This window comes from Clostridiales bacterium (assembly GCA_015243575.1).
GTDB lineage: Bacteria > Bacillota > Clostridia > Peptostreptococcales > Anaerovoracaceae > Anoxybacterium > Anoxybacterium hadale.
Window position 1 is genome coordinate 3,632,888 of the sequence record CP042469.1, and the last position, 115,343, is coordinate 3,748,230.

Genomic DNA, 115,343 nt, shown 5'->3' on the forward strand with positions numbered 1-115,343 from the left:
GTGGTTTCCGCCAGATCGATCCAGTGGGAACCAATATCCGCTACCGCCCTGGTGGTACCTGAGAACTTTGGATCAATTCTCCAGTTGTAGTCGGTGTCATGAAACAGCCAGTCCTGGAGATACTCCCCATGCACAGCCCAGACACTTCCTGCCTCTCCTCTTTTTATCTTCTGCTTCATTTCATAGGTGGCAGGATAAAAGCGGTTATGAAAATTCACTGCATTGACCAGTCCGGCTTCTTTGGCTGTCTTTACCATGTCACGACCCTCTTCAAGGGTTTTGCACATGGGTTTTTCGCAAATCACATTTACGCCCTTTTTCATTGCGTAAATGCTCATTTCATGGTGGGTGTGATTGGGCGTACAGATGTGGATCATATCCAAATCCGTAGTTTCAATCATCTCCCGATAGTCGTCGAAATAGTTCGGAATGCAAATTGCCTCAGCTTTTGCTTTGGGATCAGAAACTTCGGTTAATGCCACCACCTCGCAATTTCCAAGTCTTCTGACCGCTTCGGCATGGGCGCTTCCAATGAAGCCGCTTCCGATAACTCCGACTCGGTGTTTTCTCATTCATTCTCCTCCTTTATAATTCGCTGGATTCTCGAATAACTAATTTATGCATTAATTTAATCGAGTAACACTCTTTATTCTCGGAGCCCTTGTTGATTTGATCCATCAGCAAACGGAAGGATTTTTTGCCCAGCTCATACTTTGGCTGGTAGACCGTGGATAGCGTGGGGCTCAGCATGCCTGACAGCTGAATGTCATCAAATCCGATGACCGCAACATTCCTTACACCATCTGTTCGTCCGATTTTAATCTTTCCCATTTCACTAAGCGCTTTTATGACTCCGATGGAGATGGTATCTCCGTAACCAAAGATTGCTGTAGGGGGCTCTTCCAGTGCCATTAACGCCTTGGCACCGCGGTAGCCTCCTTCCGGTGAATAGTCAGCAATATGGCAATACTCTGGCCGGTATTTAATCCCCGCCTGCTCCAGTGCACGTTTGTATCCCGCTGTCCGGTCTGATTCAGAGGCAAAATAGAGCTGGCCCCGAATGGCTCCGATCCTCGTATGCCCCTTGCGGATCAGATAGGATACCGCATCATATGCACCTTGTTCATTGTCCACACTGATATTGGTAATTTTTGCGCCTTCTGTATACTCACAGCACTGAACCAGCGGATACTGGCTTGCCCACTGCGTCAGTGCGTATTTGTCATATTTGGATAAAAACGTGATGGCGCCGTCCACCTGCGTTGTGGTCAGCATCTCCATGTACTTGTTCTCCAGCGTCGGATCCTCATTGGTGACTCCGATGAGAATGGTGTACTCTGAATGGTTCGCCTGCTCCTGAATCGCTTCCAGGATTTCAGAATAAAACGGGTTTCCCGCCGTAGGCAGAATGATCAAGATCTTATGGGTTTTTGAGACTCTGAGATTTCTTCCGAGAAAATTGGGCACATAACCGGTTTCCGCAATGGCGTTTTCAACCTTTTCCCTTGTCTCAGGCGAAACGTTGGGATGATTGTTCATAACTCGGGATATGGTTGCTACCGATAAACCCGTCAGATTTGCAATATCCTTAATCTTCATAGTGATTTCTCCGATTCAAAAAAATAAATAATGAGATTGTAATCGTTTACAACCTCATTATATCAAATAACTTTTTTTTTGCAATGAGTAATTTTTAACGTGTTTAAATTTTAGCGCCCCTGCAATATCAAGGCTCCCGCTCCTAGAAGCGCAGCGTGATACCCCAGCTTTGTTTCCATAATTTCAACGTCTGCGGCTCCGAGAACTGCGTTTCTTCTAATTTCCTCACGAATTGCGGGAAGCAGCAAGGGCAATGATTTTGCAACACCGCCGCCGAGATAGACCCGCTGAGGATTGGTAAGATTTAACCCATAAGAAATCGCCCTGCCCAGATATCGTCCTGCCGTCCAAAAAATTTCCCGAGCCGTTTCGCTTCCTCTCTCGGCCAGAATACTCAAACCGCGGGCATCCCGCTGAAAATCCGGAAGTTCTGCCTCCGTTTCTTGTACCAGTGCAAGAAGGGCGCTGTCTCCCATCAGCCTCTCCCGAAACAGTTCACGGATGGCGGTGCCGGAACTTTGAGACTCCAGGCAGCCAAGCTGACCACAGGTGCATTTTCTGGGGTGTTCAAATTCCACCTTCAAATGACCGAATTCTCCTGCGCAGTGGTTCACTCCCCGAATCAACTTTCCGTTTGCAACAATGGCCCCGCCGTTTCCTGTACTTACGGTAATCCATAGAAAATCTGTACCGCCTCCACCAAAAACCATCTCGCCAATGGCGCAGGAATTCACATCATTTTCTACGATAACTTCCCCAATGCCAATCGCATTTCTGAAGTACTCTGCAACCGGTATATCTTTCCAGTTTTGGTGTGGTGCATAGATGAGGGTTCCCTTCTGGCTGTCTGCCATGCCGGGTACGTTGATTCCCACCCCGACAAGCTCCTGCAGGTACGGCTGCGCGCACCTTTGGAACGCATCAGCAGTTATTTTAAAATGCTCCCTCCAGTCTTTACTGACTGTCGGAAAATATCTGCTTTCTATGATGCTGCCGGCATCAGACAATACCGCGGTCATTGTTTTGGTACCGCCGATATCAATTGCTCCAATCATGTTGATCTCCTCCTGTATGTCTAGCATAATTTTCCTAGATTATATCCCAGCATATTTTAATCTGCAATTGAAAAATTGCTGTAATGCACAGCCAATCTAGGAATAGTGCTGCTGGCTGCGAGCGCATTGACTGTTGGAAGGTTTTTGCCGTACGCGCCGCTGAGGAACAAAAATATTGCATAGAAAGAGAAACTCTTATATAATCTCCTTTACATCGGAGGTATGATATGATTGCACTATTTGAAAAGCTGCTGCCTGTATTGATCATTGTTTTTATCGGCTTGGTAATGAGAAAGAAGAAGCTGGTCTCCGCTTCTGCCATCAATGAATTGAAACAGATTATTGTCAATGTGGCCCTTCCCTGCATCCTTTTTCTTTCTTTTGGAAGCACCACATTGGATGCAAAATATATTGTGGTTGTTGTAATGGTTTTTGCCATGTGCGGCGCTCTTTATATTATGGGGTTTGCCCTGAAAAACCGACTCCCGCAATTTTTTGGTTCCATCTTTACACCCTGGTTTATGGCAGGCTTTGAATTTGGAATGATCGGTATTGGACTGTTCGGCGCATTATGGGGGACTGAGGCACTTCCCATTTTTATGCTCATCGGACTTGGTCACGAATTTTTTGCTTGGTTTGTCTGCATCCCATATGTACAGTTCAAAAGCAGCGGAAGCTTCAGCCTGAAGGAAACGGTATTCCGATTCTTTAAAACGCCTGTTATCCTGGGGATTATGGGTGGACTTCTCGTAAATATAACAGGTCTTTATTCCGCTATGGAGGCTTATTTTTGGGGGAGAGCTGTATTCAGCACTATGTCCACACTGTCGAATATTACCGTACCCTTAATTCTGATTGTTGTGGGATATTCTCTGGCCTTTGAACGGTCAAACGCGCTGAAAGCAGTACTGCACATGGCAGCAAGATTGGCCGGAGTACTTGTTTTCGGCACCATCGCGCTATCTGTAATCCACCAATTTGTAGGTCAGATTGATCCGCTGTTTACAGCTGCATTTTACGCCTACCTGATTTTGCCCCCATCCTATCTGGTCCCAGTCATGGTAAAGGATAATGAGCAAGAACGGTACTTTTTTAGTCAGACCGTCATCTATTACACCGTGATTTCTTTTGCAGGCTATGTTCTGCTGATGCTAATCTGTTAGGTAATAACGCTTTTATTAGATTAAAAGGAGGAGCCTCCCTTGGAATCGTTCGATTCAGTAGAGAGACCCTCCTTATTTTAATTGTATTACTGTGTGTTATTCAGTTATTCACCACTGCAATATTCACAAGCGATGCGAAAATAGGTTGATATCGCGGGAACCAAAGCACTGATTTCAATATGCTCCTCGGCAGAATGAGCGCTGCCTAGCTCCCCTGGCCCCAGTATAATCGTCGGTACTTTTCCGTAGTAATTCAATAAGCCTCCGTCTGTCCATGCGGGAAAAGACGTCAATTCACCGGCCTTTCCCGCTGCCTGCCTTCCCGCCATCTCACCTACAGCTTTCACTGCAAGCTGAACGATGGGTTCCTCCGGAGAGGTATCTAGCGCCTCATGGATATAATCGTCCTCCATATAGCTTTCGTCCATGACTTTAAAGTCCGCTTTAAAATCGGGATCTGATGCTTTTAACCGATCCAGTACCGCCTGATATTCGCTTTTGATAGCGGCAAACGATTCTCCTGGAATCCAGCGTCTGTCAATCTGGAGAACACACAATCCAGCCACAGTACTTGGCTGTGTACCCCCTTTGATAACGCCGTAATTCATGGTTGAACTTCCTACGATAGGGTTCACCCTTTGTTCCAAGGACGGAATGAGATTTGCTTCCAGTTCACGCAAAAACAACATTGCCTTCTGTATGGCATTAATTCCTTCCTTCTGCCTGCCTCCGTGAACGGTCTTTCCATGGAAGGTAAACTCAAACCATTCCAACCCTCTATGCCCGATACAGATCTGCATATTGGTCGGTTCGCTGACAATAGCAGCATCGGGCAGGGCTCCGGTCCTCAGAAACGCTCTTGTCCCCTCGCTTTTCGCTTCTTCATCAATGACTCCAGCAAAAATCAAATCTCCTGAAAGAGAGATTCCCGCTCGTTTGATTGCAGCCATAGCAAGCATCATGCAAGCCAGACCAGCCTTCATGTCAACTACGCCACGACCAAACATTTTGCCCTGATCAATTCGTGCTGAATAAGGATCACCCTCCATATCGTATGGAGGTACCGTATCCGTATGCCCGGTAAACAGCAAGCTTCTGCCTCCTCCCGAGCCCATCATCGTGGCAATGACATTACATCTTCCGTCTGTCACTGGAACCAGCTCTGCATCAATGCCTTCCCCTAGAAAAAATTCATATATGCAGGAGGCAACTTCCGTTTCCTGATTTGGAATTCCTTCATGACTCGGAATGCTCACCAGCTTTGCAAGCAAAGCGATGGCTTCCTCTTGCGTAAAAAAATCGGAAAGACTTTTGTAATCAGCGTTCGTCATAACTGCCTCCACAATTTTCAGTATAGATAATGAGAAATCTGCTCCGCTCCCTGACGGAACAGCCGTAAAAAGGTTTCAACCTTTTCATCCTTATCCTGGCCTTTCAGAAAAGCGCAGGCCAGGCAGCCCTTTACCTCCCCTGTCTTGCTGAAAACCGGAACACCGATTCCCATAACAAGCGGTGCAACCTCCTCCTCGCTGAGAGCATAGCCCTGTGCTCTGATTTTTGCATATTCCTGCATAATCTCCTCCGGATCCGTCAGCGTATTGGGTGCTACCTTCTCAAAGGTTTGTTCGAGAAGCAGCTGTTTTACCCGATCCTGATCATAATAAGCCATGAGACACTTCGCATAAGCGCCTCGGTTGATGGGATAGAATTTTCCGGGATGATAATTCATCTTATAAGGCTGGTGAATTTCCGTTTCATATATTGAGATTACTTTATCCCCTTCCCGGATTGCATACCCCACGGATTCTTTTATCTGCTCACAGAGGGTATTAATTACCTCCAAAATTTTGGACTCCATGTTATTGTGATTCGTATATGCCATCCCAACATGGAACGCCATGGGCCCTATCATAAATTTACGAGTTTTATAATCCTGAATTACCCACTCCTTTGCAAGCAGTTCTCCGAGAATACGGTGTACCGTAGTCCTGTTCAGCCCGGTGAGTTCACTGAGTTCTGCCACCTTAAGTTCCTCCGGGTGGTTGCTCATGGTTTCCATTATCAGCAGCGCTTTCTCAATGGGGGTCGTTTTGTCCTTATTCACTTGTTTCACTCCTCATGAATTCCTCACGAATCCTTTTTTGTTCTTCCTCTGAGGTGATGACATCATATGCAGTCATCGCCAGTGCACAGGCACCCTTGAAAAGAGTCTCCCGTCCCTGTTCGGTAACGGTGCAATCAGCGAATTCCTTTGTGTGAATGACCAATTCCCCTTTACCCACACCAATCCAGGGGTGAATCACCGGCACCACATGGCTGACATTTCCAATGTCGATGGAGCCGATTCCTTCACTTGCTTTATGGATCTCTTTTTCGCCAAGTGCTTTCAGATTTGCGGTAAAAAGTCCGGAAAGGCTGCGGTTTGTTCTGAGATTATCGTAGGTGTTTTCAAATCTAGATATCCTGCAGGATGCCCCCGTCATTGCCTCAGCGCCTTCCGCACAGCGCTTTACTTTTTCGATTACTGATGCCAGCGTGTCCTTATCCTTTGATCGGAGGTAAAACCTCGCCGCACCATAGTCCGGCACAATATTCGGAGCAACTCCCCCATCAGTAATGATCCCGTGGATGCGGACATCGCTGGGGACATGCTGCCGAAGTGCATTGACTCCGTTAAACAGCAAAATTACCGCATCCAAGGCGTTGATCCCTTTCTCCGGCATAGCTGCCGCATGCGCAGCCTTCCCAAAAAACTCAAATTTGAGGGCAGTAAGAGCCAGAGATTCTCCGCTTTCCTCCGTAATAACGTTTGGATGGGCCATCATTGCCGCTGTCATTCCTTCAAAGGCACCTTTTTCTGCCAGGATACCCTTAATCCCGTTGGTTTCCTCTGCGGGAGTTCCAAAAACTGTGATGGTTCCGCCGATTTTCTCCAGAATCTTCTTGAGTCCCACTGCCGCACCCACTGACATGGCAGAAATTAAGTTATGGCCGCACCCATGACCGATCTGAGGCAGTGCATCATATTCGCAAAACAATGCGATATGGGGACCTTCCTTCTGGCCGCCGCAACTAGCCTGGAAGGCGGTTTCAAAGCCGTAAATTCCCCGGAGAACTTCAAAACCCTCTGCCTCGAAAAAACCAGAAAGCAAAGCCGCGGCTTCAAATTCCTTTTCCCCAAGCTCAGGATGCTCATACAGCCAGGAACTGAGCTTAAAAAACTCGTCCATTCTTTCGTTAATTGTGTTGATGATTAAATCTTTCATACTTTAGCCTCTTTTTATCAGCGGCGGAGGAAGCGGAATTCCCCGCCGCTGCTCTAATGCATTATCTTAGGGAAGCACTGATTTAATAAAGTGTGCGCCGGAATAAATCACTGTTTCCTTAGAATGGTCCGTAATGAATGGCATCGGCAATCACAACAAAGATACCGCCTGCTATCCACCAGATCATTGCCAGGGGAAGAATCCATTTGATCCATTTCTGGTAAGGAATACCCGCCAGCGCAAGACCGGCCATAAAATATCCTGACAATGGTGTCAGAACGTTTGTAAATCCATCTGCGAATTGGTACGCTAAAACCGTCGTCTGTCTCGTCACACCGACGATATCCGCCAGCGGTGTCAGAACTGGCATGGTCAAAGCTGCCATTCCGCTTCCGGAAGGAACGATGGCGCTGATGATAATCTGTGAAATGTAAATACCAAGAGAAGTGATCACGGTCGGGAGCCCCTGAATTGCAGTGGCCATTCCATAAATAATCGTATCGATGACGTTGGAGTCTGTGAAGATGACCAGAATCCCCCTGGCAAGACCGACGACCAAGGCACCATAAGCAAGCATTGCACAGCCCTCCAGAAAATCCTCTGCAAGCTGATTCAGTCCTCGTCTGCTGATGATACCAACAACAATTGCCATCCCGAAGAAAAGCCCTGAAATTTCCTGTATGTACCACCCATATTTTAATACACCGAAAACCAGTAGTCCAAAGGTGCAAAGTACAACAACCAGAATAAGCTTATGAGTGCCTGTAAATTCCGTATTACTCAGATCAACCTTAAGATCTCTTTTTCTGTCAATTTCGTACATCAGGCTTTTTTCCGGATTCTTTTTGATTCGAAGGCAATAGAGAATGATATAGGTAATCGTAATCAAAACCATCACCGCAAAAACGATAATTCGATAGGTGAGTCCTGAAAACAACGGCAGCTCTGCAATTCCCTGCGCCACACCTATGGTAAAGGGATTCAGGAAGGCTCCGGTAAAACCTGCACAGGTTGCAACCAAAGCAATTGCAGCACCTGTCATGGAGTCATATCCGAGAGAAATACAGAGAATAACCAGCGCTGGTATAAAGGGGAGACATTCCTCTGCCATGCCGTAGATGCCTCCCCCGAAGGCAAATACAATGGATAGCAGCGGAATGATTAAGATTCCTTTTCCTGATGTTTTTCGGACAGCAGCTGCAATTCCTGCATCAATGGCTCCGGACTTTTGGACGACAAAGAAGGCGCCACCTACGATAAAGATAAAAAATACAATTGCCGCGGCCTGTTCCAATCCTTTTGGAAAAGCCTTCAGTACCTGAAATAAAGTTGCCGGTGCAGGATCAACAGTATGGTAGGTCGCTGCATCAACCAGCATTCTATCGTTTACCTCGACCCTGTCGTAGGAACCGGCAGGAATGACGTAAGTCAGCAATCCTGCAATGATAGCCAATACGAAAAGTAAGACAAAAGTGTGGGGCATCTTTACCTTGAACTTGCTTTTCTTTTCAACGCTTAGAGTAGATTCTTCTTTCATTTTTTACCTCCTTGACAATGAATTTGGCGATAGTTACCTGGATCTTTAAAGCTTCACCTCCTTGACGTATCATTTTGTTCGTACTGTGAACACATAGATTGCCATATGAACTTAAGAATATTATAGGATAGTTCTGAATTGTTTTACAAGTATCTCTGTTCATTTTTTTACTTTTCAACATTATTATATGAAAGGGTACGGGGTCATAACAACCTTTCCCGTATTTCCGACAGAAAAAAACCGCTGAGCAATGCTCAACGGTTCAGCGGTTTCATCTTATCCTGAGTCGTTTTATTCTGATTTATCCGTTTCATTCACGTGATTTGGTGCTTCCTTTACGGTCATGCAAGCTTTCATAAGTGCGAAAGCAACATCAGTTTCCAGCTGTTTTTTGTATGCTTCCAACTGAATATACTGTTTTCCCGCGTGGGAAGTTACGTACTTTGGCGGAAGCATATTGAGGGCCAATGCCAATACATCACAGATACATTGTTCACAGGTACACAGCTCCATTCTCGACATAACGTCAAGTATTTTTTCATTTGCTATCGTCTCAACTACATTGAAAATCTCATGCTTTCTGCATACCAATGTGCTGTCAATTTTTTCGCGACGGGGTGATTCTTTGATCCGTTCCGCATCATCATGGTCTTGACTGTACTGCTCCATGTCAGCACCCTCCTTTTAATTTTGCTGTAACGATTACTACAACTGTAGAAATCCGGCCTGATTCTCTCAACTGATTATATTAAATAACACATCGGAATTCAAGTGCTTCATTTCGTGGCAGCGCTTCATTTCGTGGTGCTTCATTTCGTCGGCCAGTCGTCCTTTGGCACATTCATGTAAACATCCTCCATGCTGTGGAACTTATCCTTGATAATGGTTGACATCATATTATCCTTTGTAACCAAAAGAGGCTCTATTTTATAATAGGGTACATCGAATCGACCGTCATTGATGGTGTCATTCGCTTTAACCATACGGCCTCTGGCCATAGCAACTGCAAATTCCGCGCCTTTGGTGGCTTCAATATCAATGGGCTTGTAGACGGTAGCCGACTGGGTTCCTTCAACCACCCTCTGACAGCCGTCTAAATCTGCGTCATGTCCCACCACAATGACCTTGCCCGCAAGTCGCTTTTCCGTCAGAACGTGAACCGCAGCCCCTGCAAGGGTATCATTTCCTGCTATGATAGCATCAATCTGAGGATTTTGATCCATCACATCCTCCATGTAAGCCAGTGCATTCTCATAAAGCCAATCCTTGATCCAGGTTTCTCCCACTATTTTGATAGACCCCTCCTGAATCCCTTGATCCAGCAGGCTCATGTAGCCTTCCCGAAACATAGCTGAATTATTATCCGATTCCGAGCCGTTGAGCAGCAGATAGTTTCCCTGCGGCCGCTTTGCAATGGCGGCTTCTCCCATCAGTTCACCGACCTTAGTATTGTCAAAAGAAAGGTAAAGATCCACGTTGGCATTCTTCACAAGCCGGTCATAGGAAATTACTTTAACGCCTTTGTCCTTGGCCTTTTTCACCATTCCTGCAGCAGAAACCGCGTCATGCGGAACAAGAACCAGGACGTCAATCCCTTGATCCAGAAGATACTGCACTTGTTTCTCTTGTTCCTGACTGTCACTGTAGGCGATCTGAAGAATGACTTCTGCACCAAGTTCCTTAGCCTTAGCCACAAAGATATCTCTATCTCTGAGCCATCTTTCATGTACCAAGGTATCCATCGAAAATCCGATGACAATTTTGTCTTCATCAGAGGTCTTCGTGTCTGCCTCCTTTTCCGGTGACTTTCCGCAGCCCCATAGCATTGCAACGCTGAGAAGGACTGCTGCCAGCAGCATGAGTCTCCACAGAACGGCTTGCACTGCCTGCTGTGAGTTTCTCCCTTTACTCATTTGATCTCCTCCTTAGTTACCCATATGGCCCTCTTTGTATTCTGTCGGGGTAGCCCCGACAATCTTTTTGAAGATCCTGCTAAAATAGTTGGGGTCACTGTAGCCAATGCTATAGCAGATTTCCTTAATGCTAAGATCATCACCTTCAAGCAGACTTTTTGCAATTCTGATTCTGATGGAGGTGAGATAGTCGATAAAGTTCTCTCCGGTCTCCTCTTTAAACAGCTTGCTTAAATACTGAGGGCTAACATTGATTTCTCTTGCAACGTCTTCCAGCGTAATCGATTTGCTATAGTTTGATTTAATATATTCCTTCGCCCTCTTTGTAAGGCCTCCGGCTTTATAATCTCTGTAGGAATTAATCTGCGCAATGACGCTCTCCACCCGTTTTCTGCACCAGATCCGAAGTTCGCCTAAATCGCTGATGGAAAGCATATCCTCCAGCAGATCCACACCACCGCTCCCTCCTCCCGGCTCATATTCCCAGGACAAGTGGCTGACAAGAAATACGATTTCCAGAAGCTTGTTTTTAATCCGAAGCGGCTGATCACTGTACTCTCTCACAAGCCAATCAAAGATACAGAGAAACGCCTTGACGCTTTCTGCCTCATCGCCGACAGCAACCTTCTGCAGCAGCAATTTTTCCTTATATTCTGGATATTCGGTATCGACAGCCGCGGTGCGTGCGGTAATGTCCATATAGTGCATGACACCCGTACCTTGAAGATAGCGCAATGCTTTCAAGGATTCCTCATAGGATGCGGCCAACATATCAAACCGCCGATATCGTTTTCCGATGCCGATCTTTAATCCACAGTTCAGTCTTTCCAATAGTTTATGAATTACGTTTTCTGCCAAGGCGATGGCTTCTTGTCTTCCGCTATACTCGTCCTCTTCAGAGCCTGAGGGCACAATCACAGGAATTCTGTTTAAAATCGCAGGTCCGATGACACATCGGCATAGACCTTTCAGGGTTTCTGTAACGATCGGATAGAATTGTTGACTCTGCACATTGTATCCGATTTTATTGTCACCGTATCCGCCGGTCTCTTCATCTACAAATTCCACGGTAAGAAGATACCCGCCGTCCTCCTCTATCTCAAGGATTCGTTTATAGTTTGCAATTTCATTGGTATTGTCATCGTAGGAAAGGATCGAGTACACAAAACCGCTTTCCAGTATGGGCCCGATAAATTCCAATTTTTCCTTCATCTCAAGCTCAATTTGCCATTTTTCCTTATCCACTCTGATCTGGTCCATTGCCTTATTGATCACTTCGACGACCTTCACTCTGTTTACCGGTTTAAGGAGATATTCCATAACGCCTAGGTTTACCGCTTCCTTGGCAAATTCAAACTGATCAAATGCAGTAAGAACAATGATTGCGATCTGCTTATGCCGCTTCCTAATTTCCCGGATGGCTTCGATTCCGTTGATTCCCGGCATGCGAATATCCATAAACAGGATATCGGGCAAATGTGCTTCCACCAGTTCAATGGCTTCCCTTCCCGACCTTGCTGCGGTTAGCTCAACATCATCGAAGCTCTTCTCAATGATGAACTTCAGAGAATCGATGGCAACCTTTTCATCATCAGCAATCATTATTTTGAACATATATGCTCCTTTCCAGGTAAATGAACCATCAGCGGCTAAAACCACGCTGGTTCTTGGGGAATATGAAGGACTACCTCCGTACCCTGCCCCGGTTCGCTGTAGATATCCAGAACCGTTTCTAGGGAGTAAAAAATCTTAAGCCGGTTTATGATATTGTTCAGGCCGATTCCATTGGTATGCCCCTCATGACCGCCTCCCGCCTCATTTCGTTCGTTTGTATCACCGCCCAAGATCTGCGTGATCCGCTTGGCGCTCATGCCCTTGCCGTTGTCCCGGATGGAAATCACCGCATCACCCTCCTGCTCTCTTACAGACACTCCAATAACGCCCAGGTATTCCACATCACCGATTCCGTGGATAAAGGCATTTTCCACAATGGGCTGAAGAATCATGCAGGGAATTTTTCGCTCAAGTACACTGTCATCCTTCTCCAGTATAAATTCTATTTTGTCCGCAAACCGCTCATTTAAAAGGTGCATATAATTTTCGACGTTTCGGATTTCATCACCAATGGTAACAGGCTTATCCAGATTTCTCATATTATATCGAAACAGTTCCGCAGCATTTTCAATAAAAGAACAGGCTCTGTCAGCTCCCTCCATCATGGCAAGCTGGGCACCGGCGTTTAATGTGTTAAACAGAAAATGAGGATTGATCTGAGATTGAAGCGCATGAAGCTCTGCTTCCCGAAGGTTTGTTTTCATGATCAGATTTTCCATTTCCTTTTCCTGCAGCTTTCGTTCCAGCTCTACCTTTTCATTAATTTCATGGATATACTGACGGATGCTTGCAGTCATCCGGTTGAAGGCCTCCGCCATAATTCCGATCTCATCGTCAGTATCCACTTTCACACTGGGCACGTCGAAATTTCCGTGGGTAATTTCATCCGCTGCACGAGAGAGTTCAAAAATAGGCTTGGTAATCCGGTAGGTAAACCAAAGGATCAGTACGATGCTCAGGATAAAGATGGAAAACAACACGCCGATATTTAGAGTCTCTACAAGACGGATGCTCTTTCGGATGGAAGTATAGCGGTCTGTATTCTGAAAGAATAGCGTGTTATTCAGTTTTTGGATGTATTCTACTATATATTGATGGATTTTTGTGCTTTCGTTGTGATGATAAAGGTAATCATCTACCATCCTTGATCTTCTAGCCTTAACCGCCTCGTCCATTTCATCCAGATAGCTGGAGACCATATTGCGGATGTCCTTCATGACCAAAGCGTTATCAATGCCGCTATTGTCAATCTGGATGGCGTTTACCTCCTCCCACAGATCATAGGAATACCGGTAGTAATCATCCAGACTCTTTGAATGCTTTGTTTCCAGATAGTTTTCATATGCGTAGTTGAGCTGCTCCAGCGTATTGTTCAGATGATTGAGCTGCACGTTCAACTCGAAGGTGGAGCTCATTCTGCTCATGAGAACAGATATGGTGTAATAGGGAAAAATATTCAGAGCACTCATAATGATGATGATTGCCATGAAATAAAGAATCAGTCGTTTTTTCAGACTGTTCCGATGCCATAAATGCAGTCTATTCCGATCCTTTTTCATCGTCCTTCTCCAAAAACTTCGAAACATTGGATTTTGTAATTAAACGGGTATCCACGGTGAAATAAGCCGAAGTTCTTCCGCTTTTTTTTAAATCGACCAGCGCTTTTATCGCATCATAGCCCATCTGTTCATGGCTGGCAGAAACGGTGCCGAAGATGACGCCATTATCGATGTACCGCAGAATTTCCGGGGTATCACCGTAGCCGATGATGCTGTAGTTTATCTTATTCAGATCAATGAGCCGTTGAGCGACAAGGGTAGTATCTTTTGCATTGGTGCAGATGATGGCATCCAGATTAGGCTGGTTGATCAGAACGCTCTGTATGGTATCCTCAAGGCTAAGGAAGTTTGCGTAATTATATTGAATGGTCTCCACATCGACCAAGGGTGAAGATTTGACCGCATCCATGATTCCCGTAACCAGCAGATTTTGCACCACAGTGGCCCCGGAGCCGTTGTCGCTGACCAAAATGACAGCATTCCCATCATTGAAAAGTGCCGAGAGCAACATTCTGCCCATATCGATCCCTGCTGCGTACGTATTGACTCCTACAAAGGCAGATCGTTTACTGTCTTTGGAATCAGTACTGATGGTAACCACCGGAATCTCTCGTTCCACAGCTTTATCAATGAGCCTTCCCGTCTCAGTTTCATCCCAGGTATAGGTTACGATCCCGTCCACCTTTGAGACGATGGCCATGTCCAGACATTTTGCCTGCTCATCGGCATTCATCTCGCCTGGCCAGTTGAACTCTACAGCCACATTGAATTCCTGTGAAGCCCGTTCTACCCCTTTTTTCACAGAAAGCCAAAATGGATCATCCATATTTTCACAAACCATAGCGAAGTGGTATTCAGGATTGTTTTTGGGTACTACGATGCCGCCGCTGCTGTCAAGAGAATGCAGCGCACTGTTGATATTGAGATAGATGATCATCGTTATGGCTACGATAGGCAGCAATACGAGAAACATGAGAACCAGGTAGTTTTTCTTATTCACTGTCGCTCCACTCCATTTCCGGTAAGATATGTCTTATTATAACTCATCTTCAGAAAATTTTCGACTGGAGAAAAATTTCGCCTTCCCAATTTTAACTAGTCGGAAACAATGTATCCGATTAGTTAAAAAAATCCGGCAGGAGCACCCGCCGGATTTTGTATTGATTCATATTTTGTGAGATTCCATTCCTGGTTAACCCATTGTTTTCACTCAGAGTCCCATTTGGCATCGATTTCCCTTAGGGAACCATTGTTGGCGGAAACTCCACCACATCTGCGTTTTCAGGAAGCGCAATATTCGGCTTCTGAGCGGTTTCAGATACTTTGGTCTGATAGCTGATATCCATCTTCATCAGTTTTCCCATATCAAAGCTGAGTTTAGCTTTTGCTGTTTTCTGATTTCCTGCCATACTGAAGCTGCCCTTTAGTCCATCTGCGTTGACGGTGCCGCTGCACTCATAAGAACTGAGCTTACCTGCTGTATCCTTGATCACAATGTTTGCGGTAAAAGTTCCTCCAGAGAGTTCGTTTTCAATCAGCTCATTTACATACTCCTTTGTGATTCCCTCTGCAAGTGCCGTCTTTGCAGCCGCAGCGATGATAGCTGCTTTGTCAACCTTAACAGTGTATGTATTTGTACTTCCGGAAGTCTGCTTTTTGAATGCATCATCTCCCACCAAATTCTTTAGGAACGCATAGGACATTTTCATTTCTTGATAGGTATCTGTATCTGCACCAGGCAGAACCTTCAGATAAGAAGCCAATACTTTAGAAAGATCCATCTCGCCATATCCGAGCTCTGACATCGCCTTTAAATCAATTCCCATCTGGTCGTACGTATCATAAACATTCATCTTATACCAGGTGTTCTCTCCGGCAGCGGGATTCATAACCGAAAACAAGTTGGACTGCATGTAGGTCTCCCCTGTTTCGCCGTTAAGCTTGAGCTTCATCTCCGTGTTTTTGTAAGCTTTGAGTATTTCCTCAGTCATTGCCTTTTCTTCGGCAGAAAGATTGGAAAACATCTGATCAAAATTAAACGCATACTTTACGAGCATGTCAGCGTCCATCCTCTGCTGAACTCCGCTCATAGAGCCTTTTGCCGACACATTCATCGGAATCCCTGCTCCGCCATCAGCTACAGCGATGTTCATGTCAAAATCACCTGTCGTCTGGTATGCTTTTTCCATATCAAGATCAGAGGAAAGCAATTTCTTCAGCACGCTGAAATCCTCGTCAGCAGTTCCAAAGACCGTTTCCGGATCAATGATGATTACGGTCTTGCTCGCGGCATCCCAACTCACAGAATACCCCATGCTCTCCCCAATAAAGCGGACCGGAACATAAGTTGCGCTTTCTGCCTTATCGATAAAAGGAACCACATCCATGGTTTTGGTTACGGTGACTCCATTTTCCTTAATCGTGATATCTTTTTTACCAACTACAAATGAAAACTCATTGTGCGGTGTTATGGCAGAGACTGTTTTTGAAGCTGTATCGTAAGACACTTCTGCTCCCATCGCCTGAAGAATCAGACGAAATGGTACCACAATCCTCCCATCGACATTTTTGACAGCTCCTGAAAAATCCAGGCTTTTTCCATTGTACTGCACCTTAATAGCATTGTTATCTGCCGCAAATGCAGTTAATGACCCTGATAGTACCAATGTTAAAATCAGTACTGCGGTCAGCAGTGTTTTTAAAGTTCTTTTCATTAAATTCTTCCCTTTCTGTCCTATATTTCTCGCCTTCTATTGTTGACGATACCGGCTTTAAAATGAACCATATTTATCTAATTCTACAACATTCGACACAATCTGTACACGGATTATTTTGTTTTTGTCCTCTCCATCCATTACTTTGTCAACGGTCGATGCCTCTGAATAGTATGAATCAGATGGCCTCAGTTTACAGGAATGCATGGCTGGGGCTGTCGGGAGGTTTCTATTATGAGCAAACAAGAACAAGATTGGATTCATTCCAATAATCATAAATTAAGTCCTGATCTGACACAGCTTGCACTGGACTGGTATCGTCCGGTTCACTATGCCCCCGGCATTCTTCAAGCGTATGCAGTAAGCTCGCGAAAAGCGCTTCGCAAGGTGCCTGTCATCGTTCAGGTAGGCTCTCACGAAGACTATCTAACTAAAGTTGACAGTTTATCGAAGTATGGGGGCTGCAAAATCAAGGGAAAACTGCCGCTGATTAATTCCTTCACCGTAAAGGTCAATGCAAAAAACCTGGAAACGATTGTTAACAATTCAAAGACAAGCAAAGTTTGGTTTGACAGGCCTGTTCGATCGGTCCTTGATGTGGCTACACCTGTCACCAAAGCACCTGCTGTATGGAGCCTTGGCACTACGGGCAAGGGGATTGGCGTCGCAGTGCTGGATACAGGAATTTATCCGCATCCTGATCTTGCGGGAAGACTTACTGCGTTCCAAGATTTCATCGGAAATAAAACCACTCCCTATGATGATAATGGCCATGGAACCCATATCGCGGGTTGTATCGCATCAAGCGGCAGCCTGTCCCGTTTTCTATATAAGGGTACCGCTCCGGACGCGAACCTGATTGGAGTTAAAGTGCTTGACAAAAGCGGCGGAGGAAGTCTCTCAACTGTCATACAGGGGATCCAGTGGTGTATTAGTAATAAAAATAGGTATGGGATTCGTATCATCAATCTTTCTCTCGGCTCCGAAGCGGTTCAATCTTATCAGGAGGATGCGCTTTGTCAAGCGGTTGAAAATGCATGGCAGAAAGGAATCGTCGTTTGCGTCGCTGCAGGAAACGACGGGCCTGCACAAGGCACAATTGCATCTCCAGGGATTGATCCCATGGTCATCACCGTAGGGGCGATTAATGACGACAACACAATGAACCCAGGAGAATATACCGTAGCGGATTATTCGAGTAGGGGACCTACCGTTGACAACCTGGTCAAACCGGATGTAATGTGTCCCGGAACCAATATTATCTCTCTGCGTGCCCCAAACTCTACTCTGGATAAGAAGTATGGCAAAGCTCGTGTTCAAAAAGAGTATCTCTCTTTGTCTGGAACTTCTATGGCAACGCCACTCTGTGCCGGTATCATAGCGTTGATGCTCGAAGCTGATAAAACCCTCTCTCCTGATGAGGTGAAAACTCGGCTTATGAGAAAATCAAGACCTCTGCCAAATTTGGCCGAGACGGATCAGGGAAGAGGACTTGTGGATGCATTGCAGAGCATCAGAAATTGACGCACACAACTTAGAATAGCTCCTTATTTCGGGCGTGTGGTTCAACCAATTCCTGTAATATAAATCTTATCATTAGAATGCCGCAAAGGGATTATCAAGAATCCCTTTGCGGCATTCATTTCGTCTAAAGCACCCGGGCTTTCTTTGCAACCTTCACTCTGGTTATGTTACAATAACATAGGTTGACAAAGTAAGATATCACTTGATTTCATATCTACATTGAGGCGAAGCATGATAACAATATTAATTGCCGGAGATCATATCGCGGATAATGAACGGATTTCCGCCAGTATCATCGGCGGTACGGAATTAACGACCTGCGTCATCTGTGCCCGTTCCGGCATAGAGGCTCAGCGGGTCATCGAAAGCAGAATAGAACCCATCGATTTGTTTATCGTCAGCATCAAACTGCGGGATCAAAGCGGATACCGGCTTGCGGAGTTCATCAGAAAGGATCACCGCTATCGGGATACCCCCATTCTATTTGTTACGAATTCAAGTCCCAGTCTGGCTGGTTTTTCCGAAATGACCACCTATCAAAGCTATAAAAAACACCACTACATTTCCCTTCCCATTACCCGAATCGATGTCCAAAGCAAGCTTGGATTATATCTGGAACAGATCATCAGCAATCAAGGAAAGCGAAACAGTGCAGAGCGAGCGGTTCAAATCAAGCACAGCAAAGGAGAAACACTCCTTGTTGTTCAGGAAATTCTATTTGCAGAGGTGCAAAATAAAAACTGTAGAATTATCACGCTGTCGGGATGCTATGAGGTTCTGAACAAAGGGCTAAAGGATATCATTTTTATGATAAGTGACGATTATTTTCTTCGCTGTCATAAAAGCTTTGCTCTAAATATCCGTCAGCTGAAGGGAATCGAAAAAGCAGAGCGCAGAATCTGGAACGCGTCATTTCCATCTGCCCAGGAACCTTGCCTGATCAGCAGCACCTATCTGCCTAAAATCATGGAGGTTTATCGAGACTTCTCTCGCACCAGCATGACATTTCCCGCAGAATAATGCCATTTCACTCTGCTGCCCTTGCACCACCCTACTGTTAAATGCTATTTTAGGGATAATATTTATATGGAGGTTGGGCTAAAATGATCTGGATTCCTTTTTTATGTCTTACCATAGGGCTTTTTTTTGGTCTGCGGAATTTATCAGAGAGGATCATGAAACAAATCGACAGGTTGATCAATGCGGCGCTGGTGATTCTCATGGTGACCATAGGACTCAACATCGGAATCAATGATTCCGTCATGCTGAATTTGCCGCGAATTGGATTCAACTGCGTTATCATTTCATTGTCCGCGATTGGAATCAGTGTTTTGTTTACCCTTCTGACGGAAAAGACACTGCTTCCGCTGGATGCATTTATCCAGCGTCTTAACAGCGAAACTACTTCAGAAATAGGCCCTGCTCTTCACGAATCGGAACCTTCTGAAACTGGTTCTCCCCTCCTTTGGCTCATTCCCCTGAGCATCCTTACCGGAGTTGTCCTGGGGTACTATCTATTCCCTTCAAGCTTGGATTTTGTTCTGGGCTATCTTCTTACCGGTTCTCTTGTGGTGCTTTATACCAGTGTAGGAATCAGCCTTGGAGCCAATCGCAAGGTCTTCCGCTATATAAAACTGCTGGGTTTTCGTGTGATCTATCTTTCGGTAGCCATCTTTGCAGGAAGTGTATCTGCTGGTTTTCTTTCCGGTTTACTTCTTGGCCTCCCTCTTCAGATCACAGTGATGTCTGCCACCGGAATGAGCTATTACAGCATTACTGGCGCTTATATGACGCAGGTTTACGGAATCGAAGCTGGTACCTACGGTTTCGTCGTAAATGTTATGCGAGAGTTTTTTACTGTACTCCTGCTGCCGCTTCTCATCAAAATCAGCAAAGGAAGCTCGATTGCCGGAGGTGCTGCCGGAAACATGGATACCATGCTGGTTCCGGTCACAAAGCTAGTGGGAACAGAAGTCGGCCTCGTTGCTCTGATTACCGGCACGATTCTTACCTTTGCAGTTCCGTTTCTTCTGCCCCTGCTCTATCATATCATGTAAAAACTTGCAAATATTTGTCCACAATGCTGCTCAATCGTGATAAAATAGGAAAGCATCTCGTTTCCCTGAAAACTTGGACTATGATGGAGTCACTACATGGAATTGAATAATTTGCTTTCTGCACTGTCCCTTGTGGCTGTATATGCATATTTGCATATAGGTGTTTTTGCGTTGCTAAAAAACCGTAACTCAATTATTAATAAAGTGTTTTTCGCTCTTTGTATCGCCTATGCGATCTGGTCCTTCGCTTATTCCTTTGCTTATCTAGCAGATACTCCCCGAGATTTTTCTCTTTGGAATAAGGTCGCTGCATTTGGCTGGTGCAGCTTCAGCGCATTCACACTTTATTTGGTACTGCTTCTCACGGAAAATCGTTTTTCTAGTAGATATATCATTTTTTTTCTATTTCTTCCAAGCGCAATCTTTCTCCTTATGGCACTCTTTTTGTTCGGTCCCGAAATGGATACGCCGCCTCTGATTTCCGGAATTTTTTATATAGGAGATTTTATCTACAACTTTGTCTACACCGCACTCTGCATCTATCTTCTGGCACGCTGGGGCAATCGCTCTGATAGTTTAAGAGTAAAGAAACAGGCCCGGATTCTTGTTTTATCTGGCTTAATTCCTTTTTCTCTCAACCTGCTAACCCAAACAATCCTTCCCTTCTTTGGATTCAAAGGACTTCCGCTCATGGGACAGATTTATGCGGTTTTCATGGTCTTGGGCACTTACCTTGTAATTACGAAATATAAACTGATGCGTATCACAGGAAATATTATTTTAGATGAAGTCGAAAACAAAATTATAGAGCTTGTCATTCTTCTGAATGACAAAGGAGAATTCATACAGGTCTCAAAGCATGTTCTGAAGCTATTAGGCTTTGAGGAATCAGAACTTTTGGGGAAACAAATCTCCATCCTTTTTCGTGAGGAGGATCGGGATAGAGTTACACTGGAAACTCTGAGGCAGGAAAATGAGTATGAAGACGTTCAGATCTGCACCAGGAGCGGCGAGACCATACCGGTTCACATTATGAGTGTTCCTATCAACGATCAGGCTTTAAACGAGTTCCTGGGAGTCCTGCTTATCGTGCGGGATATCCGGAAGGAATATGAGCTTCGAGCAATCAATGCCGAGCTGCATGAAAGAACCATACGAGACAGTTTAACCAATCTTTACAACCATCAGCATTCTCTGGAGCTTCTTACCGCGGAGATCAATAAACATCGTCAGAATCCTGAAGCAGGCATGCTATCTATTATGATGCTGGATATTGATCACTTCAAAAAAATAAATGACACGCACGGTCATTTATATGGAGACTACATCATAAGAACAGTCTCCGATATCATGCGCAAAAATGTGGGCTGCCGGGGCTATGTAGGCAGATTCGGCGGAGAAGAGTTTATCATTATTCTACCGGACACAGAGCTCAGCGATGCATGTACTATTGGTGAAGAAATTCGAAGAGAGGTCTACCGATATTCCTATACCGAACAGATGCCGGTAACCGTCAGCATTGGCGTCTCCCAGCTGCAGGACGAAACTGCAATGCAGCTTCTTAAAAAAGCGGATGATCTGCTTTACATTGCAAAACAGGGCGGTAGAAATCGAGTTAAATGTGAATAGCTATGGATGGCAGCAGCGCTGTGATCAGCCGCTGTAATCAACACTTATTACATTTTACTTACTTTTTTTCTTAGTTACTGCGGTAATCTGTCTGTAAGCGCCGGCGATTCCTCCGACGATACCAAGGCAGACAAGGAGAATCAAAAAAACCACTTTTGTTCCGAATTTTTCATCCAGCCAGTGCCCTCCTATTGCTCCCAAAAGAATGGGAATTGCCATAGTAAGCCCCAGCTGAGAAAATAAGACCAAGGCTTCGAGTCCCGCCTGCGGGCTGGTCTTTTCTGGTCTCTCATCCGAATTTTCTTTCTTAGATTGTTCTTTACTTTTCAAAACAAATCCTCCCTGACCTTATTTTTTCCTTCGCGGTGTTTTCCTGTCCAAAATGTGGTATACTGTACAAAAGAAAAACAGGAGCACAAAATAGAAGGAGGTGTCTACATGAAAGGTATCGCAAAGGCAAGTTTCATTTTAAGCATCGTTACTGTTTGCGTTGGTGCGGCCGCCGTAGTTTTAAGCGCTATACAGCTGAATAATGAACGTTAGAAATACCCATCACACTACAGATATTTTTTGAGAACAATAGAGATACGATCTTTTCTGGTGACACCTCCTATTGCTTGGAGCAGGATTTTTCCTTTGCCCCGAAGCACGAGTCTGTCACCTTCTTTCATTTGACGATCTGCTTTTTCCGTCTGGAGGCCGTTCACATACACCAAACCTGCGGAAATTGCCTCCATGGCCCTGCCCCTTGAAAGCGAAAATCCCGATGAGATTAAGTTGTCAAGCCGCAGAGACGCCACGGTGTCCCTTTTTTCCTCAAAGCTTCCCTCTGGTACGATAATCTGCGACGTATCAATCACTTCTCCCCGGAGGGAAGTCCGTCCGGCCTTATCAAAATGATAAAGAAGAAATTCGGACATATCTTTTAGGATCACGATATCGGCACCGTCCTCCCGCACAAGAATATCGCCGATGATTTCCCGCTTAATACCCAATCCGGTCAATGCCCCAAGATAGTCTCTATGAGAAAGGGGTCTGCGGCCGTCCTGGTGAATCCGAAGCAGTGCGAGAGGGTTTGCATCCTCAAGGGTTGCATAATCCGGAAGGAAGACCGCTGCAGTGCGCTCGGCATCGACATAACCGCCGTAAAACGCATACTGAAGCCCTGGATATCTCCTGCAGATCCCTTCTGCCAGCGTTCGTTGCCTCATATCTAAAAATGTTGTGTGGGTTGTTATATAATACTCCTGGCATTGATTGATTTTGTCCTCAATGCCGGCAAGCAGAATTGCATCCTCTTTCATTTGCTCTTCGGTTCCTTTTCATTTCACAGTATTTATGTTATGATACCAGCATTGGCTGACAAAGTCCAATACTCCTGAAGCAGGGAAATTTGTCATCCGATCCTATTATACCAGTTTTATTGACAGATAAAAATAGCACCGACCGTTCAGTAATTAAATCGCTCTTTACTGAACCTACGATGCTGACAGAAAGGCAGAACCATATGACCTATACGTTTAAAACAAAGGGAACCTGCTCCTCCCATATCGAATTGGAGCTGGAAGGAAATATTGTTAAGGAAATCAAGTTCATCAGAGGCTGTAACGGAAATGCCCAGGGTATTGCCAAGCTGGCAGCGGGCATGACCGTCGAAGAAATCAAAGAAAAGCTTGGGGGCATTCGCTGTGATGGAAAATCAACATCATGTCCCGATCAGTTGGCAAAAGCCGTGGAAATGGCATACAACGAACGTTTAGGAGATGCTGACTAACATGCGATGATGACTAACAAAAGCAGACTATTTTTCACGTACATAAATTAATTTGTTGTTGGACCCATTGATCCGTTCCGATTTGATATCAAATAAATCCAAGGACTTTATAAAAGGCGTAAACTTATTAAAGCCAAAATTTCTCACATCAAAGTCAGGATATCTCTTCTGGAGCTTATTTCCGATATCGCCGATGAAAATCCATTCATCTTCATCAGAATTCTCCTGAGCAATGGTGATAATTGCTTTCTTGATGGTTTCAAAATTGGTCATCTTGTCTTCATCCGGCTCTTCCTTGCGGATCTGGGCCGGAGCCTCCGCAGGCTTGTCCGCCATAGCAAGCAGATCCAGATATTTAAATTTGTTGCAAGCGGAGATAAAAGCCTTTGGCGTCTTGCTTTCACCCATACCAACAACGTCCATTCCCGATTCCCGAAGTCTTGACGCAAGACGTGTAAAGTCGCTGTCGCTGGAGACAATACAGAACCCTTCCACATTTCCGGAGTATAGAATATCCATGGCATCAATGATCATCGCTGAGTCTGTTGCATTTTTCCCCGTAGTGTATCCATACTGCTGGATCGGGGTAATAGAATGCTCAAGGAGCACACTCTTCCATGATGCAAAAGTCGGCTTGGTCCAGTCCCCGTATATTCTCTTATATGTGGCAATTCCATCATTGGATATCTCGTCTAATATAAATTTAATGTATTTGTCAGATACATTATCCGCATCGATCAATACTGCATATCGCTTGTCCCGATCGTTCATTTTATCCGCCTCTCCTTCCGTTTTCTGTTCATATTCTTTAACATATAAAACCTTGATCTCTAAATAATGCTCTACGATTTTTAATCTGCATCCCTAAATTTTATTGCCCTCTTTTCAATTTTTTACACAGATTTCATCAGCAAGGCTAAAATCTGACCAGGCTGATCCACGATATAATCTGCCCCTTCTGCAATTAAAAGTTCTTTTGCACGAAAGCCCCAAGTTACGCCGACACTTTTTAATCCGGCATTTCGAGCTGTGATAATATCGGTATCGGAATCGCCCACATACAGGGTTTTTTCGGGCAGAGCACCAAGCTGTCTCATGACTTCAAAAACATTATCCGGTGCTGGCTTTTTCTTTCGCTCATGGTTGTCCCCTGTGGCCGCATCAACGATGCCATCAAAGAACATCCGGCACATTTCTCTTGTCGCTTCATCCGGCTTGTTGGAAACAACGCCTATTTTAAAGTCTTGCTTCTTCAGTTCTTTCAGTAACTCCATGATTCCTTCGTAAGGGCTGGTACTGTTGTTCATATTCGTAACGTAATGGCTGCGAAACAATTCAATACAGCGGGAGACCTCTTCCTCTGGAGAGGATTCTGGAAGGGATCTTGTGATCAGCATCTTTGCACCGTCACCGATAAATCCCCTGATTTCTTCCATCGTTCGAAGCGCATACCCCTCCTGCTTCATGATGGCGTTAACGCTTTCATACAGATCATCAAGGGTATTTAGTAGAGTGCCGTCCAGGTCAAAAAGTACTGTGTCATATTTCATCATCTATCTCCTATTCTTCCCAATATTCTACCATATTTGTACCCCGTTTTCTAATAGGTAATTTATTTTTTCAGTTAAGAACTCCCAGGGCGCTCTATCCATTCCAATTCAACCGTTCCATGTTTACAAACAGGTAAAATTGGCATATAATAGCAAGAACGCAATATCTGAAAAGAAACGGGAGCCGAGATGAGAAAAATATTAATCAGAACCTTTGTAAAAGATTATGAAAATAGTAAGGACCCAAAAGTACGGGAAAGCTATGGCCGCCTTGCAGGCCTTGTGGGCGTATTTACCAATCTGTTTCTTTGTGCATCAAAAATCGCTATTGGCAGCCTTGTCGGCAGCATCGCCATCATAGCCGATGGGGTAAACAATTTGGCGGATACTTCTTCCTCGATCATTACACTGGTGGGCTTTAAGCTCGCTTCCCTGCCAAGCGACAAGGAACACCCTTATGGACATGCCCGATTTGAATATCTCACCGGAATGGCAATCTCCCTTTTGATTATTCTGCTTGGAGGGAAACTCTTTACTACCTCCTTTGATAAAGTGCTGAACCCGGATACGCTTCAGTTCAGCCCCATCATAGTTCTGGTACTGGTTATGGCCATCGGTATCAAGATATGGCAAACTCGCTTTAACGCAGTAATCGGAGAAGAGATTCATTCAACCACCTTAAAAGCCACCGCCACTGACAGCAGAAATGATGTGATTGCCACCAGTGCCGTACTGCTTAGCATCCTAACCGGAAAAATCACAGGCCTTCAGCTGGACGGCTATATGGGTTGTATTGTGGCTCTTTTTATCATCTATTCCGGAATCCAGCTAATCAGAGAAACTTCCAGTCCATTGCTGGGAAAAGCGCCGGATCCCGAATTGGTTCATGAAATCGAGGAACGAATCTGTTCACACGAAGGGGTACTCGGAATCCACGATCTGGTCGTCCACGATTACGGCCCCGGGCGGATTTTTGCCTCTGTTCATGTGGAAGTAGATGCCTATGGCGATTTGATTCATAGCCACGATGTCATTGATAATATTGAGCGAACCATCAGCCACGATTTGAAACTTCATCTTGTAGTTCACATGGATCCATTGGAAACCCAAGACCCTCTAACGAAGGATCTCAATGCGAGAATTGGCGGCATCCTTGCCGATCTGGACGGTGTCATTGGCTATCATGACCTGAGAGTCGTGGCAGGATATACCCACAGCAACATCATATTTGATATCGTCATCTCTCCGGAATGTAAGCTGGCAGAGAATTATATCAAGGATTATGTTCAGGAACAGCTTCAGCTGCTGGATAAGACCTATTATGTTGTGATAACCTTCGACAAAAGTTATGTTCAGAATAATATTTAAAAAGGAGAATAAAGATGGATATCACCGAATCAAAGCTGGGCATCCGGCTCCTTGCAAACGAACAGTGCTGTGACACGAACTTTCCTGACTTTCTTTCGGAAGCGAACGTTTCCCATATCCGCCGGTTTCATGAGACGGTGCCCGATTATCGGTCTACGCCCCTCGTATGCCTTGACGCACTGGCCAGCCATCTGGGTGTAGGGAAAATTTACATAAAGGATGAATCCAAACGGTTCGGCCTGAATGCATTTAAAAGCCTGGGCGGCTTATATGCGGTAACCCGCGTAATCTGCAGAGAGCTGGATCTGGATATCAAGCAGGTTACCTTTCCGCAGCTTCAGACTCCTGATGTCAAGCAGAAAATCAGCAATATGGTTTTCATTACAGCTACCGACGGGAATCATGGAAGGGGCATTGCCTGGGCCGCTTCCCGATATGGCTGTAAATCCTATATCTACATGACGAAAGGAACGGCGCAAAGCCGTGTAGATGCGGTCTATGCAGCGGGGGCGGAAGAAGTCATCGTCACCGAAGTCAATTATGACGATACCGTAAAGCTGGCTGCAAAACGCGCTGAGGACTGCGGCTGGACGCTGGTACAGGATACTGCCTGGGAAGGATATGAGGAAATTCCCTCTTGGATTACCCAGGGCTATACCACAATGGGCGCAGAGATGCTGGAGCAGCTCGGGTTGGAAGGCATACAGAAACCAAGCCATCTGTTTCTTCAGTCCGGTGTGGGTTCCTTCGCTGGAGGAATATTGGGATATTACGCCTGCCGATTCGATGGCAAACCTCCCATAACCACCATTGTAGAACCGGTCAACGTGGCCTGTGTGATGGAATCTGCGCTGGCTGCCGATGGCAACCCTCATGCAGTTGCAGGAATCCAGGAGACCATTATGGCAGGCCTTAATTGCGGAGATCCCTGCCTCACAACCTGGCACATCCTGAGAGATTGGTCCTCTTTCTTTGCTGCCTGTCCTGATTTTGTAACGGCAAAAGGAATGCGTACACTGGCAAATCCGTTGGGGAAGGACCCAAAGATTATTTCCGGTGAATCGGGCGCGGTAGGATTGGGTTTATTGTCCCTCCTCATGGAGCGGAGTGAACTAGCGGGGATGCGAACCCAGATGGGCATTGATCAGCATTCGGTAATCCTGTTGGTCAGCACCGAAGGTGATACGGATCCGACTGGCTACCGTGAGGTAATTTATGATGGAAAATGCCCTGTCCCCCAATAGAACGTATAAATCCCAATCACGAATGATAAGCCAGTAAATCAGAGCTCTGACTTAATAGCCAAAGAACAGAATCATGAACTTCAAGAGAAAGGAAAGGAGATTTATATGGCAAATGTATTTTACTATGAATTAAAATTAGGCCCAATTGGAATTGCGGAATCTGATGACAAGATTACACATTTATTCTTTCAGAATGAGGCCTTTTCTCCTGAAGGATATACCCATGGGGAAACTGCCGTTCTTACCGAAGCGGCGAAGCAGCTAAAAGAGTATTTTGATGGTCAGCGTAAAGAATTTGAACTTCCCCTTGCTCCAGCGGGAACGGAATTTATGCAGCGTGTCTGGAACGCCCTTCTGCAAATCCCCTATGGAGAAACCCGCAGCTATAAGCAAATCGCTAAGATGGCAGGAAACGAAAAAGCATGCCGTGCGGTTGGTATGGCAAACAACAGAAATCCGATCTCCATCTTTATTCCCTGTCACCGGGTCATCGGTGCAAACGGTGCGTTGGTAGGATACGGAGGCGGGCTGGACAAAAAGATCTTTCTCCTCGAACTGGAACGTCGTTAAGACTTATTCCTCACTATCTCTTCCTATAATATACCCCACTGGACCATGTAGCGAAATCTCACGGATTAAGTCTCCCATCTCCTCAAGGGGGACTTCCATGTCTCTTTGAATCCATAAAGTAATCAGCCCGATCTGCGCCGATGCCATATACTCCATCACGTATTCGGTTCGAGGAACTACAGGCAGATTTTCTTGCAGCATGAGCATTCGAAGCGTTTGCTTTACGAAGTTTTTTATCTTATAAACAAAATTGGGATCACCGTTATTACCCAGCAATACCTTCAGATATCTGCCGTACTTTTCATAGAATGATAGCGGCGGCATGAAGGCATGGATATCCCCGCCCCTCAGGATCATTGTGGCAACGCCCTTTATTTTGTCTACCAATTCTTCCAGAAACTCATCCTCAGCTTTTTCAAGCAAATCATAGATATCCTTATAATAGATGTAGAAGGTTCCTCTGTTTAAATTCGCCCTGTCAGTAATTTCTTTGATACTGATCTTCTCTATTTTTTTTGTTTCATAGAGATCGAAGAAGGCCTCCTTGATGCGATCTTTCGTTTCCGCTACCCGTTGCGAATCATAATTCATCGTAATTTCCTCCGAATTCAGTGAAATACCTGCCGATTTATTTTTCAATATCCCGACATTTATCACAATATTGTTGATTTATTTTCTCGAAATGACTCATTATAATATGAGTATAAAACAACACGTTGTTGTGTACAAGAATATATTTTGTTCCTATCTATTTGCTCGTATTGAAAGGATTCAATAATGAAGGATGAAACCAACTGTATCGTTATGAATCAAGTAAATAAATTTTACGGGGAAAAACAGGTTTTGAAAAGCGTAGATCTTTCCGTACCGTATGGAGCCATTTATGGACTGCTTGGCCCCTCTGGCTGCGGAAAGACCACAACAGTCAAAATTATGGCTGGCATTTCCGAAGCAACCTCCGGTGAAACTTTTGTCCTTGGAAAACCGATGCCCCAGCTTTCACTGATGAATGAAATCGGCTATATGGCACAGTCCGATGCTTTATATATGATGCTGCCAGCTGCAGACAACCTGGAGTTTTTTGCTTCTATTTATGGTATGAAAAAAGAACAGTATCGGAAACGGATTCCCGAAGTCATGGAACTTGTGAATCTTTCCGATGATCTTTATAAGCCGGTTTCTGCATATTCGGGCGGTATGAAACGCAGACTTTCTCTGGCCATGTCCATCCTTCACCATCCCAAGGTTCTGATTTTGGATGAACCAACAGTAGGGATTGATCCGCTGCTCCGAAAGGAAATCTGGAATGAGCTTTACAAAATGTCTGATGCAGGCGTGACCATATTGGTAACGACCCATGTCATGGATGAGGCTGAAAAATGCCATCAGCTTGCAATGATGCGGCAGGGAATTCTGATCGCCCAGGGCACGCCTCAGGAGCTTCAGAGCAGAATTGGTGCGAAAAGCATAGAGGAAGCTTTTATCTACTATGGAGGTGATGGTCATGAGGATTAAGGCTATGGTTCTTCGTATCCTAAATCAGCTCCGCAACGACAAAAGAACCCTGGCGCTGATTCTCTGTGCGCCGCTTCTCCTTCTGACACTAATCTATTTCATCTTGGACTCATCAACCACAGACTTATCTGTAGGAGTAATTAATGCGCCGCAGCAGTATGTTGAACACCTTTATGAAAATAATATCGTCCCCATCCGCTGCAGTGATTCGGAAGCGGCACAGATGCTGAAGGATGAAAGAATCATCGCCTCTGTGAAAATGATCAGCGGTAAGATTTATATCGACATCGACGGCGGCAATTCGACGAAATCAAATGCAGTACTGGCAGCCATGGAAGCAGCGAAAAAAGGAATGGGCCCTGCCATAGAACGAAAGGATCTGAAGACAGAAATCAACTACGTGTATGGTTCGGATGATCTGGCCCTTTTTGACAATTTCGGCTCTCTGCTTATCGGGTTTCTCGTATTCTTCTTTACCTTCCTGATCTCTGGGATTTCCTTTTTGCAGGAGCGGACAACAGGTACTTTGGAGAAGCTCCTTTCTACGCCCATTAAACGCTGGGAAATCGTTACGGGATATGTCCTGGGGTTTGGCGCAGTCACAGTTATTCAATCCCTGATCATAACAATATTTGTCGTCTATGTTCTGGACATTATGATGATCGGATCCTTATGGCTGGTACTACTGGTTACCTTGCTTTCCGCGATGACAGCACTCACGCTGGGGATCCTTCTTTCAACACTGGCTTCCAGCGAGTTTCAGATGATTCAGTTCATCCCCATAGTAGTGGTCCCCCAGGTCTTTTTTACCGGCCTTTTCGACCTGTCCCCGGCCTGGAGCATTGTTGGAAAGTTTATGCCGCTCTATTATGTGGCAGATGCGCTGGAAAAGGTAATGATCCGCGGCGGAGGGTTTTATGATATTTGTCTTGATGTTTTGGTTCTTTTGGGCCTAACCACCCTTTTCATGGCAGCAAATACCAGACTGCTGAAGCGTTACCGAAGAATATAAAAGGAGGTTGGAATCATGAAACATATAAATCACAAACGAAAACTAATTCCTCTTGTCATTCTGGCGGCTGCCGCTCTAATTGCATCTATATCTCTGAGCGGCAGCAATCAGTTTACCGGCGTGGTCGAAGCAACGATTCTTCCCCACATCTCAGAAGTGCCCGGTAAAATAGTGAAACTGCCTGTTGATCTTGGTACCCATGTTGCAAAAGGAGATGTCATTGCAATCATTGATAAAACTGATCTGGAGTATAGCCTGAAGCAGCTGCAGCTCACCTTGGACCAGACACGAATCGCCCTGTCCGAGCAGGAATCTCAAAGCGGCTCAAAGGCTTCAAACAGTATAGCTATCGCGCGATCGAATTATAACAGTGCAGTATCGGCAAGCCAGAAGGCAACCCTAGACTATCAAAATGCTCAGGAGCTTTTTACGCAGGGCGCAATCACAAAAGATGTTTTGGAGAAGTCCAAAGTTGCGGCCGACACAGCTTCCAATGGTGTAGTGTCAGCAAAAGCTCAGCTCGATAATGCCGCCAGCGGAACTCCGGCAGAGTCTACCCGGCTGGAACTGGAGAAACTGGAAAGCCAGCAGGAAGAGATGCTTCAAAACTTAGATAAATATACAATAAAAGCAGCGTCGAACGGTGTGGTTATGAGCAAGAGTTATCTTCCCGGCGACATGATCTCCCCTGGATATAATCTTGTCGATCTTGCTGCTGACGGAGAAAACTATTTTGTATTCTATCTGCCTGTTGAGGATCTTTATTCCATGGAGTACGATCAGACTTATGATGTGGTAAGCAATGGTACTTCCTATAGGGCAACGGTGAAATATATCGATGTAAAAAGTAACTATACCCCAAAAGATATGCAGACCCCTGCAAATAAAAACCGTAAGAGTATCAAAGTCAAATTGCTCCTCCCCAAAGATTGCCCACTAAAACCCGGTCAGGAGGCAGAAGTCAAAATTTGATTTAGTAGCATTTTATAAAAGGAAACTAGTCAGCTTAAGAATAGATTATACACCCCCAATACAGCTCGTTTTATTTGCTTATATCGGGGGTTATATTATGTTGATTATTTGTCGAATAGATTCTAAATATTTCATAATATATCCAGAAAATTTTGATTATGCGTGTACATTTTCGCTTTTTCGTTTACAAATTATCCTTTTCTTGGTATATTTAAAAGGTTAATATTTTTATTGAATCGTGAAAAGGAGATTAATGAGAATGAAAGTAAACCGTAGACGATTATTTGTACTTACACTGGCAGCAGCGCTTCTGCTTACTCCTGTTTCTGCCTTCGCAGCAGGCAAAACCGTAAATGTAAACGGTCGGGAAGATACGGGTGTAACGCTCGATAACATCTCTGTAACAAACGTTACAAAAGAACTGGATGCAAAAGCTACAGAAGAATACCTTGATGCCTTTTTTGAAGTTGACGCACCATGCGTTATTACAACCCTTAGAGATTCCCACGGCTTCACTGCTGAAAAGATGAAAAAAGAAGGGGAAAGCTTCACTTCTGCCGGAAAAGTTACAACCTTGAAAGGCATCACTCAAATCCGTGTGCCAAATCCCGAAGATGCCATGAGAGATCTTATTAAAACCGTTGATTTATCAACTGTTGATCCTGATACGCAAGATGTGGAGCTTGTTTCAAAGGGCGCTACTGCTACGCTGACAGAGCCCGGATATTACTCAATCTCTACGTTCATTGCGGAAGAAGGCTCCACTGATATCATGATTCTTGTTAAAGGAACCGCATCAAATGAACAGACTCCAGCAGCTACCACAAAACCGGATGTTACCGCACCGGCAGAAACTCCTGCTGCTGTGACAAAAGCTGATGCAAAGGCTACCGCTTCAAAGGTGCTGGTAAACAGTGCAGCAACTTCCTTTGAAGCTTACAATATCGACGGAAATAACTATTTTAAGCTGAGAGATATTGCTAAAGTCGTAAGCGGCACAGCAAAACAATTTGATGTAGAATATAACGCAGATGTTAAGGCCATCAATCTCCTCTCCAGCAAGTCGTATACCGCAGTAGGCGGCGAAATGGCTGCAGGAGATGGAACCGCAAAGAGCGCTACGCTGAACACTTCCAAGATTTATAAAGATGGAACAGAGATCGCTTTAACCGCTTATAACATAGGCGGAAATAACTATTTCAAGCTGAGAGATCTGGCTGCTGCTTTCAACATTGGTGTTACATGGGACGGAACCACCAATACGGTTGGAATTGATACTTCTTTGGAGTATACTGAATAGTCGTTAAATGAAAGTACTCTTTAAAAAGCCCCCTGCATCTGCGGGGGGTTTTTTGCAGCCTTTACACAGTATAAAATTTCCAGTATAGTTATGTATAGGATTTTACCAATCGTTGAGAAAGGTTGCTGACCTTCAGCAGGTCTTTCCGATTCCGTATGTGCGTCATGGCTTGCACAATCCGATTGATAGCAAAAGAGGAAGTAATGATTTTTTTAATTTTTACCGACGCAAAAACTGAATCAAAATATTGCAGAATCTATTCGCTCCATGAACAGGTTATGATACGCGTTGCAATGAGTATTCTTCACGATCAAAAACATGCAGAGGACGTTGTTCAGGATTGCTTTCTTGAGATGCTTGAAAATGAAAGCCTTATGGAGAAACTTGCTGATCCCGATTCTCCTGCAACCAAGAGTTACCTTTTGATGATGGTTAAGAGCAGAGCAATTAATTTATACCACAAGCTAAAAAAACAGCAAAGTGCTGTAATAGATGATCCCGAAAATTTGTTATATCAAATAGAGGATAGGACCGCTGATGTGGATCATATCCTTGCCAATACCGAATTGCTTTCCGATGCAAAGCAATATCTAAGTATTCTGGACCCCCTGGAAGTGAACATTATGACGTTAAAATATTATGTCGGGTACCAGAACAAGGAAATTGCTGACCTCTTAAAAATGAACGGAAATCACGTAGGAGTCAAGCTCTATCGTATTAAACAAAAGCTTGCATCAATCATTCGAAAAACTGGCACAGCTAAGGAAACGGAGAATGTAAAATCAGCTCCTGCAGGAAACCAACCGGCGAAGAAGCGAAAGGAGGCAGCAGACTATGAATGATCTAAAAAACGAATACGATGCTGCCGTTAGAGAAAGAGCGGACGCCTTTATGAAGGCTGCAGCAATCGCGATGATCAGAGAAAATACACTGGAGTATGAGAAGCACAAACACGGTGCAGAAAGCATCCGGCTTTCTGTAGAATTTCTGGAGAAAAAGACAGCGCTCATTAGAAAACTAGAGCAATCCGAACAAAAAAAGGCATTACAAAAGCGCTTTCGATCACTTGCCAGAGCAGCTGCGGTGATTCTCCTTTGTCTGCTTACGGTTTGCACCGTTCTGACCGCTACCGTTGATGCTTTTCGTTATCGGGTTTTCGAACTCCTTTGGATCAATCACGGCGAATATCTGGAGCTTGTACCAGTGGAATCGGAGCCAGTCAGCCCAGAAGAGCGTGCCCTCTTTCCTGCGGACTGGCAAGGATCATTCTATCCATCAAAACTTCCTCAGGGATTTGCACTTAATGAGGTATTTGAAGTAAGCTCGATCCAATATATCACCTTCCACGACAGTAAAAAACATTTTATCAATCTGTCTGTCTCCCCTGCCGGAAAGACAAAAACTGGGGTGAACAATGAAAATGTCAAAATCAGCGAGGTAGAGATCAATGGTGCCAAGGGGCAAGCCTGGGAGAGCGAAGATACCTGTCTGATCATCTGGATGAATTATGAACACCAATTCAGCCTCTTCAGTGATGTTCTGACGCTAAGCGAAATGTTGGAAATTGCCGAAAGTATAAAATATATGGAAATAAAATAAATTTTTATTATTTTTATGTAATATAAAACCTCCTTTTTTTGTTATATCAGTAAAGGAGGTTTTTTATATGAACAGAAAAATATTGATCACAGCAGCGTTAATGCTGTCTATAGGTTCTGCACCAGGAGCGGTTTATGCAGGGGAGCCAGTCTTGGAACAAGCCTATGCATCCGCCATAATTTCTCCCATGTGGACAGGAATGGATCGCTATTCCACCGATTTTTCTATCAAGTCAGGAAAAGCCATTTGCGCTGTTATCGTTGAATCAGCGTCTTCTGACAAAATCGAATTCAGCATCAAGTTGCAGCAATACAAGTCCGGCAGTTGGAAAACCGTCGATTCATGGACTCAGAAAGCATCACCATCCGGCGGCATTGCAAAATTCAGTGGGTCGTCAACCATTTCAAAAGGGTTTACATATCGCTTTACAGGAACATTAAAGACCTATAAAAACGGAACACTCCTTGATACTTGCTCTATTACAAGCTCCGAAGAAGCTTATTGAGACAAGAATTCATGGAGTTGGAGGGGGGTGAGGCCAATGGGCTGAACTAAAGTGAGTTGTTCCGTTGAATCATATCACAAGAGACCTTTTGATTATTAAAATATGAAAATTGAGGATGCAACCATGAAACTAAAAATCTTAATTTGCGGTGCATTGATCATTCTGCTCAGTCCTGTGCTTGGATATGAATCATTAGGCATCGTTTATGCAAACCGCAATTTGATTGGGGAATACCCTCTCTTGTTAGGGGGATTCATCATTTCTTATCAATTAGTGGGTATTTTAATCTCCATCATTGGTTTTAAGAAAACTGAGAGAGAATAACGGAGGAGATGATAATGAGAATCAAAAATATGACTAGAGTTTTACTTGTAACAGTTTTATGCATACCGCTTTAACATATCAGGTTTTTGACGTACCGAGGAGAACTCTCCGCGCCCATACAAATTAGTTAAAAATTAATTTGTAAAAAATGTAATTTGCTTACTACTACAATTTAGCTCAAAAGTAATATTAACAAAATCATTTAGCATTACAATCGGTTTAATTATCCTATTGCAGTATTTGTTAACTACTAAGGTAACATCAATTTTTTATGATTATTCACAATTAATATTAATCCTGTATGGTTGTTTCATCTATCTACTATTATCATCAATAATTAAAATTTATAAAAGAAGGGCTGCGGAAGATTAATTAGTTATCCATCCTCACAGATATCAAATTATTGAAAGGAGAGTAATATCATGAAAAAAAGTAAGTGACAGTACTTTGGCTATATTAAAGATATCCCTTCTCCACATACCTGCTGGTCGCACATTTCAGCATACCGGAATAACCCAGGCGGAAACTGATAACATCCCCCACTTTATAATCTCTATCCGACTTACTTACATCCAGAATCAAATGATCGGAGCTTGCCCCCAGAATATCGATCTTTTTATCCAAGGGGATCATGGATTCGGGGTCGGTGTCCTGCTTTCCGATTGCCAGAATAGCCCTTTTGATCACGCCACGATCCTCATAAACGGGACGCTGTCCAAACGCATCTACCCCGATCTCTCCAATGGGCAGAGAGCGCTTATGCTTCAGCTCGATGATCTGTGCTTCCAGAATAAGAGCATCGTCAACGGTTCCGGGTAGTCTCGTGCCATAGGCAGTATCATTCCCCAGTAAAAACGCCTCTCCCAGCCTTAGATTATTGATGCCCTTCGGCAGTTCGCCCCGCTCCGCCAGATAGATGGAGCTTGAATTGCCTCCAGAAACCATTTTAAGTTGTATCTTGAATTTCTCTTCAATTTTCCTTGCCGTTTCAACCAATACGGACAGGTTGTCTTCTTTCGGAATCACCGCACCATAGCAGGTCAGATTTACCCCAACCCCATAAAATCTGATGTGCTTGCTGGCAAGGCATTCTTCCACCGCGGCAAAGATTTGATCTTCATCCTGATAAAAAATACCTTCCCGCAGATCACCCAAATCGATCATAAGCAAAATATCGTGAACCTTGCCCTGCCTCTCAGCTTCCTGGTCTAGAAGCCTGATGGTCGCAAGCTCCGAGTTGAAGCTGAGATCAACGTACCGCACTACATCAGAAATTTCACTGGCCATGGGCAGCCTAAGCAATGCGGTCTTTTTTCCACATCCTGCGAAGGTCTTGATGTTCTGAATTCTTGAGTCAGCAATAAAATCTACTTCCGGATGAGAAAGCAGCAGATTTGCAAGCCCCGGTTCTGCACAAAGTCCTTTCGTAACGATCATCATGCTGCAGCCACCCTGTTGCTTCGTGATCTTGCTGACGGCATTTAAGTTTTCTTTTAGTTTCGTAAGATCAATGTTCAGTCTTGGATACATGGTTGCGCTCCACCCTTCTATTTACTCTGCGCCAATAATAGGTTCCAAATTACAATATATTTCATTTTATAAATTTTGTCTGCAGACTCTTTTCCATCAGTTTAATGGCTGACTCTTTGTATCGTCTCGATAGAACGCCAAGGGATGCCATGATATAGTCGTTATCAACGAGAATCCGCGCATGCTGCCCCGGGTAGAGGTTAAGCCCTGTATGGTTACTTTCCGCTATGGACTGCATAATCTCTATTCTGTGCGGAAGTCTGGTCAGCGCGCCTCCCGTTCCAATGATGTATTTGACCTGGGTCAGATCCTTCCCTTCTGCCAACGTGGTTCTCCCCGAAGGCCCATAAACATACCGTAGCTTTCCGGCGTGCCGTTCTACTGCTCTCAGTACAGCCTCTTTTGTCAGGCGCTCCACAAACCGAATTTCATCTGGTGTTTTGGGGATAGCCTGATAGCTTTCCTTGATTTTCGCAAGATCTAAATCTGCTAACTCCTCTGCAAGTTTACTCTCTCCGATGACCTCGATAATATTGTTCATGTTTACATAAACGCCCAGGTCACCTTCAACGGTTCTTTTTGCTTTAGGCTCCGGACTGACGAGAATCCGCGCAATCTCATCGGATGCATCGGTTACGGAATGAAGGTCCGTTGTTGCACCGCCAACGTCTAGCACGATGAGGTCTCCCAGACATTCATAAAGAACCTTCGTGGCTTCCATCACCGCTCCCGGTGTGGGAATGATGGGACCTCCTACCATATCCCGTACATGCTCCATTCCCGGCGCATGAATGATATGTTCCTCAAAGGCATCCTGTATCACCCTTCTGGCAGGCTCTACATTTAGATCGTCGATTTTAGGATAAACATTATCAACGATATACAGTTTCATCCCGCTTTCTTCATCGAAAATCAGCTTCATTTCTTCCTGATTTTCAATGTTTCCGCCATAAATCACCGGGGTTTTCAGACCCAGACTCCGGATCATTTCCGCATTGTATATTGCGGTTTCACGTTCTCCGTAATCCACCCCACCTGCAATGAGAATCAAGTTGGGTTTGATTTCTTTAATTTTTGCCAGATCTGTCCTTCTCAGCTTTCCAGCAGTAACATTATGAATAATTGCTCCTGCACCCAGTGCCGCCTCCTTGGCAGCCCTTGCAGTCATATCGTAAACAAGGCCGTGAACGGTCATTTTAAGGCCGCCTGCAGCACTTGAAGTAGCCAGCATCTCTTCGTAGTCCAGCGTTTCTGTTCCCAATTTGTTTCTCAGATCATCCACCGCACCTTGAAGGCCAATTCTAACATCTCCATCCAATACGGATGTGGGTGCCTGTCCTTGGCCAATAAAAACTGGCTCATTGGTGTTGATTCCCTGAAACGCATTGACTACTGTGGTCGTTGATCCGATTTCAGCAACCAGAACATCAACTTTCATAACAGTTCTCCTCTTTTAGATCTATTTTAAAGTATTCGTTTTGCAGCATGGAATAAATAATTTGGTCGAGATATCCTCTTTCCGATTTGTAATTCTGCCTCAGCACTCCGTCACGATGCATTCCCAGTCCCTCATATAAATGAATCCCGATAAAATTGTCGGGATAAACGTCAAGCCAGAAACGATTCATATTTTTCTCTTCGAATGCATATCGAAGCAGTGCAAGCATGGCCTCTTTGCCATACCCCTTTCGTTTTTCGGATACTGCAATTCTGCGAAGCTCAAAAACATCAGATTTGAAATCCATTTTTATCAATGAAAAGCCTACAATAGCGGAATCTTCCTTCCTTTTGAATACAAGGAGCAGATGATTTCTATCAGCAATCTCCGCTTTATGTTCCTCATATGTACCGATCCAAATAAAGTCTCGATTCTCCTTGTGACTTTCCAGTTCAATGATTGAGTTTATTTCATCCTCAACCGCTTCTACCATAAAAAGACGCTCTGTCTCAATCATCACTTCACCCCAATTTCAATTTCAGAACCGTCCGATGCCAAGAATTTCTGCGCCGGATGCGAAATAACACAACGCTTAAGCCAAGGGTATTCTCAGAGGAAACCGTCCGACCTCGAATGTGTGGCATGGAGCATGAATTTTGCTGCGGTAATATCAGAGAAACCGTCCGATGCCACGGATTCCTGTAACGGATGCGAAATAACACAACGCCTAAGCCAAGGGTATTCTCAGAGGAAACCGTCCGACCAACGGGAGCGGTTTCCGAGAGAATGCCCCTGGCTGGCGCTTTATGTTAATTTCGCATTTCTCTGCGTTTCTCCACAAGGAACGTAGCCACGTCGATACCATGGCTGTTTCTTCCAAAACCGGCATCAACGCCTGTTTTTACAGCTTCCTCGGGAATAACCTGGGTTCCGCCTGCGGCGATGATCACATTGTCCCTGATTCCCTTTTCCACTGCCAGCTCATGAATCCGTTTCATATTCTTATAGTGGATATTATCATGGCTGATGATGGTGGAGGCAAGGATCGCATCTGCATTCAGTTCCACCGCTGCATCAACAAGCTTTTCAACGGGCACTGAGGTTCCCAGATAGTGGACTTCGATACCAAATCGTTCGATGCCTCCATGCTTGATATCGATGATTTCGCGCAGGCCCACTGAGTGCTCGTCTTCTCCAACGGTTCCGCACACGATTTTCATCGGATACTGTTCAATATCCGTACGGATCTCGTCTTCGCTGAGAAGTTGTGGTTCCGGCGGAATGACAAGGGTGGAAAGGTCGATATCAAACGGAACTCTGCCCTTCAGTTCGATTCTCGTACCTTCCGCTTCCTGCATTACTTCCCGGTTGATTACTTCCGGGTCCTGCAGATTCATCTTCTTTGCGATTTCAACCGCTACTACTTCCGCGACTCTTCTGTTTGTAGGAATGAACATGTTCATCATCACAGTTCCGTCAGCCATCCATTCCATTTCCGGTTTGATCATATCACTGTTTCTGTATTTTGCGGTTTCTTCCATGCGGACTTTTACATTATCAACATCGTCCAGTTCATCGATGTAGACAATTTTATCCGGATCTTCAAATGTACAGCCTCCGATGAGTTCAGATGGGTTTTCAGGATTTCCGCCGTACTGCTCGACATTGTTGTATCCGAAATGCGCCGTAACCGGTGCAAAATAATCTTCGTCTCTTTCATAAACGTAGCCGTATCCGATTCCGCCTTCCGCTTTTCTGGCAATCCCATCACCGTTTCTCTCAGGATACATGCCAGAATCAACGAAGAAGCCCTCTTCTACTGCTTTGAAGTAACCGCCTGCAGCCACGATTTCCTCCATGAATAGGCAGGCTCTTTCCTTGATTTCTCTTGCTTTTTCACGGAGAGGACCATCGCTCTTGAGCTCAATCATTTCCATGAGGCCGTCAAGTCCTGTCAAGGTCTGTTTTGCAGTATCGCAGGCTTCTATATTATAGATGTGCCATGGTACGTTTCTTCCCTCATCCGGAGTGATGGTGGACTGAATATCCGCTCTCGTGAGTTTTGATATCAGCATGTTAAGTACATGGGTTACTGTCGCCTCTCTAGCGGACGCTTCCATATACTTGGTGTTCATCTGGGCTCTCATTCTGTATTTATCACAGATGTCCCGGAGTGCAACCGCATAGGGCAGATCCATGTAAACACAGGGAGCCGGCGGAGCAGTTGGTGGCACTGTTGAAAGACAGATGTTGGTTGGCTTGATGCCGACCTTTTCTGAGAACAGGGAGTTGATCGCATGCTGAACGATAAGCTCTGGCATAACCTTCCAGGCCTGCCTTGCGGTAGCATTTGCATTATGTGCCCCGTCAATCTGTGCAATGTCTGCCCACGCAAGAATTCTCTTTGATTCACAGGCGTCTACAAAAGAACGAACCATATTGATATTCCGATAGAGTACGTTATACTGAGGGTCCTGATGGGCCCCGTTGATTCCTTCTTCGGCAAACATAACGGCAACATCAGGTCCTGCAACACCTGAAACGTAGGAGTGGTAATTGATGGGTCTGCCCACTTCCTCTTCAATGAGATCCAGTGCTTTTCTTTGCGCCCTCACCTGTTTTCTCGTGATGGGAACGCCTCCAATTCCTTGCGGAGTTCCTTCAATGAGTCCGTCCATATGGGACTGTCCCGCAGTTCGGATAACCATGATATGATCAGCACCATGCCAGGCAGCCATTCTCATGCGGCGGATATCATCTTCAAAACGTCCTGATGCAATCTCCGTTGTGATAACCGGAGACGGCTGGGGATCGATTCCGTCAAAATATTTTGAGGATGGAAGCCCGATGCTGTTTTCAAGGGGTGTTGTGGCATCGTGGTACGTAAAAGGAACCATTTCAAGATTTGCTTCCGGCGTTCTCCAGGTCCAGCCTCTTCTCTTTGGTCTGTATTGATCCAGGTCCTTTAAGATGTTTTCAACATCCAATTTCTCGTTATGCTTCAATTTCATATCACTCATCTTATTTTCCTCCCTTGAATAACGCTGCTGCTTCATCCCAGCATTTTCCCTGGGCAAGGAGGGTTCCGGCTTCTTTGATGTCGATGTTCTTTGCCTTTGCCAGCTTATATACCACATGTCCTGCGCCTTTTCCCATTAGGCCTCTGTCCATGCAGCCTTCCACAATGGGCTTTGTCTCAAGAGAGGAAATGCCCATTCGAAGCAGCACGGATCGTTCAACGGAAGGCGTTGTATTCTTTTTCCCAAGTTCCAGAAGAGGATTCACCACCTGCTCTGTCAGCTGCCAGAATCTCTGGTAGAGTTCTTCATCTGTCAGGCCAGCGATGTGTTTTCTTCTTTCCTGAAAATCATCTGCTCTTTTCATCTTTATTTCCTTTCAATCTGTTCCGAATTTATAAGTATCGAGTTTTAAGAATCCTGCGGCACTGTCTGCGGCATTCCTGTAGGAAACCGTCCGACCAACTACCGCGTTTTCAAAACATTGCGCATTGTCAGTGCTATCCCCGTAGGAAACCGTCGCTCGAGTTTTAAGAATCCTGCGGCACTGTCTGCGGCATTCCTGTAGGAAACCGTCCGACCAACGGGAGCGGTTTCCGAGGGAGTGCCGCAGATAGTGGCCTCTACAGAGATTTTAAAACCCCTTTTACAAACCCCTCATCGGTCTTCGTTTCCTCTGCCAGGAACAGGATATCCTCTTCCGTAAGCACGCCGCTGCAGTTGTTTACCGCAGTCTTGATTAAGGAACGTCTCATATGGTCAAGATCAACATCTCTCGCTTTAATCATGGAAGGATGGGATGGGAAAATGATGGTCTTACCCGGAACCTCTTCACTTGGATCTCCGAAAAATACTTCAATTCCATTATCTTTTGCGAAGGATATCTGGGGCTGAATATGCTTTCCGGCTCCCGTATATTCTGTTTCCTGAACAAGAATCATTTCATCCTGATCCATCTCCTGTGCGATAGCAAATGCTGCTGCCAGGGCAGTGTTTCCGGCAGGTCCTTTTTCCAGTCCCTCGAGACTTGCAAGGGTTTCTGTAATATAAAAGACTTCGCCTTGGGCAATGGTAACGTAGCGATCCATATACCGCAGAGGTCTTGCTGCCGATCTTGGAACATCAGAACGATCCGGCCAGGAAGAAAACGGCATTCCAAAACCCGTATGTCCTGTAGTAAATGATTTTCTGTTAAATTGCCCGTCTGAGGCCATGTGCAGTCCAGCCAGATTAACGCTGGCTCCAATCACCGTTGAGTTTGCCCCGGCTTTTCGCAGCCCTCTCGCAGTTCCGGTGAGATTTCCTCCCCCGGCATTGGTGCAGACCACCGCATCCGGGTCTTTTCCATATTTTTCTCGAAACTGCATTGCAATCTCATATCCAAGGGTTTCTACCCCTGCGATACCGAATGGAGTATACAAAGAGGCATTAAAATATCCCGTCTCCTCAAGAAGCAGGAGGAATTTATAGAACAGCTCAGGTCCAACGGAGAGCTGAACGACCTCCGCACCAAGTGCTTCGCATTTTCTTGCTTTTTCTACGATTTCAGGCTGCCCTACACCCTTTGAGTCATAGCATTCCTGAACGATGATACATTTCAGCCCTGCTATGGCCGCCTGGGAAGCCACAGCTGCTCCGTAGTTTCCGCTGGTTGCGGCAATTACGCCCTTATATCCCAATCGCTTAGCATGGTAAACGGCATTTGCAGCACGTCTTGCCTTAAAGCTTCCGGAGGGGTTCGCTGCTTCATCCTTGATAAAAATTCTGGCGCCCTTTCCAAGCGGAGCGCATTTTCGTGCCAGTGCCGTAAGATTTTTCAGTTCGAGAACAGGAGTATTTCCCACGTTGACACTGTACTGGATTTCCTGCATCTCCTCCAAGGTGTATCCGGTCTCTCTCATCATCTTTTCATAGTCAAAGGCGATGGATCCGCTTTCGAATGCTGAATAATCAATTCCTACGGATTTCAGCATGATTTCAGCTTTTCGGCCCATTACTGATTGATAGTCGTTTGCTATAGTCATGCCTGATCACCTCCGAATAAGATGCCTCTCACCTGCTTATCGATAGCCAGAAGCTCCGGCACGAACTTTCCGAAATCATGTTCGTAGTAAGGATTTACTTCGATCAGGGTTCCAGTTTCCGTTCTGCCCGTAACGGTTTCTATCGTGACTTCATCTCCAATTTCCGCATCCTCCTGTAAAAAGCCCTTATCCCACATTTCCAGAGGAACCTGTTTTGTATCCTCCGGTACCTGAGGAGCTCTTTCGGAAGGCTGCAGAATGATCTTATGGATTCTCACCCATTCACCTTTTTTAATCATAGTTACACACCTTTTATTTTACAATTTTAGCTTCTTCACTGATCATATTTCTCATATCTCCCATGATGGCTCTTGGAACCGGCAGGTCGATCATGGTGTGAAGACCAGGTCTAGCGTTGATGACATGAGGGATCATATTAACACACATTGCTATGGTGCCGATTCCTCCGGGTACTTCTGGAGAATTTACCATATTGATATTAGGTGTTCCCTTGATAATTACATAATCGCCTGTCTGCACGCCTACCTGCTCCGGCTCAATCTGTTGAGGATGATCCATTTCGATCTTTAATTCTCCGTCAACATATCCGAAACCTTTCATTGCACAGCCTGCAACATTGCCAGCCTTTGCAAATCCATAAGGCGATTTTCTGTCTACGTCTGTTTTGATCGGCTCCATAGACTGGGTTACTTTGTCTACATCCCAACCAATGGCATCTGCGATCATATGGATGGATTCATGGAAGCCGACATGTCCGGATAATTTTCCAGTTTCAACGCCTTTTCTGAATTCTTCTTCTGTGATTCCAATTCCTTGCTCTTCCATAACAACAGGACCAAATGGAGATAAGCTGTTTACTCTTCTTGACACAATATGTTCCACCTCTTCACAGCAGCCGGTCATGATAACCACCAGCAGATCCATGATGAGACCAGGATTGATTCCGGTTCCCAGAATGGAGACACCGTTTTCTTTTGCAATTTTATCGAGCTCAGCAGCTAGTTCAGGAGACTGTGCCTTGGGATATGCCATCTCCTCTGCACTGGAAACCACGTTGATTTTCTTTTCAAGGACAAACTTCAGCCTGTCAAATGCATTCTTTGTAAAGGAGTCGGTGCAGCACAGAACAACGTCTGCTGCTTTTTCTGTAATGACGTCTTCCGGCGAGCCGATGATTACATCCTGGCGGTCGCCTCTTTCTATGGAAAGGAACTCGTACATGCTGCGGCCGACTTTACTTCCTCTGCCTGCTACGCCAACAATCTCAACTCCCTTTTTTTTCAGAAGCATTTCAGCCATACCGGAGCCCATTGCTCCAAGACCCCAGATTATTACTTTTACATTTTCCATCTTCTTTTCTCCTCTTCTTATTGATTTCATAATATAATTTAATCTAATTCCATCATTGTACTGCTTGCAGCAATTTATATCATAAAGCTGAATCAATCCACTCAGGATTAGTATCCGGCTGCAATGCAATGATATACCTTATATAAAGCAATCTGCATGCCAAAAGATATGATTTTGAAGAAAATCATGCATTTACTCTCAAATTCAAGATATTATTGCCGGTTTCCTTTTTATTGCAATAAAAATGACGGATCAACTAATCGATCCGCCGTTTATATCTTAAATTTTATAAGTTGTTATGCCAATTTATTTGCACTGATTCGCCAAGATATTTGCATTTATTAAAGCTGATATTTCTTCATTTTGTGCTGTAAAGTCTGTCTTTTTATCTTTAAATAATCTGCTGATTTTGAAACATTTCCGCTGTATTTGGCCAAAGCCAGAGTGATCATTTCTTTTTCCATCTGCTCCAAATACCAATCCATGCCAACCTGGCTGAAATCATACGGCCCTTTTGTCATATCCTTATCTTCATTGTTGATGAGAATATGCTTCTCCGTTAGTTGCAGCTCTTCATCTGCCATAGAAATAGCAGCCATAATGATATTCTCTAGTTCTCTGACATTACCCGGGTAATCATAATGCAAAAGTTTTTCCTTAGCTCCCTCAGAAATAGACGTTACATTTTTACCATAGCGCTTGTTATATTTCTCAATGAATTTTTCCGCTAAAAGGAGAATATCGTCTTTCTTTTCCCGGAGAGGCGGCAAATCGATTCCTATAATATTCAAGCGATAATAGAGATCCTTCCGCAGCTTTCCGCTCTGAATCAGGTGCTCCGGACGTTCGTTGATCGTCGCAATGATGCGAACGTCGATGGGAATATCCTCAGTACCACCCACCCTTCGGATATAGTCTTCCTGCAGAACTCTCAGCAGCTTTCCCTGAAGCTCATAGGGCATAGCACTGATCTCATCAAGAAGCAGCGTTCCACCATCTGCCTGTTCAAATAGCCCCTCCCTGTCGATGGCTCCTGTAAAGCCTCCCTTTGCTGTACCAAATAGAATCCCTTCCAGAAGGCTCTCCGGTAAGGCTGCACAATTTTGGGCAAGAAAAGGACGTTCCTTCCTTCCACTATCAAAATGAATACTCTGTGCGATCAGCTCTTTCCCAGTTCCCGTTTCACCATAGAGAAAGACTGAAGCAGTACTCTTAGCGGCTTTTTTAGCTGTGGAGATCACCTCAAGAAATTTTTTGTTCTGACCGATCAGATTATCGAAGCAATATTTTCTGATACGATGTGCTTTTGTTTTTTCAGGCTCCAGTTTTTCCTTATGCAGATCCAGAATCGTATTAGACATCTTTCGTATGTCTGTCACATCCTTGGATACCTCTATCGCTGCAATCACATTATCATTATAAATGACAGGAATCGTGCTGTTGATCGCATTAATAACCTTTCCGTCTCGATTCAGATAGGTTTGCTGCTTGTTCAGGGTTACCTTCATGTGATGAAGCGCTTGAAGCAAAGTGCTCTCTTCTGCACTCATATTTTTAAAGACCTCAGTAAATGGTCTTTTCAAAACACCTTTCCTCTGCATCTTCTCAAGGCGTGACATGGCTTCGTTATATACGATGGTATTCCCCTCTCGGTCGAGTACGTGAACGCCCTCATCAACCACTTGGAGAACCTTTTGCATAATAAACTCATATTCTCTGATTTTCATAGAAACCCCTTTCTAAGAAAGCACTGAAGATCTGTGTAATTTCAATTTAAATCATATCACGGAATTGGAAAAGGTGCAAATTTATTTGCACCTCATGATTCTACCATAAACCATACAGAATCTATTTATATTTTTCGAATATTGACGAAACCAAAAGGAAATTGTATAATTTAAAGTGCATTGTTAATAGACGATTATATGTAAAATTTCATGCAAGGAGATAAAAATATGAGACTCAGAAAAGAATCCGATGAAATGCAGGAAGAGGAGATCCTTTTAATCGCAAGGGTATCTGACGCGCTTGCCCATCCCGCCAGGATTAAGATCTACCGCTATATCATGCAGAGCAACAGAAACAGGACTCCTGTTTGTAATAAAGATGTAGTCGCTGCTTTCGACTATTCCCAGGCTACAATATCCCAGCATATTAAAAAGCTGGTGGAAGCAGAACTTGTACAGGTCAAGAAAGATGATAAGTATTCCATGTACTATGCCAACATCGGAATTCTCGGCAAATACCTTAATGCGACAAAGAAATTTGAATAGACAAAGGAAAAACACTATGCACGGTAAGACATGCATAGTGTTTTCTTATCACATCATTAGCTTATTTTGAAGACCCAGTCCTAACATTATCGGAAGAATATCAGCGTATCGATTAGAAACAGCGGGATAAGGAAGCATAAGGACCACAGCATGTATCCGAAAAAGCTTGGCATTACGATTTTATTTTCTTCCGCAATAGACCGCACCATAAAATTCGGAGCATTTCCGATATAAGTATTGGCTCCCATAAATACTGCACCTGCTGAAATAGCCATCAGAACTTTCACACTGACTGTGCCGACTGCCGTGGCAAGACCTTTGGCCATGCCAAGCGATCCAGCGGTGGTCAAGAAGACCAGATAGGTTGGCGCATTGTCCAGGAAGGATGAGAGTGCTCCTGTGGCCCAGAAAAACTCCAAAGGATTTGTAACTCCAAGGGACGATCCATTTGCCTTGAGCAAAGCCAGCGCAGGTATCATGGTAATAAAAATGCCGATAAAGAGGGTCGCTACCTCCTTGATACTAACCCAAGTGAAACAGTTGTCTGACCGGATGATTTTTTTTGTGGTCTTCATGGATAGGAGTGCCGCGGTTAGTATCATTACCATCTGAAGGATACTGTTATAGCCTACAACTACACCTTCAAAAATATGTACTCCGTGGATTTCTCCGGTTACCTGATCCGCAAATGCGGCGAAATTGGGAAGAACCCCATTTAAGATAACAGCTCCAATGATCATTCCCATAAAGATCAGATTGTGAAGTCCTTCCACCCGCAATGGCTTCTTTGGTCCGTCATCCATAACATCTCTAGGGCTCTTACCTGAAGCCAATTCTTTTTTATAGTAGTAGTGATCTATGAAGTAAAGTACTGTCAATAAGATTACCGTGTTCAGCAGGAACATAGGGGCAAGCTTCAGTGTCCAAAAGAACGGAATTCCCCTTAAGAATCCTAGGAAAAGAGGGGGATCTCCTACCGGAGTCAAGCAGCCTCCTATATTGGATACGAGAAAGATAAAGAATACGATAATGTGGGTCTTCTTTTCTCTCCATTGATTGGCACGGATCACAGGCCTGATCAGAAGCATACTTGCTCCGGTGGTTCCCACCCAGCTGGCCAGTATCGTCCCAATTAAAAGCAGCACAATATTTACTTTTGGCGTTCCAATCAAGGTACCTCTCAAGATAATACCACCTGCCACCACAAACAGGCCAAATAACAAAATAATGAAAGGTAAGTAATCCAGCAGAACGATCTCGAGAATGTTAAAGATCAACATTTCGCTGCCAAAAACAACTCCAAAAGGTACAAGAAAAACGAGAGACCAAAAAATAACAACTTTTAGCATGTGATGTTCCCACCATTCAGGCTTGACCAACGGGAAGACCGCAATCGATAATAACATTCCGACGAATGGAAGCACGCTCCAAATCGGAAGTGATTCACCTAGATTGTGTTGCTCTCCGGTTTCATTTGCAAACACGACAATATTGCTGCACAACACGAGTATGTATGCCAGTAGCATTGTGCGCAATCTTTTTTGCTTTTTCACAACAGGTTCTCCTTTCAAGATAGCAGCTAACCAAGAACATGAACTGTCAAAGTCTTGCGCAAAAACAGTAAAATAAAACGAAGCGCTTAAACTCACACAAAAAAGCGCCTAACCTATTTTATATAATATGTATACAGTATTCAACACTAATTTTGCAAATTGTACAAAAATTAAAGAAAGACATAACAAATATGATATGTCCTTTAGAAGATTTTAATGGGCATTCTTCCATAATCATGAATCGCACAGGCAAAGAAGCAAGTCCCGGGTTCACACCTCTTGCTTCTGCCAGCAGGTAACCAAGTCTCGCACAGCCTTATCTCAGCGGGGCAAGTTTTTCGATTGCAGTCTCCTCATCCGATACAAAAAACAGATCACGCCCTTTATTACATTCATAGAAGAAGTCTTTTAAACTTTTACTGCTATAGCGGGAGAAATCCCCTACGATTGCCAATTTCATATGGTATTGGACGAACTTTTGCAGAATCTCCCCCGCAATTTTTGTTTTCAAGTCAAAGAAATCCTCGCTTACTGCTTCTTTGTTCAGGATTACAGCATGGCACCCTGTTTCATAACTGACCGTCGCAATAAAATCAATCGCCGAACCCACGTCTGAAATGATCATATCGCCGCTGCTTACAACCGCTATTATTACCTCGTTAATGACTCTTGTATCTGTCTTCATCTCTGCCTCCTTTCCAATTAACAGTATGCTGTGCCTTATTACTTTTTATCCCTCGCTGCTGTTCCTTTCCTTATACGCTGCAAGGCTATTGTTCCAAGCGGCTTTTCTCCTCTTATTCATCTTCCAGATAATCATCCACAGTGTCGAAATATAAAACGTCCTCTGGCTTCAGAAAGTAGATACTCCCGTCTTTCTTTCCGCTGATCGAGGAATTGAAGAGCCTGATCCCCGAAATCAGCCTCTCCAGCTTTTCATCAATGCTCGCACACTTAATCGTAATTTCCACCTCATTATACTCAGTGGATTCCTCGATATTGATTTTCAAGTATCATAAACCCCTTTCTCAGATATAGCGGTTGAGTTAACTCTACCGCTATCATACTCAATTCATCTGAGTAATGCAACGCAGTTTCGGTATGCTGCATAATATCGTGGCTATGATACAGTTTTCATCATTTATGATACGTTTCATTCCTTATGATCTTAAAGCTCCTGTAAATCTGCTCCAGCAAAATTACTCGCATCATCTGATGCGGGAAGGTGAGTTTTGAAAAAGACAGCTGGAAATCTGCTCTTGATAAAACCTCATCTGATAAGCCGAACGAGCCTCCTATGACAAAGGTGATATCGCTTTTTCCCGAAATGCCCAAGGTTCGGATCTTTTCCGAAAGAGCTTCGGAGTCCAATTCTTTTCCCTTGATCGCCAAAACAATTACATAAGAATCTTTCTTGATTTGTTTCAGGATGCTTTTTCCCTCTGCATCCTTAACCGCCGATTCTTCAGCGTTTGAAGGGTTATCAGGTGCTTTTTCTTCCTTCAATTCGTTTATTGTTAATGTACAATATTTGCTTAGGCGTTTGCTGTATTCCGCAATAGCTTCCGTCCAGTATCGTTCCTTCAGCTTTCCGATACACAGAATAGTGATATTCATAGAGTTCTTCCCTTCAAGATTTATTTTTGCCCTAGACATAATTTTGCCGGGACCGTATTTCTCTTATTCTGAAATGCGGCCCCGGCGCAATGCATCTATAAAGGTTTCTGAGATCGTGCGTTTCATCTTAGTTCGCTATCGTCTTATTGATTGGCGATAGTCCTACCAGTTGCGATAGTCTTACTAGTTGGCGATAGCCTTGCGTCCTTTTTATTGCGGCGACTGAGGAAGTTCCGGTCTGCCAGTCTCTTCATCCATGGAGGTTAGCTTGACGCTGAAGGTCATCTGCCTTGTGTTCCTGATTACCGAAAGCTTTACCGTATCTCCCGGACGATACTGGAACAGGGTACTGATGAGCTGCGTCATTGTTTCAATTTTCTTATCTTCCAGGCTGACGATGATGTCGCCTTCCTTCATTCCCGCTGCTGCTGCCGGAGAATCGGTATAAATCTGTGCGATATACACGCCGGTCTTGGTCCCCAGATTTGCTTCCGGATAAGCATCCAGATATTCGGCCACATTTCCGCCCTTGATACCGATGTAGGAGCGCTTGAATTCTCCCTTTGTTTTAATCTCATCGACGATCGGTTTTGCCGTGTTGATGGGGATTGCAAATCCCAAGCCTTCCCCGGTCTGTGCCTTGGCAGAATTAATGCCGATGACCTGACCCTGACTGTTGAGCAAAGGTCCGCCGCTGTTTCCTGAATTGATTGACGCATCGGTCTGAATCAGACCGTCCATGGTGACCTGAGATTGCTGACCGTCAGAAACCGCAATGGTTCTGTTTAGTCCGCTGATAACGCCTTGGGTAACGCTTCTGTCAAACGCCAGGCCCAGTGGATTTCCAATTGCTGCTGCATAAGAGCCAATCTTAACTTCATCGGAATTTCCAAGCTCCGCTGCGGTGAGATTCAATGCCTCTATTTTTACGATAGCCAAATCGATGCTTTTATCGTTCCACAGAACGGTCCCGGTTACCTCTCTTCCGTCAGTAAGCTGAACAACAATCTCCTTGGCGTTTCCGTCACTTACTACATGGGAGTTGGTAAGGATATATCCCTTTTCATCGACGATAATTCCTGTACCCACACCGTTTTGTACCCCCTTTTGCGTGCCAAAGAAGCTCTGATAGGTTACCTCGGTGCTGGTGCTGATTCCGACTACCGAAGGAATTACTTTCGCAGCAATTGCTTCTGCTGTATTGATCTTATCGCTGGGCGTTATGGTGATTTGGCTTGATGCCGGAGAGCCAATTAAATTCTGCCCATAGTACAGCGCTGCCAGCCCTCCGCCAAAACCTGCTCCCGCGGAAAGAAGAACCACGAGGATCACGGCAACGATCTTACGCCCAACGCCCCGTTTTTTCACAGTTACTTTTGTTGCAGCGCCTGCCGCCGCCCCAGCTGCATCTGCAGCATACTGACCATAGATACCGGAATAATTTTCAGAGCCGTCAGCTCCGCCTGTAAAGGCTCCTGTTCCCTGACCTTCATATTCGAAACCGTTATCTTGCACGCCTTCACTATTTTTTGTACTGCTAAAGTCAAACTCATCTTTCTCCATGTTTGATCCCCCCTATTTGTTAAATCTCATAGATCAAGCTTACCTCATCTCTGATGATTGTATTGAGCTTCAAATGCTTTCCTATGTAATAGTCTGCTTCCTCCAGGATATTTTTAACCGTTTGGTAGGCCATTTCAGGAAAGTTATTTTCCCTGCTTAAGTGTGCCAGCAGAACCTGCCGTTCTTTCTTGTTTTCGGACAACAATCGCAATATGGTCTCCCCTGCAGCCTCATTGGATAAATGCCCCTCTGCTCCCAAAACCCTTTGCTTCAAAAACCATGGATATTTACCCAGTTTCAGCATATCCACGTCGTGATTGGCCTCTAGGATCAGGATATCTGTATCTATGATCGAAGAGATGATTTCCTCACTCATGCATCCTGTATCGGTAACGATGCCAATCTTTTTATCTCTTGACGAGAAGGTGTATCCTACAGGTTCAGCTGCATCATGGGAAACCGGAAATGCCTTTACCAGAATATCTCCGATGAGAAAGGTGTCTCCCGTCTGGAAGATCCCTTTCTGCTCTTCACAGATGGGACAGCTGATCTGTTTCCAGGTCATGGCATTTGCATAGGCCTTCAAGGTTTTTTGCCGATTCATCATCGTCCGCAGGCTCTTGGTATGATCCACATGCTCATGGGTTATAAGCAGAGCGGCGAGCTGTTCTCTCGGCGTATTGGTCATGTCTAGTCCTTCAAAAATTTTTTTTCCGCTGATCCCCGCATCCACCAAAATGGCCGTAGTCTCAGACTTTATTAAATAGCAGTTCCCGCTGCTTCCGCTGGAAAAAGAACAGAAGCTTAAAGTCATTTTTGATTTCTCCTTATTGTTGATCATAATTGTGATGATTGTGTGTGCCTTGTTTGATGAAGTGAAGAATCTTTCGGTCATTACTCCCATGCTGTGACATATCGAACCTTGTTGTCATTGTAAAGGATCTTCCAGGCAGGAAAAGCCGTATCTGTCACAGGAGACTCAGCATTGAAGGCACTTGAATCCAGCCAAAAAACCAAGGAAATATTCTGAATGTAGATCGGTTCGTCTCCTGCATTTTCACTCATAAACTTGACCAGTGCTGCTCTAGCCGGCATTACTTCCTTCTCGGAGTTGCTCACTTCTACAGGATCAAGCCAGAATCTGCGGAACTCTACAATTTTTCCGTCTTTTAAAGTACAAAGAATATAGCTTTCTTCGATGGCTACATTCTCTATGTAGTTCTTATAGGTCACCTTGATTTCATCCTCTGCACGTTCAATACTGTGGAATGTAACATTTTCTGTCATCAAGCCGCAATCTTTTATAAATTGAGTGGTTATGGCGATCAGATTTTCGTCTGACAGTTCTGTCTCCGGCAGGGAAACCTGACTGGCTATCAGCTCATTGACATCGTCCTCATTGATGGTATCAAACCGCACCGTCAATTTCGGCATCCGCGGCTGCTCCTCCGGAATTTCAGTTTTCAAATAAATTTTTTTCGCTGCAAGCAGCTTTATGGTTCCATCCTGCATCTCTGCCTCATCCTCAAATCTCATGTTTTGAAAAAGGTAGGCACCGGCTAAAACGAGATTTGTTACCAGCAGAGCGACAATTAATATGGTTTTTGCTTTCGTCCAGTCCATTCAACCCGCCCCTTTCATCGGCCTTTGGAATAGCTTAATGGCTGTGCAGTATAAAGATCAAAATAGATCTTTACATCTTCTACAGATACAATCCATACCGGCTGAATCTCAGTAATACCCGTGTCCGCAAGCCGTAAATATCCTGTCTGCATATTTGTTACCATCGCCGCGATGGTTTCAAACATATCCTCTGCTGCTACAGCTGTGCTTATCAGCTCTGTCTGCACAAGAACATTGTAGATATACTGATAATTTTGCGCGATAAGATTCACCGATGAATATGCGCTTTCTGGCGAATAGGTTTCCATGGAGGAAAGCGCCTCCTGATCAAAGTCGATCATATTTCTTTTATAGTAGGTCACCTGACCGGAAGTAACGGTAATGGCAATCGGATCACCATCTTCATAGAACAGACGGGTTCCGTTGACTTCCATCCCGAAAACAAACTGATATCCCCTTTTCTTATTGGGGTTCACCGTCACATTTTTCAGATACGGTGTAAGCTTGGCTCCATCAAGAGACTTCCATGTCCCATGTTCTTCAACATACTGCATCGCCAGATTCAATGCATCCAGAAAACTCGGCTGGGGGCTGCCGCTCACCTGCTCTTCTTTGTATTCTATGCTTCCGTCAGTGTTGACAATCAATACATTTTGGCCGTAGCCGTACATATAGATTACCGTTCCCTTATCCTCTGTGATCTTTCGTACAAAATCGAAATTTCCTCCAAAAAAATTCTCTGCGATAGCTGTGATCTTGGCGGTTTCAGAGGGATATGCGTCCTGACGGAAAGAGAAGTCATTGAGATTGGTAGCAATGGACTCTGGTACAAGAAGTGTACTGTTTGCAACGCCTTCTCCAAGATAGACACTAACCGGATAATACCCGGTATAACCCTGTGCCTCCACCTTAGAAATTAGCTTTGCAAAGTCTGCACTGTTTGCCTTGCTGCTGTCTGCTACCAAACGATAATATTTATGGTTTTTGCCATCGTAGATAAAAATATTTTTATCTACAGCTGTGGAGTATCCGACCGCTGTTACCGTTTCGATTCCATCATAGCCCGACGCTTTCTTAATGCCAAAAATTGAACAGAAATCTGCCATTGGGATATCATAGGCAAATTCCGTCCAAATGGAGCGGTACTTTGTTACGGTCTCATATTTATCGTAAGTAATCTCCTCAACCAGAATATCCCCTGCCTGACCAAAGGAATTAAGCTCGCCCGCCATGTTATCGGCGTTGGCAGGATCATACCAGATCGCTGTGCTTCCCGATGAAATAACCGTATAGTTATTATTGCCGAAATTGATCACGATCCTGTCAGGCTTTACCACAAGCTCTGCTTTTGGTACGTCTTTGATGTCAGCACTGCCGGTAAGGCCTATCCTATCAAAGGATATATTACCCCAAAAAAAATATAATAGTAGCACTGTCGAAAAAAACAATGCTACTAGACTGATATTCTTAACTTTTTCTATCATAGACCTAGACATCTTCTATGCCGTCCTTAATCTCCAAATATGGTTTTCAGCAAATTTTGCAGAAACTGCATGGTTCCGGACTGCGGTGTTTCAAAGATTTTTGTATCTGCTTCCTCTGTCTTTTCTTGTACTGCAAAATAGCTGTTGCTCGAGTAGAGCACTGCACTTGAGGCAGCGTCAATGGTATCAATCTTGATCCGATATAGTCCTGGAGTGAGCCCATTGATCTGCTGTGTGTAAAAACTTAAATTATTAGTACTTGCGAACTCGGCTGGAATACCAATAAGAGAAGGTTTCAAATTGGCGGAATTCACCGAGCCGTTGGAAATAATCAGCGTATTGATATTGACCGCCGTAGGTGTGCCATTGACAATTTGTTTCTCTTCAAATACTGTTACCTTTATTTTTTTCGGCTGCGTCAGCTTTACGGATATCAGGAGATTATTCGAATATACTGTGCTGAGCGGCGCAGGATTTACAAGCATCACATTCGGGTCTGCCGCAGCGTTGGCAGTGACTGTACTAAATAGTATGGATAATACGACCATCAATACAACAACAAGTTTTTTCACAGGCAATCTCCTCCTTTCCGATTTTCATGCTTTTATAACGCATCCAGCAGAAAAATTTCAACTCTTAAAAGTTTTCTTACTTCTGTGCGTTTCAACGGGTCATCTTTATACTCCCGTTATATTAGGGCATAAACCGCCTAAATTATACAATAAAATTATATAGACAGTATATATTATGTATGTTACAAACGTATTACGCACGCTTTAAGATAGTTTTACAATGTCCTAAGGGGAAATGCCCGGCGGCCCAGGAACTTCCATATTTGCCTGTTTCACTCAAAAGAATCACCCTCTGATCACTGCCGTCCTTTCAGGCGGAGGTTCTGCTTGCCTGACCTTACTTTTTAGGGCATAATCATAATATCATAACGAAAGTTGAATCCATGATTTCAGATTTAAGACAGCGACAAGCTTAGCGTTGAAATCATTATAGCATAAGATGCGACCATTATCGTGCAAAAGGAAAGGAATGTTTGGGATGAAGGCGATTAATATTTATACCGACGGAGCCTGTTCGGGGAATCAGAATGAAACAAATATCGGCGGTTGGGGTGCTGTATTGGAGTATGGAGACCACAAAAAAGAACTCTTTGGCGGCGAAATCAACACCACAAACAATCGTATGGAAATGATGGCCCTTCTCAGTGCATTTCAGGCACTTACAAAAGATCGCCTGACGATTCGAGTCTTTTCTGACAGCTCCTATCTCATGAACTGTTTTCGTGAGAAATGGTACGTTAATTGGTATCGAAACAACTGGAAGACTTCAAAAAGGACTGATGTGGAAAACCGAGATTTGTGGGAAGCCCTATTTTCATTTATCAACCGACATGAAATCAGCTTTTATCGGGTCAAGGGCCATGTAAATTTAAACAGTAAAAGCACAAAAATTGAGCCGATTTATGAAAAATTCCGGGAGTGGAATGGACTCGATTTCTCAATGGAGGATTTTCTTTATATTACCAGTATGAACAATCGTGCCGATGAGCTTGCCAACATGGGCATTGACAGTGTAAAGTGATGATAAATCGGTCAATGGTATGAGAACCACAACAACAGCTTTGACCGTTGCACAGGAGTAACTATTTTGACAAAACGCATTTTAATCATTTCAATTATTATCGTACTGGCGATTATGCCGGTTCTTCTTGATATCCTCCTTGATCACAAAGAACCAACCAATGTTTATCCCCTAGCGGAAAACGGGTCTATGGATCTTTCAGACTGGAACGTCAGCAAGCATCCCATAATTCCTCTTGATGGGACATGGGAGTTCTATTGGAATCAGCTTCTTACGCCCACAGACTTTCAGCAAGACAGCACCAGCACGCCTGAGCTGACAGGTTTTTTAAAAGTCCCTTCCCTGTGGAACGGCAAAGAGTTTAACGGGGAAAAGCTACCGGTTTTTGGATATGCTACGTATCGCCTCGTCTTAAAGAATATCCCACAGCATGGTGTACTCGGTCTTAAAAAAGCAAATGTAAGGTTTTCCAGTAAGGTATTTGTCAACGGCGCTGAATTGATTTCAGACGGTGTTCCTGCGGAAGACGCTGCCAGCTATGTGTCAGGGAATAACCCCAAACTTGGGTTCTATAACTGCAGCGGCAAAGATGTTGAAATTATTGTACAAGCAGCAAATTATGAATATATCAATTCGGGAATTCCAACCGCCTTCCTGCTTGGAGAACAATCTGCCATGCTGGATCAGCAGCAAAAGAATCAGCTGCTGGGCTTCAGTGTATTCATTACCCTGCTCACCATCTCACTTCTTTATTTTATATTTTTTATCACAGCCAAGATCTGCAAAAGAAAAGCATCCTCGCTCCTCGCATTTGCTGTCTTTTGCCTTATCTTCGCAATCGGAAACAGTCTCACCGACCAGCGGCCGCTGGCTATGATTATGCCTTATATCCCCTTTGAATTGATCTTCAAAATGAAAGATTTTTTTCTGTCGGCAAGCCTGATTGCTGTAACCGCTATATTCTATTACACAAGAAGGGGCATCGTGTCTCTTGGCATGATGAGAATCGTTACACTGCTTTACAGCAGCTATCTTCTTGCTGTACTGCTGCTTCCGATCTATCTTTACTACAAGCTTCATCCCTTTATCATGGTTTTAAACTCTGTGCTTCTCACGATTCTTTTCATAAGGACTACCCTATTGTTTTTCCGCTGCAAGAGCACTGATTTTCTTGACTATTTGCTCCTTTTTACCGCAATTCTTGCAATTAATCTTTACTCGGTTGACTGCATCCTCTTTGCCCTCTCCCTTGTTGAGGATCCAACCCTGAGTCAGATTTATATTATTATATTTGCAATTATGATGATTTTCCTGCTGTCGATGCACTATTACGATGCCTTGACGAATTTGAAGGTATCAATGAAGCGCACTCAGGATGCTGAAATTGCTTTTTTAAGATCACAAATTAAGCCTCATTTTCTATTCAATGCATTAAATTCCATAGCTGCTTTATGCAGGGAGTCTCCTGATAAAGCAGAAGATGTGATCATACAGCTGTCTCAATATCTGAGAGGCAGTTTCGATTTCAAAACCCTTGACTCCCTGACTACCGTAAAAAAAGAGACGGAGCTGCTGGAAGCTTACCTGAATATTGAAAAGGTGCGATTCGGAAAACGTCTCAATGTCCAGTATGCGATTGACGAAAGCATTAATCTTCCAATCCCTCCACTCATCCTGCAGCCCTTGGTGGAAAATGCTGTACGACATGGGCTGATGGCCTGTGTGAACGGCGGCACAGTAATCATCTCTATTCAAAGAGATCAGGGAAAGGCTGTATTTGCCATAGAAGACAATGGGGTCGGTATGGAGCCTTCCCAAATGAAGCAGCTTTTGAATCAAATCCCTGATGAAAATGGTGTAGGTATTTGGAATATCAATCAACGACTGCGTCTGATCTACGGTACTGAGCTTGAGATTTGGAGCCAAAAAGGATCTGGAACAAAGGTATCATTTCAGCTTCCCTGCAATGATAAAGTTTCTGCTAAAGCTAAGTTAGCTGTTAAAAAAGATTCCGTAAGCTAACCAAATACTGTTATTGTTCGTTACTGCTGAAATTAAGAGAAAATTTTCGGAGGCAAAATGAAAGTCATTCTAGTAGACGATGAAGAGCTGTCCCTAAAGCGGCTTGGAGATATGCTGAAAGAGTTATCCGATGTTGAAATTTGCGGACTTTTTTATACTGCTGCCGATGCATTGAGATACATTAGAGTAGCAAAGGTTGACGCTGTTTTTTTGGATATATGTATTCCGGAAGTAGACGGTCTCACCCTAGCAAGTAAAATTCAGGAGATCGACAGTTCCATCAACGTTGTTTTTGTGACAGGTTACGATGAATACGCCGTCACTGCATTTGAATTGGAAGCAGTGGATTATTTAATGAAGCCCATTGGAAAAGACCGTCTAGAGAGGACAATCCAGCGGCTTTTACGGGCCTGCGCAGAACGTCAAATCGCTCAGTATTTAAGGGTTTCCTGCCTTGGCGGGTTTCAAGCTGCCCCCAGTAACTCAAGTTTCAGCAGTATCAGCTGGAGATCACCAAAAACAGAAGAGCTCTTTGCATTTCTTATTTTTAAGCGTAAGGTTAGTCGCGATGAAATTATTAATACTCTGTGGGACGACTTAGATCCGGACAAGGCCTTAAAGAACATCAATACGACTGTGTACTATATCCGCAAGGCCCTCAGCCCCTTTGGCCTTGAAAAGTGTATCACTACAACTCATAAAGAAATCCGCATCAACAGCGACCTGATATCCTGTGACTTGTACGAACTGGAAAAGCTCCTGAGCAAAGCCACTCGTGGCAGCTTCATCGATCCAACGGACCTTTTAATCGAGCTCTATGGCGGTGAGCTTTTTCAGGGGAAAGCCTACGAATGGTCCTTTGCAAAATCGAGGAGCCTTGAAAGCAGCTTCATCAAGGCCCTTTTATCCGCTGCAGATTATCATAGAAATAATTTTAATTATGCGGCGGCCGAGAGAATCTATCAGGTAATTTTATCCATTGATCCTCTTAATGAAGATGCCTGCGGCAGCATGATAAAGCTTTGCTTATTATCAGGGAGAAAAACGGAAGCCCAACGCCTATACCTTCGTCTTGAGAATCTCTTGATGAATGAGCTGGGAGAAAAACCACAAGAAAAACTGCGTAAGCTTATGGAATAATCATTTTTTATTTTATTATTATATTTGTGAATTCATCAAAAAGAATAATATTTTTCTGCAAAACAGACTCTGGTCCCCTTTTCCGGAGTCTTGTTTATTTTTTGTTGATGCGAAAAATGTAGAATAAGGGAAAAATCTCTGTTAAGCGATTAGCCGAAACATTAGAAAAGGAGGAATTTGATGTACAATCTATTATTACTACGAAATCATCCAAAAGCAAAAAAATTCTTAAGCATTCTATTGATGCTGACGTTGCTGCTCTCTTCAGCAATCAGCGCGCCAGTATATGCCGCAGTGAGCATTTCCTGGACCCAGGTGGGAGAGGATCTATCCGAAGCCGGTCTTGACGCTGCACAAACAGTCTTATCCATCTCAAACGGCATTCCCTATGTTGCCTATCTTGAACCAGCAACCTCTGGAGGCAGCGCAGAAGCAAGATCAGGTGGCAGCACAAATGATTCTACTGTCGGAAAAGCCGTGGTAAAGAAACTCTCCGGAGATATCTGGGAGACGGTGGATCTGGGGGACAATCACGAACCTGATGGTTTCGTTACCGATGCAACCATATTGAAGTATGACTTTGAAGTCTATGACGGAATCCCTTATCTCGCATATTTAAGCACTGATTACGACATGATGACATTGGCTCTGATGCAATATGATGAAGAATACGGCTGGGTCACTCTTTGGGATGAGTATTCAAGCGTCAACAATCATCTGGCAAATGCCAATGACCTGGCGCTTGATGTTTCCAGCGGCGTTCCTTATATCGCATGGAGCACGCCGGAGTACATTGCCTGCCTAGAGTATACTGGCAACGAGGATGGATTCCAGTACTTCGGCGAAACCATAGTCGTGTCCGGCGCTCAATCACTTTCCATACAGTGCGATATGAGTGAGGGTTTTATCTTTGCATCATTCAGAACAGATACGGGCAGCGTAGAGGTATATAAAAACTTGAGGACATCTCTCACTCAGAACTGGGTTTCGGTCGGAGAAACTGCTGTTTCAACAAACGGCACCGAGCCTTACCTTTACGTATTTGAAAATATCCCCCTGATAACCTATGCCGAAATAGACGGCAGCAGCTCCAGTTGCGTAGTAAAAATGCTGGTAAATTCCCATTGGGTACCATTGGGAGCTCCGATTAACGACAGCAAGGTTACAAATCCATCCATATATATGGACGATGATGATGATGATACCCTTTTCCTTGCGTATCAAGGCCCATCGAGCTTCGCAATTGTGAAAAAGTTTAATCCGCAGAACCAAAGTTGGAATCCCGTTTCCGGTACCAACAGCTATGCTTCCACCTATATTGTGTCCGGGCTCTCTCTTTCAGCCCTTGACGGAAATCCCTATGTTTCTTACATTCAAAGCGATCATGTTATGGTAATGAACTATATTCCTGACGAGGGACCCGGCGGCGGAACAGGTGAGGAGCCAGGGGGAGAACCTGTTGAGGTACCTTCCATTACGACCCAGCCCCAAGACAAAACTGTATTGGAAGGAAGTTCCGTTTCCTTCTCTGTTTCGACCTCGGGAAATACTTCTCTCACCTATCAATGGCACAAAGATGGAGAAGATATTCCAGGAGCAACGTCCAGCTATTACTCCATCTCCAATGCAGTCAGCAGTGATGCCGGACACTATTCCTGCAGCATCACCAATGCAGGAGGAACGGTCAAAACGAGAGAAGCACTTCTTACTGTCAAGGAAGCGGAAACGCTGGGATTGACTGCGAAGGCAGGTAATAAGAAAGTAACCCTTACCTGGGATAGCTTCCCCGGCGCAACCCGTTATAAGGTCTATCTTAATAACTCCTTATATTCCGACGTAGATGGTAATTCTTATGATGTAAGGTATCTTGTCAATGGAACCACATATCAGTTTGAAGTTCGTGCTTTGAGCGATGGGACAACTTTTATAGGATCCTCTGCGAAAATTAGTGCAGCTCCTATAGGTGTACCCGGTGCGCCAACAAACATTGCGGCGACTTCCGGCAACGGACAGGCAACCGTAACCTTCCAAGAACCTGCGGATCATGGTGACAGCCCTATCACCGGTTACACGGTAACTTCAAGTCCCGGTGGAATCAAAGCAAGCGGAGCCGGCACAAGCATCACCGTTACCGGCCTCTCCAATGGAACTTCCTATACCTTTATCGTTAACGCAATGAATAGTTTGGGAGAGGGGGATGATTCTGTTCCCTCAAATGCAGTAACCCCTGTTGCTCCCGGCAGTCATTCCGGCGGCAGCAAGGGGGGAAGCACCTCCAATACACCTACACAATCAGAAAGCAGCACCGTCATTGTTAATGGAGTAGCAAAAGCGGCAGGTACTTCTCAGATAACGACAGATAAAGAAGGAAAAAAGACGACTACGGTAACGGTTGACTCAGAGAGATTAAAAGAGATTCTTGCATCTGAAAAGAGCGGTGCAACAGTTATCATTCCGGTTAAGAACGGTTCTGCTGCTGCAAAGGGAATCCTTACTGGAGAGATGGTAAAAAATATGGAGAGCAAAGCGGCAGTTCTTGTGATTCAGACGGATCGTGTCTCCTATACTCTCCCCGCCTCTCAGATCAATATTGATAAAGTCTCAGGACAGTTAGGCAAAGACGTATCGCTTTCGGAGATTGCGGTTGTGATTACTGTCTCAGAGCCAGCAGGCAACATGTCCAAAGTTATTGAAAATGCTGTAAAGCAAGGCGGATTTTCCGTTATTGCTCCTTCCATTGATTTCAACATCAGTGGGACTTATAAAGGCTCTACTGTGAATGTTAGTGCGTTTAACGCCTATGTGGACCGGCTGGTGGCGATCCCAGCAGGCGTAGATCCTGAGAAGATTACAACAGGCATTGTGGTGACACCAAAGGGAAATACATATCATGTTCCTACACAAGTTGTTATAATCAATGGTGTTTATTATGCAAAGATCAACAGCCTTACAAACAGCACCTATTCCGTTATCTGGAACCCCATAGAGTTTGCCGATGTTGCGAAACATTGGTCGAAAGACTCTGTCAATAACATGGGATCCCGAATGGTCGTAAACGGTGTAGGAGGCAGTAATTATGATCCAAATCGGAGTATAACCCGTGCGGAATTCGCTGCAATTATCGTACGTGCGCTGGGACTCGCACCGGGAAGTGGAACTACCAGCTTTAGTGATGTAGCTTCCTCCGCTTGGTACGCTGGATATATTGAGACTGCTTCTTCCTATGGCATCATTAAAGGGTATGATAACGGCGGTTTTGGACCGCAGGATACCATTAGTAGAGAGCAAGCTATGGCAATGCTGGCAAGAGCTATGAAAATCACGGGCCTTGAAACAGCTTTAACCGCAAAGGACGTGAATCAACTGACGGCTGCCTATGCAGATGGTTCCTCCATCTCTTCTTATGCAAAAGAAGCTTCAGCTGCTTGCCTCAAATCAGGCATTGTTGCCGGAAGAAGCAACAGTACCATCGCACCGAAAAGCAGTGTGACACGCGCTGAGGTTGCTGCAATGATGGAACGGCTGCTGCAAAAGTCAGATTTAATCTAGCGGTGAAAATCCGAGGCACCGATACGTAAACCGCAAGATAATATCAATCATTGACATCCATTCATTGATATCCAATCAAAAACAAAATGGATGTAGCCTAAAAGGGGAACAGCCGGGAAACCGGCTGCTCCCCTTTTGTTTGATAAAATAAGAAGGTCGGCAAACAAGTGTTGTCCTTGTCAGCCGACCCATTTCAATGATTCACTTAAATTAAGTCAGATTTCTTTAGCAGACGCTCTGCCATTACCGCTACCTCTGCCCTTGTAATAAAGCTCTTCGGTGCGATGGTGTTGTTTCCGCGTCCAGCCGTAATGCCTGTTTCAAGGCAAGCTGCAACGCTCTCCTTTGCATAAGCGGATATTGCTGTGCTGTCTGTATAGCTACCGATTAACTTACTGATGCTCTGATCTGTCAGATTAACCTTCAGCCCTGTAACCTTCATTGCTCTTGATAGCATCGCCATAGCCTGCTCCCGTGTAATCGTGTCATTGGGCCCGAAGTTACCGTTATCGTAACCTTTGATGATTCCGTAGGATACAGCTGTTTTGATATATCCGCTATACCAGGAGGATGCTTTGACGTCGCTGAAGATGCTGGCGGCGCTGTCCGGCGCCAAGCCAAGGGCTCTCACCATGATTGCAGCGAACTCTGCACGTGTCATATTTCTTCCTGGATCGTAGCTGTTGTTTCCAACACCTGTGACAACCATTCTGGATCCCATGTTGTTCACTGATTCCTTGGCCCAGTGCTTCGTCATGTCGGAGAATTCAATGGGATTCCAAACGACCGAATAGGTACTGTTTGTCAGGCTGTTGATCACCGCATAGTAAGTTCCGTTGATCACCGTTACTCTGGTCGGAACATGATAGATCGTTCCGCTTGGTTCAACTACGATTCCTGTGGTGATTTTTGAAGGATCAACACCTTCGGGAATCGCGATGGTACGCTCCACATAGGAGTTAAAGCTAGTTGTATTTACCGATTTTCCTCCGTAGGTGCAGGTGATTGTGAAATCTACCGCCGGAGCTACAATGGTAAAGCCTTTGCCTTTTTCTGCGCTTTCAACTACTTTTGCCATTGTATTTGTGGGTTCAGAAATTCTTACGGATACGGTAATATCCTCAAGTGATACATTGGTTCCAAGCTTTTTGGATACCTCAGTGATATTGATTTCCGCAGCAGGCAATGTATAACTGGAAGCGCCTTTCTGAATCACGAGAGTCGCACTCTTGCTCTCCATGGACTTGACCATCTCGCCGGTCAGCTTGCCTTCTCCTGCATTGACTCCATCCTTGATTGGAATGGTTACCTTTGCGCCTTCTTTTTCCGCTGAAAGAAGGGATTTCAGCTTGTCAGAGTCTACTGTTACCGTTGTAAGTGTTTTTCCATCTGATCCTGTCGTGGTCTCAGATTTTCCTGCGGACTGGGATTTCCCGTTGATGAGCACATTTGTATCTTCTGTTTTGACGCTTGGAGTTGGTCGAGATGGTTTGCTCGGCCCTGGCCCCTGTCCTGGTTCGTCTTTCGCTTTCCAGTTTGCTGTGATGGTCGTATTTGCTTCCGGCATCGTAAAGGTAGTTTCTGCATTGCTGGTGTTTTCAAAGACACCGCTGCCTGCAGTAGTCCAACCAGTGAAGGTATATCCTTCCTTCGTGCCTGCATGAATGGAGACGATTGTCCCTGCGGCGTAGCTGCCGTCCGCCGTAGCTCCTGTTCCTCCGCCGCTAACGGTCAGTGTATAGTTTGTTACTGTACCAAAGAGTGGATATCCTCCATTTTCATGCTTTGTATCGTCTTTCCACGATGCAAGATTGTTATACTGGCCAGACAATCCTGCGGCATTATGATTCAGGGTCTGTGCCATTGCTTTCAGCTCTTCCGAGGTCTTCGCTTCCGCACTGCCGGTGTTACCGTCTCCATATGAACTGTCTATTAACAATGCGCTATCCAACCAATATACATCCACCAGAGTGCTGCTATTATTTACTGCGGATACACCGCCGAGATAGACGGATCCTGCCCCAGCGCTGACGGTGGAAACAGCACCTGCATTATAGCTATTTTTAATGGTACCAGAATAATTTTTTCCTGTGATACCGCCTGCATAGGCTGTATTACTGTTACGAACGGCGTTCACACTTCCGGTGTTGTAACAGTTAACAATGGTCATCTCTGCGTCTTGGTTGACTCCTGCGATTCCTCCGGCTATAATACCTACGACTTGGCCTGTATTATAGCTGTCCTGAATATGCCCCATTTCATTATATCCTGTGATACCGCCTGACTGCGTCCCTCCGATGGAAGCAGTATTGAAGCAGTCCTCAATTCTGCCTCCTCGGTTGTAAGCTGCAATTCCTCCCGCATAGGAATTTCCTCCGGATGCATAAATCTGTCCACCTTTGATACCTATGTTCCTTACTGTGCTGCCGCTATCAAGATAACCGAAGAGTCCTGCATAAGATGCTGATCCGTTCATATAAAGTCCTGTAATCGCATGGCCGTCGCCATCAAAGGAACCTGTAAATGCTGTCACATTGTTTTTTCCAATGGGAGTCCATACTTCGGGGTCATTATTAATATCATCATTGAGCGTGATATTTGCCGTCACCCGATAGTGCTTGCCGCCATATTTTGCATTTTGCTCATTCACAAGCTGAGCCATTTCTTTTAGTTCATCCTTGCTGGTAATTAGGTAAGGATCCGCTTCCGTTCCTTCTCCGCCAAAGCTTGGACCTGGTATAGAAGGTACTGCTGTAATTTTGATATCTGTAGCCGGTGTTTGATCGGTTCCGTAAATATAGTAACCGCCCTGTACCTGAGCCCCCTGCGAATAGCTGCCTTCTTTCTTCTGAAACGCTTGCATTCCAGTATCTGTAATTTCCAGCGTGTATACTGCTCGGGATAGAGGGGCCGCACTTGCGCTTGCGTAAATCGTACCGCCGGAAAATATGATATTTTGATTGGATACGATTCCAACACTCATTACTACCGGATAACTAGAGGATGAAACGCCTCCGGTTGCGTAAATATTTCCACCCTCAATCAAAATTGTTTTATCTGCCAGGATGCCTATGCTGTTGTTCTCGGTTGTAGTGCCTCCTGTGGCGTGTAATTCTCCGGTGCTACCCTTTATAGTCAGCGCACCGTTGCCTTCAATTCCATATGTATTAAAGCGGTCGTGATATGTGCTTTTTACCCTATTAATGGTTCCATCTACCAGCACAATGCTGGCAGCAGCCGGTAGTTTTGCAGCAACAGCAGAATTAGTATCAAGATTAATGCCGCTTAGTTCGAGTGTTTTGGGACTATAACCCTTTTCTTCATCTCCATAAAGGTACCACTTCCAGCCTTCAACGCTGTTTGTAATGTCTTCAGAAGTCGGATCTGCGCTTGTGGTCTCTGTTTGTGATTTGTACCAAAGTTCTTTTACGGTCAGATCAAGAGCACTCGTACGCTTTTTAAGCCCTGCTGTTGTCTCTTCGGTAATATGATACTTGGCGTTACTATTTTCTGTGACATTCAGCGGCATATTGATGCTCAGCTTATCAGCCGGTATGGTGATCTCCATTGCGCGTTCGCATTCTTCAAGGGGAGTCCCTGAAAAACCGATTGATGCACTAAAACCATCTTCTGCAATGCTGAGCAGCGTTACGGTGAGACCCTCCGGTAAATTGGTAAACCAATTGCTGATATCATCCTGTTCATTTAAAGTGATAAATGCACTGTCTGTCAAGTTGATGGTCATTGTTGCACTGCCAGGCAACGCTTTTCCGATTTCACCACTGATGGTTTTCTCTGAAATGGAGGCGCTGGGCGCTGTATTATTTGAACTGATATCAAAGCTTGCATACTGGTTTACATTGGCGTTTAAAATAATGCCGTCAGTCAACTGTTCTGCCGGAATAATGACAACTATAGGACCCGTACTTCCAGACACTGGCGTACCCGAGAATGCGAGGGTTACTTTCCTTCTGTTCCCATCGATAGAGGCTACCTTGGCTTGTGCTCCTGGGGGTAGATTTGAAAACCAGCTTGCTGCGTTCTGGTTCACTGTCAGGTCATTCCTAAAGCTGCTGTAAATTAGACTTACGGTTAAACGATCTTCACCCGAAAGAGGTGCACCCGGCTTGCCGGAGACAGTAACGTTAGAAAGAAGCGCTTGACGCTTACTAATCAGGATATCGGTTGCATTTTCATTCGAGCTGTCCTTGTAACAGAAGCCTGTCCATCGTGTTGTTGCTCCAATGTAATTGCCATCTACATTCTGACGGATGGTCAGGCCGGAGTCATTGATCCCATATGCACCGTATACCGCAAAATCATTTCCTTTTGCGTAAGTGATGCTTTCACCGGAAAAGGTCACGTAGTTATCAGCCCGTATTCCCTGGCTGTCACTGTATACTGATTCCTCACTTCTGGCTGTCACAATGCTGCTGCCGTTAATGATTATATTTTTACGTGACATGAGGCCTGCGCTAACCCATGTGTGTGCTATCTGTCCTCCGACAGCTTCTACTTCGCCTCCGGAGATGGTGAGATCTCCCACTGAGAATATCCCTACGCTGCCTGTTTTTGTATCACCGTTTCCCCCTGTAGCATAGAGACTGCCGTTATTTCCTCGAATACTAAGTGCACCCATGCCTTCGATACCACGGGTATCACCGGTGCTAAAGCCATTCCGTAAGCATTTAACAGTATTCTCAGTGTTATCCTTAAGAATGATTATGGAATCAGCCGGCAATCTAATCCCTACAAGATCTCCTGTCTCCAGTGTTATATCCTCTAAAACGAGGGTTTTCGGATGGTAGTTCAATTCCTCGCTGCCATACCGATACCATGTCCATCCCTCACCGGAGTCTAGAATATCAGATAGAATTGGGTTCTGGCTGGTCCATTGTTCACCAGTGCTCCAATAACTAACGCTTTCTGCGGTTAAATCAAGCATGGAAGTCCGCCTGCCATCCCATGTCTCAGTAATGTGGTACCGTGCGTTATTATTTAAAGTCACAGGAATTGGCTGGTCGGAGGTCTGCTTATCTGCTGGAATTGTAATTTCTATTGGCGCTTCCAGCGCGGAAAGCGGTGATCCGGCAATTCGGACAAGCAGCTTCTCAATGGGGTTTTTATTATCGATACTGACAACCGTTGCGTTTAATCCCACAGGACTGTTTGCAAACCAACTGGAAACGTCATTTCCTGCACCCAGATCTTTGAAATCACAGCCTGACAGATAGAGGGTTACCTCACCGCTCATAGACTGGCCCACTGCTCCCAAAATCAACGAGTTTGAAAGAGTAGCGCCTGCCGGAGGATTTTGGATATTAAATCTGGCGTTTACATTTGGTATTACAGTAATTGCCTTGTTACCGGTCAAGTTTCCAGCTGGTATCGTGATTGATATTTGCTCAGTATATACCGATTTTGGTGTTCCAATAAATTTAATGACTGCCTGCATATCCGTAAATGACTCAATTACAGCATAAACCGGGCCCGATAAACTGCTTAAACCGGCAAACCAATTTGTTACATCGCTTTCTACTGCCAAGTTTTCTGATACAAATGTATCTCCCGACAGATTGATTGTAACTGTACCGGATAGCGGCATTCCTACCACGCCGGAGAGCGTCACATTATCAATCTCTGCGCTGGCAGGCGGTGCCTTTTGAATCCGAATGTCAAAGGCATAATCGGTATCGACAAAATAGAACTTACCGTTATCCTCTTTTGTCACTGGCACTGTGTAATTATTTCCATTCTTATGTAGAACTTTCATTCCACTGTCATCAAGACCATTTTGTTCACTGCTATATACTGCAAAGTACTGGCCTGAAGAAATTTCCTCTGCTTTCGCATAAGTGGTTCCGTCACTGAACTTTAGCGTTTGACCGTAGATTCCATAGCTTGCGTTGATCGCTTCTCCACCTGCCGCATGAATTGTTCCGTTGCTAATTTTTACTGTTTGCCCGTAGATGCCGTAGCTGATATTAATCGCTTCTCCACCCGTTGCAGTAATGGTCCCTCCGGAAATATCAATCATCGCATTGGAAGAGATCGCCTTGCTTTCAATCTCTCCATATCCGCATTCCGCATTAATCGTTCCATCTTTAATTTCCAGAGTTCCGGTTGAATGGATGCCTCCGCTGTATTCCAGGCTGGCGACATCCGCTCCGCCTCTAACCTGCAGCGTACCGCTTCCTTCTATGGTTAAGCTTCCATAGCAATAAATACCAAACGATTCATTGGTGCCGTTATATGTACTTCGTACTACATTTGTGGTCCCATCCTTCAGGATGATGGTAGCCTCATCCGGAAGCGTTATGGCAATCGGGTCGCTTGTATCTAGCTGGATTCCCTTTAAAACCAGTGTCTTTTTCGCGTAACCTTGATCTGAATCTCCATCCGGATACCACTCCCATCCTTCCGCGGTATTTGTATAATTTTTAATGTCGGCGTAAGCGCCTTCACTTTCGTATTCTCCATTACTGTTAATTTTTATAAATTGAAACCATTGACTCGGATTTCCCAATGGAAGTATATTACTGCGCGACTGTATTGTAACATCCCCTGCAAATGCATATTGTGGTATGAGTGTAATGATCATACACAAGATGAGCAGAATCGCAGCGCTCTTTTTAAATACTTGTTTCATTCTTTTCCTCCTTTATCCTTTTTCGCTTTTAGGAAGGGTACAAGCATCATTTTGCTTCGTTCCTTCTTTTACTAGATCACATTTCTTTGATTGCTGGTGAGTATTTGTCTATTGATTCCTTAATCCTTTCGAATCACTCCTTCCTATCAGATTTTCTCTATTGGCTATAACCTCTGTGTACCTGCTTTCCTCAACAAAACATTTCAAACCATTTCTCCTCAGAGCCTTTTCTTATGTTTCTACGTTATTTTACATTTTTCGAGTCAACAAAAAATAAACAAGCAACTTGCTCAATCGTTACGGAGCAGCTGATACAAAAACTTTTATATGTTTAGGGACAGCAAAGACATCGCTGCATAGAGCACAAAAAATAAAAGATCGGCTGACATGGATAACGAAATGCACCCTTGTCAGCCGACCCATTTCAATGATTCACTTAAATTAAGTCAGATTTCTTTAGCAGACGCTCTGCCATTACCGCTACCTCTGCCCTTGTAATGAAGCTCTTTGGTGCGATGGTGTTGTTTCCGCGTCCAGCCGTAATGCCTGTTTCAAGGCAAGCTGCAACGCTCTCCTTTGCATAAGCGGATATTACTGTGCTGTCTGTATAGCTACCGATTAACTTACTGATGCTCTGATCTGTCAGATTAACCTTCAGCCCTGTAACCTTCATTGCTCTTGATAACATCGCCATAGCCTGCTCCCGTGTAATCGTGTCATTGGGTCCGAAGTTACCGTTATCGTAGCCTTTGATGATTCCGTAGGATACAGCTGTTTTGATATATCCGCTATACCAGGAGGATGCTTTGACGTCGCTGAAGGTGCTGGCGGCGCTGTCCGGCGCCAAGCCAAGGGCTCTCACCATGATTGCAGCGAACTCTGCACGTGTCATATTTCTTCCGGGATCGTAGCTGTTGTTTCCAACACCTGTGACAACCATTCTGGATCCCATGTTGTTCACTGATTCCTTGGCCCAGTGCTTCGTCATGTCGGAGAATTCAATGGGATTCCAAACGACCGAATAGGTACTGTTTGTCAGGCTGTTGATCACCGCATAGTAAGTTCCGTTGATCACCGTTACTCTGGTCGGAACATGATAGATCGTTCCGCTTGGTTCAACTACGATTCCTGTGGTGATTTTTGAAGGATCAACACCTTCGGGAATCGCGATGGTACGCTCCACATAGGAGTTAAAGCTAGCTGTATTTACCGATTTTCCTCCGTAGGTGCAGGTGATTGTGAAATCTACCGCCGGAGCTACAATGGTAAAGCCTTTGCCTTTTTCTGCGCTTTCTACTACTTTTGCCATTGTATTTGTGGGTTCAGAAATTCTTACGGATACAGTAATATCCTCAAGTGATACATTGGTTCCAAGCTTTTTGGATACCTCAGTGATATTGATTTCCGCAGCAGGCAATGTATAACTGGAAGCGCCTTTCTGAATCACGAGAGTCGCACTCTTGCTCTCCATGGACTTGACCATCTCGCCGGTCAGCTTGCCTTCTCCTGCATTGACTCCATCCTTGATTGGAATGGTTACCTTTGCGCCTTCTTTTTCCGCTGAAAGAAGGGATTTCAGCTTGTCAGAGTCTACTGTTACCGTTGTAAGTGTTTCCATCTGATCCTGTCGTGGTCTCAGATTTTCCTGCGGACTGGGATTTCCCGTTGATGAGCACATTTGTATCTTCTGTTTTGACGCTTGGAGTTGGTCGAGATGGTTTGCTCGGCCCTGGCCCCTGTCCTGGTTCGTCTTTCGCTTTCCAGTTTGCTGTGATGGTCGTATTTGCTTCCGGCATCGTAAAGGTAGTTTCTGCATTGCTGGTGTTTTCAAAGACACCGCTGCCTGCAGTGGTCCAACCAGTGAAGGTATATCCTTCCTTCGTGCCTGCATGAATGGAGACGATTGTCCCTGCGGCGTAGCTGCCGTCCGCTGTAGCTCCTGTTCCTCCGCCGCTAACGGTCAGTGTATAGTTTGTTACTGTACCAAAGAGTGGATATCCTCCATTTTCATGCTTTGCATCGTCTTTCCATAATGCTAGATTATTATACTCTTCGGATAACCTTGCTACATTTTCATTTAGTTCCTCTGTCATTGCTTTCAGCTCAGAAGATGTTTTTACTTGGATGCCATCTATGGTATCATCCGATATATAGTCAATAGTCAATGCACTATCCAGCCAATATACATCAATTAGGTTGCCAAGTAGATTTCTTCCGAAAACACCGCCGAGGTTGACCTGCCCGTTGCCAATACCATTGGCAAATACAGTACCTGCATTGTAGCTGTTCTTAATTGTAGCGGAATAATTTTTACCTGTAATACCTCCTGCATAGACGGAATCATTGTTCTTCATTGCCTTCACACTGCCCGTATTATAACAGTTAACAATGGTCAGTTCAGCGTCTTGATTGACCCCTGTGATACCGCCGGCTACAAAACCGGCAACATTACCTGTATTATAGCTGTCCTGAATATGCCCCATTTCATTATATCCTGTGATACCGCCTGACTGCGTCCCGGTAATACTGCTCCTATTAAAGCAGTCCTCTATTTGTCCACCGTTGTTATACCCTGCGATACCGCCAGCATAAGAATTGCTGCCCAGAGCAGAAAACTGACCACCCGTAATGCCAACATTCTTTACAATTCCATCCTTGATATATCCAAATAGTCCCGCATAAGATGTTGTGAAGTCGTTAATATAAATGCCTTTTATCGTATGGTTTCCACCATAAAAAACTCCAGTAAACGGTTTTTCGCTATTTAGCCCGATAGGCGTCCATTGTTCAAGCGTGCCATTATCAGCCTCGTTCAAAACGATATCTGCCATCAGCTTGTAATGCTTATTACCGTATTTTTTGTTATATAAATTTACATACCGGCCCATCTCTTTTAGTTCTTCCTTACTAGTGATCAAATAAGGATTTGCCTCCGTACCATTTCCTCCAAAGCTTGGCAATGGAATCGGTGTGATTCTAGCATCTTTGGCGGCGAGCAGATATTGCCCACTTACATATACAAGAACTCCATTTTCGGAATATGCAGGGGCAGTATACTCTTCGTCAATCTTTACGAATGCCTCCATCTCTTCGATGTCAAGATCCCATGAGCCAGAGTATACAGCACGGGATTTGGACTCAGCGTAAATAATACCACCGGTAATCTTAAGTTGTTTCGCAGCACGAAGCCCCGTGCTCATTGATTGATACGTGAACGGCGTAACACCGCCAACAGCAGTGATATTCCCCCCTTCAATCAGCAGAAAACCATTCGCCATCACACCAGAAGTTCCAATCGGACCGTATTCGGGATTACCTCCTAAAGTCTTGAGCTCGCCACTATCCCCTTTTATTGTTAGATCACCTTGGCACCATATGCCATAGCTATTTTCACCGCCAGTAAAAGTACTTGCTATGCGATTGCTTGTTCCATCTAACACCACAATGGCTGATCCAGATGGGAGCTTGATGCCGAAGTTTGCTGTTGTCGTCGTCAAATCAATCCCACTCAGTTCAAGAGTATTTGAAGCATAACCGCTTTCTTCATCTGCGTATCGATACCACTTCCAGCCTTCAACAGTATTTGTGATATTGGAGATTGTAGGATTTGCATATGCGGGTTCTTCACTACCAGATGCTTTGTAGCTTAATTCTGTAACAGTCAAGTCCAGTGAATTCGTACGTTTCTGTAGGCCTGAAGGCTCTCCTCCTGTAATGGCAAACTTTGCATTACTATTTGTATCAACGGTTACGGGCTCATCGATGCTCAGATTTTCACTTGGAATGTTAATTAACATTGCACTATCGGACGCCTCCAGGGGAGTTCCGCTAAACCCGATTGACGCGCTTGATCCATCTCCTGCTACGCTGAGCAGTGTGACAATCAGACCGTCCGGCAGGTTGTTAAACCAGCTGCTTATGTCGGTGTTATTGGCCAGTTCTATAAACGTGCAGCCTGTTAACGAAATGGTCATGGTCGGGGTGCCTGATAGCTTTGATCCCGCCACTCCTGATATGGTCTTTTGTGATATGCTGGCTCCCGGAGGGGCTTTTTGGATTAGGATATCAAACGCATTTTCGTCATGTTCTTCACTGGCGCCAGCCATGCTGTAGTACATTTTATTATCATTCGTAAGATGTTTTATTTCAATCTGCCCAGTGTAGTTGTTGTCGTCGATGTTATACCGTACCACCATACCTGTGGCTACGATACCCGTTTCTATTCCATCACCATCGTCGCTGAGAATTGAATAGCGTACACTATGAGTTAAACTTGCTTGTGCATAGACCGTTCCATCTTCGATGATGACAGACGCTCCCTTGATAGCAGCACTGATGTTGCTGTCCATGGTAGTATCGCTTTTTGCAGTAATATTTCCTCCGGAAATTTTGAGCACACCAGCCGAAGAAAGTCCAGTACTCCCATAAAAAGCTACTTGGCCCAGTGCTCTAATCGTACCACCCTCGATGTTAAGGTTACCTGCGGCAGAAATGGCCGTGCTGGTGTTCAAATAAGGACCAATCCCACTTTGGACCTCCAGCGATCCTTCTCCCTTTATGGTCAATTCCCCCTTGCAATCTATCCCAATAACATTATTAGGAACTTGGCTGCAAGTACTTCTCACTACATTTGTAGTGTCAGTCTTCAATATTATCGTAGCGCCAGCAGGAAGCGAGATTGCTACTGTATTGTTTGTTTCCAAATGGATGCCCTTTAGCACGAGAGTATTATCATCATAGTCCTGCGTAGAGTCTCCCTCTGGATACCACTCCCAGCCCTCTGCACTATCAGTAATTTTATCATCTGCAGATACGCTGTCAACTAAGACGTCTGCGGTATTGGTGTATCCAAATGGTTCGGATGGATTTCCAAGAGGAAGCATTGTCGTGCGTTGCACAATGGATTCTCCCCCTGCATATGCGTACTGTGGCATGAGTGTCAATATCATGCACAAGGTCAGCAGGATTGACGCTCCCATTTTTAATGATCGTTTCATAAATTCCTCCTTTATGAAGTTACTCTTCTTTTCAATGATTGGACTGCCGTTTATTTTTTCTACAACATTTTACATTTTTCGAGTCAACAAAAAATAAACAAAAGGATCGTGAGAAGGCATGAAACAGTATACTTACCTATTTTTTTGAATAAAAAAACTCCAAAACCAATGACATGAATCAATATCAATGGTCTGAGAGTTTTCTCATTATGTTCTTTTATATTCTTTATTTGGTTTTTTTACAACATTTTTGCAACAAGAATTGCCATATCATCTACAGCAGGCACATTCGTATATGCGTTTACTGCATTGATTACGGTCTCAGCAAGTGCTTTTCCGTCCAGATCCGCATGCTCGGAAAGTGTTTTCAACACGGCGGAAGAGTCGAAGGGAACCCGTGCTTCATTAAAGGCTTCCGTAATTCCGTCTGTATATAATACAATGCGATCCCCTTCATGAACAGGGATCGTGACTGTTTCGTAACCGGACTCTCCGATTAAAGCACAGATCGGAAGTCCACTGATATCAATCTCCTTCACCTTCCCACTCTTCGAAATCAATACCGGCATACAATTATGTCCTGCATTCAGAAATGTAATTTTCCGTTTTTCTTTGTTGTAAAGGCAAAACAAGATCGTTAGATATTGTTCCTTATCGATACCTAATGCGATATAATTTTTCAAGAGCAGTTCTGAGACTTCTTTGATATTTGCTGGATTTCCGCTAGCCCATCCTCGAACAACTTGCCTTAAAGATATGGTAAGGAGAGATGATGTAATTCCATGTCCAGACACATCTGCTATGTAAAGGAGCGATTCCGCTTCATTCATTTGTATCACATCGTAAATATCCCCGCCCAAATCTTCGCTCGGGCAGTAGATTGATTGTATTTCCAGAGAGCTCCAATATTTACCATCCGCTGGTAACGCTCGAATTTGAACATGTTTTGCAAATTCGATGTCAGCTTTTAACTTTTCATAATGTTTGAGAAGTTCATCCTCCGTTTTTTTCTGATCCGTAATATCATGGAATACTTCTATGGAGTATTTCTCATCATTATCGGTTTGTGCCGGTGAGGATATGATATTATAAAACCTGCCTTTAATGGGAACGTTTTTCGTATCGGGTTCACCGGTCAGGCTTGTTTCATGGGTAACACAGTGCTCACATTTGTCATCTCTTTCAAGTAGCTTGTAACAAATCTCTCCAAGGGTATGACCAAATTCTTCCCGCATTTTTTTATTCATATAGATTACGTTATGATCTTCGTCCATAACTCTGACCATGTAATCCATTTTTTCAATCAATTCTCTCATCAATAGGGGTTTTTCACTGAGTGACATCTTAATCCCTCCTATGCTTCTTCTGACATCCGTACGGCTGCCGCTTTCCTTGATTTTATAATGATATTGCTTACCACTTTTTTTTGCTTGATTTATTATACCATACTAAGTCGACTATTTATATTTATTTACAAGGAATTCGAGGGCCTCTAGATAAGAGTGAAGTCCCTTACCCCAAATCTGTTTTACACAGACACTTTTAATAACTGATATTTTCCGAAAATCTTCACGGCTATTGATGTCACTTAGATGAACCTCAACCGTTGGAATTCCAACTGCTGCAATAGCATCACGGATCGCAATGCTATAATGTGTATAGGCACCTGGATTAATCACCATCCCCTTTATAAAACCATAGGATTCTTGAATTTTATCAATGATACTGCCTTCATGATTGGATTGAAAGAACTCTAGTTCCACGTTTAGTTCCTTACCTTTTTCCAAAAGCTGATGATTGATTTCATCTAAGGTGAGGGTCCCATAAATTTCAGGTTCACGTACCCCAAGCATATTTAAGTTGGGTCCATTTATTACAAGTATTTTCATATTAACGCCCCTTTCGGAATGAACTTTATTTCAATTATATTCCGTATTCTACCCGATCATAAAATCTTTATAACCATGGAACTTGCTGCAAATAGGTTTGTCCCTGTCTTTGCCGGCCTTTTTATAGATCCGGTTCTCTATAACTCTCTTGCGTATCGAACCGCATCTAGGAAACAAATGTTTGTTTTGGTGCTATACGGAAAGTCTACGGCCTTAGCCGGTTAGAATTTTATCATAGGTGCAAACCGTCGCTCCGGTTTGCTTCGCACCGATACAATAAATGCATCTGTATAAAATCTTGAGATTTTCTTCCTTATGTGCATTTATTATATCATAGTTTCTGCATTTGGTATACGGCCTCTATTGCCTTTGAGATATCCTTCATCGTATTGGCTGGGCCAACACTGAGGCGCACTGCTCCCCTGTCAAAGGTCCCAATGGTTTTATGTGCGAGTCCTGCACAGTGAAATCCGCCTCGGCAGGCGATTCCGTATCCTGAGCTTAACCTTTCACATACCTCTTCGCAGTCAACTTTTTTCAGATTGAATAGAACAACCCCTGTTTTTTTTCTGCAATCAGTTGGACCATAAACTGTGACTCCGTTCATACTCCGCAGCGCTTCGTCCAGCTTACCAATCAATGACTCTTCATAGGCTCGAATCGCGTTGATTCCTATATTTGTTATATATTTAACCGAAAAACCCAATCCAACAATACCCGGTGCATTTACAGTACCAGCTTCAAAGCCCTCCGGGAATTCAACTGGCTGGATCAAGTCCTTAGAACGGGTTCCCGTTCCGCCTTCCTTTAAGGGCCTTAAATTAATATCTTCACGAACGTAAAGCATTCCCGTCCCCATAGGTCCCAAAAGTCCCTTATGTCCAGGAAGCGCTAACATCGCAATATTCATATCGTTTACATCAATTGGCAAACATCCAGCGCTTTGTGCTCCATCTACCATAAAAGGAATCTTCATTTTCTTTGCGAGAGCCCCGATTTCTTTAATTGGCATGATGGTACCCGTAATATTTGATGCATGGGTAACAACAATAAGCCGAGTATTCTCCTTGATTTCTCTTCTTAAAGCCTCTATATTTATAGTTCCATCAGGATTACACTTCACGATTGTTGTTTCAACGCCAGCTTCTTCTAAAGCTTTTAATGGTCTCAGTACAGAATTATGCTCCATGGAGGTTGTTATTGCATGATCACCAGGGTTTAAACAGCCTTTTATTCCGAGATTTAAGGCCTCAGTAGTGTTGGAAGTAAACAGAATACGGCTGCAATCTGAAATTTGGAATAGCTTCCCCAGCTCATTTCTAGTCTGGTAGATCTTCTCCCCAGTTTTCATAGACATCCAGTGACCAGATCTTCCAGGATTTCCGCAATAGTCTCGCATGCATTCATTTACAGCATATATCATTCCCTTTGGTTTCGGAAAGCTAGTTGCCGCATTATCCAAATATACCATATTAATCCCTCCGCTAATAGATTAAAGCTCCCTGCGTTGCTCTTAATCATACTATGCAGCTCGATGGAATTCTGCTATCTTTCATCGGTGAGGATGTCTTTCTGTACTGATTGTTTTTTAATTGAAAGTGAAGCACCCTCTTTTATCGACGAGGGGTGCCCCCTCTGCACTCCCCATTTTATCTAATAGGTAATGCTATTTCTGATTAGATAAAAAAAGCAGTGTTTCACGTGAAACACTGCTCCATATTATTTGAAATTTCATTGATTATTTCAAACTTAACAACAGTTCAAGAAGTCTTTCCAACTCATCTCTGCTGTAATATTCAATTTCAATTTTACCTTTTCTTGAACCATGATTGATGGCGACTTTTGTGCCAAGTGCATTCTTTAGCTCTTCTTCTAGATCAGTGAGTTCACGATTTTTCCCTCTGGCTTTTGCTTTCACTGCCTTCTTTACAGGTCCCTCGTTCTCACGATTAGCCAGAGCTTCGATCTCTCTTACGGATAGGCCGTCCTGCGCTGCTCGATTGGCTAGTTCCATCTGCTTTCGTTCATCTCTAACTGACACCAGCGCTCTCGCATGACCATTTGATAGCTCTCCTTGAACGACTAGGTCTCTTACCCCTTCCGGCAGCTTTAAAAGCCTTAGAGAGTTTGTGATATATGGTCTGCTCTTTCCAACACTTCTCGACACTTCCTCCTGTGTTAAACCAAAGGTTGTAATCATTTGATTCAACGCCTCTGCCTCTTCCATAGGGTTCAGATCCTCACGCTGCATATTCTCAATGATAGCAACGAGCATATTCTGCTCTTCGGTAAGCTCTCTTATAATACACGGTACCTGTTTTAAACCTGCCCGCCTCGCTGCTCTCCATCGTCTTTCTCCAGCGACGATTTCATAGCCTTCACGCGACGGCCTTACCATAATTGGCTGAATAATACCGTGAACTTCTATAGATCTTGCCAGCTCTTCTATTTTTTCATCGGGGAAGCTCTTTCTAGGCTGCTTCGAGTTGGGTTTAATCTGATTGATATCAATAAACAGGATTCCTTCGCCGTCAGCAGCTTTGTCAGAATCATGGGCATTGATCTCGACATCGTTAAATAAAGCTTCAAGTCCTTTGCCAAGGCCTCTTCCTTTTGGTCCAGCCATTAATTCTCACCTTCCAATTCCAGAAACTCCTCAGCAAACTCAAAATATGCCTCTGCTCCTTTGGATTTTGGATCGTATTCCGTAATCGGCATGCCGTAGCTTGGTGCTTCAGCCAATCTTACGTTTCTCGGAATGACTGTAGTGTATACTTTTTCTTTGAAATACTTCTTTACTTCCTCAACTACTTGAATTGACAGATTGGTTCTGCCATCAAACATGCTGAGTATTACGCCCTGAATAACAAGGCTCGTATTCATATTCTTTTTTACCAGTTCAATTGTACTCATGAGTTGACTTACACCTTCCAAAGCATAAAACTCACACTGAATGGGTATCAAAACGCTGTCGACTGCTGTCAATGAGTTGATGGTCAAAAGACCAAGGGACGGTGGACAGTCTATAAATATGTAGTCATATTGTGACTTGATCTTGTCTAGGGCTTTCTTCAGTCGTTTTTCTCTTCCCTCTAGCTGAACCAATTCGATTTCAGCTCCAGCCAGTTGAACACTTGCCGGTATGATATCCAGATTTTTGATTCTTGTGGGAATGATGGCGTCAATTGGCTCCAGCCCATCATTGATGAGAACTTCATACATTGTTTTATCAAGTCCCTTTTTCGAAATTCCCATTCCGCTCGTTGTATTCCCCTGGGGATCAATATCAAGAATTAGTATTTTTTTGCCTTTCAAGGCAAGACAAGCTGCCAGATTGATGTTCGTTGTTGTTTTCCCAACTCCGCCTTTTTGATTGAATATTGCTATGGCCTTTCCCAAACTAATGCCCTCCTACTGTAATTGGATTTCTAAATACCCTCATATATCCAGTACCACTTTATTATATACTATCATTATCTTTAACACCATATCTTTTTTAGACAAAAAAAGGTTTCACGTGAAACATAACACGGAAACCCTTTCATTTCAATGTTTTTATTTAATAAAAGTTATGCATCACTCAGCCGCAAAAACATTGTTTATATTTTCTTTTTTTGGTATTAATATCCTGACCTCTAGGTGATCTCCCTTATCCTCCTGGTAGTATTTCGCATTCTTTTCTACCTCAGCAATACTCGTAAATGCTTTCTTTAATGTGTTTAAGTAAATCCGATAGTTAATGTATCTTAGCTTCTCTCCTTTTCGCTTTTCTTCCTCGTGCTTTGTCATTATATCTTCAATTAGCTTCTCTGTTTGCTTTACATTAAGCCCGTGCTCTACAATCCGATCCAATATCAATTTTCTTATTTTATCATCTGTTACTTTCAGCAAAGCTCTTGCATGTCGTTCTGTAAGCTGGTTTTCTGCAAGAAGCCGCTGTACGTCGACAGGAAGTGACAAAATTCTTATTTTGTTTGAGATGGTAGACTGCTGCTTGCCAACTCGCTTTGAAATTTCCGTCTGCGTTAGTCCATAGTCATCCATCAGCCGCTTATACGCCGCTGCTTCCTCTATGTAATTTAAATTTTCACGCTGGACATTTTCAACAAGTGCAAGCAGTGCAGAATCCTTTTCATCAGCATCTCTGACGATGGCAGGAATCTTTTTCAGCCCTGCCAAAGTTGCTGCTCGAAGACGCCGCTCACCGGCAATTACGATATAAATCCCCTTTTGATCCCTTTTTACTATAATGGGCTGAATGACCCCAAATTCACGAATGGAATCGCATAGCTCCAAAAGTTCTTTATCCTCAAATACCTTTCTTGGTTGGTCTGGATTTGTAGAAATCAACTCCACAGGTATTTCCATTTGGTCTGATTTTTTTAAAAACATGATACCCTCCTTTGACAAAGCATAACACACCTGGACAGCGAAATTTAGGCGCTAACTTCGTTCTCATCCCAGCGTTAACTCCACCCCTCTGCAAAAATAACGCTTCTCTTATCATAGTAACAGGAGGCTTGTCCTCGGTGAAGGCTGTTTTCATCAACAAAAAACCCCTGAAAACTTCATTTCAGAGGCTCTTTCGCAGGAGTTCCTGCTTTTCTCGGATATTTCGCTAACGTTTTTTTATTTTTGTAGATCATTTGAATTCTATGATCCAAATCAAATCCTTTTGTTTGAGGGCGATAGTTGTCTTTCATTTCGCCCCCAAGCATCGTCACCGCTTTTTTTGACGATTCTATTTCATCATCGGCAGCAGCACTTTTATATGCAGCGAACCACCCTCCCAGCCGAACAAATGGAAGACAATACTCACTAAGAACTGCTAAATTGGCTACCGCCCTTGAAACACAAAGGTCGAAATGTTCCCGATACTCTTTTTTATGTGCAAATTCTTCTGCCCTACCATGGCAAAAGCTCACATTTTGAAGCCCTATTTCTGCGGCCAGTTCTTGTATTATTTTTATCCTTTTATTCAGTGAATCCAGCAACAGAAACTCTTTTTCCGGATAGAGAATCGCGAGTGGAATACCGGGAAACCCAGCTCCGGTCCCAATATCAATAATCTTCTTTGCTTCCTGAAACTGAGTACATTCGCAGATAACCACTGAATCTACGTAATGCTTTATTATAAACTCGACTTGATCTGTAATTGAAGTCAGATTTACCTTCTCATTCCACTCAAGAATCAGTTCCATATACCTTTGAAATTGATCGATCATTCCCTGCTCATAAGGAAGCTTCATTTCCTCCAGTACATCTATTAATTGCTTCATTTCTTTCCTTCTTTCGTTTCATCTGCAATTTATTTTATTCTCTTTTGCTTTTCAAGATAGATCAAAAGTACATTGATATCAGCCGGTGAAACTCCTGAAATTCGAGTAGCCTGACCAAGGGAAACAGGTTTCAGCTTGTTCAGCTTTTGTTTTGCTTCGATTCTCAGACCCTCAACCAAGTCATAATCCAGCTCTTCTGGAAGCTTTCTGTTCTCAAGTTTTTTAAAACGTTCGATCTGCTGTAATTGCTTAACAATATAGCCCTGATACTTGATCTGTACTTCCAGTTGGGTAATCGCATGCTTTGAAAGATTCGGCCGTTCTGAATCAATTTCGGACAGCAGTTGATAATTCATCTCCGGTCGTTTCATAAGCTCAGCCAGAGAAATTTTATTCTGCAGCGGCGTACTTCCGTTCTTTTCAAGAAAACTGTTGATCTGACTGGGAAGTACCATATTGGTTTCCAAACGCTTAAGCTCTTTCTCCACAGAATTTCTGATATGAAGAAATCTGCGATACCTGTCTTCACTTGCCAGCCCGATCTGATAGGACCGCTCCGTCAGCCGAAGGTCTGCATTGTCCTGCCTAAGTACCAGACGGTACTCAGCTCTTGAGGTCATGATACGATAAGGCTCGTTGGTTCCCTTGGTAACAAGGTCGTCAATCAATACGCCGATATACGCTTCCGAACGATCCAGAAGAAAGGGTTCTTTCCCATTCAGTTTCAAAGCAGCGTTGATCCCTGCTATGAGTCCCTGGGCTGCAGCTTCCTCATATCCTGAGCTTCCGTTGAACTGGCCAGCACAATATAAATTTGAAATTCTTCGATGCTCTAAGGTCATCCTTAATTCCAAAGGGTCTATGCTGTCATACTCTATGGCATAAGCTGGACGCACTATTTTCAAGTGTTCCAGCCCCGGTATGGTTTGATAAAATGCAATTTGTACGTCTTCCGGCAAACTTGATGACATTCCCTGAATGTATACTTCATCTGTAGACAGCCCCTCCGGTTCAATGAAAAGCTGATGCCGTTCCTTATCGGAAAAGCGATTGACTTTATCCTCAATGGAAGGGCAATATCTAGGGCCAACACCTTCTATTTGCCCGCCGAACAAAGCAGATCTTGAGAAATTATCACGAATTACCTTATGGGTCTTCTCGTTTGTATAGGTAAGCCAGCACGAGACCTGATCCATTTCAAAATGATCATTCATGAAAGAAAATGGTACAATATCCTCATCACCAGGCTGTTCTGACATTTTATCATAATCCAGGGTCCGCCCCAATGCTCTCGCTGGCGTTCCCGTTTTAAACCTTCGCATGGAAAGTCCATAATTCCGCAGATTTTGAGCGAGCTCTACAGATGGCGCAAGGCCATTGGGCCCGCTTTCATAGGACCATTCTCCAATAAATATTTTACCCCTCAGGAAGGTTCCCGTTGCTAAAATTACAGCTTTGCTGCGGTATGCAGCCCCGGTCTTTAGAATAACGCCTTTGACCTCGTTGTCTTCCATCAAAAGATCAACCGCTTCCCCCTGTTTCAGATCCAGGTTTTCCTGATGCTCGAGGGTCTTTTTCATCTCCTCATGGTATCTTGACTTATCAGCTTGCGCCCTCAGAGAATGAACCGCTGGTCCTTTTGCTGTATTCAGCATCTTGCTCTGAATGAAGGATTTGTCAATATTAATCCCCATTTCACCGCCCAAAGCGTCAATTTCGCGAACTAAATGACCCTTTCCCGTACCTCCGATTGAGGGGTTGCAGGCCATCATAGCCACTGCTTCCAGGTTGATAGACAGCATGAGCGTCCGCTGACCCATCCGCGCACAAGCCAACCCCGCCTCACAGCCTGCATGTCCTGCACCGATGACAATCACATCATATTCATCTAAAATAAAGTAGTTCATATTCGTCCGCTTCATAGCATCGGCTGGCAAAATAAACCGATACAATTCCTTTCTATGTTCTATAAATCATTTCCCTAAGCAAAACCTTGCAAATACCTGATCAATGATATCTTCTGTCACTGATTCTCCTATGATTTCTCCAAGAAGTTCCCATGAACGTCTTACATCAACTTCGATAAAATCAAGAGCTTCTGCATTTTTTGCCATTGTTCCTGCATCCTTAATTGCAGCCGCTGCCTGTTCAAGAAGCTCCATATGTCTCACATTGGTAACAAGCAGGCTGTCTTCCTGTTTGACTTTTCCTCCAAAGACAAGTCTTTCGATGGCATCCTCCAGCGCGTTAATCCCATGTCCATTTTTTACTGCGCTTCGAATTACCGTTGCTCCCGGCAGCATTTGATTTATTTTTTCCTGACTGACTTCGATACCAAGATCTTCTTTATTGAGCAGTACGATGACATTCCTGCCTTCTAGTTTTTCGATGATTGACAGATCCTCCGATTCCATCGGCTTGCTTCCATCGAGAATAAAAATGACAAGATCCGCGCGGTTAAATGATTCTTTGCTCTTTTCTATCCCGATCTTTTCTATTTTGTCCTCTGTTTCTCTGATTCCAGCCGTATCTGTTAGTTTCACCGGGATATCCTTGATACTGATAACTTCTTCAATAGTATCCCTCGTTGTTCCGGGAATTTCTGTCACGATGGCTCTAGATTCTCGTAATAGAGCATTCATGAGTGAGGATTTTCCAACGTTTGGTTTGCCTATAATTGCAACATTTAAACCCTCTCTGAGGATTCTCCCCGCGCCCGAAGTAGCCTGAAGTGCATCAATCATATTGCTTATCAACAATATACTTTCTGATAGTTTCTGATACGTTAAAATTTCAATGTCTTCATCGGGATAATCCAGATTTACTGTGATATCTACCAGCAAATCCATCAGCGCCTGCCGGATCTGCCCAACTCGCTGCGACAATGCTCCTTCCATTTGGAGAAGTGCAACATCGAAAGTTTTATCCGTTTTTGCCCGCACAATATCGATCACCGCTTCAGCTTGCGAAAGGTCAAGCCTCCCGTTCAGAAAAGCCCGTTTTGTAAATTCACCTTTTTCAGCCAACCGTGCCCCGCTTTTTAATATCAATGCCAATGTTTTTCGAAGTGCGACAATACTGCCGTGGCAATTTACTTCCACAATATCTTCTGCAGTATATGTGTGCGGACCTTTCATATAGACAGCCAAAACCTCGTCAACCACTTGTTTTGTAGCAGGATCAACGATGTGACCGTAATATAATCGTCTATTAACAATGGACTCTCTGTACTCATTTTGTTTTGGAACAAAAACGGTATCCAGAATTTCCTTTGATTTTTCTCCGCTCAATCTTATAATGCCAATTCCACCCTCGCCATAGGCAGTGGCAATGGCTGCGATTGTGTCATCCATCAGTATTCCTTCTCTCTGCTCATATATTACTCACAGTTTTTTAAATAAGATCCTGTTTCAAATTCTGACGCGGTTACCGGGGAGAATTCTCGAAAGCCGCGTTGCTGGATTGAAAAGGGCTCTCTTAATCAATAAGACAGCCCGCTTTTCACACTTATTTAAGTTCGATAATGACCCTTCTGTAAGGTTCGTCTCCTTCACTTCTCGTCGTCACTTTTGGGTTTGACTGAAGTGTGGCATGAATTACCTTTCTTTCATAGGGGTTCATCGGTTCCAATCTTACACTTTTTCTAGATTTTATCACCTTATCTGCAAGTCTGTTTGCCAACTGCTCCAGAGTTCTTTCTCTTTTTTCTCTGTAGTTTTCAGCATCAACCACCACTCTGAGATACTTTTCTTTATCCTTATTAACCACTAGGCTAGTAAGATATTGAATCGCATCAAGTGTTTGACCTCTTTTCCCGATGATGGTTCCGGAATCTTTTCCGTCCATATCGATGTAGATGCAGCTGTCATTTCCGAATACTTTTATCTTCAGCTTTAATCCCATTTTGTCGGTGATTTCATTCAAAAATGTCTCAGAAACATGATCTTTCAGTTCCACTAGATCAGCAGGCTTTTCTCTTACGGAAAAACTGCTTTCCATTGTAGATTCGCCGCCCGGTCTAACGCGATCGGTTCTTTTTTCCCGTCTTTCCGGCTTTCTCTCATTGTCTCTTCGGTCACTCTCTTTGCGAATAGCTGTTTTTTCAGGTCTTTCAGATCTATCTGATCGTTCAGGTCTTTCCACTCGTTCTGGTTTATAGGACGGTGTACTCTTCTGAATTTTTTCTTCTTGCTTTTTTTCTTCCGCTTTAAATGTATCAGGCTTTTTCTCAACTCTTACTTTAGCCAGCTTTGCTCCGAGTCCAAGAAAACCTTTGGTAGGTTCTTCTAAAACGATAACATTGACCTGGTCCGCTGTAAGCCTTAAATCAATCAGGGCCAATCTGGTTGCTTCTTCAACATCCTTGCCCCATTTTTCTGAATAATCCATATTGTATTCCTCCAAAATCAATTATTCGCTTTTTGCTGTTAATTTCTTTTTCCACCTGTTGAGTCCCATGGTCTGGAAGATCTGGATCACAGATCCTATAAACCAATAGATTGTAAGTCCAGCCGGAAAGGATCTTCCCATCCAGACAATCATAATCGGGAAGAAGTAACGCATCATTTTCATCATACCTGCCATGGAATTATCACCAACTGCATTCTGCTGCTGGGTCTGTGAAAAAGAAACGAAAGTTGCAATTCCTGCAAGAATCGGTAAAATCCATGGATCAGGCTGGCTTAAATCAGGAATCCAGACGAATGCTTCATGAACCGCCATCAACATTGCTTCACTTTTGATATAGACGGTGGGGTTTCTGAGAAGAGCAAAAAGACCGAATATGATAGGCATCTGGATTAACATCGGCAGACAGCCTCTCATCGGATTGAATTTTTCTTCTTTATAAAGCTCCATCATCTTGATGTTGAGCATTTCCTTGTCATTGGCGTATTTTTTCTGAAGCGCCTGCATCTTGGGCTGGACATCCGCCATTCTAGCGGAATGTTTTATCTGATCCGCATAAAGCGGAAACAGGCAAAGCTTTACGATAGACGTAAATACGATCAGGGTAATTGCGTAATTATCTATAAAACCATATAAATAACTAAGCAGCACACCAAGCGGCTCTGCTACCCATCCTATGATTGTGTTCATTCAATATCCTCCTGTTACTCATTTCAGCGGATCATAACCTCCGGGATGAAATGGGTGACATTTCAAAATTCGTTTCACTCCAAGAAAACTACCCTTAACCGCTCCATATTTTTCCACTGCTTGTAAAAAATACTGTGAACACGTCGGGTAAAACCGGCAGCTAGCCGGAAACAATGGTGATATCAATTTCTGGTAGCCTCGTATGAGAAGCATAATCATCCATTTCAAACTCTATCACCTGTTTGTCCTCTTCCCTTTTTCAGAGTTCCGGACTTTCTTGATGCGGCTTCCATAGATTTTTTCACATCCGCACATTTCAAATTAACGATGGTGTTGCGGGCTATCCATATAAAATCATAGCCCTTGTCCACGTCTGCCTCTAAATCTCTGTAGCTTTCTTTCATCAGCCGCCTCGCTCTGTTGCGCTTGACGGCGTTCCCAACTTTTTTACTGGCCAGAAAGGCTGTCCTGTTATAAGGCAGGCCATTTTTCCTGCAAAACAAAACCACATACCTTTCGCCAACGGATTTCCCCTTGTTGTAAATTGCTGAGAAGTCCTTTTTTCTCCGCAAAACGTTTGGTTTTAACATTTGCATCCCCTTAACATTCTGTCCGGCGCTTCAGCGCTGTTTACAGAATTTAGGCTTGAAAATCATGAATCTTTGATCAGTAGATTTTCATCGTCCAAACAAAAGGTTACATGCAGCAGAAAGACCGGGTCTCTAAACAAAAAGACCACTTGTGCGGTCTCTATGCTGTCAAACTTTTTCTACCTCTTGCTCTTCTTCTCTTCAAAACATTTCTACCGTTTTTGGTACTCATTCTTTTTCTGAAGCCATGTTCCTTAGCTCTCTGTCTAACCTTAGGCTGCAACGTCTGTTTCATAACTAAACTCACCTCCTTATGGAATATTACCACACGCAATCTCAATTTCAATATGCGCATAACTGCGTTGTAATTATACATTTAAAGAACTTTTCTGTCAACGATTTTATCCTGTCCATGATCAGGAAGAATCATCCTAATTGCCTATAAAATCCATTCAGAATCAATATATAGTTGTCCCTGTGAAAACTTTGCACAAAGTTACCCACAGATAGTGGATAACTTCCTGGAAAATATATTTTTAGCGTTTTCTATTTTAGGTATTGCCTGTGGATAACTTTATTTGTTATGATAGATTCGTAATTTTACATAGCAAAGATGCAGCATCTCAAGATAAGTTTTCATTATTTCGGATGCTGTCATAATTTTTAAGCTAAAAAATTCGCAATCATAAATTTTATCCCAAGCTATGCGATGCAGCGAGGAACACCTCGTTCATATTCTGGTCAAAAAAGGAACTTGCGACATGAAAAATCTGATTGAAAACTGGGAAAAAACTTTAGAGCTTCTCAAACCCGAACTGACTGCGGTCAGCTTTGATACATGGGTCTATCCTCTTACTCCCGTCAAGGTGGATGAAAAAGAAAACAAGCTGTATCTTTCCCTTTATAATGATATGGCCAAGTCTATTCTGGAAGGAAGATACATCACAATCATTGAAAATGCTGTGAAGGAAGCCTTCGGAAAGAAGCTGAAAGTAGTTTTCGTATATTCAGAAGAGCCCACAGTAAATCAGGAAGAATTGAATTTTACCGACGAACTTTACCTGAATCCAAAATATATCTTTAATACCTTTGTTATCGGAAACAACAACCGATTTGCTCACGCGGCCTCCCTTGCAGTAGCCGAATCTCCATCCAAGGCTTATAACCCGCTGTTCATTTACGGCGGCGCCGGCCTGGGGAAAACTCATCTGATGCATGCCATCGGCCATTATATCTTGCAGCAAAATCCGAGATCAAAGGTCCTTTATGTCTCTTCGGAAATGTTTACAAACGAATTGATTAAAGCAATCCGAGAAGATAAAAACGTTGAATTCAGAAATAAATACAGAAGCATAGACGTGCTTCTGATCGACGATATTCAGTTTATTGAGAAAAAAGAAAGAACCCAGGAAGAAATATTCCACACCTTCAATACCCTATACGAAGCGAATAAGCAGATCATTATCTCCAGTGACAGACCTCCAAAAGAGATCAACACCCTGGAAGAGAGACTTCGCTCCCGTTTCGAATGGGGTCTCATCGCTGATATCCAGGCACCTGATTATGAAACCAGGGTTGCGATCCTTAGAAACAAATCAGAACTGGAAGGTCTTGAAACCACAGATGCTTTAATTGAGGTCATAGGTGTAATCGCAGAAAAGATTCAATCCAACATCCGTGAGCTTGAGGGGGCTTTCATCCGCGTAATTGCTTACGCAAACCTGACGAATCAGAAAATTAACCGGGAACTGGCAAAGGAAGTCTTGAAAGATGTCTTCTCTTCAAAGGACAGACCGGTAACGCCGGAGCTTGTAAAAAAACATATTTGCAAGCACTTCAATATCAAGCAGGCTGACCTGGAATCGGCGAAGCGTTCCAGAGATCTGGCCTTTCCAAGACAGATCGCCATGTATATCTGCAGAGATATGACGGATCTATCTTTGCCAAAAATCGGAGATGCCTTTGGAAAAAGAGACCATACCACAGTTCTCCACGCATGTGACAAGATTTCAGGTGAACTGAAAATTAATGAGTCACTAAGAGCTGTTGTAAAGGAGCTTCAGCAGTCTATTAAAGAGGACTAAAAGAGAACAAAACCTTTGGACTAGCTGGTTCTGTCTTCAAAAAAGCACACAATGCTTCCCGAAACTTTTCCGACTTATCAACAGGCAAATTTTTTTCACGGATATTGAAATTTACTTATCCACAGAAGTTATCCACAAATCCACAGGCCCTACGGCTATTATTACTAAAAAAAGATATAAGAAAAAGGAGGAATCCCCATGAAGTTTTCCTGTAGTCAACAATCCTTATCAAAGGCTTTAAATACTGTTTCAAAAGCAGTCACCTCTAGAACCACCATTCCGATCTTAAAAGGGATCCTTTTGGAAGTGAATGAAAGCAATACATTGACCCTATCCGCATCCGACCTTGATCTTAGCATAGAGAAAAAAATCGAAGTTACTGCGGATGAACCCGGCTCAGTCGTTGTCTCCGCAAGGCTTTTCAGCGATATTATCAGAAAACTTCCAAATGCTGAGATACAGATTGAGGAGCAAGAAAATAACACCATCGCAATCCGTTGTCTTTCTTCCGAATTCACCATCGTCGGTCAGCCATCCGACGAATTTCCTAATATAGGAGAAATTAATACAGAAAACCAACTCTCTTTGGATAAAGAAATCCTTAAGGAAATGATTAAAAAAACTTCCTTCGCTGCCAGCATCGACGAATCAAAAGGAATTATCGTAGGTGTTCTCATCGAAATGGAGCACGAATCTCTGAATATGGTAGCTCTTGACGGTTTCCGTATGGCCATTACCAGAGAAATTATGAAAAACGAAGAACAGAAAAAGATTATTATTACAGCCAGGATTTTGAACGAAATCAATAAAATCATTTCAGAAAACGAAGATGGCAAAGAAATCATTTTTATTCTGGATGATAAAAAAGCTGTCTTTTTACTGGATGAAACAAAGATTATGCTTCGCCTTCTAGAAGGTGACTTTATTAAATACAACGATATTCTGCCAAAAGAACATAAATCCAGAATCATCGTTAGCAGATCAGAACTCTTAAACAGCATTGAAAGAGCTTCCCTCCTGGCAAAGGAAGGCAAGAATAATCTGATCAAGCTTTCTATTTTCAGAGATAAGATCATCATTACCTCCCGTTCCGAAGAAGGGAACGTAAAGGAAGAGGTCTTTGTGGAAAAAGAAGGTGCAGATCTTGATATCGGTTTTAATTCTAAGTATTTGCTTGATGTACTGAAAGCTGTTTCTGATGAAAGTATTGCAATGGAATTCAATACTAGTGTCAGCCCTTGCCTCATCAAGCCTGTAGAAGGAAATGCTTACGAATATTTGGTTCTTCCTGTAAGAATTTCCTCCAATTAGGAATCATTCATGTATTTAAAACGTATTGAACTAAAAAACTTCAGAAATTACGAAGAGGCAGTCGTTGACTTTCACAAAAGAGTCAATATCATTACCGGTAAAAATGCACAGGGTAAGACAAATCTTTTGGAAAGCCTGTATATTATGTCGCTGGGAAAGTCCTTTCGGACCAGCCGCGATCATGATATGATGGGTTTCCAGAAGGATTTCTGCAAAGCAAAAAGTATTTCAGTAAAAGATGACAGAGAACTCGAAATAGAAATCATCATTAGTGGTGATGGAAAAGTGACAAAAATCAATGGTGTAAAGACTGCGAAAAATATCGAGCTATTAGAAAATGTCTACATGGTGGTATTTTCACCTGAGGATTTGAAGATTGTTAAAGATGAGCCGGAAAAAAGAAGAAAATTTATCGATAGAGAACTTTGTCAGCTGAAGCCAGTATATTACCGGAACTTGGGGAGATATAAGAAAATTCTGCAGCAGAGAAACAGTTTACTAAAACAGCAGGATTTAAGAGAAGATATCATTGCAGTATGGGATGAAAGTCTTGCCGAATATGGTGCCAAGGTCATTCAGGAGCGAAAGAAATTCATCGAAAAACTGAATCGTATCAGCAAAGAAATCAGCTTGGGGATAACCGGAGGCAAGGAAGCACTCGAAATATCGTATGAAGGAAACGTTGAAATTCTGGGAAACTATGATGATCAAAGAGAACTGTTTAGAAAAGTTCTTCATAAAAATGTGAAACAGGATTTTGCAAGAAGAACAACGCTGTCAGGTCCCCATAAAGATGACTTAAAGCTATGCGTTGAAGGTGTAGATATTAGGCATTTTGGTTCTCAGGGACAGCAGCGTACCGCGGCCCTCTCTTTAAAGCTTGCAGAAATTCGTTTGATCGAGGAAGAAACAGGGGTCTCCCCCATTCTTCTTCTGGACGATGTTCTTTCGGAACTGGATGGAGATCGGCAAAATTATTTAATTAATTCTCTTAGCGATGTTCAGCTTTTTATCACAACAGCAGAATTAAATGAGGATGTAAAAAGGCGCTTACCTGAGGGAGACACCTTCCTTGTGGAGAGCGGAAGAGTAGAAAAATTAAAACAGTGAAATAATATAGTGTTGGATATATATTGATAATTCTATGGCTGTTTATTACTCCGAAACATCGTTTTACGTCCTTTAAAACGATGTTTTTTATACAAAAAGTCCGTTCGACATAAAAAACTTGTAAAATCGAATTTTTTGTTATACAATATATTGTGGTTTGCTATGAGGTTTAAAAGGCGAAAAGTCTGTTGAACAACGTAAAAAAGAGTCAGTTTTGAACTTTTTTATATTGTTCGATAGATTTCCTATGTAAGGGAAGCACTGATTAATCAAGGGCGCACAGAGGTTGATTAACCTTCTGCGTACCTTTCATTGATCATTCCCTTTGAAAATTAACAAGAAGCATGAGGTGATGAAAAAGAATGAGTGCGGATGTGAAACAGCAGCAGTATAATGCGGAACAAATTCAGGTCTTGGAAGGGCTGGAGGCTGTAAGAAAAAGACCGGGTATGTATATCGGCAGCACTGGACCCAGAGGGCTACACCATTTAGTATACGAAGTAGTTGATAATAGTATCGACGAAGCGCTGGCCGGCTATTGTAAAAATATCAACATTACCATACAGAATGATAATTCCATCGTAGTAGAGGATGATGGCCGAGGAATGCCCGTTGACCTTCATCCAAAGCTGAATATTCCAGCGGTTGAAGTAATTCATACAGTACTTCATGCCGGCGGAAAGTTTGGCGGCGGCGGATATAAGGTCTCCGGAGGACTTCACGGTGTAGGTGCATCGGTTGTAAATGCCCTCTCTGAAATCATGGAAGTGGAAATAAAGAGAAACGGTAAAATTTATAAACAAACGTATTCCAGAGGAAAAACTCAAACCCCTCTCATCGAAATCGGAGAATCCAGAAAAAATGGCTCAAAGACCATGTTTAAACCCGACGGTGAAATTTTTGAGGAACTGGAATTCAGTTATAGTACTCTGGAGCATCGTCTCAGAGAAATGGCTTTTCTGAATAAAGGGATCAAAATCACTTTAAAGGATGACCGTGAAGGCCAGAAAAAAACAGAAGTATTCCACTATGAAGGCGGCATCAAGGAATTTGTCAAGTATCAGAACAAGAACAAAGAGGTCATTCATCCTGATGTCATCTATTTTGAGCTAAAAAAGGGCGAGGAATATGAAGTAGAGGTCGCGATGCAGTATACGGACCGTTACAATGAACTCATACTTTCCTATGCCAACAATATCAATACCAGTGAAGGCGGTACCCATATGATCGGGTTCAAGTCCGCCTTGACCAGAGTATTCAACGATTACGCAAGAAAAAATAAATTCATTAAAGAAAATGAAGACGCCCTCTCCGGTGAAGACATTAGAGAAGGTCTCACTGCTGTAGTTTCCGTTAAGCTGACATCGCCTCAGTTTGAAGGTCAGACAAAGGCAAAGCTGGGAAATAGTGAAATCAGAGGGTTTGTTGAAACCAGTACAAATGAAAATCTCACTGCTTTCTTGGAAGAAAATCCAAATCAGGCCAGAATTATCCTGGATAAATGCCTGAGAGCTGCAAGAGCAAGAGAAGCTGCAAGAAAAGCGAGAGAAATGACGAGAAGAAAGGGTGTTCTGGATGGCCTCACCCTGCCAGGTAAGCTGGCAGACTGTTCAGAGAAAGATCCTGCCCTCTCCGAAATCTTCCTGGTAGAGGGAGATTCCGCCGGCGGTTCCGCAAAATCAGGACGTGACAGAAAAAGACAAGCCATTCTTCCGTTGCGAGGCAAGATTCTCAACGTAGAAAAGGCAAGACTTGATAAAATATTGAATTCTGAAGAAATCAAAAACATGATCACAGCCTTTGGCTGCAATATCGGTTCTGATTTCAACGAAGAAAAGCTGAGATACCACAAAATTATCATTATGACAGATGCTGATGTAGACGGAGCGCATATTCGTACCCTTCTGCTCACGTTCTTCTATCGGTATATGACTCCCCTTATTGAGGGAGGCTATGTCTATATTGCTCAGCCGCCTCTCTTCCAGACAAAAAAGGGCAAAGAGGTTTATTACACCTACTCAGAAAAAGAACAGGAAAAATTGATGGCAGAGCTTGCTGATAAACCTGGAAAAGCAGGAATTCAGCGATATAAGGGTCTTGGAGAAATGGACTTTCATCAACTATGGGAAACAACCATGGATTATAATAGCAGAACGCTGATCCAGGTCACCATCGATGATATGACTGCTGCCGATGAGATCTTTACCACGCTCATGGGTGACAAGGTTCCGCCGAGAAAGAAATTTATTGAAGACAACGCTAAATATGCGACGATAGATATATAGGAGGTGGATGAGAATGACAAGCTTTTTGGATGATGTAAAACTAATACAGCATGAGATCCACGATGAGATGAAGAACTCCTATATCGATTATGCCATGAGCGTAATCGTAGGAAGAGCCCTTCCCGATGTAAGAGATGGGCTGAAACCAGTACACAGAAGAATTCTATACGGAATGAGCGAGCTGGGGGTTACCCCGGACAAGCCGCATAAAAAATCTGCCCGTATCGTCGGTGAAGTAATGGGTAAATACCATCCTCACGGCGACGCGTCCATCTATGATGCCATGGTTCGAATGGCTCAGGATTTTTCCATTCGCTATCCTCTGGTGGACGGCCATGGAAATTTCGGATCGGTAGATGGAGACGGTGCTGCGGCAATGCGTTATACGGAAGCCAGAATGACGCCCTTCGCGCTTCAAATGCTCCGTGATATCGAAAAAGAAACCGTTGATTTCATGCCGAACTTCGATGAGGAGGAAAAGGAACCTGTGGTTCTTCCCTCTCGTTTCCCAAATCTTCTGGTGAATGGATCAAACGGTATTGCCGTAGGTATGGCAACCTCCATACCACCCCATAATTTAAGTGATGTCATCGACGCCACTGTAAAACTCATCGATGATCCCGAGGTGGATATTGAGGACCTGATTAAAATCGTCAAGGCCCCCGATTTTCCTACAGGCGCGATTATTATGGGAAGAAATGCCTCGAAAGAAGCGTATCGGACTGGTCAGGGAAAAGTAACCGTAAGGTCTAAGGCAGAAATTGAAGAGACCAGCAAGGGAAAACAGCAGATTATTTTTACTGAAATCCCCTATCAGGTCAACAAAGCGAGAGTCATTGAGAAGATCGCAGAGCTTGTCAGAGAAAAGCGTCTGGACAACATTTCCGATATTAGAGACGAATCCGATCGAAACGGGATGCGTATTGTCATCGAGCTCAAGAGAGATGCCAACCCCCAGATTACAATGAATCGTCTTTATAAGCATACCCAGCTTCAGGACACTTACAGCATGATCATGATCGCACTGGTTGACGGAAAGCCTCAAACGCTGAATCTTAGGCAGATACTGGAAGAATATTTAAAGCATCAGAAGGATGTTGTTACGAGAAGAACCATCTACGACCTCCGAAAAGCAGAAGAGAGAGCGCACATTTTAGAAGGATTGCGGATTGCGCTTGACCATATTGACGAGGTAATCAAAACCATTAGAGAAAGCTACAATGATGCAAAGCCGCGTTTGATGGAACGGTTCGGACTCAGCGAAATTCAGGCTCAGGCAATTTTGGATATGAGACTTGCCAGACTGCAGGGCTTGGAGCGCGAAAAAATCGAAAATGAATATAATGAATTGATGGAGCAGATCGCCTGGTTTAAAAGAGTTCTGGCAGATGAATCGCTGCTCATGTCTATTATCAAAGACGAACTTCTTGAAATTAAGAAGAAGTTCGGAGATAAGAGAAGAACCGATATTCAGTCCGATGCGGAAGATATCGATGAAGAAGATATGATCCAGGAAGGAAAGGTAGCAGTTACCCTCACCCACCTCGGATACATCAAGAGAATTCCTGCCGATACCTATAAGACACAAAAACGAGGCGGAAAAGGCGTAACGGGTCTGACAACCCGTGAAAATGATTTTGTAAAGAATCTGATTATGACTTCAACTCATGACTACTTAATGTTCTTTACAAATACAGGAAAAGCGCATAAAATAAAGGCATATGAAATCCCGGAAGCCCAAAGAACAGCAAAGGGAACGCCTGCGGTCAACTTCTTGAACCTGATGCAGCGTGAAAGAATCACTGCAGTGATTCCAATTCAGGATTTTGGCGAAGACAAATACCTTATTGCGGTGACCAAGGAAGGTACCATCAAGAAGACAGCTCTGTCCCAGTTTGATACCAACAGAAAGACTGGCCTTATCGCCATCAATCTTAAGGATCATGATGAACTCATCGGGATCAAGCAGACAACTGGTACCAGCAATGTAATTATTGTCACAAAGTTCGGTAAGTGCATCTGCTTCTCAGAAGAAGATGTTAGAACCATGGGAAGAATCGCCGGAGGCGTCAGAGCGATTAAGCTGGAAAAAGGCGATGAAGTAGTTGCAATGGAGCTGGCAGAAGAAAACGAAGAGCTGCTGGTTGTTACTAAGAACGGCTACGGTAAGAGAACATCTGTGGGAGAATATAAAGTTCAGACCCGTGGGGGTAAGGGGCTCCTTACCTATGACAAGGGTAAATTTAAAAAGACCGGAGAGTTGATTGGCGCCATGGTGGTCAATGACAATGATGAGATTCTTCTCATTAACTCAGACGGTATCATCATCAGAATTAAGGCCGGAGCGGTTTCAAGACTCGGAAGAGCAACCCAGGGCGTAAAGATTATGAGGGTGGAAGAAGCGGCCAATATTATTTCCATGGCCAAGGTCATCAGGGAAGAGGATGACGAGGAAATCAATGAGGACGAAGTGGAATCAACAGAGGAAAAAAAGGAAGAGCCTACGCAGATAACACTTGATACGGAATAAAAGTTTAAAGCCTCTTGCTTAGGGTATACATTGAGGAGGAAGTAGTAATGTCATTACAGTTGCAGAGTAGTTATAATAAGGATTTGGAACACTGGGAATTAACAGCGAAGGGAGAGGTAGATATTTCTACCGCCCCACAGCTGCGGGAAGTACTGGACGGTGCTTATCAGGAAGTCAAGGCAGATATTCTTCTTCGCCTTGACGAGCTGACTTACATAGACAGCACCGGTCTTGGCGTGATCATTGGCGCCTTTGGCAGAATGCAGGAAAGCAAAAACCGAATTACCTTGATTAATCCAAAGGATAATATTAAAAAACTGCTCAGTATTACAAATCTTGACAGGATACTTTGTTCGGAGATTTGATACTAGTTTAATAGTATCGTATTGTTTCCAAATAAATCTATGTTTTCATTTGGAAACCATAACAACCACTAGAAAGAGGAGAGGAAAATGACGGATATATTGAAATTTTCAGTCCCTGGAAAGCCCGAATATGTCGGTACGGTAAGATTGGCGGTATCTTCCCTCGCCAATTGTGCTGGGTTTGATATTGAGGCTGTAGAGGATATTAAGGTAGCAGTATCCGAGGCATGTACCAATGTGGTATGCCATTGCAAACCGGAATGTGAACGTATTTACGAGGTGGCCTGCGAGCTTGGAGATGGTAGAATTATTATCTCTGTAATGGATCGTGCAGGTGGATATGATCTGGCTAAATATCAGATTCCCGCAATAGAGCAACCCAAAGAGGGCGGTCTTGGCATCTTCATTATCAAAGCACTCATGGATGAAGTGGATATATTTTCCGAATTAGGTTTAGGTACCAGTATCAAAATGGTAAAGTATTTAAACCGAATATAGTGGGGAGAGGACATGACCTCAGAAGAAATCAGCAACAAGGAGCTTTTCGAGAGGTATCGTGAAACTGGAAGCAAGGAACTTCGCAACGAGATCGTCGAAAGGTACCTTTATATCGTTGATATATTAATAAAAAAATATTTAAACAAGGGCGTGGAATATGAAGATTTGTATCAAGTAGGCTCCATGGCCCTAGTTTTTGCTGTAGAAAGATATGATGCCTCCAAGGGGTTTGAATTTACGAGCTTTGCCACCCCTACCATCATCGGAGAAATCAAACGATATTTTAGAGATAAAGGTTGGGCTGTTAAAGTACCAAGAAGACTAAAGGAGATATCTGCACAGATCTCCCCTGCCAAGGAATTTTTATATGGAAAGCTGAATCGTGTACCCACTGTTTCTGAACTTGCCCAGCATCTCGGATATTCCGAAGAAGATATATTGGAAGCCATGGAAGGCGGACAAGCTTACAGTACATACTCTTTGAACCAGACCTTTGATGAAGGCGGTGAAGAAGGGGAAGGGGCTGTTCTTGAAAAATACACGGGCAGAGAAGAGCATGGTTATAAAAGTTTTGAAAATGCCGAGTTAATCAAGAGTGTATTAATGGAGCTGTCTGATAAGGAACAGGATATCTTTAAGCGAAGATTTTTTAAAAACGAAACACAGCAGGATATCGCCCAGGAAATGGGAGTATCGCAGATGACCATATCCAGGCTCGAGAAAAAGATCAGAGAAAAATTCAAGACTGCCGTAAGAGCTTGAGAAGAAATAGCAAATGCATAAACAAGTAAAAAAAGAGCATAAAAGAAAAGCAAAATAAACCGGCATCGGTAAAGGAGATCAGCTATGAAACGTGTTTTTTCAGGAGTACAGCCTACGGGCAACATTCATATTGGAAATTATCTGGGGGCACTAAAGCAGTTTGTTGAGCTGCAAGATGAAAACAACTGCATTTACTGTATTGTAGACCTTCATTCCATTACCCTGCCCCAGGATCCAAAGGTACTCAGAAAAAATATTCTGGATGTGGCTGCACTCTATCTTGCGGTTGGGCTAGATCCGAAGAAATCCATCATCTTTGTACAATCCATGGTGCCAGGACATACTGAACTTTCTTGGATCTTGACATGCAACTCCTATACAGGGGAGCTGTCCAGAATGACCCAGTTTAAGCAAAAAAGCAGAGACAGCGAATCAGCTCCAACGGGTCTGTTCACCTACCCGATTCTCATGGCAGCAGACATTCTTCTTTACGATACCGACGTGGTTCCAGTCGGAAACGATCAGAAGCAGCATATTGAGATTACAAGAGATTTGGCTGAACGGATCAACAACAAGTATGGCAAAACTTTTGTAGTACCAGACGGAAGGTTTTTAAAGGAAGGTGCCAGGATTATGTCACTGGATGATCCTACCTCTAAAATGAGCAAAAGTGCGGAGAACATCCACAGCAGAATCTCACTTCTGGATGATGCAAATAAGATAAAAAAGTCTATTATGAGGGCAACAACAGATTCTGAGGGAACCATTCGCTTTGATATGGAAAACAAACCCGGCATCAGCAACCTATTAAATATTTACAGTGCATTTTCCGGAATGAAGGTTCCTGATATTGAGAAAAAATATGAAGGACTCGGTTACGGGGATTTTAAAAAGGATTTGGTGGAGGTTACAGTTGATGCAATTCTGCCGATCCAGCAAAGATATAACGAAATACGTGAATCGGAAGAGCTTATAACGATTTTAAAGGATGGCGCAGAAAAAGCAAACGCCATATCTGAAAAAACCATCAGCCGAGTAAAACATAAATTCGGACTGGGGCTCTAGCCGACATGGCATCTGCTCTTGTAAAAAATAAAAATAAGAGTAGGAGTATGCAAATTGGGTAGTACAGAGGGGCGTCAGCCCCTTTTTTATTTGATAGGAATGAATCGCTGAGCGACAATTCCCCAATTACACATTTTTTAATTTCTTTCGGACGCATCTTTTCAAAAATAAAAAAGAAGAAATCTTACCAAGTAAGACTTCTTCGTCTATTGAAACTTAGTATACTTCATAGGATTAAAAAAAGCAATAGTTTTTTAGAAAATCAATCTTCGCATTTTTGCTTCACTTTCCATCAGCGGCTGATATGCAGGGAAAAAATCAAATAACGGCTCCGCTGCTTTGGTAAAAACAAAGGAATCGCAGTTTCCGGCTCTCTCCCCTACTCCAAAAAGCGTAACATCCACCAGCTCTGCTCCAGATTTTGCAGCTTCCAGCGCAACAGCCTCCGCCATACCCAGATCATTATGGGTATGAATACCAAGAAGAATGTCTGTATGCTCTTTCAGACTGCACACCAGTTTGCGGGCTGTTGTGGGTGTGAGAATTCCAACGGTATCAGCGATTCTTACGGAAGAAACCTGCATACGCTGAAGCGATTCTGTTAGGGAGGCCAGGAATGATATGTCTGCTCTTGAAGCATCCTGAAAGCCAACAGACACTTCATACCCCTGCTCCCTTGCGAAAGAAACGCAGGAATTCATCGTTTTGGAGACCCATGATCTGCTTTGACGGAGCATGGTATAGATCATGCCATCAGAGACAGGTATACTGATATGAATTACATCGGGATTACAGTCAAAGGAATGGCGGATATCGTTTTTGTCCATTCGGTTCCATACAGAAATTTTTGACTGCTTTCGAACATCCATAATTTCTGCAATCATATCTTTTTCAAAAGTTCCCATAGCCGGGATACCAGCCTCTATCTGGTAAAATCCCAGTTGATCCAGCATCACTGCCAAGCCCTTTTTTTGACCTGGATTGAGACAAAGTCTGGGACTCTGTTCCCCATCCCTGAGCGTTGTGTCTGTAAGAAAACACTTCTTTTTCATCCCGTTACCTCCAATATATCAACCTTAGATTCTTTTAATAAATGACAAAGGTCAACGTCGCTGACATTTCTTTGATCTCGCATTGCCTTTTCTCTGATAAGAGAAAGCAAAGCTTCAGTTTCTTGATCCGAGTATGCAAGTTTTAATTCACGAAGTTTATGAAGCAACGCATTCTTTCCTGAGAATTTTCCAAGAGAAAAAAGCCGTTTTGCGCCTACGAGCTCTGGTGAGAACGGCTCATAATTTCGGTTATTTTTTAGAATACCGTCTACATGGATTCCTGATTCCACTTCAAAAATTTTCTCTCCCAAAATAGGCTTATTAGGAGGAATTTTATCATTTGTTAACTTCTCAAATAAAATACCCAGTGCTTTGAAACGCGTAAAATCCATAGGTTTAAGGGAATAACCGCACCCATGCAACGCGAGAACAACCTCTTCCAATGGAGCATAACCTCCCTCTCCCATTACACTGCATACGATACTGCTTCCCCCTGCCGCAACCCATTCAACCGTCAAGGCTGTCCCGGCAAAACCAGAATTTCTTGCACAAAAACTCAGTTTGCAAGGCAATGACACAAGTGATTTATATACTGATACATAATCCTTTAGAAACAACTTGCCGGACGCACTGATTAAAATTTCCTCATTAGAGCAGCCGGGCTCAACCATTAGGACAGATTTTAATAAATCACGAGTTTCAAAGATTAACTCTCGCTCTTGATATTGATTTATTACAGTATTGGATAACGCAAAGTTTCCCCTGAGAAGAGCATAAATTTCAGGCGTTAGTATGATTCGATCCACACCAAGGGCGAGCAGTTCTTGATAAAATGCGGCGATCAGGGTAGGCTCTGCGCGATTGATACGGTTGCTGCCAAGGGTCGCATCGGTTATGGTAATCAATTTAGATCCTCCCTATCGCAAGGCATCCTGTCAGATCATGAGATCAGCGACAGGGATGCCCTTTTCAAAATGCTCCTCGACAATTCTAGGAACATCCTCTTCGGTGAGATTTCCATACCAGACTCCTTCGGGATAGACCACTACAACGGGACCTTTGGCACAGATCCCGAAGCACCCGCTGTTTGTGATCATCACGTCATCGGACAAATCACGGTCTTCGACTTCCTCAGAAAAATATCCGACTAAATCAACACTTCCCTTCGAGTGACAAAAACCCTTCTGAATGCCGTTGGGTCTGCCGCTGGTACAAATAAAAACATGATATTTGGGTGCGATCATGAAATGGCCTCCTTTCGGTATCCGTTCAATACAGATCCTTTTTTAATCAATTCAGTTTTTTCGTTTTCATCTATGAGGATTGATGCGGCTTTTGCTACTGCATCCTCAATCTTTCCATAATACATCATTGATACGATGCCCTTTTCTGCCAGCTTTTGTTTTGGACTTTCCCCAATTCTCATAGCAATGATGCAGCTGCAGTCGCTGATCGTATCAAAAATTTTCTCAAGCTTGCCTGCTTTTATCTCATCCTCCTGCATCGATTTATCCCTAACTGCGGCGCTGCAGTTTTCAGAGCCAGAGCAGTATTTTGCCACTCCTCGCCGCTCCACAAACCGAAATTCACCAAGGTGATACTCATAGACATAGAAATCGGAAACATGGCCAAAGTGCTGATCGACCAGAACGCCTCCCTTAGAAGCCACTGCAAAACGGATCGGGATAGCTGGCTGATCTGCTGCGGCGACTAATGACTGTTGCTGCTGGTGGCTTTCAAGCTGCATAATCTGGTTGGTTTCAAGCCGGGGTGTAGCCAATTTTTCAAATTCCAGTGATAAATCGTGCTCTAAGGTACCGACCGCATCTGCCCGGCATTGCTTACAATGATACATCTGATTTAAAATCTGCCCGCACTTCTTTCTCATTGCCATAATTTCTTTATTGCTGGTCAGCGGCATATGTTCAAATGCGCTGCCTGTTACGGGAATCATCTGCATGATGTTGGTAATAAAACAGCCAAGCTCTTTCACCTTATTTACGACTTCCGGTATATGCTCATCGTTGATGCCTTTGAGCATGACAATGTTTACCTTACAGACAATTCCCAGCTCCTGCAGCATCCTCAGCCCGCTGAGCTGATTGGCAAGGAGGATTGCAGCTGCAGCTTCTCCGCGGTAAGTTGTGCCCATATAGGTTACTGTCTTATAGATCAGGCTTCCAATGGCAGGGTCAAGGGCATTGATGGTAACCGTGACGTGGGTGATTCCAAGCCTGGAAAACTCCTTGGCATAGAGGGGGAGCATAAGGCCGTTGGTTGAGATGCAGAATGTTACATCAGGGTCCTGCGCTCTAATCAGGCGCAGCGTTTTCTCTGTAAATTCAAAGTCTGCCAATGCATCTCCCGGTCCGGCAATTCCCACAACCTTAAGGTTTGGGACGGACTTCTTGGCAACCAAATATTTTTCCAGTGCCTCCTCAGGAGAAAGGACCCTGGTGGTGACTCCTGGGCGGCTTTCATTGGGGCAGTCGAATTTTCTAAGACAGTAATTGCATTGAATATTACACTTTTTTGCTACCGGTAAATGAATTCTGGCAGAGCCGGATGCGCACCCGCTGAAGCATGGATGGGTCTTTGTTTTTTCCTTGTCAGGAGCAAAATCAGCCTGATAATACTTTTCATAAAGCTCGCTTCTGAAGCTTTGTTCTTTTCTGCTGAGAATGGTATTTGTAATTTTGTCCAAAAGCATCATAGAGCCTTCGTATCCAAGGGTTCTGGTTCTTTGACCACCTACGTGATCGTGGATGGGGAATGCGCATCGAATCAAAGGAATTTCCATTTTTTCTTCTATTCTTCTGCCGTCAGAGCTGCCGATCATTAGGTTTGCATCATATTTCGAGGCATACGCTTCAATATGGTCAAAATCGCAAGTATCAGCAATGACGAAATCATCAATAAAAAAAGCATCGGCAACCTGGTGGATCTGATCTCGCAGTGTGGATTCAAGAGCGTCACATTTTGCCCCCGTTGCCGTGACTACGGGAGTGATACCGTTTTCAAGGCAGAGTCTCACCATGCTGTATACAAAATCCGGCTCTCCAAAGACTACTGCTTTGCCCTCGCCATTATATTTGTGAGAATCTACCATGGCATCGAGGTATCTTCCTCTTTCCTTGAGTACTTCAGCAGGAATGGTACTGTCTTTTTCCAGCAGATGCCCGATAAAGGCATCTGTATCTCTTAGGCCCACCGGCATGCTGCAGCGAACCAAGGGTACACCATATGTTTCGTTGAGGTATTTTCCCGGGGAATAGGCTTCACTGTTTAAGGTTGAAAGCTCAATCGTCAGGCGGGAACCTGCCATTTTAGAGATATCGCTAAGAGAAGTTCCGCCTTGGGGTAGTCTATCATAGACAGCTTGGTAAGAACCGTCAAGATTTTCAGATAAATCGGGAAGGAGAATGTAGTCCGTCCCTAGTTGGTTTAAGAGATCTTTGAGATATCTTGTGTCGGCGGGGCTGATCATCCCCGTAATAATATTAACCTTCTTGTGCTTTGCCGTCTCCATTTCTGTATACTGGAGAATCGCCCGCAAAGCAGCAAAGAATCCCTCGTACTGTGTTCCTGAATACCCACAGGAGGATACCGGAATAATTTTTACGTTGTGCTCCGGGTGCGTGATATAAAAATCTTGAATCATTCGAGGCAGATCTTCCCCTATGGTCTCCGCAAGGCACGTGGTAGCCACACCGATGACCTGGGGATGGTAAAGAGAGATCAGGTTTTCCAGTCCCTTTACGAGATTTTTTTCGCCGCCGAATACGGTTCCCTGCTCCGTAAGAGAGCTGGATGCAATATCCACCGGCTCGTTATAATGGGTTGCCATATGTCTTCTTATGTAAGTACTGCAGCCTTGAGAACCGTGGAGCAGAGTCATGCAGCCCTTGATTCCATAAAACGCACTGACGCTTCCCATAGGCATACACATCTTACATTGATTCACATTTAGATTGACCAAATTCATGCTCATAACGCAAGCCCCCCTCCTTTCGGTGTCGGAATGTTAAGATACTGCCAGACCGGACTGTTGATCGACCGGTTCACTTCTTCTGTAAAATTGATGACGCCATCGTATCCAGCCAGTGCATGTTTTCTTTCGTGGTTGTGATCGCAGAATGCGATTCCAAGCTTGTATGCCAAAGGTCGTTCCTTTACCCCGCCCACCAAAATATCCGCGCCCATCTGCTTCATGAACTGCTCCAGCTCCGCAGGATTTGCATCGTCCAAAATAACAGTATCCTTGTCGACTAACTGGTTGATTACCTCATAATCCTCGGGTTTTCCAGTCTGAGTACCCACCACAACGGTCTTCATTCCCATGGCAGCAAACTGCCGGATCAGGGAGATGGCCTTAAATCCACCGCCCACATAAATTGCAGCTTTTTTCCCTTTCAGGCAGGAATCATATTTTGACAAGGCCGCTTTCAACCGAGAAGATTCTTTTTGAGTAAACTCTTTGGCGCGTGCAATGTTATCCGAAGTCCCGACAGCTTCCGCAATGCGGACAAGGGCCGATCCTGTATCTTCAATACCGAAAAAACTCACCTTGATATAAGGAATTCCCATCTCTTCTTCCATACGGTTTGCCAGATAGGTCATGGAGCCCGCACACTGAACGATGTTCAGTTCCGCTGATGGCGCCTTTGTGATGCTGTCATAGGAAGCATCACCGGTAATGGTGGAAACCACATCAATCCCGATTTCCTTTAAATAATTTTTGATGATCCACATCTCTCCTGCCAAGTTAAAATCTCCAAGAATGTTGACACCGTGCTTTTCTCCTTCTTTCGCGCAGGGAGAAATCAGGCTCATAATCGCATCGCAGGCCATCTTATAGCCATAGGATTTATTTCCGGAAAATCCGGGTGATTTTACAGGAATCACCCGAATGCCATACTTTTGCTCGGCTGCCTTGCATACCGCATCCACATCATCACCGATGACGCCGACGATACAGGTTGCATAAACGAAGATCACCTTCGGGTTGTGAAGTGTTGCAAGCTCATCAATGGCGGCGGCAAGCTTTTTCTCGCCGCCGAAAACAACATCCTTTTCACACAAATCCGTTGAAAAGCTGTTGCGGTACAGCTCACTTCCGCTGGAAAGACTGCCGCGAATATCCCAGGTGTAGCTTGCACAGCCGATTGGGCCGTGAACGATATGAAAGGCATCGGTGATTGGATTCAATACGACTCGTGCTCCGCAGTAGACACAGGCTCTCTGACTTACCGCACCGGAAAGGCTGTCGCTGTCACACTTGATTCCAGAACAGCCGTCAGAAGAATTTCCAATCTGAATGAATTGCTTTCTCTCATCCAATATGTTCATTTCACCCATAATACTGCCTCCTTTACATTACGACATCCATATCCTCATCTTCGCATTCCCTGTCAAACTGGTCCATCAGGGCGCAAGTGATCAGTTCTGTAAGGCGGAGCCCTCCCAAATATCCAACAATCGGGAAATAGGAGTGGGCATATCGATCCAGTACGGGAAAGCCAGCCCTGACAAAGGGAATATTTTCTGCCTTTGCAATCTGTTTTCCGTAGCTTGTTCCAAGGAGCAGGTCCACAGGCTCATTTTTGATCAGCTGGTGGAGCTCGAACAGATCCGCAGAAGCTTTGGCCATACACCCTTCAACTTGGAAAAGATCAAAAAGTTCAGCAGCTTTCTTCTCAAAGCCATCGCTGGGGGTTCCGGTGATTACATATTTGGGAATCATGCCCAGTTCCAGAACAAAGCTGGTGAGACCCAAAGCAGTATCCGGATCACCAAATACTGCTACTTCTTTCCCGTAGCAGTAAAAGTGAGCATCCAGCATCACGTCTACAAGACGTCCCCGCTCTTCTTCAAGCGCTGGGGGAACCTCTTCCTGCGTAATTTTTTTCAGTTCCATGATAAATTGATCCGTATTAGCAATTCCGATGGGAAGAGGAAGTGCTTCATAGGGCACCTTACATTTTCGCTTCAGTACATTAGCTGGCTCCAAAGATGTGAAAATACCTAAGGCCAATACCTTTGCACAGTCTCCGAGACTGATAATTTCTTCCTTCGTGGTGCCTCCTTTCGGGTACATTTCGTAATTTCCTGTCATGGGAGCATCCATAACCCCGCTTTGATCAGGAAACATGATAAAGGATGCCTTCATCATCGACGCCAGTTTTTTCATTTCCCTGATGTCTGCCGGGTTTACAAATCCCGGGAAGATACCGATTTTGCCGTTTGGGCTCTTTGTGTTCAGGGATAAATAATTAATAAATCCACACATCATATTGTAAAATCCCGTAACATGAGAGCCCACATAGCTTGGTGTATTTGCATGAACGACCAGCTTGTTGTCAGGAAGATCGATATCCATAATATAGCTGCCCACATCGTCGCCGATGGTTTCGCTGAGACAGGTTGTGTGAACCGCAATCATGTCGGGATCATAGATGTCAAATACGTTTTTGACACCGGTTTTCAAATTGCTGCCGCCTCCGAATACGGAAGCTCCCTCTGTGAACGAGCTGGTGGAGGCAATGGCCGGTTCTTTAAAGTGCCTGGTAAGAAACGTTCTGTGATAAGAGACGCAGCCCTGTGATCCATGACTGTGGGGCATGCATCTGTGAACGCCAAGTGCACAGTAGATCGCCCCCACGGGCTGACAGGTTTTACATGGATTGACTCGCAGCGCGGTGCGCGGAGTGATTTTTTTGGGTGTTAAATTTAACATGTTGCTTCTTCACCTCCTGTAATTTCTGCCAGCGAGGCTTGCAGGGTTGAATGATTTTTCCAGGGCGGAATTACAAACTTCCAGACCGGTGTATAAAGTCCCATGGTCAGATCCCTGGCAAAATTGATGGCTCCGTTAAAACCGGAGTACGGTCCGCTGTAATCGTAAGAGTGCAGCTGGCGGGAGAGGACGTTGGCCTTTTGCAGTACGTACTTATCCTTGATTCCAGAGAGGAAGATATCTGGTTTTAAAAGGCGGAGAAATTCCTCAGTTTCAAAATGGTTCAGATCGTCTACAACAATGCTCCCGGTTTTCATATCGTGAATCAGTCCCTTATAAGAATCCAGAGGGATTCGGGCTCTCAGTTCTTCATATTTTTCTTTGGTGAGAAAGGCTTTGAATTTCTCCGGATCGGGCTCAACTGTTATACTTTCGATGTTCTTGCTGTCTGCGTCCTCTTTAATAAAGGGGAGCATGTCGCGGCCTTCGTAGTCATCTCGGTGGGCAAACTCATAGCCTGCCAGCACTGTGGAGATTCCGAAATCCGCCAGAAGCGCCTGATAGTGGTGGGATCTTGATCCGCCGACATAAAGCGCTGCTGTTTTCCCCTGAAGTTTACTGTGATAGTATGCTCTTGCTTCTGCAATGACCGAAAGCTCATCTGCAATAATCTCCTCTGTTCTCGCTGTAAGTTCAGGTTCATCAAAGTATGCGGCCATATCCCTTAATGTTTGAATGGTTGCGTCGATACCGATAAAATTTACCTTGAGCCAGTGAATTCCATATTTCGTATGCATCATTTCAGCGATATAATTGATGGATCTGTGGCACATCACAAGGTTCAAGTCAGCCTGATGTGAATTTCTCAGACTTTCCACGCTTCCATCCCCTGTCAGCACCGCGATTACTTCATAACCGATTCGTTTCAGAATCCGTTCCGTTTCCCAGCCGTCACCGCCAATATTGTATTCTCCGAGAAGATTGACCTTATATTTCTTTTCGATGGGCGTATCTCCTGTCCCGATGATGTGACGCATGACTCCGTTGTTTGCAATATGGTGCCCGCCGCTCTGGCTGACGCCCTTATAGCCTTCACAGCTGAAGGCAACGCAGGTAATTCCGTATTTCTTTTCCGTCTCTGAGGCAATGGCGTGAATATCGTCACCAATAAGTCCCACAGGACATGTGGAACAGATCAGAATGGTTTCAGGGTGAAAGATTTCCATCGCCTCCTCAATTGCCTTTCGGAGTTTCGTCTCTCCGCCGAATACGATATCAGGCTCCTGCATATCTGTGGAAAAGCAGTATTGAATATAGTTTTCTCCGCTTTCGGTTTTTGCCTTGTTTCGTCTTGTTCCCCATGAATAAAAGCCGCAGCCAATGGGGCCGTGGGTCAGTACCAGCGCATCCTTAAGAGGACCAAGTACAACGCCCTTACATCCAGCGTAACAGCAGCCTCGGTTTGTCATAATCCCCGGAATACTTCTGGAGTTTGCCGCAATGGCTTGATCTTCTGCACTTTCATCGATTTGAAGAATGTGCTCCTTTCTATTTTTGTAGACCTTGGCATTATATTGATCCAGTACCAGCTCTTTTTCTCGCATGATTGTCACCTCCTGTTCTACAAAACCGTCTCGCCGGTTCTGACTTTATAGGTTTCCAAAACGGGAAGAATGAAGATTTTACCGTCTCCGGGATTTCCCGTCTGGTTGATTTTTATCAGTGTCTTTACAACAGCCTCCACTTCATGATCTTCTACGATCATGGTAAAAAACCGCTTGGAGATCAGCCTTGCGCCTTCAGTGATGGATTCACCCACATTGGAAACCGGGAGTTCTTCCGTATCCAAAACGTATTTCAGCAGTTCTGGGTTCAGCGCCTTTTTTCCTCTGCCAAGACAGGCACGGCACACGAAGGCCGGAAAACCGGCATTGATCAGCGCGTCTTTTGTTGGGTTGACTTTACCGACCCTGATAATGGCCATAACTTCCTTCATATCGGTACCCCCTTTCAGAGTCCGTGCTTGCCGGTGCTGATGGTATAAGCTTCAAGAACCGGTGAGATAAAGATCCTGCCGTCTCCGTAATTTCCCTTTTCACCGGTACGGGCAACCCGCATAATAATTTTTGCTACGTCATCCTTATCCTCATCGTTAACAACCACGAGCAGCATTTCTTTTGGAATCTCGTCGTACTCTACATCGCCTATGACGATCCCCTTTTGTTTTCCTCTTCCGAAAACATCGGTTTTTGTTACGGCAGGAAAGCCCGCCGCCATTAATTCAGACAATACCTCGCCTGTTTTCTGAGGTCTGATGATGGCTCTGACTAAAAGCATGGTTCTTCTCCTTTCCATGAACGGTATTAAAGATCTAAAATACCGTGCTCCATTAACAGTGCCTCTAGTCTTTCCTGGGAAAGAGGCGTAGGGATAACGAAGAGCTTGTTTTCATTAATCTTTTTTGCCAGGGTTCTGTATTCATCCGCCTGGTCGCATTCCGGTTCAAAATCAATAACTGTTTTCTTATGTATTTCAGCCCGCTGAACCATATTGTCCCTCGGTACGAAGTGAATCATCTGACTGCCAAGTTCCTTTGCAAATGCTTCCACTAGGGCGGCTTCTCCATCAACCTTACGGCTGTTGCAGATAATACCTCCCAATCGTACTCCGCCGGTTCTGGCGTACTTTTGAATGCCTTTGGAAATGTTGTTTGCGGCGTAAAGTGCCATCATCTCTCCGCTGGCAACGATATAAATTTCCTGTGCTTTCCCTTCCCTGATGGGCATTGCAAACCCTCCGCATACGACGTCTCCCAGAACATCGTAGAACACGTAATCAAGATCCGCTTCATAAGCGCCAAGCCGCTCTAAAAGTGTGATGGACGTAATGATGCCGCGGCCAGCACAGCCAACACCTGGCTCAGGACCTCCGGACTCCACACATTTGATGCCTGCGAAACCATCCTTTAAGACCAGATCAAGATCCACGTCTTCTCCTTCTTCTCTGAGGGTGTCCAGAACAGTCTGCTGTGCAAGACCTCCCAGAATCAAGCGGGTAGAATCTGCTTTTGGGTCACAGCCTACGATCATGATCTTGTTGCCCATCTCGCCCAGGCCTGCGGTTAAGTTTTGGGTGGTTGTAGATTTGCCGATGCCACCCTTTCCGTAAATTGCTACTTGCCTCATAGTAATTACCTCCTGAAAAAAATAACCAGTGGGACAAAGTCCCCTAATAATAACAAGGCACCAACCGATATGCGTGAAAATCCTCCTTGATTCAGGCATAGGGCTGGTGCTGCAGATTTTCGGCAGTATTGTTTGCTGCTGAAAAAAAAGAGGTCATTCCAAAATGGAAAGACCTCGCTGTCTTTGCAGACATTCAATTTTCTGTTGTTGCGCTAATTATAGCACAGTATTTGTTTTTGTCAAATTAATTTTCAATATTTAGAATATTCCAAATGTTATCAGCCGGAATTCAGAGAGACGTTAAATTCTTAGAGTTTTTCATTCTCAATGGAATGAGGGAGAAGCTCGAACCTTGATTCGGATAGGGAAAATTGTTGCTCACAAGTGCCTGAAAAAAGGGAAACAAGATCTTTCGTAAAGATTACTTTAACGGGAAGTGTTATAAACTGATCGTCCGTTAGAGGATGCGGCATCTTAAGAGGAGCAATCAGTAAGGACTCTCCCTCCAGATTAGTGATTCTGACTTGGTGGGAAGAAGTGGTCAGCGCGATAATATCTCCCTGATCATCAAAACAAAGGGAGTTGGTGTCTGCGTGGATTCCCAGTGCGGAATCATCATAAGCAATCATTTCACCAATGGGTGTCTTCACTAAGACTGGCTTACCGGGCTCCAAAGATTTTACCTGTCCGTTTTCATAAAGTGAGAAACCGATCCTCACAGAATATTCAATATTCCAGGCCTTGAGGGTGATCTGCTGACCAGGCCATAGGGTGACGGACCTGAGAGACCCGTTTTCATAAAAGCTGCAGCCAATGATTTTTGCTGTGAAAGATCCAGAAGATAATTTTATTTCCAATGGAACCAGAAGAGCGCTTTCGTCCTGTTCTGTCCAATATCCGCTAAGCTTTCCGTTTAGGGGAAAGAATCGATAGAGCGCGCCGCTTTTATAAAAAGTCAGTAATTCAGCAGGGTAAAGCCCCAAAGGTGTTGCAATTATAGTCTGGTTTTCCAGGGAAATCCGTTTGATCTCTCCGCTTTCATAAAAAGTTAGAGCACCTGTAAACTTCTGCCGTGCTTCACCGCCTGTAAATCTTGGCACCAAGTCACCGCAGCAGGTGGATATCTTATTTTCTTCGGAGAGCATGCAGGATTTTACAGTACCAGATTGATAGCGCTGTATGCTGTGAACCCCAGACAGGGTGCTGACGAATTGATTCATAATTTTTTGATTCCTTTCTTTATCGTCACCTTGCAGGTACCATCCTCCTGATCGGAAAGCCAGATGTGCATACCGCTTGCCTTAACTGAATGCGCGAGCCAGGGGGGCATATGGACGCAAGTCAGATGAAGCTCTTGAAACTGCGCTTCCTCCATAAATTGTCGCAGCGCTTTCTTTGAAGAAACTTCAGGAAATGCCTGCTGAAGTGCAGCCAGATCTAAATAATAGATACCGTCATTATGGGGGGAATAGGGAGTTTTACGTATTTTTTGTGAAGCTGATGTATGGAATTCTCTCTCTATGTCAGCGTGAACTAGCTCCCGTCGGACAGAACTTAAAAGCTCTGCAGATATCGGTTTGTCTGTCTCAAAGATATGGAAGCCTTCTTTATCAAAAATATGATAAGGCAAACCGGTAATTTTGCGTCCAATGATGACACGGCTGTCTCCCAGCTGCTCTATCAAACCCTGAACTCCCTTTCGAATATGACTCATGCCGGAAAGTTCTCCAAGCTGCCACTGAATACAATGAACTGTTTTCCAATCACCACCTTCAAATTGATAGGTATTAACCTGACAGCAATCATCGATTCCTGCAACGGATTGATCATCACGAACCAGCACTGATAGTTTAAGGAACATGCCTTACACCTCCTCTGCAATCCTTTGGACCGCGCTGCTTGCTTGGTCTATACTCATACGGACTCCTGCTATGGAATCTTTCAATAGACTCCGCACATTATTTAACAGGAAGTGTACCATATCGCAGGAAAAGAAGTCTATCAGAATTTTATGCCACCACTAGAAGATGCTGAGAAAATTCTAAATATTCTAAAATTTACTTGACAGATTCCTTGCAGAGGTTTATAATTCTGAACAATAGCAAAGGTGCTGTGGCGAAATGCCATCAGTGCCCTTTTTTTATTTATTTTTTTTATATATATTTCTTAAAATTGAAGGGAGGCTTACATATGTTTTCATCAGTTGATACCATGTGGGTGCTTATAGCTGCAGCGCTGGTATTCTTTATGCAAGCGGGCTTCGCTATGGTAGAGACCGGCTTCACCAGAGCAAAAAATGCTGCTAACATTATTATGAAAAATCTAATGGATTTCTGTATCGGTTCCGTTGCTTTCTGGGTGATTGGGTTTGGAATCATGTTTGGTTCGAGCATTGGAGGCTGGATAGGATTTCCTGACTTCTTTGTGCAGAACAACTACGATTCTGCATTTCCCACCTTCGCCTTTTTCATATTCCAGACAGTATTCTGCGCTACCGCTGCAACAATTGTGTCGGGAGCAATGGCAGAACGGACAAAGTTTTCTGCATACTGTATTTACAGCTTGGCCATCAGCGCAGTAATATATCCCATTTCCGGGCATTGGATTTGGGGCGGCGGCTGGCTTTCTCAGCTGGGATTTCATGATTTTGCCGGTTCTACGGTGGTACACATGGCAGGTGGTGTTGCTGCTCTCGTGGGTGCATATCTGCTGGGACCCCGTATCGGAAAGTATAACAGCAAGGGAGAAGCCCAGGCCATACCCGGCCATAATCTTACAGTAGGAGCCCTTGGCGTTTTCATTCTTTGGTTCGGATGGTTTGGATTTAACGGTGGCTCTACGGTATCTGCTACCGGTGATGATACCTTAGTCTTGATGAGTAAGATCTTTGTAACAACGAATCTGGCCGCAGCCACATCTGCATGCGGTACCATGATTATTACGTGGATTAAATATAAAAAGCCTGACGTATCCATGACTTTGAACGGTGCTTTAGGCGGACTTGTAGCCATTACAGCTGGCTGCGATGCTGTCAGTCCAGTTGGTGCTTTTGCAATCGGGTTAACCGCATCGTTTGTGACCGTGTTTGGAATCGAGCTGCTTGACAAGAAAATTAAAATCGATGATCCGGTCGGAGCAATCGGTGTGCACGGCTTCTGCGGGGCAGCAGGTACACTTCTTGTAGGTGTGTTTGCCGTAGACGGCGGATTAGCCTATGGCGGCGGAGTGAGCATGATCTTGATACAGCTTCTTGGAGTTGTGAGCGTTGCCGCATGGATTGGTATTACCATGACAATCGTATTCCAGACGATCAAGCACACCATCGGTCTTCGTGTTTCTGCAGAGGACGAAATCATGGGTCTGGATGTACACGAACATGCTATTGAAAGCAGTTATGCGGATTTCATTCCTGTATTTGACAGCAATGGAAACAGCAATATTGTAAGTATGGATAAGAATGGGGTTTATGAAGCAGATGACTCCATCAGCTACAGCAAAGACGGAGCCAGACTTTCGAAGGTGGAGATTTATGCAAATCAAAATAAATTTGACGATCTGAAAGAAGCACTTAACAAAATTGGCATAACGGGAATGACAGTAACTCAGGTTCACGGATGCGGTGCGCAGAAAGGCAGAAAAGATTACTACAGAGGTGTCAAGCTGGAAATGAATCTGCTTCCAAAGGTTTGCATTGAGATCATCGTCAGCAAGGTCCCGGTGAGAAAGGTCATCGAAACAGCGAAAGCAGTTTTGGGAACCGGATCTGTGGGAGATGGCAAGATCTTTGTATATAACGTGGAAAATGCAGTTCGAATCAGTACTGGTGAAGAAGGTTATGATGCGCTGCAGTATAACGAAGAAAAAAGAGCCTAAGGCAATTATCTAAAACCCATATATATTTTCAACCCTTGTTACCTTTATCGTGAAGTGCAAGGCTTTGAATACCGAGCACTTCATGCAAAGGTGACAACAGAAATCACCTTTGCATTCATTTATTTTCACTGTGAAGTTGCAGTGATTAAAACGCCGGTTTCGGCGTATATTATTTTTTGAGGCATAAAATAAAAGTGTTTGAAAATTCTTAATTCAGTGATATAATGAGAAATTATATTTGAAAGGTGGTGGTGAGGCAGATGCAAAAGATACTATTGGTATCTAGGAAAGGCAAGAGCAAGGATATGCTTGTTCAGCTATTAGAAATGGATTCAACCGCGCAAATCGCGACAGCACATACCGAGGAAGACGCAGCATCCTTGATGGAAAAAACAGAATTTGATCTGGTTATTATAAACTCACCGCTGGAGGGAAAAACCGGGGTTGATCTGGCAACCTATGCCGCTGAGAAGTATACCGCAGGAATTTTATTAGCGATTCAGATTAAATATGCAAACATCGTAGCGCAGAAGGTCGAACCATACGGGGTTTTGGTTGTAGGAAAACCGATCGTGAAGGCCTTTTTTAACCAGGCTGTAAAATTTGCGGAGGTCACAAGACAGAGAGTTTTGACATTAAAGGAAGAAAATATCCATCTGCATATGAAGCTGGAGGAAATGAAACTGATCAACAGAGCGAAATGTGTATTGATTCAATACCTGTCTATGTCAGAAATGCAGGCGCATAAATATATTGAAAAGCAGTCAATGGATATGAGGCTTTCAAAATATAACGTCGCCAAGCGAATATTGAAGGCCTATGAGCA

98 protein-coding genes (2 of these 98 running past the window's edge) are annotated in these 115,343 nt (G+C 44.0%); 33 read left to right on the forward strand and 65 right to left on the reverse strand.

What is annotated here, in order from left to right; translation table 11 throughout:
• The 3 genes from FRZ06_15995 to FRZ06_16005 form a co-directional block, all read right to left on the reverse strand.
• Positions 1-572: the 5' portion of a Gfo/Idh/MocA family oxidoreductase gene (locus FRZ06_15995; protein QOX64738.1), read on the reverse strand. The gene continues 562 nt to the left of window position 1, outside the view; the window shows 572 of its 1,134 coding nt (coding positions 1-572); its start codon is at positions 570-572; its stop codon lies off the left edge, out of view.
• A 13-nt stretch (positions 573-585) separates the two neighbouring features.
• A complete protein-coding gene (locus FRZ06_16000) occupies positions 586-1,599 on the reverse strand; it encodes a LacI family transcriptional regulator (protein ID QOX64739.1) in 1,014 nt (337 codons plus the stop codon).
• A gap of 110 nt (positions 1,600-1,709) precedes the next feature.
• A complete protein-coding gene (locus FRZ06_16005; GenBank protein QOX64740.1) occupies positions 1,710-2,681 on the reverse strand; it encodes an ROK family protein in 972 nt (323 codons plus the stop codon).
• Between the two features lie 200 nt (positions 2,682-2,881).
• Here FRZ06_16005 and FRZ06_16010 point away from each other — a divergent pair, with 200 nt between their 5' ends.
• Positions 2,882-3,817: a hypothetical protein gene (locus FRZ06_16010; protein ID QOX64741.1), complete on the forward strand. Its 936-nt coding sequence runs from the start codon at positions 2,882-2,884 to the stop codon at positions 3,815-3,817.
• Between the two features lie 104 nt (positions 3,818-3,921).
• Here FRZ06_16010 and FRZ06_16015 read toward each other — a convergent pair whose 3' ends face one another.
• The 10 genes from FRZ06_16015 to FRZ06_16060 form a co-directional block, all read right to left on the reverse strand.
• The gene (locus tag FRZ06_16015) at positions 3,922-5,148 is read right to left on the reverse strand and encodes a M20 family metallopeptidase (GenBank protein ID QOX64742.1); all 1,227 of its coding nucleotides are present in this window, start codon (positions 5,146-5,148) and stop codon (positions 3,922-3,924) included.
• Positions 5,149-5,165: 17 nt separating this feature from the next.
• Positions 5,166-5,921: an IclR family transcriptional regulator gene (locus FRZ06_16020; GenBank protein QOX64743.1), complete on the reverse strand. Its 756-nt coding sequence runs from the start codon at positions 5,919-5,921 to the stop codon at positions 5,166-5,168.
• Positions 5,914-7,083 (reverse strand): M20 family metallopeptidase, encoded by a 1,170-nt coding sequence (locus FRZ06_16025; protein QOX64744.1) that lies wholly within the window; start codon positions 7,081-7,083, stop codon positions 5,914-5,916. The genes FRZ06_16020 and FRZ06_16025 overlap by 8 nt, the downstream gene beginning before the upstream one ends.
• 118 nt (positions 7,084-7,201) lie before the next feature.
• Positions 7,202-8,620 (reverse strand): putative basic amino acid antiporter YfcC, encoded by a 1,419-nt coding sequence (gene yfcC / locus FRZ06_16030; GenBank protein QOX64745.1) that lies wholly within the window; start codon positions 8,618-8,620, stop codon positions 7,202-7,204.
• A 291-nt stretch (positions 8,621-8,911) separates the two neighbouring features.
• Positions 8,912-9,289 carry a competence protein ComFB gene (locus FRZ06_16035; protein ID QOX64746.1) on the reverse strand — a complete coding sequence of 126 codons (378 nt, stop codon included), beginning with the start codon at positions 9,287-9,289 and terminating at the stop codon, positions 8,912-8,914.
• A gap of 140 nt (positions 9,290-9,429) precedes the next feature.
• The gene (locus FRZ06_16040; protein ID QOX65974.1) at positions 9,430-10,479 is read right to left on the reverse strand and encodes a sugar ABC transporter substrate-binding protein; all 1,050 of its coding nucleotides are present in this window, start codon (positions 10,477-10,479) and stop codon (positions 9,430-9,432) included.
• A 66-nt stretch (positions 10,480-10,545) separates the two neighbouring features.
• On the reverse strand, positions 10,546-12,147 hold the full coding sequence (locus FRZ06_16045) for a response regulator (GenBank protein ID QOX64747.1): 1,602 nt from the start codon (positions 12,145-12,147) through the stop codon (positions 10,546-10,548).
• A 35-nt stretch (positions 12,148-12,182) separates the two neighbouring features.
• Entirely contained in the window at positions 12,183-13,733 is a 1,551-nt protein-coding gene (locus tag FRZ06_16050) for a sensor histidine kinase (GenBank protein QOX64748.1), read from the reverse strand.
• Positions 13,687-14,706: a sugar ABC transporter substrate-binding protein gene (locus tag FRZ06_16055; GenBank protein ID QOX64749.1), complete on the reverse strand. Its 1,020-nt coding sequence runs from the start codon at positions 14,704-14,706 to the stop codon at positions 13,687-13,689. The genes FRZ06_16050 and FRZ06_16055 overlap by 47 nt, the downstream gene beginning before the upstream one ends.
• Before the next feature lie 238 nt (positions 14,707-14,944).
• Complete coding sequence (locus tag FRZ06_16060) at positions 14,945-16,420, reverse strand: copper amine oxidase N-terminal domain-containing protein (GenBank protein ID QOX64750.1); 1,476 nt, start codon at positions 16,418-16,420, stop codon at positions 14,945-14,947.
• A 234-nt stretch (positions 16,421-16,654) separates the two neighbouring features.
• Between FRZ06_16060 and FRZ06_16065 the strand changes: the two genes are divergently transcribed.
• From FRZ06_16065 to FRZ06_16080, 4 genes are all read left to right on the forward strand, one after another.
• Positions 16,655-17,944 (forward strand): S8 family peptidase, encoded by a 1,290-nt coding sequence (locus FRZ06_16065; GenBank protein QOX64751.1) that lies wholly within the window; start codon positions 16,655-16,657, stop codon positions 17,942-17,944.
• A 231-nt stretch (positions 17,945-18,175) separates the two neighbouring features.
• Positions 18,176-18,964: a hypothetical protein gene (locus tag FRZ06_16070; GenBank protein ID QOX64752.1), complete on the forward strand. Its 789-nt coding sequence runs from the start codon at positions 18,176-18,178 to the stop codon at positions 18,962-18,964.
• Between the two features lie 83 nt (positions 18,965-19,047).
• Positions 19,048-20,001 (forward strand): lysine exporter LysO family protein, encoded by a 954-nt coding sequence (locus tag FRZ06_16075; protein QOX64753.1) that lies wholly within the window; start codon positions 19,048-19,050, stop codon positions 19,999-20,001.
• 96 nt (positions 20,002-20,097) lie between these two features.
• Positions 20,098-21,630, forward strand: coding sequence for a diguanylate cyclase (locus tag FRZ06_16080; GenBank protein QOX64754.1), 1,533 nt, complete (start codon positions 20,098-20,100; stop codon positions 21,628-21,630).
• A gap of 54 nt (positions 21,631-21,684) precedes the next feature.
• On the opposite strand, the gene FRZ06_16085 is transcribed toward FRZ06_16080, so the two are convergent.
• Both FRZ06_16085 and FRZ06_16090 read right to left on the reverse strand, forming a co-directional pair.
• Positions 21,685-21,960: an AtpZ/AtpI family protein gene (locus FRZ06_16085; GenBank protein QOX64755.1), complete on the reverse strand. Its 276-nt coding sequence runs from the start codon at positions 21,958-21,960 to the stop codon at positions 21,685-21,687.
• A gap of 227 nt (positions 21,961-22,187) precedes the next feature.
• Positions 22,188-22,934 carry an RNA-binding protein gene (locus FRZ06_16090; GenBank protein QOX64756.1) on the reverse strand — a complete coding sequence of 249 codons (747 nt, stop codon included), beginning with the start codon at positions 22,932-22,934 and terminating at the stop codon, positions 22,188-22,190.
• Between the two features lie 203 nt (positions 22,935-23,137).
• Between FRZ06_16090 and FRZ06_16095 the strand changes: the two genes are divergently transcribed.
• Complete coding sequence (locus tag FRZ06_16095; GenBank protein QOX64757.1) at positions 23,138-23,404, forward strand: TIGR03905 family TSCPD domain-containing protein; 267 nt, start codon at positions 23,138-23,140, stop codon at positions 23,402-23,404.
• Between the two features lie 27 nt (positions 23,405-23,431).
• Here the strand turns inward: FRZ06_16095 and FRZ06_16100 are convergent, their stop codons facing one another.
• Both FRZ06_16100 and FRZ06_16105 read right to left on the reverse strand, forming a co-directional pair.
• Positions 23,432-24,175 (reverse strand): NYN domain-containing protein, encoded by a 744-nt coding sequence (locus FRZ06_16100; protein ID QOX64758.1) that lies wholly within the window; start codon positions 24,173-24,175, stop codon positions 23,432-23,434.
• Positions 24,176-24,297: 122 nt separating this feature from the next.
• A complete protein-coding gene (locus FRZ06_16105; GenBank protein ID QOX64759.1) occupies positions 24,298-24,957 on the reverse strand; it encodes an HAD family hydrolase in 660 nt (219 codons plus the stop codon).
• Between the two features lie 186 nt (positions 24,958-25,143).
• Between FRZ06_16105 and FRZ06_16110 the strand changes: the two genes are divergently transcribed.
• The 3 genes from FRZ06_16110 to FRZ06_16120 all read left to right on the forward strand — a co-directional run bounded on the left by FRZ06_16110 (position 25,144) and on the right by FRZ06_16120 (position 28,136).
• On the forward strand, positions 25,144-26,322 hold the full coding sequence (locus FRZ06_16110) for a cation transporter (protein QOX64760.1): 1,179 nt from the start codon (positions 25,144-25,146) through the stop codon (positions 26,320-26,322).
• 14 nt (positions 26,323-26,336) lie between these two features.
• Positions 26,337-27,566 (forward strand): diaminopropionate ammonia-lyase, encoded by a 1,230-nt coding sequence (dpaL, locus tag FRZ06_16115; GenBank protein ID QOX64761.1) that lies wholly within the window; start codon positions 26,337-26,339, stop codon positions 27,564-27,566.
• Positions 27,567-27,671: 105 nt separating this feature from the next.
• Positions 27,672-28,136: a methylated-DNA--[protein]-cysteine S-methyltransferase gene (locus FRZ06_16120; GenBank protein QOX64762.1), complete on the forward strand. Its 465-nt coding sequence runs from the start codon at positions 27,672-27,674 to the stop codon at positions 28,134-28,136.
• A 3-nt stretch (positions 28,137-28,139) separates the two neighbouring features.
• On the opposite strand, the gene FRZ06_16125 is transcribed toward FRZ06_16120, so the two are convergent.
• The gene (locus FRZ06_16125; protein ID QOX64763.1) at positions 28,140-28,727 is read right to left on the reverse strand and encodes a TetR/AcrR family transcriptional regulator; all 588 of its coding nucleotides are present in this window, start codon (positions 28,725-28,727) and stop codon (positions 28,140-28,142) included.
• A gap of 186 nt (positions 28,728-28,913) precedes the next feature.
• On the opposite strand from FRZ06_16125, the gene FRZ06_16130 reads away from it, so the two are divergent.
• The 8 genes from FRZ06_16130 to FRZ06_16165 all read left to right on the forward strand — a co-directional run bounded on the left by FRZ06_16130 (position 28,914) and on the right by FRZ06_16165 (position 35,363).
• Positions 28,914-29,651 (forward strand): ABC transporter ATP-binding protein, encoded by a 738-nt coding sequence (locus FRZ06_16130; GenBank protein ID QOX64764.1) that lies wholly within the window; start codon positions 28,914-28,916, stop codon positions 29,649-29,651.
• Entirely contained in the window at positions 29,641-30,663 is a 1,023-nt protein-coding gene (locus FRZ06_16135; GenBank protein QOX64765.1) for an ABC transporter permease, read from the forward strand. Before FRZ06_16130 ends, FRZ06_16135 begins: the two co-directional genes overlap by 11 nt.
• Before the next feature lie 15 nt (positions 30,664-30,678).
• A complete protein-coding gene (locus FRZ06_16140) occupies positions 30,679-31,635 on the forward strand; it encodes a biotin/lipoyl-binding protein (protein ID QOX64766.1) in 957 nt (318 codons plus the stop codon).
• A 259-nt stretch (positions 31,636-31,894) separates the two neighbouring features.
• Positions 31,895-32,935, forward strand: coding sequence for a hypothetical protein (locus FRZ06_16145; GenBank protein ID QOX64767.1), 1,041 nt, complete (start codon positions 31,895-31,897; stop codon positions 32,933-32,935).
• 155 nt (positions 32,936-33,090) lie between these two features.
• Complete coding sequence (locus tag FRZ06_16150; protein ID QOX64768.1) at positions 33,091-33,777, forward strand: sigma-70 family RNA polymerase sigma factor; 687 nt, start codon at positions 33,091-33,093, stop codon at positions 33,775-33,777.
• The gene (locus FRZ06_16155; GenBank protein QOX64769.1) at positions 33,770-34,534 is read left to right on the forward strand and encodes a DUF4367 domain-containing protein; all 765 of its coding nucleotides are present in this window, start codon (positions 33,770-33,772) and stop codon (positions 34,532-34,534) included. The genes FRZ06_16150 and FRZ06_16155 overlap by 8 nt, the downstream gene beginning before the upstream one ends.
• Positions 34,535-34,601: 67 nt before the next feature.
• Positions 34,602-35,039 carry a hypothetical protein gene (locus FRZ06_16160; protein QOX64770.1) on the forward strand — a complete coding sequence of 146 codons (438 nt, stop codon included), beginning with the start codon at positions 34,602-34,604 and terminating at the stop codon, positions 35,037-35,039.
• Positions 35,040-35,162: 123 nt separating this feature from the next.
• A complete protein-coding gene (locus FRZ06_16165) occupies positions 35,163-35,363 on the forward strand; it encodes a glycosyl transferase (GenBank protein QOX64771.1) in 201 nt (66 codons plus the stop codon).
• A gap of 456 nt (positions 35,364-35,819) precedes the next feature.
• Here the strand turns inward: FRZ06_16165 and FRZ06_16170 are convergent, their stop codons facing one another.
• From FRZ06_16170 to FRZ06_16210, 9 genes are all read right to left on the reverse strand, one after another.
• Positions 35,820-36,893: an alanine/ornithine racemase family PLP-dependent enzyme gene (locus FRZ06_16170; GenBank protein ID QOX64772.1), complete on the reverse strand. Its 1,074-nt coding sequence runs from the start codon at positions 36,891-36,893 to the stop codon at positions 35,820-35,822.
• A gap of 61 nt (positions 36,894-36,954) precedes the next feature.
• Positions 36,955-38,331, reverse strand: a complete 1,377-nt coding sequence (locus FRZ06_16175; protein ID QOX64773.1) for a DNA mismatch repair protein MutL — start codon at positions 38,329-38,331, stop codon at positions 36,955-36,957.
• Positions 38,321-38,848: a GNAT family N-acetyltransferase gene (locus FRZ06_16180; GenBank protein ID QOX64774.1), complete on the reverse strand. Its 528-nt coding sequence runs from the start codon at positions 38,846-38,848 to the stop codon at positions 38,321-38,323. The genes FRZ06_16175 and FRZ06_16180 overlap by 11 nt, the downstream gene beginning before the upstream one ends.
• Positions 38,849-39,140: 292 nt before the next feature.
• A complete protein-coding gene (locus FRZ06_16185) occupies positions 39,141-41,342 on the reverse strand; it encodes a LuxR family transcriptional regulator (GenBank protein QOX65975.1) in 2,202 nt (733 codons plus the stop codon).
• Between the two features lie 10 nt (positions 41,343-41,352).
• On the reverse strand, positions 41,353-41,715 hold the full coding sequence (locus FRZ06_16190; protein QOX64775.1) for an ornithine aminomutase: 363 nt from the start codon (positions 41,713-41,715) through the stop codon (positions 41,353-41,355).
• A gap of 256 nt (positions 41,716-41,971) precedes the next feature.
• Complete coding sequence (locus FRZ06_16195; protein QOX64776.1) at positions 41,972-43,372, reverse strand: PLP-dependent lyase/thiolase; 1,401 nt, start codon at positions 43,370-43,372, stop codon at positions 41,972-41,974.
• Positions 43,369-43,671: a 2-amino-4-ketopentanoate thiolase gene (locus FRZ06_16200; protein ID QOX64777.1), complete on the reverse strand. Its 303-nt coding sequence runs from the start codon at positions 43,669-43,671 to the stop codon at positions 43,369-43,371. The genes FRZ06_16195 and FRZ06_16200 overlap by 4 nt, the downstream gene beginning before the upstream one ends.
• A 13-nt stretch (positions 43,672-43,684) precedes the next feature.
• Positions 43,685-44,743 (reverse strand): dihydrodipicolinate reductase, encoded by a 1,059-nt coding sequence (locus tag FRZ06_16205; GenBank protein ID QOX64778.1) that lies wholly within the window; start codon positions 44,741-44,743, stop codon positions 43,685-43,687.
• Between the two features lie 341 nt (positions 44,744-45,084).
• Entirely contained in the window at positions 45,085-46,470 is a 1,386-nt protein-coding gene (locus FRZ06_16210) for a PAS domain-containing protein (protein ID QOX64779.1), read from the reverse strand.
• A 210-nt stretch (positions 46,471-46,680) separates the two neighbouring features.
• On the opposite strand from FRZ06_16210, the gene FRZ06_16215 reads away from it, so the two are divergent.
• The gene (locus tag FRZ06_16215; GenBank protein QOX64780.1) at positions 46,681-47,016 is read left to right on the forward strand and encodes a winged helix-turn-helix transcriptional regulator; all 336 of its coding nucleotides are present in this window, start codon (positions 46,681-46,683) and stop codon (positions 47,014-47,016) included.
• A gap of 86 nt (positions 47,017-47,102) precedes the next feature.
• Here FRZ06_16215 and FRZ06_16220 read toward each other — a convergent pair whose 3' ends face one another.
• From FRZ06_16220 to FRZ06_16260, 9 genes are all read right to left on the reverse strand, one after another.
• Complete coding sequence (locus tag FRZ06_16220; GenBank protein QOX65976.1) at positions 47,103-48,542, reverse strand: sodium:proton antiporter; 1,440 nt, start codon at positions 48,540-48,542, stop codon at positions 47,103-47,105.
• Positions 48,543-48,885: 343 nt separating this feature from the next.
• Positions 48,886-49,254, reverse strand: coding sequence for a DUF4180 domain-containing protein (locus tag FRZ06_16225; protein ID QOX64781.1), 369 nt, complete (start codon positions 49,252-49,254; stop codon positions 48,886-48,888).
• A gap of 112 nt (positions 49,255-49,366) precedes the next feature.
• On the reverse strand, positions 49,367-49,579 hold the full coding sequence (locus tag FRZ06_16230; protein ID QOX64782.1) for a hypothetical protein: 213 nt from the start codon (positions 49,577-49,579) through the stop codon (positions 49,367-49,369).
• A gap of 127 nt (positions 49,580-49,706) precedes the next feature.
• Positions 49,707-50,186, reverse strand: a complete 480-nt coding sequence (gene rlmH, locus FRZ06_16235) for a 23S rRNA (pseudouridine(1915)-N(3))-methyltransferase RlmH (protein QOX64783.1) — start codon at positions 50,184-50,186, stop codon at positions 49,707-49,709.
• A gap of 210 nt (positions 50,187-50,396) precedes the next feature.
• Positions 50,397-51,749, reverse strand: coding sequence for a PDZ domain-containing protein (locus FRZ06_16240; protein ID QOX64784.1), 1,353 nt, complete (start codon positions 51,747-51,749; stop codon positions 50,397-50,399).
• Between the two features lie 19 nt (positions 51,750-51,768).
• Positions 51,769-52,653, reverse strand: a complete 885-nt coding sequence (locus FRZ06_16245) for an MBL fold metallo-hydrolase (protein ID QOX64785.1) — start codon at positions 52,651-52,653, stop codon at positions 51,769-51,771.
• The gene (locus FRZ06_16250; protein QOX64786.1) at positions 52,644-53,372 is read right to left on the reverse strand and encodes a hypothetical protein; all 729 of its coding nucleotides are present in this window, start codon (positions 53,370-53,372) and stop codon (positions 52,644-52,646) included. The genes FRZ06_16245 and FRZ06_16250 overlap by 10 nt, the downstream gene beginning before the upstream one ends.
• 14 nt (positions 53,373-53,386) lie before the next feature.
• Positions 53,387-54,856 (reverse strand): hypothetical protein, encoded by a 1,470-nt coding sequence (locus FRZ06_16255; GenBank protein QOX64787.1) that lies wholly within the window; start codon positions 54,854-54,856, stop codon positions 53,387-53,389.
• 26 nt (positions 54,857-54,882) lie between these two features.
• A complete protein-coding gene (locus FRZ06_16260; GenBank protein QOX64788.1) occupies positions 54,883-55,428 on the reverse strand; it encodes a hypothetical protein in 546 nt (181 codons plus the stop codon).
• A gap of 478 nt (positions 55,429-55,906) precedes the next feature.
• Here FRZ06_16260 and FRZ06_16265 point away from each other — a divergent pair, with 478 nt between their 5' ends.
• The 4 genes from FRZ06_16265 to FRZ06_16280 all read left to right on the forward strand — a co-directional run bounded on the left by FRZ06_16265 (position 55,907) and on the right by FRZ06_16280 (position 63,160).
• Positions 55,907-56,449: a ribonuclease HI gene (locus FRZ06_16265; protein QOX64789.1), complete on the forward strand. Its 543-nt coding sequence runs from the start codon at positions 55,907-55,909 to the stop codon at positions 56,447-56,449.
• A gap of 189 nt (positions 56,450-56,638) precedes the next feature.
• Positions 56,639-58,471, forward strand: a complete 1,833-nt coding sequence (locus tag FRZ06_16270; protein QOX65977.1) for a histidine kinase — start codon at positions 56,639-56,641, stop codon at positions 58,469-58,471.
• 57 nt (positions 58,472-58,528) lie between these two features.
• Positions 58,529-59,611, forward strand: a complete 1,083-nt coding sequence (locus FRZ06_16275; protein QOX64790.1) for a response regulator — start codon at positions 58,529-58,531, stop codon at positions 59,609-59,611.
• A gap of 180 nt (positions 59,612-59,791) precedes the next feature.
• Entirely contained in the window at positions 59,792-63,160 is a 3,369-nt protein-coding gene (locus FRZ06_16280; GenBank protein QOX64791.1) for a hypothetical protein, read from the forward strand.
• Positions 63,161-63,365: 205 nt separating this feature from the next.
• Here the strand turns inward: FRZ06_16280 and FRZ06_16285 are convergent, their stop codons facing one another.
• The 17 genes from FRZ06_16285 to FRZ06_16365 all read right to left on the reverse strand — a co-directional run bounded on the left by FRZ06_16285 (position 63,366) and on the right by FRZ06_16365 (position 87,956).
• Positions 63,366-69,809, reverse strand: coding sequence for a carbohydrate-binding domain-containing protein (locus FRZ06_16285; protein ID QOX64792.1), 6,444 nt, complete (start codon positions 69,807-69,809; stop codon positions 63,366-63,368).
• A gap of 436 nt (positions 69,810-70,245) precedes the next feature.
• Positions 70,246-71,625 carry an S-layer homology domain-containing protein gene (locus FRZ06_16290; GenBank protein QOX64793.1) on the reverse strand — a complete coding sequence of 460 codons (1,380 nt, stop codon included), beginning with the start codon at positions 71,623-71,625 and terminating at the stop codon, positions 70,246-70,248.
• The gene (locus FRZ06_16295; GenBank protein QOX64794.1) at positions 71,393-74,806 is read right to left on the reverse strand and encodes a hypothetical protein; all 3,414 of its coding nucleotides are present in this window, start codon (positions 74,804-74,806) and stop codon (positions 71,393-71,395) included. The genes FRZ06_16290 and FRZ06_16295 overlap by 233 nt, the downstream gene beginning before the upstream one ends.
• Before the next feature lie 239 nt (positions 74,807-75,045).
• Positions 75,046-76,149 (reverse strand): SpoIIE family protein phosphatase, encoded by a 1,104-nt coding sequence (locus FRZ06_16300; GenBank protein QOX64795.1) that lies wholly within the window; start codon positions 76,147-76,149, stop codon positions 75,046-75,048.
• A 114-nt stretch (positions 76,150-76,263) separates the two neighbouring features.
• On the reverse strand, positions 76,264-76,695 hold the full coding sequence (gene aroQ / locus FRZ06_16305) for a type II 3-dehydroquinate dehydratase (protein ID QOX64796.1): 432 nt from the start codon (positions 76,693-76,695) through the stop codon (positions 76,264-76,266).
• 331 nt (positions 76,696-77,026) lie between these two features.
• On the reverse strand, positions 77,027-78,166 hold the full coding sequence (locus FRZ06_16310) for an aminotransferase class V-fold PLP-dependent enzyme (GenBank protein ID QOX64797.1): 1,140 nt from the start codon (positions 78,164-78,166) through the stop codon (positions 77,027-77,029).
• Between the two features lie 267 nt (positions 78,167-78,433).
• The gene (locus tag FRZ06_16315; protein ID QOX64798.1) at positions 78,434-79,321 is read right to left on the reverse strand and encodes a ParB/RepB/Spo0J family partition protein; all 888 of its coding nucleotides are present in this window, start codon (positions 79,319-79,321) and stop codon (positions 78,434-78,436) included.
• Entirely contained in the window at positions 79,321-80,094 is a 774-nt protein-coding gene (locus FRZ06_16320; GenBank protein ID QOX64799.1) for a ParA family protein, read from the reverse strand. The genes FRZ06_16315 and FRZ06_16320 overlap by 1 nt, the downstream gene beginning before the upstream one ends.
• Before the next feature lie 177 nt (positions 80,095-80,271).
• Positions 80,272-81,063, reverse strand: a complete 792-nt coding sequence (locus tag FRZ06_16325) for a ParB/RepB/Spo0J family partition protein (protein QOX65978.1) — start codon at positions 81,061-81,063, stop codon at positions 80,272-80,274.
• A gap of 200 nt (positions 81,064-81,263) precedes the next feature.
• Positions 81,264-81,974, reverse strand: coding sequence for a 16S rRNA (guanine(527)-N(7))-methyltransferase RsmG (rsmG, locus tag FRZ06_16330; protein QOX64800.1), 711 nt, complete (start codon positions 81,972-81,974; stop codon positions 81,264-81,266).
• Between the two features lie 29 nt (positions 81,975-82,003).
• Positions 82,004-83,881, reverse strand: a complete 1,878-nt coding sequence (gene mnmG, locus FRZ06_16335; protein QOX64801.1) for a tRNA uridine-5-carboxymethylaminomethyl(34) synthesis enzyme MnmG — start codon at positions 83,879-83,881, stop codon at positions 82,004-82,006.
• Between the two features lie 66 nt (positions 83,882-83,947).
• Positions 83,948-85,333, reverse strand: coding sequence for a tRNA uridine-5-carboxymethylaminomethyl(34) synthesis GTPase MnmE (gene mnmE, locus FRZ06_16340; protein ID QOX64802.1), 1,386 nt, complete (start codon positions 85,331-85,333; stop codon positions 83,948-83,950).
• Positions 85,334-85,481: 148 nt separating this feature from the next.
• Positions 85,482-86,363, reverse strand: coding sequence for a protein jag (locus tag FRZ06_16345; protein ID QOX64803.1), 882 nt, complete (start codon positions 86,361-86,363; stop codon positions 85,482-85,484).
• Between the two features lie 21 nt (positions 86,364-86,384).
• On the reverse strand, positions 86,385-87,071 hold the full coding sequence (locus FRZ06_16350; GenBank protein QOX64804.1) for a YidC/Oxa1 family membrane protein insertase: 687 nt from the start codon (positions 87,069-87,071) through the stop codon (positions 86,385-86,387).
• A gap of 18 nt (positions 87,072-87,089) precedes the next feature.
• Positions 87,090-87,299 (reverse strand): membrane protein insertion efficiency factor YidD, encoded by a 210-nt coding sequence (gene yidD / locus FRZ06_16355; protein ID QOX64805.1) that lies wholly within the window; start codon positions 87,297-87,299, stop codon positions 87,090-87,092.
• A complete protein-coding gene (gene rnpA / locus FRZ06_16360; GenBank protein QOX64806.1) occupies positions 87,296-87,661 on the reverse strand; it encodes a ribonuclease P protein component in 366 nt (121 codons plus the stop codon). The genes yidD and rnpA overlap by 4 nt, the downstream gene beginning before the upstream one ends.
• Before the next feature lie 160 nt (positions 87,662-87,821).
• Entirely contained in the window at positions 87,822-87,956 is a 135-nt protein-coding gene (locus tag FRZ06_16365) for a 50S ribosomal protein L34 (GenBank protein ID QOX64807.1), read from the reverse strand.
• Between the two features lie 466 nt (positions 87,957-88,422).
• Here FRZ06_16365 and dnaA point away from each other — a divergent pair, with 466 nt between their 5' ends.
• From dnaA to trpS, 9 genes are all read left to right on the forward strand, one after another.
• Positions 88,423-89,745: a chromosomal replication initiator protein DnaA gene (gene dnaA, locus FRZ06_16370; protein QOX64808.1), complete on the forward strand. Its 1,323-nt coding sequence runs from the start codon at positions 88,423-88,425 to the stop codon at positions 89,743-89,745.
• Positions 89,746-89,943: 198 nt separating this feature from the next.
• Positions 89,944-91,056: a DNA polymerase III subunit beta gene (locus tag FRZ06_16375; GenBank protein QOX64809.1), complete on the forward strand. Its 1,113-nt coding sequence runs from the start codon at positions 89,944-89,946 to the stop codon at positions 91,054-91,056.
• A 9-nt stretch (positions 91,057-91,065) separates the two neighbouring features.
• Positions 91,066-92,166 (forward strand): DNA replication/repair protein RecF, encoded by a 1,101-nt coding sequence (gene recF, locus FRZ06_16380; GenBank protein QOX64810.1) that lies wholly within the window; start codon positions 91,066-91,068, stop codon positions 92,164-92,166.
• A gap of 362 nt (positions 92,167-92,528) precedes the next feature.
• Positions 92,529-94,451: a DNA topoisomerase (ATP-hydrolyzing) subunit B gene (gyrB, locus tag FRZ06_16385; GenBank protein QOX64811.1), complete on the forward strand. Its 1,923-nt coding sequence runs from the start codon at positions 92,529-92,531 to the stop codon at positions 94,449-94,451.
• Between the two features lie 13 nt (positions 94,452-94,464).
• The gene (gene gyrA / locus FRZ06_16390; protein ID QOX64812.1) at positions 94,465-96,981 is read left to right on the forward strand and encodes a DNA gyrase subunit A; all 2,517 of its coding nucleotides are present in this window, start codon (positions 94,465-94,467) and stop codon (positions 96,979-96,981) included.
• 47 nt (positions 96,982-97,028) lie between these two features.
• Entirely contained in the window at positions 97,029-97,346 is a 318-nt protein-coding gene (locus FRZ06_16395; GenBank protein ID QOX64813.1) for an STAS domain-containing protein, read from the forward strand.
• Positions 97,347-97,433: 87 nt separating this feature from the next.
• Positions 97,434-97,844, forward strand: coding sequence for a histidine kinase (locus tag FRZ06_16400; protein ID QOX64814.1), 411 nt, complete (start codon positions 97,434-97,436; stop codon positions 97,842-97,844).
• 27 nt (positions 97,845-97,871) lie between these two features.
• Positions 97,872-98,606 carry a SigB/SigF/SigG family RNA polymerase sigma factor gene (locus tag FRZ06_16405; GenBank protein ID QOX65979.1) on the forward strand — a complete coding sequence of 245 codons (735 nt, stop codon included), beginning with the start codon at positions 97,872-97,874 and terminating at the stop codon, positions 98,604-98,606.
• An 84-nt stretch (positions 98,607-98,690) separates the two neighbouring features.
• Positions 98,691-99,671, forward strand: a complete 981-nt coding sequence (trpS, locus tag FRZ06_16410; protein QOX64815.1) for a tryptophan--tRNA ligase — start codon at positions 98,691-98,693, stop codon at positions 99,669-99,671.
• 254 nt (positions 99,672-99,925) lie between these two features.
• Here the strand turns inward: trpS and FRZ06_16415 are convergent, their stop codons facing one another.
• From FRZ06_16415 to FRZ06_16470, 12 genes are all read right to left on the reverse strand, one after another.
• Complete coding sequence (locus FRZ06_16415) at positions 99,926-100,723, reverse strand: homocitrate synthase (protein QOX64816.1); 798 nt, start codon at positions 100,721-100,723, stop codon at positions 99,926-99,928.
• Positions 100,720-101,628: a hypothetical protein gene (locus FRZ06_16420; GenBank protein QOX64817.1), complete on the reverse strand. Its 909-nt coding sequence runs from the start codon at positions 101,626-101,628 to the stop codon at positions 100,720-100,722. The genes FRZ06_16415 and FRZ06_16420 overlap by 4 nt, the downstream gene beginning before the upstream one ends.
• A gap of 30 nt (positions 101,629-101,658) precedes the next feature.
• The gene (locus FRZ06_16425) at positions 101,659-101,967 is read right to left on the reverse strand and encodes a (2Fe-2S) ferredoxin domain-containing protein (GenBank protein QOX64818.1); all 309 of its coding nucleotides are present in this window, start codon (positions 101,965-101,967) and stop codon (positions 101,659-101,661) included.
• Positions 101,964-104,714 carry a nitrogenase cofactor biosynthesis protein NifB gene (gene nifB / locus FRZ06_16430; GenBank protein QOX64819.1) on the reverse strand — a complete coding sequence of 917 codons (2,751 nt, stop codon included), beginning with the start codon at positions 104,712-104,714 and terminating at the stop codon, positions 101,964-101,966. Before nifB ends, FRZ06_16425 begins: the two co-directional genes overlap by 4 nt.
• Positions 104,711-106,081 (reverse strand): nitrogenase iron-molybdenum cofactor biosynthesis protein NifE, encoded by a 1,371-nt coding sequence (gene nifE, locus FRZ06_16435; protein QOX64820.1) that lies wholly within the window; start codon positions 106,079-106,081, stop codon positions 104,711-104,713. The genes nifB and nifE overlap by 4 nt, the downstream gene beginning before the upstream one ends.
• A 13-nt stretch (positions 106,082-106,094) precedes the next feature.
• Positions 106,095-107,459, reverse strand: a complete 1,365-nt coding sequence (locus FRZ06_16440; GenBank protein ID QOX64821.1) for a nitrogenase molybdenum-iron protein subunit beta — start codon at positions 107,457-107,459, stop codon at positions 106,095-106,097.
• Positions 107,453-109,063 (reverse strand): nitrogenase molybdenum-iron protein alpha chain, encoded by a 1,611-nt coding sequence (gene nifD, locus FRZ06_16445; protein ID QOX64822.1) that lies wholly within the window; start codon positions 109,061-109,063, stop codon positions 107,453-107,455. The genes FRZ06_16440 and nifD overlap by 7 nt, the downstream gene beginning before the upstream one ends.
• Positions 109,064-109,080: 17 nt before the next feature.
• Entirely contained in the window at positions 109,081-109,455 is a 375-nt protein-coding gene (locus FRZ06_16450; protein ID QOX64823.1) for a P-II family nitrogen regulator, read from the reverse strand.
• 14 nt (positions 109,456-109,469) lie between these two features.
• On the reverse strand, positions 109,470-109,796 hold the full coding sequence (locus tag FRZ06_16455) for a P-II family nitrogen regulator (protein QOX64824.1): 327 nt from the start codon (positions 109,794-109,796) through the stop codon (positions 109,470-109,472).
• 26 nt (positions 109,797-109,822) lie between these two features.
• Complete coding sequence (gene nifH, locus FRZ06_16460; protein QOX64825.1) at positions 109,823-110,644, reverse strand: nitrogenase iron protein; 822 nt, start codon at positions 110,642-110,644, stop codon at positions 109,823-109,825.
• Between the two features lie 308 nt (positions 110,645-110,952).
• Positions 110,953-111,864, reverse strand: a complete 912-nt coding sequence (locus tag FRZ06_16465) for a hypothetical protein (protein QOX64826.1) — start codon at positions 111,862-111,864, stop codon at positions 110,953-110,955.
• A complete protein-coding gene (locus FRZ06_16470; protein ID QOX64827.1) occupies positions 111,861-112,505 on the reverse strand; it encodes a hypothetical protein in 645 nt (214 codons plus the stop codon). The genes FRZ06_16465 and FRZ06_16470 overlap by 4 nt, the downstream gene beginning before the upstream one ends.
• Before the next feature lie 329 nt (positions 112,506-112,834).
• Between FRZ06_16470 and amt the strand changes: the two genes are divergently transcribed.
• Positions 112,835-114,517: an ammonium transporter gene (gene amt / locus FRZ06_16475; GenBank protein QOX64828.1), complete on the forward strand. Its 1,683-nt coding sequence runs from the start codon at positions 112,835-112,837 to the stop codon at positions 114,515-114,517.
• Between the two features lie 260 nt (positions 114,518-114,777).
• On the forward strand, positions 114,778-115,343 hold the 5' portion of the coding sequence (locus FRZ06_16480) for an ANTAR domain-containing protein (GenBank protein ID QOX64829.1). Its footprint extends 22 nt past the window's final position; the window shows 566 of its 588 coding nt (coding positions 1-566); it begins with the start codon at positions 114,778-114,780; its stop codon lies off the right edge, out of view.

Excerpts from the sequence above, each read along its gene's own strand:
- FRZ06_16000 (QOX64739.1), bottom strand. The coding sequence starts at position 1,599 with ATGAAGATTAAGGATATTGCAAATCTGACGGGTTTATCGGTAGCAACC.
- FRZ06_16005 (QOX64740.1), bottom strand. The coding sequence starts at position 2,681 with ATGCTAGACATACAGGAGGAGATCAACATGATTGGAGCAATTGATATC.
- FRZ06_16010 (QOX64741.1), top strand. The coding sequence starts at position 2,882 with ATGATTGCACTATTTGAAAAGCTGCTGCCTGTATTGATCATTGTTTTT.
- FRZ06_16015 (QOX64742.1), bottom strand. The coding sequence starts at position 5,148 with ATGACGAACGCTGATTACAAAAGTCTTTCCGATTTTTTTACGCAAGAG.
- FRZ06_16025 (QOX64744.1), bottom strand. The coding sequence starts at position 7,083 with ATGAAAGATTTAATCATCAACACAATTAACGAAAGAATGGACGAGTTT.
- yfcC (QOX64745.1), bottom strand. The coding sequence starts at position 8,620 with ATGAAAGAAGAATCTACTCTAAGCGTTGAAAAGAAAAGCAAGTTCAAG.
- FRZ06_16035 (QOX64746.1), bottom strand. The coding sequence starts at position 9,289 with ATGGAGCAGTACAGTCAAGACCATGATGATGCGGAACGGATCAAAGAA.
- FRZ06_16040 (QOX65974.1), bottom strand. The coding sequence starts at position 10,479 with ATGCTGCTGGCAGCAGTCCTTCTCAGCGTTGCAATGCTATGGGGCTGC.
- FRZ06_16045 (QOX64747.1), bottom strand. The coding sequence starts at position 12,147 with ATGTTCAAAATAATGATTGCTGATGATGAAAAGGTTGCCATCGATTCT.
- FRZ06_16050 (QOX64748.1), bottom strand. The coding sequence starts at position 13,733 with ATGTTTCGAAGTTTTTGGAGAAGGACGATGAAAAAGGATCGGAATAGA.
- FRZ06_16060 (QOX64750.1), bottom strand. The coding sequence starts at position 16,420 with ATGAAAAGAACTTTAAAAACACTGCTGACCGCAGTACTGATTTTAACA.
- FRZ06_16065 (QOX64751.1), top strand. The coding sequence starts at position 16,655 with ATGAGCAAACAAGAACAAGATTGGATTCATTCCAATAATCATAAATTA.
- FRZ06_16070 (QOX64752.1), top strand. The coding sequence starts at position 18,176 with ATGATAACAATATTAATTGCCGGAGATCATATCGCGGATAATGAACGG.
- FRZ06_16075 (QOX64753.1), top strand. The coding sequence starts at position 19,048 with ATGATCTGGATTCCTTTTTTATGTCTTACCATAGGGCTTTTTTTTGGT.
- FRZ06_16080 (QOX64754.1), top strand. The coding sequence starts at position 20,098 with ATGGAATTGAATAATTTGCTTTCTGCACTGTCCCTTGTGGCTGTATAT.
- FRZ06_16090 (QOX64756.1), bottom strand. The coding sequence starts at position 22,934 with ATGAAAGAGGATGCAATTCTGCTTGCCGGCATTGAGGACAAAATCAAT.
- FRZ06_16095 (QOX64757.1), top strand. The coding sequence starts at position 23,138 with ATGACCTATACGTTTAAAACAAAGGGAACCTGCTCCTCCCATATCGAA.
- FRZ06_16100 (QOX64758.1), bottom strand. The coding sequence starts at position 24,175 with ATGAACGATCGGGACAAGCGATATGCAGTATTGATCGATGCGGATAAT.
- FRZ06_16105 (QOX64759.1), bottom strand. The coding sequence starts at position 24,957 with ATGATGAAATATGACACAGTACTTTTTGACCTGGACGGCACTCTACTA.
- FRZ06_16110 (QOX64760.1), top strand. The coding sequence starts at position 25,144 with ATGAGAAAAATATTAATCAGAACCTTTGTAAAAGATTATGAAAATAGT.
- dpaL (QOX64761.1), top strand. The coding sequence starts at position 26,337 with ATGGATATCACCGAATCAAAGCTGGGCATCCGGCTCCTTGCAAACGAA.
- FRZ06_16120 (QOX64762.1), top strand. The coding sequence starts at position 27,672 with ATGGCAAATGTATTTTACTATGAATTAAAATTAGGCCCAATTGGAATT.
- FRZ06_16125 (QOX64763.1), bottom strand. The coding sequence starts at position 28,727 with ATGAATTATGATTCGCAACGGGTAGCGGAAACGAAAGATCGCATCAAG.
- FRZ06_16130 (QOX64764.1), top strand. The coding sequence starts at position 28,914 with ATGAAGGATGAAACCAACTGTATCGTTATGAATCAAGTAAATAAATTT.
- FRZ06_16135 (QOX64765.1), top strand. The coding sequence starts at position 29,641 with ATGAGGATTAAGGCTATGGTTCTTCGTATCCTAAATCAGCTCCGCAAC.
- FRZ06_16140 (QOX64766.1), top strand. The coding sequence starts at position 30,679 with ATGAAACATATAAATCACAAACGAAAACTAATTCCTCTTGTCATTCTG.
- FRZ06_16145 (QOX64767.1), top strand. The coding sequence starts at position 31,895 with ATGAAAGTAAACCGTAGACGATTATTTGTACTTACACTGGCAGCAGCG.
- FRZ06_16150 (QOX64768.1), top strand. The coding sequence starts at position 33,091 with ATGTGCGTCATGGCTTGCACAATCCGATTGATAGCAAAAGAGGAAGTA.
- FRZ06_16155 (QOX64769.1), top strand. The coding sequence starts at position 33,770 with ATGAATGATCTAAAAAACGAATACGATGCTGCCGTTAGAGAAAGAGCG.
- FRZ06_16160 (QOX64770.1), top strand. The coding sequence starts at position 34,602 with ATGAACAGAAAAATATTGATCACAGCAGCGTTAATGCTGTCTATAGGT.
- FRZ06_16165 (QOX64771.1), top strand. The coding sequence starts at position 35,163 with ATGAAACTAAAAATCTTAATTTGCGGTGCATTGATCATTCTGCTCAGT.
- FRZ06_16170 (QOX64772.1), bottom strand. The coding sequence starts at position 36,893 with ATGTATCCAAGACTGAACATTGATCTTACGAAACTAAAAGAAAACTTA.
- FRZ06_16175 (QOX64773.1), bottom strand. The coding sequence starts at position 38,331 with ATGAAAGTTGATGTTCTGGTTGCTGAAATCGGATCAACGACCACAGTA.
- FRZ06_16180 (QOX64774.1), bottom strand. The coding sequence starts at position 38,848 with ATGATTGAGACAGAGCGTCTTTTTATGGTAGAAGCGGTTGAGGATGAA.
- FRZ06_16185 (QOX65975.1), bottom strand. The coding sequence starts at position 41,342 with ATGAAATTGAAGCATAACGAGAAATTGGATGTTGAAAACATCTTAAAG.
- FRZ06_16190 (QOX64775.1), bottom strand. The coding sequence starts at position 41,715 with ATGAAAAGAGCAGATGATTTTCAGGAAAGAAGAAAACACATCGCTGGC.
- FRZ06_16195 (QOX64776.1), bottom strand. The coding sequence starts at position 43,372 with ATGACTATAGCAAACGACTATCAATCAGTAATGGGCCGAAAAGCTGAA.
- FRZ06_16200 (QOX64777.1), bottom strand. The coding sequence starts at position 43,671 with ATGATTAAAAAAGGTGAATGGGTGAGAATCCATAAGATCATTCTGCAG.
- FRZ06_16205 (QOX64778.1), bottom strand. The coding sequence starts at position 44,743 with ATGGAAAATGTAAAAGTAATAATCTGGGGTCTTGGAGCAATGGGCTCC.
- FRZ06_16210 (QOX64779.1), bottom strand. The coding sequence starts at position 46,470 with ATGAAAATCAGAGAATATGAGTTTATTATGCAAAAGGTTCTCCAAGTG.
- FRZ06_16215 (QOX64780.1), top strand. The coding sequence starts at position 46,681 with ATGCAAGGAGATAAAAATATGAGACTCAGAAAAGAATCCGATGAAATG.
- FRZ06_16220 (QOX65976.1), bottom strand. The coding sequence starts at position 48,542 with ATGCTACTGGCATACATACTCGTGTTGTGCAGCAATATTGTCGTGTTT.
- FRZ06_16225 (QOX64781.1), bottom strand. The coding sequence starts at position 49,254 with ATGAAGACAGATACAAGAGTCATTAACGAGGTAATAATAGCGGTTGTA.
- rlmH (QOX64783.1), bottom strand. The coding sequence starts at position 50,186 with ATGAATATCACTATTCTGTGTATCGGAAAGCTGAAGGAACGATACTGG.
- FRZ06_16240 (QOX64784.1), bottom strand. The coding sequence starts at position 51,749 with ATGGAGAAAGATGAGTTTGACTTTAGCAGTACAAAAAATAGTGAAGGC.
- FRZ06_16245 (QOX64785.1), bottom strand. The coding sequence starts at position 52,653 with ATGGGAGTAATGACCGAAAGATTCTTCACTTCATCAAACAAGGCACAC.
- FRZ06_16250 (QOX64786.1), bottom strand. The coding sequence starts at position 53,372 with ATGGACTGGACGAAAGCAAAAACCATATTAATTGTCGCTCTGCTGGTA.
- FRZ06_16255 (QOX64787.1), bottom strand. The coding sequence starts at position 54,856 with ATGATAGAAAAAGTTAAGAATATCAGTCTAGTAGCATTGTTTTTTTCG.
- FRZ06_16265 (QOX64789.1), top strand. The coding sequence starts at position 55,907 with ATGAAGGCGATTAATATTTATACCGACGGAGCCTGTTCGGGGAATCAG.
- FRZ06_16270 (QOX65977.1), top strand. The coding sequence starts at position 56,639 with ATGGATCTTTCAGACTGGAACGTCAGCAAGCATCCCATAATTCCTCTT.
- FRZ06_16275 (QOX64790.1), top strand. The coding sequence starts at position 58,529 with ATGAAAGTCATTCTAGTAGACGATGAAGAGCTGTCCCTAAAGCGGCTT.
- FRZ06_16280 (QOX64791.1), top strand. The coding sequence starts at position 59,792 with ATGTACAATCTATTATTACTACGAAATCATCCAAAAGCAAAAAAATTC.
- FRZ06_16285 (QOX64792.1), bottom strand. The coding sequence starts at position 69,809 with ATGAAACAAGTATTTAAAAAGAGCGCTGCGATTCTGCTCATCTTGTGT.
- FRZ06_16290 (QOX64793.1), bottom strand. The coding sequence starts at position 71,625 with ATGCAGAAACTACCTTTACGATGCCGGAAGCAAATACGACCATCACAG.
- FRZ06_16295 (QOX64794.1), bottom strand. The coding sequence starts at position 74,806 with ATGAAACGATCATTAAAAATGGGAGCGTCAATCCTGCTGACCTTGTGC.
- FRZ06_16300 (QOX64795.1), bottom strand. The coding sequence starts at position 76,149 with ATGTCACTCAGTGAAAAACCCCTATTGATGAGAGAATTGATTGAAAAA.
- aroQ (QOX64796.1), bottom strand. The coding sequence starts at position 76,695 with ATGAAAATACTTGTAATAAATGGACCCAACTTAAATATGCTTGGGGTA.
- FRZ06_16310 (QOX64797.1), bottom strand. The coding sequence starts at position 78,166 with ATGGTATATTTGGATAATGCGGCAACTAGCTTTCCGAAACCAAAGGGA.
- FRZ06_16315 (QOX64798.1), bottom strand. The coding sequence starts at position 79,321 with ATGGCTGGACCAAAAGGAAGAGGCCTTGGCAAAGGACTTGAAGCTTTA.
- FRZ06_16325 (QOX65978.1), bottom strand. The coding sequence starts at position 81,063 with ATGGAAATACCTGTGGAGTTGATTTCTACAAATCCAGACCAACCAAGA.
- rsmG (QOX64800.1), bottom strand. The coding sequence starts at position 81,974 with ATGAAGCAATTAATAGATGTACTGGAGGAAATGAAGCTTCCTTATGAG.
- mnmG (QOX64801.1), bottom strand. The coding sequence starts at position 83,881 with ATGAACTACTTTATTTTAGATGAATATGATGTGATTGTCATCGGTGCA.
- FRZ06_16345 (QOX64803.1), bottom strand. The coding sequence starts at position 86,363 with ATGGATTATTCAGAAAAATGGGGCAAGGATGTTGAAGAAGCAACCAGA.
- FRZ06_16350 (QOX64804.1), bottom strand. The coding sequence starts at position 87,071 with ATGAACACAATCATAGGATGGGTAGCAGAGCCGCTTGGTGTGCTGCTT.
- rnpA (QOX64806.1), bottom strand. The coding sequence starts at position 87,661 with ATGTTAAAACCAAACGTTTTGCGGAGAAAAAAGGACTTCTCAGCAATT.
- FRZ06_16365 (QOX64807.1), bottom strand. The coding sequence starts at position 87,956 with ATGAAACAGACGTTGCAGCCTAAGGTTAGACAGAGAGCTAAGGAACAT.
- dnaA (QOX64808.1), top strand. The coding sequence starts at position 88,423 with ATGAAAAATCTGATTGAAAACTGGGAAAAAACTTTAGAGCTTCTCAAA.
- FRZ06_16375 (QOX64809.1), top strand. The coding sequence starts at position 89,944 with ATGAAGTTTTCCTGTAGTCAACAATCCTTATCAAAGGCTTTAAATACT.
- recF (QOX64810.1), top strand. The coding sequence starts at position 91,066 with ATGTATTTAAAACGTATTGAACTAAAAAACTTCAGAAATTACGAAGAG.
- gyrB (QOX64811.1), top strand. The coding sequence starts at position 92,529 with ATGAGTGCGGATGTGAAACAGCAGCAGTATAATGCGGAACAAATTCAG.
- gyrA (QOX64812.1), top strand. The coding sequence starts at position 94,465 with ATGACAAGCTTTTTGGATGATGTAAAACTAATACAGCATGAGATCCAC.
- FRZ06_16395 (QOX64813.1), top strand. The coding sequence starts at position 97,029 with ATGTCATTACAGTTGCAGAGTAGTTATAATAAGGATTTGGAACACTGG.
- FRZ06_16400 (QOX64814.1), top strand. The coding sequence starts at position 97,434 with ATGACGGATATATTGAAATTTTCAGTCCCTGGAAAGCCCGAATATGTC.
- trpS (QOX64815.1), top strand. The coding sequence starts at position 98,691 with ATGAAACGTGTTTTTTCAGGAGTACAGCCTACGGGCAACATTCATATT.
- FRZ06_16415 (QOX64816.1), bottom strand. The coding sequence starts at position 100,723 with ATGAAAAAGAAGTGTTTTCTTACAGACACAACGCTCAGGGATGGGGAA.
- FRZ06_16425 (QOX64818.1), bottom strand. The coding sequence starts at position 101,967 with ATGATCGCACCCAAATATCATGTTTTTATTTGTACCAGCGGCAGACCC.
- nifB (QOX64819.1), bottom strand. The coding sequence starts at position 104,714 with ATGAGCATGAATTTGGTCAATCTAAATGTGAATCAATGTAAGATGTGT.
- nifE (QOX64820.1), bottom strand. The coding sequence starts at position 106,081 with ATGGGTGAAATGAACATATTGGATGAGAGAAAGCAATTCATTCAGATT.
- FRZ06_16440 (QOX64821.1), bottom strand. The coding sequence starts at position 107,459 with ATGTTAAATTTAACACCCAAAAAAATCACTCCGCGCACCGCGCTGCGA.
- nifD (QOX64822.1), bottom strand. The coding sequence starts at position 109,063 with ATGCGAGAAAAAGAGCTGGTACTGGATCAATATAATGCCAAGGTCTAC.
- FRZ06_16450 (QOX64823.1), bottom strand. The coding sequence starts at position 109,455 with ATGAAGGAAGTTATGGCCATTATCAGGGTCGGTAAAGTCAACCCAACA.
- FRZ06_16455 (QOX64824.1), bottom strand. The coding sequence starts at position 109,796 with ATGCTTTTAGTCAGAGCCATCATCAGACCTCAGAAAACAGGCGAGGTA.
- nifH (QOX64825.1), bottom strand. The coding sequence starts at position 110,644 with ATGAGGCAAGTAGCAATTTACGGAAAGGGTGGCATCGGCAAATCTACA.
- FRZ06_16465 (QOX64826.1), bottom strand. The coding sequence starts at position 111,864 with ATGAATCAATTCGTCAGCACCCTGTCTGGGGTTCACAGCATACAGCGC.
- FRZ06_16470 (QOX64827.1), bottom strand. The coding sequence starts at position 112,505 with ATGTTCCTTAAACTATCAGTGCTGGTTCGTGATGATCAATCCGTTGCA.
- amt (QOX64828.1), top strand. The coding sequence starts at position 112,835 with ATGTTTTCATCAGTTGATACCATGTGGGTGCTTATAGCTGCAGCGCTG.